This window comes from Streptomyces odontomachi (assembly GCF_024435355.1).
In the GTDB taxonomy this organism is placed as follows: Bacteria; Actinomycetota; Actinomycetes; order Streptomycetales; family Streptomycetaceae; genus Streptomyces; species Streptomyces odontomachi.
Map to the genome: position 1 here is coordinate 455,445 of NZ_JAMJWG010000002.1, position 115,343 is coordinate 570,787.

80 protein-coding genes and 1 pseudogene (1 of these 81 only partly in view) are annotated in these 115,343 nt (G+C 71.0%); 40 read left to right on the plus strand and 41 right to left on the minus strand.

Annotated features, from left to right (window positions below):
* Positions 1-493 carry the start of a DUF1349 domain-containing protein gene (locus NQO67_RS06595; RefSeq protein WP_255947905.1) on the minus strand. The gene continues 1,043 nt to the left of window position 1, outside the view, so only the first 493 of its 1,536 coding nucleotides appear in the window; its start codon is at positions 491-493; its stop codon lies beyond the left edge, outside the window.
* Entirely contained in the window at positions 490-1,425 is a 936-nt protein-coding gene (locus tag NQO67_RS06600) for an ATP-binding cassette domain-containing protein (protein ID WP_255947918.1), read from the minus strand. Before NQO67_RS06600 ends, NQO67_RS06595 begins: the two co-directional genes overlap by 4 nt.
* 186 nt (positions 1,426-1,611) lie before the next feature.
* Between NQO67_RS06600 and NQO67_RS06605 the strand changes: the two genes are divergently transcribed.
* Together NQO67_RS06605 and NQO67_RS06610 are read left to right on the plus strand one after the other, a co-directional pair.
* Positions 1,612-2,274: a response regulator transcription factor gene (locus NQO67_RS06605; protein ID WP_255948461.1), complete on the plus strand. Its 663-nt coding sequence runs from the start codon at positions 1,612-1,614 to the stop codon at positions 2,272-2,274.
* Entirely contained in the window at positions 2,271-3,374 is a 1,104-nt protein-coding gene (locus NQO67_RS06610) for a sensor histidine kinase (RefSeq protein ID WP_255947920.1), read from the plus strand. The genes NQO67_RS06605 and NQO67_RS06610 overlap by 4 nt, the downstream gene beginning before the upstream one ends.
* A gap of 138 nt (positions 3,375-3,512) precedes the next feature.
* On the opposite strand, the gene NQO67_RS06615 is transcribed toward NQO67_RS06610, so the two are convergent.
* The 3 genes from NQO67_RS06615 to mmsA form a co-directional block, all read right to left on the minus strand.
* Positions 3,513-4,619: a substrate-binding domain-containing protein gene (locus NQO67_RS06615; RefSeq protein ID WP_255947922.1), complete on the minus strand. Its 1,107-nt coding sequence runs from the start codon at positions 4,617-4,619 to the stop codon at positions 3,513-3,515.
* 80 nt (positions 4,620-4,699) lie between these two features.
* On the minus strand, positions 4,700-5,998 hold the full coding sequence (mmsB, locus tag NQO67_RS06620; protein WP_255947924.1) for a multiple monosaccharide ABC transporter permease: 1,299 nt from the start codon (positions 5,996-5,998) through the stop codon (positions 4,700-4,702).
* Complete coding sequence (mmsA, locus tag NQO67_RS06625; protein ID WP_255947926.1) at positions 5,995-7,542, minus strand: multiple monosaccharide ABC transporter ATP-binding protein; 1,548 nt, start codon at positions 7,540-7,542, stop codon at positions 5,995-5,997. The genes mmsB and mmsA overlap by 4 nt, the downstream gene beginning before the upstream one ends.
* 217 nt (positions 7,543-7,759) lie before the next feature.
* Here mmsA and NQO67_RS06630 point away from each other — a divergent pair, with 217 nt between their 5' ends.
* Positions 7,760-9,001: an ROK family transcriptional regulator gene (locus NQO67_RS06630; RefSeq protein WP_255947928.1), complete on the plus strand. Its 1,242-nt coding sequence runs from the start codon at positions 7,760-7,762 to the stop codon at positions 8,999-9,001.
* Between the two features lie 89 nt (positions 9,002-9,090).
* Here the strand turns inward: NQO67_RS06630 and NQO67_RS06635 are convergent, their stop codons facing one another.
* On the minus strand, positions 9,091-11,385 hold the full coding sequence (locus NQO67_RS06635) for a glycoside hydrolase family 2 TIM barrel-domain containing protein (protein WP_255947930.1): 2,295 nt from the start codon (positions 11,383-11,385) through the stop codon (positions 9,091-9,093).
* A gap of 228 nt (positions 11,386-11,613) precedes the next feature.
* Positions 11,614-12,705: a rhamnogalacturonan acetylesterase gene (locus tag NQO67_RS06640; RefSeq protein WP_255947932.1), complete on the minus strand. Its 1,092-nt coding sequence runs from the start codon at positions 12,703-12,705 to the stop codon at positions 11,614-11,616.
* A 635-nt stretch (positions 12,706-13,340) separates the two neighbouring features.
* Here NQO67_RS06640 and NQO67_RS06645 point away from each other — a divergent pair.
* From NQO67_RS06645 to NQO67_RS06670, 6 genes and pseudogenes are all read left to right on the plus strand, one after another.
* Entirely contained in the window at positions 13,341-13,685 is a 345-nt protein-coding gene (locus tag NQO67_RS06645) for an effector-associated constant component EACC1 (RefSeq protein WP_255947934.1), read from the plus strand.
* Positions 13,678-14,406: pseudogene (locus NQO67_RS06650) on the plus strand (caspase family protein); the annotation flags it as partial. The gene NQO67_RS06645 and the pseudogene NQO67_RS06650, both read left to right, overlap by 8 nt.
* Before the next feature lie 150 nt (positions 14,407-14,556).
* Positions 14,557-15,837, plus strand: a complete 1,281-nt coding sequence (locus NQO67_RS06655) for a M16 family metallopeptidase (RefSeq protein ID WP_255948462.1) — start codon at positions 14,557-14,559, stop codon at positions 15,835-15,837.
* A gap of 157 nt (positions 15,838-15,994) precedes the next feature.
* Complete coding sequence (locus tag NQO67_RS06660; protein ID WP_255947936.1) at positions 15,995-17,230, plus strand: MFS transporter; 1,236 nt, start codon at positions 15,995-15,997, stop codon at positions 17,228-17,230.
* Positions 17,231-17,377: 147 nt separating this feature from the next.
* Entirely contained in the window at positions 17,378-18,175 is a 798-nt protein-coding gene (locus NQO67_RS06665) for a sugar isomerase domain-containing protein (protein ID WP_255947938.1), read from the plus strand.
* Positions 18,176-18,182: 7 nt separating this feature from the next.
* A complete protein-coding gene (locus NQO67_RS06670; protein ID WP_255947940.1) occupies positions 18,183-19,157 on the plus strand; it encodes an N-acetylglucosamine kinase in 975 nt (324 codons plus the stop codon).
* A 42-nt stretch (positions 19,158-19,199) separates the two neighbouring features.
* Here the strand turns inward: NQO67_RS06670 and NQO67_RS06675 are convergent, their stop codons facing one another.
* The 4 genes from NQO67_RS06675 to NQO67_RS06690 form a co-directional block, all read right to left on the minus strand.
* A complete protein-coding gene (locus NQO67_RS06675) occupies positions 19,200-21,254 on the minus strand; it encodes a PQQ-binding-like beta-propeller repeat protein (protein WP_255947942.1) in 2,055 nt (684 codons plus the stop codon).
* 13 nt (positions 21,255-21,267) lie between these two features.
* Entirely contained in the window at positions 21,268-22,272 is a 1,005-nt protein-coding gene (locus tag NQO67_RS06680; RefSeq protein WP_255947944.1) for a hypothetical protein, read from the minus strand.
* A gap of 14 nt (positions 22,273-22,286) precedes the next feature.
* Positions 22,287-23,249: a hypothetical protein gene (locus tag NQO67_RS06685; protein ID WP_255947946.1), complete on the minus strand. Its 963-nt coding sequence runs from the start codon at positions 23,247-23,249 to the stop codon at positions 22,287-22,289.
* A 101-nt stretch (positions 23,250-23,350) separates the two neighbouring features.
* Positions 23,351-24,334, minus strand: a complete 984-nt coding sequence (locus NQO67_RS06690) for an LLM class flavin-dependent oxidoreductase (protein ID WP_255947948.1) — start codon at positions 24,332-24,334, stop codon at positions 23,351-23,353.
* A 91-nt stretch (positions 24,335-24,425) separates the two neighbouring features.
* Here NQO67_RS06690 and NQO67_RS06695 point away from each other — a divergent pair, with 91 nt between their 5' ends.
* Positions 24,426-25,397 carry a dihydrodipicolinate synthase family protein gene (locus NQO67_RS06695; protein WP_255947949.1) on the plus strand — a complete coding sequence of 324 codons (972 nt, stop codon included), beginning with the start codon at positions 24,426-24,428 and terminating at the stop codon, positions 25,395-25,397.
* Positions 25,398-25,448: 51 nt separating this feature from the next.
* Here NQO67_RS06695 and NQO67_RS06700 read toward each other — a convergent pair whose 3' ends face one another.
* From NQO67_RS06700 to NQO67_RS06710, 3 genes are read right to left on the minus strand one after another with little or no spacing between them, the layout of a single operon-like run.
* Positions 25,449-26,183, minus strand: coding sequence for an amidohydrolase family protein (locus NQO67_RS06700; RefSeq protein WP_255947950.1), 735 nt, complete (start codon positions 26,181-26,183; stop codon positions 25,449-25,451).
* Complete coding sequence (locus tag NQO67_RS06705) at positions 26,183-26,929, minus strand: amidohydrolase family protein (RefSeq protein WP_255947951.1); 747 nt, start codon at positions 26,927-26,929, stop codon at positions 26,183-26,185. The genes NQO67_RS06700 and NQO67_RS06705 overlap by 1 nt, the downstream gene beginning before the upstream one ends.
* Positions 26,926-28,050 carry a DegT/DnrJ/EryC1/StrS family aminotransferase gene (locus NQO67_RS06710; RefSeq protein ID WP_255947953.1) on the minus strand — a complete coding sequence of 375 codons (1,125 nt, stop codon included), beginning with the start codon at positions 28,048-28,050 and terminating at the stop codon, positions 26,926-26,928. The genes NQO67_RS06705 and NQO67_RS06710 overlap by 4 nt, the downstream gene beginning before the upstream one ends.
* 374 nt (positions 28,051-28,424) lie before the next feature.
* On the opposite strand from NQO67_RS06710, the gene NQO67_RS06715 reads away from it, so the two are divergent.
* Complete coding sequence (locus NQO67_RS06715) at positions 28,425-29,501, plus strand: mandelate racemase/muconate lactonizing enzyme family protein (protein ID WP_255947954.1); 1,077 nt, start codon at positions 28,425-28,427, stop codon at positions 29,499-29,501.
* Positions 29,502-29,606: 105 nt separating this feature from the next.
* Here the strand turns inward: NQO67_RS06715 and NQO67_RS06720 are convergent, their stop codons facing one another.
* The 4 genes from NQO67_RS06720 to NQO67_RS06735 form a co-directional block, all read right to left on the minus strand.
* Complete coding sequence (locus tag NQO67_RS06720) at positions 29,607-30,845, minus strand: HTH domain-containing protein (protein ID WP_255947955.1); 1,239 nt, start codon at positions 30,843-30,845, stop codon at positions 29,607-29,609.
* A gap of 3 nt (positions 30,846-30,848) precedes the next feature.
* Positions 30,849-31,748 (minus strand): carbohydrate ABC transporter permease, encoded by a 900-nt coding sequence (locus NQO67_RS06725; protein ID WP_255947956.1) that lies wholly within the window; start codon positions 31,746-31,748, stop codon positions 30,849-30,851.
* On the minus strand, positions 31,745-32,665 hold the full coding sequence (locus tag NQO67_RS06730) for a carbohydrate ABC transporter permease (protein ID WP_255947957.1): 921 nt from the start codon (positions 32,663-32,665) through the stop codon (positions 31,745-31,747). The genes NQO67_RS06725 and NQO67_RS06730 overlap by 4 nt, the downstream gene beginning before the upstream one ends.
* Positions 32,666-32,799: 134 nt before the next feature.
* Positions 32,800-34,032, minus strand: coding sequence for an ABC transporter substrate-binding protein (locus NQO67_RS06735; protein WP_255947958.1), 1,233 nt, complete (start codon positions 34,030-34,032; stop codon positions 32,800-32,802).
* Between the two features lie 239 nt (positions 34,033-34,271).
* Between NQO67_RS06735 and NQO67_RS06740 the strand changes: the two genes are divergently transcribed.
* The 3 genes from NQO67_RS06740 to NQO67_RS06750 all read left to right on the plus strand — a co-directional run bounded on the left by NQO67_RS06740 (position 34,272) and on the right by NQO67_RS06750 (position 37,863).
* Entirely contained in the window at positions 34,272-35,078 is an 807-nt protein-coding gene (locus tag NQO67_RS06740) for a GntR family transcriptional regulator (protein ID WP_255947959.1), read from the plus strand.
* A 62-nt stretch (positions 35,079-35,140) separates the two neighbouring features.
* The gene (locus tag NQO67_RS06745) at positions 35,141-36,544 is read left to right on the plus strand and encodes a hypothetical protein (protein ID WP_255947960.1); all 1,404 of its coding nucleotides are present in this window, start codon (positions 35,141-35,143) and stop codon (positions 36,542-36,544) included.
* 101 nt (positions 36,545-36,645) lie between these two features.
* Positions 36,646-37,863 carry a hypothetical protein gene (locus NQO67_RS06750; protein WP_255947961.1) on the plus strand — a complete coding sequence of 406 codons (1,218 nt, stop codon included), beginning with the start codon at positions 36,646-36,648 and terminating at the stop codon, positions 37,861-37,863.
* Here NQO67_RS06750 and NQO67_RS06755 read toward each other — a convergent pair.
* Entirely contained in the window at positions 37,841-38,338 is a 498-nt protein-coding gene (locus NQO67_RS06755; RefSeq protein ID WP_255947962.1) for a MarR family winged helix-turn-helix transcriptional regulator, read from the minus strand. The two genes, NQO67_RS06750 and NQO67_RS06755, sit on opposite strands and share 23 nt — an antisense overlap.
* A 96-nt stretch (positions 38,339-38,434) precedes the next feature.
* On the opposite strand from NQO67_RS06755, the gene NQO67_RS06760 reads away from it, so the two are divergent.
* Together NQO67_RS06760 and NQO67_RS06765 are read left to right on the plus strand one after the other, a co-directional pair.
* Positions 38,435-39,079: an alpha/beta fold hydrolase gene (locus NQO67_RS06760; RefSeq protein WP_255947964.1), complete on the plus strand. Its 645-nt coding sequence runs from the start codon at positions 38,435-38,437 to the stop codon at positions 39,077-39,079.
* Between the two features lies 1 nt (position 39,080).
* Positions 39,081-39,263 carry an alpha/beta fold hydrolase gene (locus NQO67_RS06765; protein ID WP_255947966.1) on the plus strand — a complete coding sequence of 61 codons (183 nt, stop codon included), beginning with the start codon at positions 39,081-39,083 and terminating at the stop codon, positions 39,261-39,263.
* A 71-nt stretch (positions 39,264-39,334) separates the two neighbouring features.
* On the opposite strand, the gene NQO67_RS06770 is transcribed toward NQO67_RS06765, so the two are convergent.
* Positions 39,335-42,973, minus strand: coding sequence for an nSTAND1 domain-containing NTPase (locus NQO67_RS06770; RefSeq protein WP_255947967.1), 3,639 nt, complete (start codon positions 42,971-42,973; stop codon positions 39,335-39,337).
* Between the two features lie 517 nt (positions 42,974-43,490).
* Here NQO67_RS06770 and NQO67_RS06775 point away from each other — a divergent pair.
* Entirely contained in the window at positions 43,491-44,567 is a 1,077-nt protein-coding gene (locus tag NQO67_RS06775; RefSeq protein ID WP_308295622.1) for a M4 family metallopeptidase, read from the plus strand.
* A gap of 69 nt (positions 44,568-44,636) precedes the next feature.
* Here NQO67_RS06775 and NQO67_RS06780 read toward each other — a convergent pair whose 3' ends face one another.
* From NQO67_RS06780 to NQO67_RS06805, 6 genes are all read right to left on the minus strand, one after another.
* Complete coding sequence (locus NQO67_RS06780; protein ID WP_255947977.1) at positions 44,637-45,848, minus strand: cytochrome P450; 1,212 nt, start codon at positions 45,846-45,848, stop codon at positions 44,637-44,639.
* 61 nt (positions 45,849-45,909) lie between these two features.
* Positions 45,910-46,692: a thioesterase II family protein gene (locus tag NQO67_RS06785; RefSeq protein WP_255947979.1), complete on the minus strand. Its 783-nt coding sequence runs from the start codon at positions 46,690-46,692 to the stop codon at positions 45,910-45,912.
* Between the two features lie 56 nt (positions 46,693-46,748).
* The gene (locus NQO67_RS06790) at positions 46,749-47,423 is read right to left on the minus strand and encodes a class I SAM-dependent methyltransferase (RefSeq protein ID WP_255947981.1); all 675 of its coding nucleotides are present in this window, start codon (positions 47,421-47,423) and stop codon (positions 46,749-46,751) included.
* A gap of 48 nt (positions 47,424-47,471) precedes the next feature.
* The gene (locus NQO67_RS06795; protein WP_255947983.1) at positions 47,472-47,666 is read right to left on the minus strand and encodes an MbtH family protein; all 195 of its coding nucleotides are present in this window, start codon (positions 47,664-47,666) and stop codon (positions 47,472-47,474) included.
* Complete coding sequence (locus NQO67_RS06800) at positions 47,663-52,183, minus strand: non-ribosomal peptide synthetase (protein ID WP_255948464.1); 4,521 nt, start codon at positions 52,181-52,183, stop codon at positions 47,663-47,665. The genes NQO67_RS06795 and NQO67_RS06800 overlap by 4 nt, the downstream gene beginning before the upstream one ends.
* A 7-nt stretch (positions 52,184-52,190) precedes the next feature.
* A complete protein-coding gene (locus tag NQO67_RS06805; RefSeq protein WP_255947985.1) occupies positions 52,191-57,398 on the minus strand; it encodes a non-ribosomal peptide synthetase in 5,208 nt (1,735 codons plus the stop codon).
* Positions 57,399-58,134: 736 nt separating this feature from the next.
* On the opposite strand from NQO67_RS06805, the gene NQO67_RS06810 reads away from it, so the two are divergent.
* From NQO67_RS06810 to NQO67_RS06825, 4 genes are read left to right on the plus strand one after another with little or no spacing between them, the layout of a single operon-like run.
* Entirely contained in the window at positions 58,135-58,881 is a 747-nt protein-coding gene (locus NQO67_RS06810; RefSeq protein WP_255947986.1) for an IclR family transcriptional regulator, read from the plus strand.
* On the plus strand, positions 58,878-59,915 hold the full coding sequence (gene hutG / locus NQO67_RS06815; RefSeq protein ID WP_255947988.1) for a formimidoylglutamase: 1,038 nt from the start codon (positions 58,878-58,880) through the stop codon (positions 59,913-59,915). Before NQO67_RS06810 ends, hutG begins: the two co-directional genes overlap by 4 nt.
* Positions 59,916-59,951: 36 nt before the next feature.
* Positions 59,952-61,448: an ABC transporter substrate-binding protein/permease gene (locus NQO67_RS06820; RefSeq protein WP_255947990.1), complete on the plus strand. Its 1,497-nt coding sequence runs from the start codon at positions 59,952-59,954 to the stop codon at positions 61,446-61,448.
* Positions 61,448-62,179, plus strand: coding sequence for an amino acid ABC transporter ATP-binding protein (locus NQO67_RS06825; protein WP_255947992.1), 732 nt, complete (start codon positions 61,448-61,450; stop codon positions 62,177-62,179). The genes NQO67_RS06820 and NQO67_RS06825 overlap by 1 nt, the downstream gene beginning before the upstream one ends.
* 88 nt (positions 62,180-62,267) lie before the next feature.
* Here the strand turns inward: NQO67_RS06825 and NQO67_RS06830 are convergent, their stop codons facing one another.
* Positions 62,268-65,204 carry a tetratricopeptide repeat protein gene (locus tag NQO67_RS06830; protein ID WP_255947994.1) on the minus strand — a complete coding sequence of 979 codons (2,937 nt, stop codon included), beginning with the start codon at positions 65,202-65,204 and terminating at the stop codon, positions 62,268-62,270.
* A gap of 293 nt (positions 65,205-65,497) precedes the next feature.
* Here NQO67_RS06830 and NQO67_RS06835 point away from each other — a divergent pair, with 293 nt between their 5' ends.
* Positions 65,498-66,418: an alpha/beta fold hydrolase gene (locus NQO67_RS06835; protein ID WP_255947996.1), complete on the plus strand. Its 921-nt coding sequence runs from the start codon at positions 65,498-65,500 to the stop codon at positions 66,416-66,418.
* On the opposite strand, the gene fxsT is transcribed toward NQO67_RS06835, so the two are convergent.
* From fxsT to NQO67_RS06855, 4 genes are read right to left on the minus strand one after another with little or no spacing between them, the layout of a single operon-like run.
* Positions 66,385-70,392 carry an FxSxx-COOH system tetratricopeptide repeat protein gene (gene fxsT / locus NQO67_RS06840; RefSeq protein ID WP_255948007.1) on the minus strand — a complete coding sequence of 1,336 codons (4,008 nt, stop codon included), beginning with the start codon at positions 70,390-70,392 and terminating at the stop codon, positions 66,385-66,387. The genes NQO67_RS06835 and fxsT overlap by 34 nt on opposite strands.
* Entirely contained in the window at positions 70,389-71,696 is a 1,308-nt protein-coding gene (locus NQO67_RS06845; RefSeq protein ID WP_255948009.1) for a TIR-like protein FxsC, read from the minus strand. The genes fxsT and NQO67_RS06845 overlap by 4 nt, the downstream gene beginning before the upstream one ends.
* 48 nt (positions 71,697-71,744) lie before the next feature.
* Positions 71,745-72,626: an AAC(3) family N-acetyltransferase gene (locus NQO67_RS06850; protein WP_255948011.1), complete on the minus strand. Its 882-nt coding sequence runs from the start codon at positions 72,624-72,626 to the stop codon at positions 71,745-71,747.
* Between the two features lie 6 nt (positions 72,627-72,632).
* Complete coding sequence (locus NQO67_RS06855; RefSeq protein WP_255948013.1) at positions 72,633-74,906, minus strand: FxsB family cyclophane-forming radical SAM/SPASM peptide maturase; 2,274 nt, start codon at positions 74,904-74,906, stop codon at positions 72,633-72,635.
* 490 nt (positions 74,907-75,396) lie between these two features.
* Between NQO67_RS06855 and NQO67_RS06860 the strand changes: the two genes are divergently transcribed.
* Positions 75,397-76,329, plus strand: coding sequence for a DUF4231 domain-containing protein (locus NQO67_RS06860; RefSeq protein WP_255948015.1), 933 nt, complete (start codon positions 75,397-75,399; stop codon positions 76,327-76,329).
* A gap of 10 nt (positions 76,330-76,339) precedes the next feature.
* Here the strand turns inward: NQO67_RS06860 and NQO67_RS06865 are convergent, their stop codons facing one another.
* Positions 76,340-76,870 carry a hypothetical protein gene (locus NQO67_RS06865; RefSeq protein ID WP_255948017.1) on the minus strand — a complete coding sequence of 177 codons (531 nt, stop codon included), beginning with the start codon at positions 76,868-76,870 and terminating at the stop codon, positions 76,340-76,342.
* A gap of 235 nt (positions 76,871-77,105) precedes the next feature.
* Between NQO67_RS06865 and sthA the strand changes: the two genes are divergently transcribed.
* From sthA to NQO67_RS06895, 6 genes are all read left to right on the plus strand, one after another.
* Positions 77,106-78,512, plus strand: coding sequence for a Si-specific NAD(P)(+) transhydrogenase (sthA, locus tag NQO67_RS06870; RefSeq protein WP_255948018.1), 1,407 nt, complete (start codon positions 77,106-77,108; stop codon positions 78,510-78,512).
* A 432-nt stretch (positions 78,513-78,944) separates the two neighbouring features.
* Positions 78,945-79,649: a VanZ family protein gene (locus NQO67_RS06875; protein WP_255948020.1), complete on the plus strand. Its 705-nt coding sequence runs from the start codon at positions 78,945-78,947 to the stop codon at positions 79,647-79,649.
* 68 nt (positions 79,650-79,717) lie between these two features.
* Positions 79,718-80,413 (plus strand): response regulator transcription factor, encoded by a 696-nt coding sequence (locus NQO67_RS06880; protein ID WP_255948022.1) that lies wholly within the window; start codon positions 79,718-79,720, stop codon positions 80,411-80,413.
* Complete coding sequence (locus NQO67_RS06885) at positions 80,406-81,485, plus strand: sensor histidine kinase (RefSeq protein WP_255948024.1); 1,080 nt, start codon at positions 80,406-80,408, stop codon at positions 81,483-81,485. Before NQO67_RS06880 ends, NQO67_RS06885 begins: the two co-directional genes overlap by 8 nt.
* 185 nt (positions 81,486-81,670) lie before the next feature.
* Positions 81,671-83,062 carry a family 43 glycosylhydrolase gene (locus tag NQO67_RS06890; RefSeq protein WP_255948026.1) on the plus strand — a complete coding sequence of 464 codons (1,392 nt, stop codon included), beginning with the start codon at positions 81,671-81,673 and terminating at the stop codon, positions 83,060-83,062.
* 43 nt (positions 83,063-83,105) lie between these two features.
* Complete coding sequence (locus NQO67_RS06895; RefSeq protein ID WP_255948028.1) at positions 83,106-84,596, plus strand: sulfatase family protein; 1,491 nt, start codon at positions 83,106-83,108, stop codon at positions 84,594-84,596.
* A 127-nt stretch (positions 84,597-84,723) separates the two neighbouring features.
* On the opposite strand, the gene NQO67_RS06900 is transcribed toward NQO67_RS06895, so the two are convergent.
* From NQO67_RS06900 to NQO67_RS06910, 3 genes are read right to left on the minus strand one after another with little or no spacing between them, the layout of a single operon-like run.
* Positions 84,724-85,482 (minus strand): ABC transporter permease, encoded by a 759-nt coding sequence (locus NQO67_RS06900; RefSeq protein WP_255948030.1) that lies wholly within the window; start codon positions 85,480-85,482, stop codon positions 84,724-84,726.
* A gap of 17 nt (positions 85,483-85,499) precedes the next feature.
* On the minus strand, positions 85,500-87,281 hold the full coding sequence (locus tag NQO67_RS06905; protein WP_255948032.1) for an FAD-binding protein: 1,782 nt from the start codon (positions 87,279-87,281) through the stop codon (positions 85,500-85,502).
* A 4-nt stretch (positions 87,282-87,285) separates the two neighbouring features.
* Positions 87,286-87,999 carry a VIT1/CCC1 transporter family protein gene (locus NQO67_RS06910; RefSeq protein ID WP_255948034.1) on the minus strand — a complete coding sequence of 238 codons (714 nt, stop codon included), beginning with the start codon at positions 87,997-87,999 and terminating at the stop codon, positions 87,286-87,288.
* 270 nt (positions 88,000-88,269) lie between these two features.
* On the opposite strand from NQO67_RS06910, the gene NQO67_RS06915 reads away from it, so the two are divergent.
* Entirely contained in the window at positions 88,270-89,955 is a 1,686-nt protein-coding gene (locus tag NQO67_RS06915) for a M14 family metallopeptidase (protein WP_255948036.1), read from the plus strand.
* A gap of 55 nt (positions 89,956-90,010) precedes the next feature.
* Here the strand turns inward: NQO67_RS06915 and NQO67_RS06920 are convergent, their stop codons facing one another.
* The 3 genes from NQO67_RS06920 to NQO67_RS06930 all read right to left on the minus strand — a co-directional run bounded on the left by NQO67_RS06920 (position 90,011) and on the right by NQO67_RS06930 (position 93,844).
* Entirely contained in the window at positions 90,011-91,540 is a 1,530-nt protein-coding gene (locus NQO67_RS06920; protein WP_255948038.1) for an amidohydrolase, read from the minus strand.
* A complete protein-coding gene (locus NQO67_RS06925) occupies positions 91,533-92,153 on the minus strand; it encodes an FMN-binding negative transcriptional regulator (protein ID WP_255948041.1) in 621 nt (206 codons plus the stop codon). The genes NQO67_RS06920 and NQO67_RS06925 overlap by 8 nt, the downstream gene beginning before the upstream one ends.
* A gap of 116 nt (positions 92,154-92,269) precedes the next feature.
* The gene (locus NQO67_RS06930; protein WP_255948043.1) at positions 92,270-93,844 is read right to left on the minus strand and encodes a PucR family transcriptional regulator; all 1,575 of its coding nucleotides are present in this window, start codon (positions 93,842-93,844) and stop codon (positions 92,270-92,272) included.
* A 549-nt stretch (positions 93,845-94,393) separates the two neighbouring features.
* Here NQO67_RS06930 and NQO67_RS06935 point away from each other — a divergent pair.
* The 10 genes from NQO67_RS06935 to NQO67_RS06985 all read left to right on the plus strand — a co-directional run bounded on the left by NQO67_RS06935 (position 94,394) and on the right by NQO67_RS06985 (position 106,097).
* A complete protein-coding gene (locus tag NQO67_RS06935; protein WP_255948045.1) occupies positions 94,394-95,956 on the plus strand; it encodes a peptide ABC transporter substrate-binding protein in 1,563 nt (520 codons plus the stop codon).
* Between the two features lie 69 nt (positions 95,957-96,025).
* Positions 96,026-96,955, plus strand: coding sequence for an ABC transporter permease (locus tag NQO67_RS06940; RefSeq protein WP_255948047.1), 930 nt, complete (start codon positions 96,026-96,028; stop codon positions 96,953-96,955).
* Positions 96,948-97,841 (plus strand): ABC transporter permease, encoded by an 894-nt coding sequence (locus tag NQO67_RS06945; RefSeq protein WP_255948049.1) that lies wholly within the window; start codon positions 96,948-96,950, stop codon positions 97,839-97,841. Before NQO67_RS06940 ends, NQO67_RS06945 begins: the two co-directional genes overlap by 8 nt.
* Positions 97,838-98,923 carry an ABC transporter ATP-binding protein gene (locus tag NQO67_RS06950; protein WP_255948051.1) on the plus strand — a complete coding sequence of 362 codons (1,086 nt, stop codon included), beginning with the start codon at positions 97,838-97,840 and terminating at the stop codon, positions 98,921-98,923. Before NQO67_RS06945 ends, NQO67_RS06950 begins: the two co-directional genes overlap by 4 nt.
* The gene (locus NQO67_RS06955) at positions 98,920-99,762 is read left to right on the plus strand and encodes an ATP-binding cassette domain-containing protein (RefSeq protein ID WP_308295625.1); all 843 of its coding nucleotides are present in this window, start codon (positions 98,920-98,922) and stop codon (positions 99,760-99,762) included. Before NQO67_RS06950 ends, NQO67_RS06955 begins: the two co-directional genes overlap by 4 nt.
* A 182-nt stretch (positions 99,763-99,944) precedes the next feature.
* A complete protein-coding gene (locus NQO67_RS06960; protein ID WP_255948053.1) occupies positions 99,945-100,952 on the plus strand; it encodes a trypsin-like serine peptidase in 1,008 nt (335 codons plus the stop codon).
* An 18-nt stretch (positions 100,953-100,970) separates the two neighbouring features.
* Entirely contained in the window at positions 100,971-101,240 is a 270-nt protein-coding gene (locus NQO67_RS06965; protein ID WP_255948055.1) for a hypothetical protein, read from the plus strand.
* Between the two features lie 370 nt (positions 101,241-101,610).
* Positions 101,611-102,522, plus strand: coding sequence for a glycoside hydrolase family 19 protein (locus NQO67_RS06970; RefSeq protein WP_255948058.1), 912 nt, complete (start codon positions 101,611-101,613; stop codon positions 102,520-102,522).
* 538 nt (positions 102,523-103,060) lie between these two features.
* Positions 103,061-104,692 carry a GMC oxidoreductase gene (locus tag NQO67_RS06980; protein WP_255948062.1) on the plus strand — a complete coding sequence of 544 codons (1,632 nt, stop codon included), beginning with the start codon at positions 103,061-103,063 and terminating at the stop codon, positions 104,690-104,692.
* A gap of 265 nt (positions 104,693-104,957) precedes the next feature.
* On the plus strand, positions 104,958-106,097 hold the full coding sequence (locus NQO67_RS06985) for a peptidoglycan recognition protein family protein (RefSeq protein ID WP_255948064.1): 1,140 nt from the start codon (positions 104,958-104,960) through the stop codon (positions 106,095-106,097).
* A 128-nt stretch (positions 106,098-106,225) separates the two neighbouring features.
* Here NQO67_RS06985 and NQO67_RS06990 read toward each other — a convergent pair whose 3' ends face one another.
* From NQO67_RS06990 to NQO67_RS07000, 3 genes are all read right to left on the minus strand, one after another.
* A complete protein-coding gene (locus NQO67_RS06990; RefSeq protein ID WP_255948066.1) occupies positions 106,226-107,914 on the minus strand; it encodes an AMP-binding protein in 1,689 nt (562 codons plus the stop codon).
* A 264-nt stretch (positions 107,915-108,178) separates the two neighbouring features.
* Positions 108,179-112,921 (minus strand): HEAT repeat domain-containing protein, encoded by a 4,743-nt coding sequence (locus NQO67_RS06995; RefSeq protein WP_255948068.1) that lies wholly within the window; start codon positions 112,919-112,921, stop codon positions 108,179-108,181.
* Between the two features lie 401 nt (positions 112,922-113,322).
* Positions 113,323-115,032, minus strand: a complete 1,710-nt coding sequence (locus NQO67_RS07000) for an FAD-binding oxidoreductase (protein WP_255948070.1) — start codon at positions 115,030-115,032, stop codon at positions 113,323-113,325.
* Between the last annotated feature and the right edge of the window lie 311 nt (positions 115,033-115,343).

Below are 115,343 nucleotides of genomic sequence, written 5' to 3' on the forward strand. Positions count from 1 at the left end.
AGACGGGGGCGGGGGCGGGGAGACCGGCGGTGTCGTTGACGTAGCCGTCCTGCATCCGCACGCCGTGGCTGCCGGTCACCATGATCGCCGCGTAGGGCGATCCCTGGCGGGTGCTCTCCTTGATGACGAGCCCGGCCTTCGCCCACGGCACGGTGCCGGCCCGTAGGTCCGAGGGCCCCCTGGGGATGCTGCTCCTGAGCGCGGAGACGGAGACGGTGATATGGCCGTTTCCCGCCAGCGGCCGGTGGACGAAGTAGAAGCTGTCGGTGACCGGTTCACCGCCTGGTCCGATCGGAACGGGCGGTGCACCCTCCTGATGGCTGCTGGCCCCGGCGAGCAGGGCGACCAGCACCAGGGCCAGACCCGCCGCCACCATGCCGATCGCCCAGCCGCGCACCGTTCGGAACTTGGTCCACTCCGCGTGCACCACGTGAGCGAAGCCGTTGCGCGCGGCCCGCCGGCCGGAACGCGACGCTGTGACGGTGGCGTTCACGGCGAGACCTCCGTGGGTGTCGCGGCGCGGAACTCGACCGCCTCGCGGGTGAGTTCCAGGTAGACGTCCTCGAGGGTGGCGCGGTGTGCCGACACCTCGGAGAACGGCACCGCGCTCTCGCTGAGCAGCGTCACGATCCGGTTCGCGGGCAGGCCGGAGACGGTGAGGGTGTCGGGGCCGGTGGCCGCCACTGCCGCGCCGGCCTGTGCGAGCACCCGCGTCGCAGGTGTCCCGGCCGTGGTCCGCAGGACCACCCGGTTCCCGGAGACGGCCGCGATCAGGTCGGCCACGCCGGCGTCGGCGATGGCCTTCCCGCGCCCGACCACGACGAGATGATCGGCGGTGTCCTGCATCTCGCTCATCAGGTGGCTGGAGACCAGCACGGCGCGGCCCTGAGCGGCCAGCGACCGCAGGAAGCCGCGCATCCAGATGATGCCGTCGGGGTCCATGCCGTTGAACGGCTCGTCGAGCATGACGATCGGCGGGTCGCCCAGCAGGGCCGCGGCGATCCCGAGCCGCTGCCGCATGCCGAGCGAGTAGCCGCCGGCCTTGCGCCGGGCCGCCGGGACCAGGCCGACCTGCTCGATCACCTGGTCCACCCGCCGCGCGGGCAGACCCTGCGAATGCGCCAGCCACAGCAGGTGGTGACGCGCGCTGCGGCCGGGGTGCAGTGCTGCCGCGTCCAGCAGCGCACCGACGTGCTTCAGCGGATGCCGAAGGCTCTGGTAACGCTTTCCCTCGATCAGCGCGGTGCCCTCCTCGACCGCGTCCAGGCCGAGGATCACCCGCATGGTGGTGGACTTCCCGGCCCCGTTCGGCCCGAGGAAGCCGGTCACCAGGCCCGGGCGGACGGTGAAGGACATGCCGTCGAGGGCCAGGGTCGCGCCGTAGCGCTTGCGCAGTCCGGCGACGACGATTCCCGGGGCGCTCATCGCAGCGCGCCCATGGTTCGAAATGCACTCATGCCGACGGTTCTACGCGGCACCCGGTCCCGGTCCGGTCGCAGCGGCTGCGACCCGGCTGCAACCGGGGATCTGGCATCGTCGACGCATGGCATCTCGATCCGCCGGACGACTCGGCCGCCCAGCCCGCACCACGACGACCCTCGGTGCGTGGCGGTGAGGGTGCTCGTCGTCGAGGACTTCGAGGTCCTCGCCCGCTCCCTGGGGACCGGACTGCGTCGCGAGGGAATGGCGGTCGACGTCGTCCTGGACGGAACCGCCGCCCTCGACCGGCTGGCCGACACCCGCTATGACGTGGTGATCCTCGACCGCGACCTACCCGGTGTCCACGGGGACGAGATCTGCCGGCGGCTCGCCCACGGCCGCTGCGCGACCCGCATCCTGATGCTCACCGCCTCCGACACGATCGAGGACCGCGTCGACGGGCTCAGCCTCGGCGCCGACGACTACCTGCCCAAGCCGTTCGCGTTCGCCGAACTGGTCGCCCGCGTCCGTGCGCTGGCCCGCCGCGCCACCCCGCCGCTTCCGCCCACCCTGGCGTGCGGGGACATCAGCCTCGATCCGGCTCGCCGCACCGCGTTCCGGGCCGGCCGGCGCCTCGAGCTGAGCCCCAAGGAGTTCGCCCTCCTCGAATGCCTGCTCGCCGCACCCGGCCTGGTGATCTCCGCCGAGGAGTTGCTCGAACGCGTCTGGGACGAGGCCGCCGACCCCTTCAGCAGCGCCGTCAAGCACACCATGCACCGCCTGCGGGCCAAGCTCGGTGACCCGCCCGTGATCGACACCGTCCGCGAAGGCGGCTACCGGATCGGACTGCCATGACCTCGGCCCAGCAACTCCCCAGAAGGTCCTTGCAGACGCGGCTCGCGCTCGCCTACGCGGCAGGCATCTACGCCACCGGGGTCTTCGTGCTGGTATGCGTCGCCGTCCCGCTCGCCGGCGTCCAGTCGACCAACCCCGCGGGCCACCGTTCATCGGGCGCGATCACCGGGACCGGGAACGGCATCGACCTGCCCCGACTCCTCACGGGATCGGCCGTCGCGCTGGTCCTTCTGGTTCCCGTCGCCCTGGCTCTCGGCTGGTTCGTCGCCGGCCGGTTCCTGCACCCGCTGCGCGCCATCACCGCCACCGCCACCGCCATCTCCGCCAGCGATCTCCACCGGCGCCTCGGCCTCGGCGAGCCCACGGACGAGCTGACCGAGCTCGGCCATATCCTCGACGATCTGTTCGCCCGCCTCCAGGCCTCCTTCGACGCCCAACGCCACTTCGTCGCCAACGCGTCCCACGAGCTGCGGACCCCCCTCGCCGGTCTGCGCACCCTCCTCGAAGTCGCCCTCGCCGACCCCGACGCCGACGCCGACACGCTGCGCTCGGCCTGCTGGGAAGCCCTCGACCTCGGCGGGCACCAGGAACGGCTCGTCTCGGCCCTGCTGGTGCTCGCCACCAGCGAGCGTGGACTTTCTCGCCGGGACACCCTCGACCTCGCCGACCTGGTCGAAGGCGTGCTCGCCGCCCGCCGTGGCCAGGCAACGGAGCGAGGCATCGATCTCGCCGCACACCTGGCACCCGCGGTGACGGCCGGGGACCCACGGCTGATCGAAAGCCTCGTCGCCAACCTCGTCGACAACGCCATCCGCCACAACCACCCGGACGGACACGTCACGATCGCCACGCGGACCTCCGGCACGCGGGTGACCCTGACGATCGCCAACAGCGGGCCGGCCGTCCCCGGCGACCAGGTCGAGCGTCTCTTCCACCCCTTCCAGAAACTGGCGCCCGACCGTCACGGCGGCGGCGACGGCCACGGTCTCGGCCTCGCCATCGTCCGTGCCGTCGCCGAAGCCCACCGCGCCACCCTCACCACCAGCGCACGCCCCGAAGGGGGCCTGTCCATCGCCGTACGGTTCGCGCACGCCCGCTGATCCGGGACCGCGCCAAGAGGTCCCGGCCTCTTCGACGTCGTCCTCGGGACCGGCGGGGCACGCGCAGCGCCGCACGCCCCCGGGGCCGGATTCTGCCCGGGGACGTGCGGCGCGGGACTTCGCTGCGGGCTTACAGGCTCACTTGGTGAGCGGAGCCAGCTTCGGGTCGTTGGCGTAGGCCTCGGCCGCGTTCTTCTTGGTCACGATGACCGGCGGCAGCAGGTAGGAGGGGACGACCTTCTTGCCGTTGTTGTAGGACTTGGTGTCGTTGATCTTCGGCTTGTCGCCCTTCTGGAGGGACTTGGCCATCTCGATGGTCTCGGCGACGAGCTTGCGGGTGTCCTTGTTGATGGTCGAGTACTGCTCACCGGCCATGATCGACTTGACCGATTCGACCTCGGAGTCCTGCCCCGTGACGACCGGGATCGGCTTTCCGGCGCCCTTCACCGCGGTGATGATGGCGCGCGCGAGCGTGTCGTTCGGCGACAGGACGCCGTCGAGCTTCTTGCCGCCGTGGTAGGTCGAGGTCAGCAGCGAGTCCATGCGCTGCTGGGCGTTCTCCGCCTTCCAGCCCTGGACCGCGGTCTGCTTGATGCTGTCCTGGCCGGATCCGATAACGATGTCACCCTTGTCGATGAGGGGCTTGAGCACGTCCATCGCACCGTTGAAGAAGACCTTGGAGTTGTTGTCGTCGGGCGATCCGGAGAACAGCTCGATGTTCCAGGGGCCCTTTGGCTTCTTGGCCTTCATGCCGTCGATCAGGGCCTGGCCCTGGAGCTGGCCGACCTTGAAGTTGTCGAACGCGATGTAGTAGTCGACGTCGGGGGTGTTGGTGATGAGGCGGTCGTACGCGATGACGGTCGCGCCGGCGTCCTTGGCCTGCGCCACCTGGGTGGCGAGCTGTGAGGCGTCCGTCGCGCCGATGACGATGACCTTGGCGCCCTTGGTCACCATGGAGGAGATCTGCGCCTGCTGATCGGCGACGGTGGTCGAGGCGCCCGCGTACTGCACGTCGGCCTTGAATCCCGCCTTCTTGAGACCGTTGGTGAACAGGTCACCGGCGAGCACCCAGTTCTCCGAGGTCTTGGCCGGCAGGGCGACACCGACGAGGGAGTTCTTGGCAAAGCCCTTGGCGCCGTCCCCGCCGGAGGTGGAGCCCTCACGATCGTTGCCGCACGCCGTTCCCAGGGTGAGCAGGGCGACGGCGCCGACCGCGGCGATGCCTCGGGTGATGAAACTACGCATGGTGGGATGAGCCCTTCTTGCGTTCGAGCCGGGTGAGTTCGGGCACCGTGGGGTTCAGCGCCCTGGTGGGGCCCGGTCGGTCAGCTCGCGACCGGGGTCTTGTCGGAATCGGCGGCCGGGCCCGCGGGGCCGACCGGCGTGGCTGGATCCTCTCGGCGGAACGGGCGCATCAGCGTGGCGATGACCGAGAAACGCCCCTGCCGCTTGTTGTACACATCGAACGCGACGGCGAGGAGCAGGACGAGGCCCTTGATGATCTGGACCATGTCCGAGCCCACGCCCTGAAGCTGAAGACCGTTGTTGAGCAGCGCCATGACGAGGCCGCCGACGATCGAGCCGCTGATGGTGCCGAGTCCGCCGGAGACCGCGGCCCCGCCGATGAAGACGGCCGCGATGGCGTCGAGCTCCCAGCTCAGGCCGTCCTGCGGCCCGGAGGCAGCGGACCGGGCCACGAAGATCATGCCGGCCAGGGCGGCCAGCACCGACATGTTCATCATGACGAAGAAGTTGACCCGCTTGAGCATCACACCCGACAGCTCGGCCGCTCGGGCGTTGCCGCCGACGGCGTAGATGCGGCGGCCCCCTATGGTGTTGCGGGTGTAGTACGAGTACGCGAGCACCAGGGCGATCAGGATGATGCCGGAGATCGGCAGGCTGGTGCCGACGCGGCCGCCCGCGAAACGCAGCGTCGCGAAGACGATGACGGCCAGCATCACGGCCAGCCGGATGCCGATGACCCACAGCGGCGCCAGGTCGGCGTGCATCTCGCGCCGGGTCTGCCGTATCCGCCACTCGCGCCACACCATGCCGGCGCAGGCCACCAGGCCCAGCAGCAGCGTCAGGTTGTTGTATCCGCTGTCCGGTCCGACCTCCGGCAGGAAGCCGGCGCCGATGTCCCGGAAGCCCTCGGGGACGGGCACGGTGTCCGCGTTGCCGATGTACTGGTTGCCACCACGGAAGAGCATCATGCCGGCCAGGGTCACGATGAAGGCCGGCACTCCCACGTACGCGACCCAGAACCCCTGCCACGCGCCGATCACGGCGCCGACCAGCAGGCCGAGCAGGAGGCCCACCGGCCAGGGCAGCGAGTACTCCTGCATCGCCTTGGCGACGACGATGCCCGTGACCGCCGCCACCGAGCCGACCGACAGGTCGATATGACCGGCGACGATCACCATCAGCATGCCGATGGCGAGGATCAGGATGTACGAGTACTGGCTGACGACCGCGATGAGGTTGCCGGAGGTCAGTGTCAGGCCGCCGGTCCAGATCTGGAACAGCAGGACGATCGCCACCAGGGTGAAGATCATGCCGAACTGGCGGGCGTTGGAGGTCGCGCCTCCGAAGAGGTTCTTCTGCAACTCTTTGATGCGGCTCATGAGGTCGGGCTCTTCTTCTTGGCGGTCATCTGCTTCATCAGGAGTTCCGGATCGGCCGCGCTGCGGGGGACCTCACCGGTGATGGCCCCTTCGAACACCGTGTAGATGCGGTCGCACAGGCCGATGAGCTCCGGCAGCTCCGAGGAGATGACGATGACGCTCTTTCCCTGGCTGACCAGCCGCTGGATGATTCCGTAGATCTCGAACTTGGCGCCCACGTCGATCCCGCGGGTCGGCTCGTCGAGGATCAGCAGGTCCGGGTCGGTGAACATCCACTTCGCCAGGACGACCTTCTGCTGGTTGCCACCGGAGAGCTTCACCACCCCCTCGTCGACGCTGGGGGTCTTGATCCTCAGGCTCTTGCGGTACTCCTCGGCGACATGGTGCTCGCGCACCGCGTCGACCACCCCTCGCCTGGCGATCTTCGCAAGCTTGGCGGACACCATCGACGCCTTGATGTCGTCCAGCAGGTTGAGGCCGATGGTCTTGCGGTCCTCACTGACGTAGGCGAGACCGTGCCGGATGGCGTCCGCCACGTTCCTCAAGTGGACCTCGCGGCCGTCCTTGAAGACCCGGCCGGACAGGTACGTGCCGTAGGAGCGCCCGAACAGGCTCATCGCCAGTTCGGTGCGGCCGGCACCCATCAGACCGGCGAAGCCGACGATCTCGCCGCGTCGGACGTTGAAGGTCGAGCCCTTGCACACCAGACGTTCCTCGGAACTCGGGTGCTGCACCGTCCAGTCGCGTACCTCGAAGAAGACCTCACCGATCTTCGGCGTGTGGTCGGGGAAGCGGCTGCTGAGCTCGCGTCCGACCATGCCGCGCACGATGCGGTCCTCGTTGACCCCTTCCGCGTGGACGTCGAGGCTCTCGATGGTGCGGCCGTCCCGCAGGATGGTGATGGTGTCGGCGACCGCCTCGATCTCGTTGAGCTTGTGCGAGATGATGATCGAGGTGATCCCGCGCTCCCGGAAGCCGCGCAGCAGATCCAGCAGGTGCCGTGAGTCGTCCTCGTTGAGGGCCGCGGTCGGTTCGTCCAGGATGAGCAGCTTGACGTCCTTGGCGAACGCCTTGGCGATCTCCACGAGTTGCTGCTTGCCGACGCCGATGTCCTTGATCAGTGCGTCGGGGTCCTCCCGGAGGCCCACCTGCGCCATCAGTTCCAGCGCCCGGCGCTGGGCGACCTTCCAGTCGATCCCGAAGCGGCGGCGCGGTTCGTTGCCGAGGAACATGTTCTCGGTGATCGACATGCCCGGCACCAGCGCCAACTCCTGGTGGATGATGGCGATTCCGGCCTGCTCGCTGGCCCTGATGTCGGGGAACCGCACGGGTTGGCCCCGGTAGATGATGTCGCCCGTGTACGTCCCGTACGGGTGAACACCGCTCAGCACCTTCACCAGGGTCGACTTGCCGGCGCCGTTCTCGCCGCAGATCGCGTGGATCTCGCCTTCCCGCACCACCAGGTTGACGTCGGCGAGCGCCGTGACACCGGGGAAGGTCTTGGTGATCGACCGCATCTCCAACAGGGTCGACGCAGAGGTCATGACCCGGTCTCCGAACTGCGAGGACGGCGCCGACCACCCGGCTCCCATGCTGTGGGGGTGCGGCAGTTCGTGAACATCAACTTGCCTCCGATGGCACCGGTCGGTGCCCCATGTCGGCGTGTCACATCTGCGGGTCTGGACGCTAAATCCATTTGTTTACTTAAGTCAATGGGGTGCGCCAATATGTTTGTCCGGGCACGTCAGAGAGGACCCGCACGTGCGGCAGTCAGGAACCAATCTCCCCAAGGTCGGGCGGTACAACCGGGCCGTCGTGATGGACCAGATCCAGCTCGCCGACGGCATCAGCCGGGTCGAGATCGCCGAGCACACGGGCCTCACTCCGCAGACCGTCTCCGGCATCGTGCGCCGTCTGCTCGACGAGGGAATCGTGTGGGAGGACGGCGCAAGCCGGGCCTCCCACGGCGGCAAGCCCCGCACCACCCTGCGGCTCAACCCCGACGCCGGCCGCGCCATCGGCCTCCACTTCGACCCGGTCGAACTCACCTGCGCACTGGTCGACCTGCTCGGCCGGCCGCTGGCCGTCAGGAAGCGCCCCACCCCCTCGGGCACCGACCCGTCCCATGTCGTCGCGGCCATGACGGAGTTGGTCGCCGAGGTGCGGGCCTCGGCGGGCGTCCCGCACGAGGAGGTTCTCGGCCTGGGCCTGGCCACGCCGGGCCCCATCGATCTGGAGCAGGGCGTGATCGTCACTCCGCCCCAGCTCGCGCACTGGTCCCGGGTGCCGGTGCGGAGGATGCTGAGCGACGCCACCGGTCTGCCGGTGACCCTCGACAACGACGCCACCGCCGCAGCGGTCGGTGAACGCTGGTCAGGCGCGGGCAAGGGGGTGGCGAACTTCGCGTACTTCTTCTTCGGCACGGGCATCGGCGGCGGTCTCATCCTCAACCACCAGGTCTACCGGGGCGGTTCGTTCAACGCGGGAGAGTTCGGCCACTCCGCCGTGCTGCCCGACGGGCCCGAATGCTACTGCGGCAACCGGGGCTGCCTGGAGCGGCTCATCAATCCCTCGGCGATCGTGACCGAGGTGCACCGCAGGCTCGCCGCACGGTCGGGCGGCAGCGTGTTGTCGCAGGCGTTCGGCCAGGACCCGGCCTCCGTCGACCATGCTGCCGTCCAGCGCGCCGCCGCGGACGGCGATCCCGTCGCCGCCGCGGTGATCGACGAGGCTGCGCAGCACGTCGCCTCGGTCGCGGTCAGCGTGGCCAACTTCATCGACGTGGATCTCATCGTGCTCGGTGGCCACGGAATCCATCACGTGGAGTCACGGTACGTGGAGGCCGTCGCCGCCGCACTCGCCACCCGTCCGCTGTCCCGCAACATCCGGGTCACCGAGGTCGAGGCCTCCCTCTTGGGTACGGACGCCGCCGTGGTGGGTGCGGCGGCGCTCGTCCTGCACGCCACGTACTCACCGCAGCTGTCGGCGCTGCTGGCGGACTGACCGGCACCGGACGGCGCAGTGCCGCGCCGGCGGAGCGGCGCGGCGTGCTGCCACCCCCCGGGGACACCGGGGACCTCCGACAGTCCCGGTCAAGCCCGGGGGGTGCGGTGCCGGTCCGGTGGGACCGTGGTGTGGCGCGTACCCGGCAGGGGCTCCGTGGTGCCGGTCAGGGTGGTCGTGCCCGGCTTCAGCCCATCGGCGCTCGCGGTGACGGTCACGGTGCCTGCTCCGGTCGCCCTGACCAGCGCGTAGGCGATTCCCTGGTACGCCTTGCGTACGGTGCCGCGGAAGCTCTCCTGGGTCTGGCTGCCGCTGTCGACGGCCACGATCACGCCCGGTCCGCTGATGCTGAACGTGATCGGGGCGGACGAGCCGGTCACGACCCGACCGGCCGAGTCGGCGACCGTCGCCTGCACGAACGAGATGTCGTTGGAGTCGGTCGACACCGTGCTCTGATCGGGCGTGAGCACCACCTGGGTCGCCGCGGTGCCGGTCGGCGGCGGCGAGGTCGGGGGCGCGCCCCACGTGCTCTGCCACGCGTACCCGATCGAACGCACCGTTCCGACCGCGTCCATCAGGCCGGAGCCGCCGCCCACCGTGGGCCACAGCCCGTCGGCCTCGCCGAGGTAGTCCACCCCGGTCCAGATGAACAGGCCGGTGAGCCCGGGGTTGTTCTGCACCGTCGGCCATGTCGACGTGGCCGTGCCGATCTCGGTGATCAGGCCGGGCCGCTGGGGCGACATGCCCATCGCCTGGATCACCTCGTCGGGCCGGTAGTTGCCGCCGAAGACGTCCAGGATGGTCCGGGTGGCGCCGCTGATGTCGCCGCTGTCGGCCGGCCGGAAGAGGGCCTGGGTGACCGGGCGGCCCGGGTCCAGGGCGTGCGCGATCGAGACCATCGTGCTCAGCAGGGGCGTCCGTGTCGCGAGCGAGTCGCGGATCTCGTTGCCGGTGCTCCACATCACCACGCTGGGGTGGTTGCGGTCGCGCATGACGACACCGGTGACGTCGACCTGGTACCAGGGCACCGAGCCCGTCGCACCGGGCACGGCCGGCACACCGGTGGGCGCGGACGCGGTCCGGCTGAAATCCGTCGCGTAGTCACCGACGTCGGTGTACTTGTGCTGCGTCCAGACGTCGAAGAACTCGTCCAGGACCAGGAAGCCCATCCGGTCGGTGAGCTCCAGGAAGGCCGGGCTCGGCGGGTCGTGCGCCGTCCGGACGGCGTTCACTCCGAGCGCCTTGAGCTGTGCGAGCCGTCGCTCCATGGCGCGCCGCGGGGCGGCGATCCCGAGCCCGTGGTAGTCCTGGTGCAGCGCGACACCCTGGAACTTCACGCTCTTTCCGTTCAGGCTCATCCCCGACGATGGACTGAACGTGAGGCTGCGGATGCCGACCGGCGTGATGTCGTCGTCGACCGTGGTGCCGTCGACCAGGACGTGGGTCGCCAGCGAGTAGAGGTTCGGCCTCTCCAGGTCCCACAGCGCCGGGTTGCTCACCGCCACGTCGTAGCTGAAGGTGTCCGAGGCGCCGGGGGCGATGGTCCTGGCCGCCGTGTCGACCGCGGGGAGCGCGGAGCCGCCCGGGTCGCTGAGCACGCCCTGGACACGTACGCTCGCCGGCGTGCTGCCGCCGTTGACCACCGTGGTCTGCACGTGGACGGTGGCGGCGGAGCCGGTGACGTTCGGCGTGGTGACGTACGTGGCCCACTGGTCGACGTGCACCGGATCGGTCACGATGAGGCGGACGTCGCGGTAGATCCCGGCACCGGTGTAGTACCGGGAGGCGGGCTGCTGGCTGGTGTCGGTCCTGACGGCGATCACGTTGTCGGCACCGCCGAACTGCACGGCCGCCGTGATGTCGTAACGAAAGCTGGTGTACCCGTTCGGGTGGCTGCCGATGTGCGTGCCGTTGACGTACACGTCGGCATGGGCCATCACACCGTCGAACTCCACGTACGCCTTGCGGGTGGCAGCCACCCCGGCCAGCGAGAAGTGCTTCCGGTACCAGCCGACGCCCGAGGGCAGATAGCCGCCCCGGCCGGTGCTCGGCGCCGACGAGGAGAACGGGTTGGCCGGCGGGCTGCCGCCCTCGATGCTCCAGTCGTGCGGCACGCTGAGCCCGCGCCAGTCACCGTCGTCGTACGAGGCGGCACCGGCGCCGCTCGCGTCGCCGTAGTGGAACAGCCAACCGGGATCGAAGTTCGTCACCGACCGGTACCGGTTGGCGGCGACCGTGTGCGTGCCCGCTGCGGCCGCCGGTGCGGTGGCGGCGAACACGGTCACCGGGGGGACCGCGGCCGCGGCGACGGCGGTGGCTTTGATCAGGGTCCGGCGGCTGATCCGCCGGGAACCGGAGGGGGGTGGTGGGGCCGGTGCGGACACGGTCGTTCCTCTCTGGCGTCGCCGCAGGTGGGGGCACCGCGGGTGGCTGGCGTGGCTCGGTGGGGTCGGGCGGGCGGTGCTACTGGAGATATCAGGTCGTCACGGTGCTGCCGGCCGCCGAGGCGGCTCCCCGGCCGGCCACCGCCGAGAGAACGATCAGTACGGTGATGACGAGTGTCCGAAGGATCTTCATCAGGTCGCTCCAGGGGGACGAGGGACGCGCGCCGGTCAGCGGAGGTAGGCGGTCAGCGACAGGTGCTGCTCCTCGATGCCCTGCCGCACAAGGCCGGCGAACCGGGTCGCGCCGTACTGCGAGAAGTGGGTGTTGTCCGTGACCCCGTCGACGGAGGAGCGGAGGTAGAGCTCGGCGGAGGTGTCCGGGCCGAGGGACTCGACCAGTGCCTTGCTCTTCGCGGTCAGATCGATCACCGGCACCTGCTGCGCCGCCCCCACGGCGCGCATCTCGGCGGGCAGGTCGACGCCGAGGCCGTTGATGTGCAGCGCCGTGGGCGTGAGCGTGTCGCCGTCGAACAAGCGGCGGACCGGCGGGGTCACCAGGACCGGAACACCGCCCTTGGCACGGACCTGCGTGATCATGGAGGTGAGGTTGCTGCGGTAGGCGGACGCGCTGGTCTGCTTGTCGTTGTGGCCGAACTGGATGAAGACCAGGTCGTCGGCCCGGACCTGCGACAGCAGCGCCGGAAAGAGCACCGAGTTGGCGAGGAAGCTGCCGGAGCTCTCCCCGGAGTCGGCGTAGTTGGCGATGACCGCGCCGGGACCGACCGCGGTCGTGATCATCTGGCCCCATCCGGTGTAGGGGGCCGTCGGTTGGTCGCACACGGTCGAGTCACCGGCCAGGTAGGCGACCAGCGGATGGCTCGCCGGTGTCACCGAGACGGCCGAGACCTGCGGGCTGGATCCGGCGAACCGGATGTCCAGGCCGGCGGTTCCGGTGCCGCCCTCGCCGGTCGGCTGCCCCTCCGGCTGCCGCACGTCGACCGTGAAGGAGTACGTGGCGACGGTGCCGGCGGCCGTCTTCGTCGCCGGGAGCATCAGCCGCCGGGACTCCACCCACATCTCGGTCTGCCCGGCGGACGTGGCACTGCCGAGGGAGACGCTCACGTCGTAGTCGCCCGGCGCGACCCCGTAGTGGCAGGTGATCGGCGAGGTTCCGGAACAGCCGGCCGGCAGGGCCCGCGGCCCGGCGGCATCCGCATCCGCCGCACCGGTGCCGACCAGTGCCGCGAGGGCCAGGACTCCGGCAGCCGCCCACCGCGACCCACCTCCTCCACGCCCCCTGACGAGCCCGTTCATCACCATCACCTGTCGCTCCTTGACGTGGGGTTGACGTGCGAAGTCGGTGCGAGCGTGGTCGCCCTCGCGCCGGTCACACCGCGGCCGCGGCTCAGCGACCGCCTGGCGTCGGCGGCGACCTCGTGGGTGGTGCAGTGCCCGTCCGGTCGGACTGCTGGACGGGATGACGAACGCGCGCGGCCGGATGGCGGTGCTGCCGTATCCCGTGCGGAAGGCCAGCGGGTCCTGGGTCTACCCGCACGCGTTTCTTCCGGGGGTGTCCGGCCGTCTCCAACTGCTGCGTCCCGTATGCGGGAGCGCTCCCATGCTCCCCGGCAAGGCTGGGTGATGGCAGAGCGTAGGGAGGCAGATGACGGCACGTCAAGCTTTTTGTCTGATCCTGTTGTTCGATCATGTTGAATTGCGCGGAGTGCGTGGTTCCCGGTTCCGAGAAGCCCGCCCGCGGGACTCGACTGGAGCGGCTGCGCCACGGCGTTGCGGGTGCCGGCGGTTCACCCGACGGCGGGGTCCTGCTTCCGCACGTAGCACGCACTGATGGAAGCAACTCGCAGAAGCCCAGAAGTATTTGACAACCCCTCCGCATAGTGATCGACTCCGAAGCCGAGCCTGAAGCAGTTCGTGTACGGGGGAGGCGGGGCATCATGGGCGCCGATCATCAGGATCAGGACAGCGTGGAGCTGGCCGTTTCGCGGCACGGCGAGCTGAACTCCCTGCGGACGTACCTGGACCTGGCCGCGATCCCGGGCGTGGACGTCCGCCGGGTGTCCGGCACTCCCGGGCCCGGAGAGCAGGGCGCCTCCGACGCGCTGACCGTGCTGGCCACCAGCACCGGCCTGGTCACCGCGATCAGGGTCCTGCCCCAGTTCCTGCGGGCCAGGCGCAGCGATCTGTCCGTCACCGTGACGGTGCGTGGGAAGAAGCTGACCGTCGACGCCCGCAACGTCGAGGAGGTCATGCCGATCCTGGAGCGGCTCATCGATGAGTGACCGGCCACCGCTGTTCGACCACTCCCGATCCCGGGCCGTACTGATCGGCACCTGGGACTACGAGCACCTCACCCGGGTCCCCGCGGCACGACACAGCCTCGACCGCATGCACCGGCTGCTCACCGGCCCGCAGTGCGGGTGGCCGGAGGACCGGGTGACCGTGATAGCCAACGAGCGCGGCCCCGGCGACCTGCCGGACCGGCTGCTCGACCTGTTCGAGGACGCCACGGACGTCGCTCTCTTCTACTACGTCGGGCACGGTCAACTCGACAACGAGGACCAGCTGTGCCTGGGCCTCGTCGGCTCCCGGGACACCTGGCACCGCCGGGCCACCACCAGCCTGGAGTTCTCCGACGTGCGCCGGGCCCTCCAGCACTGCGCGGCCGCAACCAAGGTGGTCATGCTGGACTGCTGCTTCTCCGGCATCGCCACCGTCCGGGAACACGCCCTCGCCGGAGCGGACGGCGAGGTGCTGCTGGACCTGGCCGCCCGGACCGGCGCCTACACCATGACCGCCAGCAGCGCCGACACCACCGCCTGGTTCGAGACCGACCCGGAACTCACCGAGCCGCAGACCTACTTCACCAAGTACCTCGCCGACCTGGTCGAGACCGGGATCCCCGGCCAGCCGGCCGGCCTGCGGCTCCACCCGCTGTTCAGCAGGCTGCACGACGACCTCGCCCGCGACGGCCGGCCTGTCCCCCAGAGACGCAGCGTCGACTCGGCCCGCGACTTCGTGTTCGCCCACAACGCCGCCCCGCCCAGGACGGTCTCGGGTGCCGATGACGAACTGGCACGGCTGCGCCGCGAGTTGGATCTCCTCAAGAGCGCGACCGCGGCGCAGAACGCGGCCCGCGCTGCGCAGGAGCGGATCATCGCCAGCGTCAACATCACCGAACACCACCTCGCCAACGGCCTGCGGGTGGTGCTCTCCGAGGACCACAGCACGCCGGCCGCGGCCGTGAACGTCTGGTACGACGTCGGGTCGCGGTACGAGGAGCGGGGGCAGACCGGCCTGACCCACCTGTTCTGCAAGCTGATGTTCTACGGCTCCGCTTCGGTGGGGTCGAACGGGCACTTCGAACTCGTCCAGGGCGCGGGCGGCACCCTGAACGCCACCACCAGCTTCGAGCGTGCCAACTTCTTCGAGACCATGCCCGCCCACCAACTGGAGCTCGCGCTCTGGCTGGAGGCCGACCGCATGGGTTCGGTGCTGGTCGCCATCGGCGACACCGAAATGGGGTGGGCGCGCGACAGCTGCATGAACGAGCGCCGGCAGCGCTACGACAACGTCCCGTACGGCACGAGCTTCGAGAAGCTGACCGCCATGGTCTACCCGGAGGGGCATCCTTACCACCACACCCCCATCGGGTTGAACGCCGACCGCAACGCCGTCACGCTGGAACAGGTCCGCGCCTACTTCCGGTCGTACTACACACCCGACAACGCCGTGCTCAGCGTGGTCGGTGACATCGACCCCGAGCGGACCCTCGGCTGGATCGAGAAGTACTTCGGCTCCATCCCGTCACCCGGGCGCAGGCCGCCGCGGCGGGACGGCACGCTGCCCGACCTCATCGGCAGGGAGTTGCGCGAGGCCGTCGAGGACGACGTACCCTCGCGCGCCGTCATGGCCGCCTACCGCCTTCCCCGTGACGGCAAGCGTGCGTGCGACGCCGCGGATCTGGCCCTGACCATTCTCGGCGGCGGTGAGTCCTCACGCCTGTACAACCGCCTCGTACGACAGGACCGCATCGCCGGCGCGGCCGGATTCGGGCTCCTGCGGCTGAGTGGCGCGCCCTGCCTCGGCTGGCTGGACGTCAAGGCCACCGGCCACGCCGCCACCGGCGCTCTCGAGGCCGCCGTGGACGACGAACTGGCCCGCTTCGCCACCGAAGGGCCCCGCCCCGAGGAACTGGAGCGCGCCCAGGCCCAGTTGGAACGCGAGTGGCTCGACCGGCTGGCGACCGTCGCCGGCCGGGCCGACGAACTGTGCCGTTTCTCCCTGCTGTTCGGTGACCCCCAGCTCGTCTGGAGCGCGCTCGGCAACGTCCTCACCATCACACCCGAGGAAGTCCGCGCCGTCGCCGCACGCTACCTGGTCCGCAACAACCGCGCGGTACTCACCTACGAGCCGTACTGGGACTACTCCTGACCGCGCCACGCTGCTCTCGACGGACGGTACGTGATCCGATGCCCGCCTCGCCCTCCCGGGAGGGGCAGGCGGGCTGGCCACGGCGTCGGCGGGAGGTGGTCACGGACACGGACACGGTGCCTTCGGGCGGCTGCTCCGGTCCCCTAGGTTGCACTCCATGGCCTCATCCGTCGATCCCCAACGCCGCGCTGCCGAGGTGCGGCCGCGCCTGGTGACCCGCCCGCTGCTGTTGCGCTTCGTGACGGTCGTCGGCTCGTCGGCGAGCTTCTACCTGCTGCTGCCGGTCGTCCCTTCGTACGCGCAGAACGTGCCGGGCCGGGGCAGCGACACGGCGGGCCTGGTCACCGGTGCGCTGATGCTGGCCACGGTGGTCGGTGAGCTGATGGCCCCTTGGCTGGCCGCACGCTGTGGCCATCGCCTGCTGCTGGGGGCGGGGTTGTTGCTGCTGGGTGCCCCGGCGCTGGCCCTGACCGTGTCGCAGGGCATGGGCTGCATCGTGGCGGTGTGCCTCGTCCGGGGGCTCGGCTTCGCGTTCACCCTGGTGGCGGGCGGGGCGCTGACGGCGTCGCTGATCCCGCCCGAACGCCGCGGGGAGGGACTGGCCCTGGTCGGCGTCATGGCGGGTGTGCCGTCGCTGGTGGGCCTGCCGCTCGGGGCCTGGCTGGCCTTGCACGCGGGGTACGGGTCCGTCTGCTCGACGGCGGCACTGATCGCCCTGGTCTCCATCGCCGCCGTCCCGGGCCTGCCCGGTCGGGAAGCGGCGCAGGGGCCGCCCCTGGGGATCTTCGCCGGGGCCCGTTCCGGCGCGCTCGGCCGCCCCACGGCCGTGTTCGCGGTGACGGCGGTGGGCGCCGGGATCGTCGTCACCTTCCTGCCCCTGGCCGTGCCGCCGGGCCGTTCCGGGGTGGTCGCCGCGGCGCTCTTCGTGCAACCGGCCGCCGCGACGGGATTCCGCTGGTTCGCCGGTCGCCGCGCCGACCGGCGCGGAGCCGCCGGACTCCTCGTGCCGGGTCTTGTCGTCTCGGCCGTCGGCATCCTCGCCGTCGCCCTCACGGACGTCCCCGTCGCGGTCGTCGTGGGTGCGGCGGTGTTCGGCGCAGGCTTCGGCATCACCCAGAGCGCCACCATCACGCTGATGTACTCCCGGGTCCCGGCCGCCGGGTACGGGACGGTGAGCGCCCTGTGGAACGTCGCCTACGACGCGGGGATGGGCATCGGCGCGGTCGGCTTCGGCACGGTGGCCGGCATGACCGGCTACCCCTGGGCATTCGTCCTGACCGCACTCCTGATGGTGACGGCCCTCGTCCCGGCCCGGTGGGACCGTACGGCAGCATGCGGACAACGTGCGATGGCCGGCGAGGAGCAGGCGGTGACGGAGAAAGAGCAGCGGTGAGCGGGTGTCCGCTCCCCCGCCCGCGACGTCGACGTGCGCCCGTGGAGCAGCGCGTTGTCGCCCTGGGCCCTCGGCACTTGACTTCCCCTCTCCCGGAGTGTTGTCTCATTACGGCCCTAGCCGTAATTAAGGTCGAGAGGTGCCGAGTTGAGTACAGACCGCCTCGCTTCCGAGGAGGACGCGACCATGACCGGGGACCTGGCGAGCACCTACGCCACGACCGCCCTCGCACAGCTCGGCCGCGTGGTCGAGGAGCAACGGGACGCCATCGCCCGCGGCGGTGCCGCGATCGCGACGGCCCTGTCCTCGGGCGGCATCCTCCACGCGTACGGGACGGGACACTCGCGCAGCGTGGCTCTGGAACTGGTCGCGCGGGCAGGGGGCCTCGTCCCGACGAACCTGTTGTCCATCAAGGACCTCGTCCTGTGGGGTGGCCGGCCCCCGGAGTCGATCCGCGACCCGAAGCTCGAACGCGAGCCCGGCGTCGCCGAGGCCGTCCTCGCCCTGCACGACGTACGGCCGGGCGACGTCATGGTGATCGCGTCCAACTCGGGGATCAACCCCGCGGTCGTCGAGATGGCCAGGCTGGTGCGGGAGCGCACGGTGCCGGTGATCGCCATCGGCTCCGTCGAGCACAGCCGGACGATGCCGAGCCGTGACGCCGCGGGAACGACCCTCTTCGACCACGCCGATGTCGTCGTGGACACCCTCACGCCGCTCGGCGACGCCGTCGTCCCCCTGCCGACCGGCGACCACGCCTGCGGGACGTCGACGCTGAGTGCCGTGCTCGTGGCCCAACTCCTGGTCGCCCATGCGATGGAGGACCTGGACCGGCGGGGCGTCCACGTCCCGGTCTACCGGTCCATGAACACCAGCGGGGCGGACACGCCGAACGCCGAGGCCGAGCGCGCCTGGGCCGCCCGTCTGCGACCTGTCGAGGCCTGAGCGCACCGTGGGCCAGGAGACCGTGGTCGCGGTCGACCAGGGCAAGTCCGGTACCCGCGCGACGGCTTGCGTGGTCGACGGAGCGAACGTGTGCGGCGACGGTGCCGCCCTGCGCGCCGCCGCCGCCGCCCAGTCGGTCTCCCGCGGCTGCGAGCCGGGCTCGACCGGGGTCGACGCCGTCGCCGACGCCGTCGCGCGCCTGCGCCTTCCGGGGCCACCCGACGTGGTCTGCGTCGGCACCACCGCGGCGCCGGCCGGCCAGGACGAGCGCAGCGCGGTGGCCCGGGTCCTGAGCAGCAGGCTGCGCGCCGGCCGTGTCCTCGTCACGGAGGACGCCGTCACCGCCCATCTCGGCGCCTTCGGCGGGACGCCGGGAGTGGTGGTGTCCGCCGGCACGGGCGCCATCGCGCTCTGGTCCGACGGGCACGGCTGCGTCCGGGTGGACGGGATGGGGCCGGTACTCGGCGACCACGGCAGCGGAGCGGACATCGGTCGGGCCGGGCTGCGCGCCGCCTTCTCCGCCGTCGAAGGGCGCGGCGCTGCGACCGCGCTCGTGGAGCCGGCGCGGCGGCACCTCGGCGGACTCGGTCTGGCCGGGGCCCGGCGGCTCCACGAGGCCGCCCATCCGACCGAGGTCGTCTCGGACTTCGCGACCGCCGTGCTGCGCGCGGCCGAGCACGGTGACGAGGTGGCCGGTACGATCGTCGCCCGCGCGGCGCACGACCTCGCCACCAGCGCCGCACTCGCCGCCCGCCGGGAGCTCTCGGCGGGCGGGCGGCCGCGTTGCTGCGCCGTCGGACGGCTCATGCGGAGCGAGGTGCTGCGGGCCGCCTTCACCCGGCACGCGACCAACCGTGGCCTCGCGGTCGGCGAGGCGCACTCCGGCGCTCTGGCGGGTGCCCTGCTGCTCGCCACGGACGGGCCCGGGCAGGCCTTCGCCCCGCTCGTCGGGGTGGCCGGGCGGGCTCACCCGTCCGGGTGACCGCGGCGACGTCGGAACCCGCCCGGCCGGCGGTCCGTGCCGCTACCCCACTCGCCAGGCGACCAGCTCGGCATCCTGCGCAAAGATCAGGTCGCCGGCGTTGTAGACCATCCGCAGCGCGGGCTGGTCCAGCAGCGGGTGCCACGTCTTTCGGTCGGTGTCCACCCTGATCACGTGCGATCCGCCGACGAGGGCGTAGAGCGTGGTGCCCTTGTCGTCGAGGGCGAGCTGGCCCGCCGCGGGACCGTCGCCCGCGGTGGTGTCGAGGGCGCGCAGCGTGTGACCGGTACGCGGATCCAGCTGGAGTACGTCGCCGTCGACCACGGTCCAGAGCCGGCCCCGCGCGTCCCGGGTGATCGCGTTGATCGACTTGGCGGTCGCCGAGGGGTTGACCTCCCACAGCTTCTTCCCGGTGGCGACGTCGTAGGCGAAGACCGTGGCCCGGTCCTGGGTGGTCGGGGTGGTGGACAGTCCGCCGGCGACGGTGGTGGTGCCGTAGACGACGCCGTCGCCACCGGTCAGGGCGGTGATCCCCTCGTCGGTGACGAAGTCGTCGATGACCTTCTCCACGGTCCCCGTCCCGGCGTCCAGCACCGACAGGGATCCCCCCAGGGTGTCCCCGGAGGGGGTCGAACCGGTGACGACCCGGCCCGCGGTCGTCGCGAGTCCCTGCAAACGGCTCTGGACGTGGGAGTGGAGGTCCAGCAACTTCACGGGGTTCTCGGTGCCGCTCGGCGCCTCGTCGGAGTACTCCGAGCTGTACCACGGCCGGGCCGGGTCGTAGCGGTAGACCCGGGCATCCGGGTAGGCGCCGATGAGCAGGCCCTGCCGGGTCGGCAGGAGCGACTCGATCTGGCTGAAGCGTTGGTAGTCCGCGGTGCCGTCCTCGGTGGCCACGGTGGCGAGTCCGCCTTGGAGGAACCCGCCCGCGTAGACCGTGCCGTGCGGTCCCGAGGCGAGCGCGAGGATCTGGGTGGGCTGCCCGGGAACGCCGGTGCGCACCGTGGCGGACTGACCCGTCGTCGGGTTGTAGCGGAACATCAGACCGCGCCAGAGCAGCCCGACGATGCTGTCGCCCGAGTAGCCGTCGGCGTCCACCGGTGCCCAGCCGATACCGCGGGTATTGACGATCCGGCCGTAGATCGTGAGGTTGGTGCGCTGCTGGGCGTGGGTGTCGGGGTCGTAGCCGACGAGTTCCGCCGAGCCCGCCTCGAACTGCCGGAAGAACCAGACCCGGCCGTCCGGACCGGGCGGGGAGATGTCCAGGCCGGCGGCGCCCTCCACGGTGTCGGTCCAGGTCCCGGACGACAGGTCGTAGACCCGGAGCGGACCGGGGAACGTCCCTTCCCGTGCATAGAGGTAGTGGCCGTAGGCGCGGAGATCGTTGACGACCTTGCCAGCCGGGTCGGTCAACCCGGGCGGCAGGGGCACCTGGCGCTTCTCCCCCGTGGCCGGGTCCAGCTCGGTGATGTGCCAGGACGCGTACGCGCCCGCGTAGACCTTGCCGCTGGCGTAGGCGATGCTCTTGACGTAGGTCTCGCCCTGGGCCATGACGCCGAAGTCATGGAAGGCCCGGGTCTGCGGGTTCCAGCCGAACACCTTGCCGCCGGGCGAGGTGCCGCCGTAGACGGTGCCGTCCGGTGCGACGACGATGTTCCAGACGTAGGTCTCGCCCGCCACCGGGACCCCGAGGTCCTCGGCCTTGGTCGCGCCGGGCGCCAGCCGGAACAGCCGGCCGTCGCCGTAGGTGCCGACGTACACCGTGCCGTCCGCCGCCTGCTCCACGCCGTACGCACCGGACGCACCGGGCAGGGGCACGCTCAGCAGCGGCGCCCCGGAGGTCGGGTCCACGGCGTTGAGGGACGCGGGCGTGCCCGACGAGGCCGACCAGATCACCCGGCGGCCGTCGGACAGTTCGCCCACGGTGCCGCCTATCAGGAGGGTGTCCGTCAACGGCACCCCCAACGACCGTGGGCCCACGGGGGCGGAGGGGTGGTTGCCCGCCCCCGCCGCGGCGGCAGGGGCGGGCGAGGCGGCGACGAGCAGGGCCGTCAGGGCCGATGCCACTGCCATGAACAGCGTTACGGGTCGCCGCACGGGGCTTCCTCTCTCAGCTGGGGACGATGAACAGGTGCGTCATCGCCGAGGTGTGGTTGGGCGTGTCGCCCGACTGGCCGGTGGAGTCCGTGAGGCCGGGCGCCGCACCGCCCACCGACCCGGTGTCACCGCCGACGTGGGTGGTGGTCACCTGGGCGTGGACCTGGTCGCAGCCCGGAGCCAGCGTCACGATGGTGTAGAGCGGGATGGCCGCGTGGTTGACACCGCGGGGCACGCTCTCCTGCGTGGTCGCGGCGGGCGCGCTCGCGCATCCCGTCCCACCCGATGTCGTCGCGGTGAGGGTGAACTTGGCCGTGGAGAAGTTGTTCGGGCAGGAGTCCACCCCGCACCGGTGGTACTCCACGTCGGCGATGACCGCGAGCTGGGAGTATCCCGCCGGCAGCGTCTGGTCGAGGACCGGCGTGGTGACGGAAGTGGTGACCGGGATGTTGCCCGCGGGCAGCGACTTCTGCATGGCCAGCCCGGCGGAGTCCTCGCCGACCGAGGTCGACGCGAACCGCAGGGTTCCCGACACGGTCTCCTTGGCCACGGAGCTGGAGGTCGACGCGGTGCGCAGGTAGAGCGTGCAGCTCAACGTTCCGCTGGTGGTCGCGGAGACGAGGAAGCGGGTGACGACGGTGATGTCCTGGTGGGCCGGGTCCCCCGTCGAGGGCAGCACGTTCTCACCCATGACCACGTTGGACGAGCCCGCGCCGGAGCAGCGGACCTCGTTGTCGACGAGGTTCACCTGGTCGGCGGCGTAGGCTCGCAACTGCGAGTAGACGTAGGCCGTCTGACCGGCGGTGAGCGACGTGGTGACGGTGGCCAGCGGCACGACCTTCTGGGTCGCCGGGGTACCCACCGGTGGCGCCGCGGGGATACCCGTGATGACGGTGGGGCCGAAGTCCTGCGAGGTGGCCGCGGCGACCGACCCGGCGCCGGCGAGGACGCCCACGAGTGCGGTCAGGGCGACGGTGGTGGAGGCGACGAGCCGTCTCCACCGGGCACGCTCTTTCATGATTCCTCCGATCGTCACGGAGCGAACACCGCTCCTACGCTCTGGTTGTTGGCTTCGATCTTGAAAGAGTTGTAGTTCGCGTTGGCGGTCGTCCGGGTGTACGAGACGAAGGTGCGGGAGCTGCACGCCGTGTCGACCGGGACGTCGGTCAGCCAGGTGTTGATGCGGTAGTGGTGCACCGTGGTGGTGACGGTGACCCCGGTCAGCGGTCCGTTCGTCGTGGTGCGGCAGACCGAGCCGTCGGCGTCGAGCTGGTTGACCACCAGCTGGGTACCGACGAACGAGCTCGTGCCGTCCATCCGTGCGCCGGAGGAGCGCTGGCACAGTCCCCCGTCGCTGCCGTAGCAGACCGTGATGCTGACGTCGCCGATGGCCTGCACGGCGGTTGCCGACGCGGGCGCATCGAAGGTGACGGGGTTCGCGCGTACCTCGGTGTTGACCAGCATGCTCGGGCTGAAGCTCTGCTGGACCGCCGCGATGTCGTCGAAGACGTCCTGGAGGTAGGAGGCGGCGAGCACCGTGATGGACCCGCGGGCGTCGGCGGCGTGATTGACGAACTGGGCGTAGACGGCACAGTCGAGCGCCGTGTCCGCGGGCGCGGTGACGAAGCCCCGGGTGAGCAGGGTGGCCGCCCGGTTCGCCAGTACGTTCTGGCCGCTGACCAGCTGCGCGAAGACGGCGGACTCGCCGGGCCTCTTGCAGTAGATCATGTGGGAGACCTCGGTGACCTGCGCCGCGTCGTCGACCTCCAGCTTGCTGCTGAGATACCGCGTCGACCCGGCCGGTACCACGACGAGAGCGCCCAGGCTGCGCGTGGTCTTGGCCCCGGACGGTGTGCTGGACGGGTCGCTGGAGTAGGCGCCGGGGGCCGAGATCCGTACGCCGGCCGCGGCTGAGGCCTCACCGGTGCCGAGCACCGTCGAGGCGGCGAGCGCGAGCATCCCGACCGCCAAGCCCCTGATGAAAGCCATCCTCATGTGGTCGCTCCTCGCGTGACATGATTACGGTCAGGACCGGAATTGACATGAACATAGAGATGCCCCGGATCGGCGTCAAGGGGGCCGCCGCAAGCCGGACTTCAGGAGGCGAGGCGCGGCAGTACGTCCGCACCGAAGGCCTCGATGGCGCGCAGGGCGGCCGACTGCGGCATGCCGGGGGGCTGGATACGCAGGATGACTCCGTCCGCGCCCAGCTGCGCGTACGTGTCGAGGCGCGCGGCACACTGCTCGGGTGATCCGATCACGCTGCGGGCCGCGATGTCGCCCCATTGCTGAGCGTAGCGGGCGGCGTCCGCGGACGTGCGCTTCCAGTCACCGTACGCGTCGTAGAGGCCGCGCAGGGGCTCCTCCAGGGACTTGCGGGCCGCCTGGGTCGTGGGGGCGCAGTAGCCCTCACGGCAGACGATCACGTCGGCGCCCAGCGTGTCCGCGCCCCGCTCGTAGCCGCGGTACTCGGCGATCTTCGCCGGGAGTTCGGCGTCGAGTTCGTTGAAGGACGTCGTCCAGCCGTCGCACATCCGCGCGGTGCGCGCGAGGGCGGCGGACACCCGGCCGCCGTTCCAGATCCGCGGGCGCGGGCGCTGGACGGGACGGGGCGAGAGGAAGGCGTCTGCCAGCTTCGTGAAACGGCCGTCGTGGCTGACCGACTCCTGGGTCCACAGGCGCTTGACGAGGTCGAGGCACTCGGTGAAGCGGGCGACGCGCTCGCGTGGCTCGGTGCCGTACAGCGCGAACTCCTCCGGGCGGTAGCCGAGTACGAAACCGGCCGTGAGCCGGCCGCCTGACAGCACGTCGACATGGGCGAGGGTCTCCGCGAGCCAGACCGGGTGGTAGACAGGGGCGATCAGGCCTGCCGTCGCCAGGCCGATGCGGTCGGTGTGCGCGGCCAGCCAGGTCAGGGACGTCAACGCTTCGTGGTAACCGGGGCGGTGCAGGTGGCGCTCGCCGAGCACCACCCAGTCGAAGCCCGCCTCCTCCGCCAGCCTGGCCTGCTCGACGGCGTCGGCAAGGCCCGGCCGATCGGCCTGGTCCGCGTAGAGGTTGACGTACAGGCCGAGTCGCATCGCAGGAAGCCCTTCTCTTTACGGTCTGGACCGAAAAGGCTAGCGTGCGGGTGAGGTTGAGGAAAGTGTGTCGATGTGCAAGGGATGGTCCATGGCGGAGGAACTGATCAGGCGGTTGCGCGGTACCACGCTGCCCGCGGTGCTGACGCCCATGCGGGACGACGGCGCGGTCGACTTCGATGCCCTGGACGGCTACGCCGCCCGCATCGCGGCCCGGCCCGTCGGCGGCGTGGCGGTGTGGGCGCACACGGGCCGCGGCCTGTACCTGGGCGAGCGCGATCGGGCAGCGGTGCTGCGGGCCTGGCGGGCGGCGACCGCCAAGCCGGTCATCGCCGGGGTCGGGGTGCCACGGGCCGAGCGGCCGGACTCGCCCGAGCGGGCGGTCGAGGCCACGGTGCGGATGGCGGTGGCCGCGGCCGGCCTGGGAGCGGACGCCGTGATGGTCTACCCGCTCGCCTCGTACGCCGGCCTGCCGGACGGCCACGAGCGCGCGATCGCGCTGCACGAGCGGGTCTCCGCCGAGAGCGGCCTGCCCGTGCTGGGCTTCTACCTCCACGGCGAGGCGGGCGGCTACGCCTACCCGCCCGCCCTGATCCGCGACCTGCTCGCCCTCCCGAACGCGCTCGGCGTCAAACTCGCCACCCTGGACCGGGCCATGGCCTGCCAGGACGCCATCCGTGCGGCCGAGCCCAGCGGGCGCCTCGTGGTGACCGGCGAGGACCGGATGTTCGGCCCCTCGCTGATGTGGGGCGCCGACACGGCGCTGGTCGGCATCGCGGCGGCCCGGGTCGAGCTCACGACGGCGGTACTGGACGCCTGGACGAAACGGGACGACGACCCCGCCGCGTTCCTACGGGCCTCGAACCGCCTGGACCGTTTCGCCGAGGCGACGTTCCACGCCCCCATCGAGGGCTATGTGCAGCGCATGCTGTGGGCGGCGGCGTGGGAGGGCCTGATCCCGGCCACGGCGGCACACGACCCGTACGGGCCGCGCCCGGCGGACGGCGAGCAACAGCGCGTGGTGGACGTCCTGGAGGAGCTGGCGAAGCGGGGGAATGCCTGAGGCCCCGTCCGGGCCGCGCCTCTCGATCGGGCGTCACATCTCGAACGGGCGTCACATCTCGAATCCGAAGAGTTCGGCCGCGTTCCGCCACAGCACCCGCTCCCGCTCGTCCGCCGTGAAGCCCGCGTCGCGGATCACGCCGAGGGCCACGCACGGGTCGACCAGCGTGGCGTCGGTGCCGAACAGCAGCCGCTCCACCGGGACCCCGGCCTGCCGCGCGTACGCGACCCGGCCGGCGTCCGCGACCGTACGGCAGTGCTCCAGGTACAGCCGGTCGCAGGAGGCCGCCGCGTGCGCGGCCTCCTGCCAGGCGTCGCCGCCGGCGTGGCCCACGATGACCCGCAACCGCGGAAGGTCGTCGAGCAGGCCGGGCAGCAGGGCCACATCGGTGCCCCAGGTGTGCAGCAGCAGGGGCACGCCCACCTCGTCGAGCATGGCGAAGGCCTCGCGCATCTGCGGGGAGCCGATGGCGCGTCCGGGATAGGTGGTGTGGATCTTCGCCCCGACGAAACGTCCGGTGGCCAGGCAGCGGCGCAGGTCGGCGGCGCTCTCCTCGATGCGGTTCGGATTGACGACCGCGTAGCCGCGCAGCCGCGGCTCACCGGCCAGCACCTCGCTCAGCGCCGCGTTCCCGCTGACCGCGTCATAGGTCACCGCCTCGGACGCGGACACGAGCTGGAGGTCGATGCCGTAGCGGTCCATCAGCCGGAGGTTCAGCCCGGCCCCGGCCACGTCCATGTGGAACGGCCAGGGCCCCCAGTGCGCGTGCACGTCGATGATCGGCATCAGCCCAGCAGCTCCTCGACGTTGCCGCCCGAGATCGCCGCGCGGTCCGTCGCGGAGATACCGGCGTAGCGCAGCCGCAGCGTCTGCGGCGCGATGTCCATGAACGGCGTGCGCGACCCGAAGACCAGGTGCCGGGCGCCCACGCTCTCCACCACGCGCTCGACGGAGTCCGGCGCGGAGAGCATCCGGGTGGTGGCGCGGAAGCCCGGTTCACGGCGGGCCAGCAGCAGGAAGTCGGCGAGGAAGTACGCGTGCAGGTCGAGGAAGACGACGTCGGCGCCGCGGTCCGCGAGCGCAGGCCCGTAACGCCGCGGGTCCCCGTCGTGCAGCAGCACCAGGCCGCGGGCGAGCGCGAGGTCGACGACGTGCCGGTAGCCGGGGAAGCCGGGTTCCGGCGCGCCCTGCTCGGCGGTGAACAGGCGCAGGAAGCGCACCCCCGCCGCCACGAGAGCGTCGAGCTGGGGCTCCGCGGCGAGGGCGTCGCGCAGGTCGGCGGTGCCGACGGGGAGCAGCTCCGGACAGCCGCTCAGGTCCTGGAGGGTCTGGGCATTGCCCTCGGCTGCGTCGAAGAGGGCGCCACGGGTGTGCAGCGCGAGGCCGCGCTCGACGGGCGAGCCGGCGAGCCGGGCGCGCACCCCCGCGAGGTCCAGGTCGGCGGGGTGGCGGGGCCAGGCGCCGTAGAGGACGTCGACGTCCCAGCGCACCCGCTCCTGCGGGCTCGGCGCCAGCCACTCGTATCCGGTCATGAGCGGTGCACCAGGCGTACCGCCTCGGCGATGTCGGCGACGTCGGCCGGCGTGTAGGCCTCGTTCCAGGGGAGGGCCACCAGCGTGCGGTGGATCAGGCGCTCCGCTTCCGGGCACCCCCCGGGAGGCTGGTCCGGCAGAGCGGGGTTGGCGTACAGCGGCCGTTCCAGGTAGCCGGACATCGCGGGCACCCCCTCGGCCGTGAGCGCCTTCGCCCAGCGGGCGTTGTCGTCCACCCGGAGCGGGAAGAGCCACCACGCGTGGCCGGTGCGCTGCGGCGGCAGACTCACGCCGTCCAGCCCGGCGAGGGCGGCGACCAGCTGCTCGGCGCGTTCACGCCTCCTGCGGACCACCTCCGCGACCTTGCCGAGCTGCGCCCGCGCCACTGCCGCCGCCAGCTCGGTGATCCGGTAGTTGAGGCCGAGCTCGCGGTGGATGCGGCCCTCGGTGCGATCCCAGCCCTTGTCGGCGAACAGGCGCATCCGGCGGGCCAGCTCGGCGTCGTCGGTGATCGCCAGTCCCCCGTCGCCCGCGGTGATGTGCTTGAACTGTTGCAGGGAGAAGCAGGCGATGTCGCCCGTGGTGCCGAGCAGCCTGCCCTGCGCGTCCTCGCCGAGCCAGGCCTGCGCGCAGTCCTCGATGAGGATCAGCCCGTGCGCGTCGCAGATCCGGCGCAGCCGCCCCGTGTCGGCCGCGCCGCCGAAGAGATGTACCGCGATGACGGCGCGGGTGCGCGGCGTGATCGCCGCCTCGACGGCGTCCGGGTCCAGATTGCCGTCCTCGGGCCGGACGTCGGCGAAGACCACCCGACCGCCCTGGGCCAGCACCGGGGCGACCGTGCCGAAGTCCGAGATGGGCGTGGTGACGACCTCGTCGCCCGGGCCGATCCGGGCCGCGGCGACCGCCAGGTGCAGCGCCGCCGTCCCGGAGCTGCACGCCACCGCGGCCTGCCGGCCGTACAACCGCGCCATGTCGCCTTCCAGCGCCGGGCCTTCGACACCGAACGTGCTGCACAGCACACCGGACTCCAGCACCCGCAGCACCGCCGCGCGCTCCTCGGCGCCCAGGGTCCGGCCCTGCGGGTCGAGTACGGAGGGAAATGGCCTGTCCCGTACGGGCATGACGGCGGATCCTCTCGACGCTGCTCGCGATTATGGCCTGGACCGGAACCTAAGTGTCACCGTTACAGCGCGTCAAGACGTCGTCCTGGCGGCCGGTGTGGTGGGCGCCGGGGGCGATGCTGCGCCCGGTCCGCACCGGGGCGCGCGGGTGCGGCAGGCCGCGGCACTGCGCACGCGTCGCGGCGAGTCACCGTGCGGCGAGATCACGGCAGGAGATGCCGGCCACCGCGGCCTGGAGAGCCGCAGCAACCCCGGCCGCGCCGCCACGAGATGACGTTCCGAGATCTTGTCACCGCCCACCTGGGAAGTTACGGTCTAGACCGTAAGTAGACCACTGGCTGGAGCGCTTCCGGCCGCAGCGTCAGGAGCCGCGCTTGAGAATCGCCTCGGTCCGTACCCGCGTCGTCAGCGCGCCGTATGTGCGTCCCTTCGTCATCAGCAGCGGCAGCAGTCCCGAACTCGTCAGCCTCGTCGTCGAGGTGGAGAGCGCCGACGGGCACAGGGGCTACGGCGAGGCCTCACCGATGACCGCGTTCACCGGCGACACCATGGCGGGCCTACGAGCGGCGATCGCCGAGCACCTGGCCCCCGCGCTCGACGGCCGTGACCCGCTCGACCTGGCCGGCGCGCACGTGGCGATGGACACCGCGATCCGCGGACAGCACCTGGCCAAGGCCGCCCTGGACATGGCCCTGCACGACCTGGCGGGCCGCACCGCCGGCTGGCCGGTGCACCTGCTCCTGGGCGGGCGGATACGGGAGAGCGTGCCGACCGCCTGGGTGGTCGGCCTGGGCACGCTGGAGGAAATGGCCGCGGAGGCCGTCGAGTTCGCCGGCAAGGGCTTCGTGCACATCAAGCTGAAGGGCGGCGTGGACCCCGCCCTGGACGTGGAGTTGGTGCGTCTCGTACGGGCGGCGCTGCCGGCGGGCGTGGAGCTCTCCCTGGACGCGAACGAGGGCTACGACTCCACCAGTGCCGCCCGCACCCTGCGCGCGATGGCCGACGCGGGTCTCGACCTGATCGAACAGCCGTTGCCGCACTGGGACGTGGCCGGCCTCGCGGCGCTGCGCGGCCGGGTGGGCGTGCGGGTGATGGCGGACGAGAGCATGCAGTCGCTGCACGGTGCGCTGGAGCTCATCCGGCGGGGCGCGGTGGACGTCCTGAACATCAAGATCCTCAAGGTGGGCGGCCTGTACCGGGCCCGCCAGATCGCCGCCCTCGCGGAGGCCGCGGGCCTGGCGGTGAAGATCGGCACGATGCCGGAGCTGGGCGTGGCGACACTGGCGGCGGTGCACCTGGCGGCCGCGCTCCCGCATGCGACGGTCCCGGCGGATCTGGTCGGCCCGCTGATGGTGCAGGGGGAGCCACTGGCGCCGGCGGCCTTCACGTCCGCCACCGGAGGGTGGGTGAAGGTGCCGACGGGTGCCGGTCTGGGGCACGAGCTGGGGTAGGGCGCACCCGGTGGACCGGCTGACCCGACGGATCGAACCGGTCCCCGCGGCATGATCCGCCGGAACGCCTGTCCCCCGGATGCACACACGAATGTGTGCCGTCGCTCAGATCAGCACGCGGTAGACGGTGCGCGGGCGCCCGACGGGCTCACCCCGCTCGCTGCCGACGGGTACGGCCACGCCCGCCCGCTCCAGGCGTTTCAGGACGCGGCGAGCCGTGCGCTGCTGGACGGCCAGGTGGTCGGCGACGGCCTGTGCCGTGAGCCCTTCGCCGGGGTGGGCCTCGACCAGCTCGCGCAGCCGGCTCAGCGTCTGCGTGTGCAGCCCCACCCGGCGGGCCAGCAGCGCCAGGCTCTCCGGTCCGGACAGCTCCGACGCTTCCTGGCCGGCACCGCCCGCGCCCGCGTCGATGACGATGTCGACGTCGTCCTGCATCGACACCACACCGGCCACCGCGCCGACCGACCGTGCCCGGTTCACCGCCCGCCGGGCCAACGACTCCGCCTCTGCGGCGGTGCGCCCGAGACCGAAGCCCACGTGCGCGTTCGGATGCCGGGCCGCCAGCGCGTCCAGCAGCGGCAGCCGGGTGAACCGCTCGCTGGCCTTCTCCAGCACCCCCCGGGTGGTGACCACCAGCCGACGCCCGTCCGGGAGGTGCGCGAGACTGCCGCCCAGCAGGGCCAGGTCGGCGGCCAGTTCGGCGTCCTGCGCGGGGACGTCGAGGATGCCCAGGGCCACCTGGGCATCCCCGCTGTGCGCGGCGGACGCGGCGAGCACCAGCGCCTGTAGCGTGTCGCGGATGGAGTGCCGGGAAGGGGCCAGGCGCACCGCGTGCATCGTGCTGTCCAGCACGTGGAAGGCCGAACCCAGGCAGGTGATGGCCACTCGGGTGTGCTTGCGGTCCCGGGCCGCGAGGTGGAAGTCCACCAGGTCCTGGCAGGTCAGGCCCGGTCGGTAGGGCAGCACGTGCACATGCTCCGTGGGCAGCTTGGCCTCGGTGAGCGTCTCCGTCACCTCCCTGCGCTCCAGCGTGTCGATGGAGATCCGGGAGACGTCGTGGCCGAGACGCAGCAGCTCCACCAGGGCGCGTAGCAGCGTGGCGCCGCTGTAGGGGACGTACATCGCCGGCCGGTCCAGCAACCCCTCGGCCGCCGCCAGGGCGTGCGGCACCACGCCGGTGAACAGCAGCGCGTCGGCGCCGGATCGCGCCTCGCGCACCACGTCGAGGGCGTCGTCCTCGTGCCGGTACGGCAGGGCCGTCAGCCGGGTGGTCGCGGAGCCGCTGCCGACGGCCAGCACCTTCTGCACCACGTCTTCAGGACCGATCACCCCGACCGTGAGCACGGATCACCCCTTGATGCCGGACATGACGACGCCCTCCTGGACGTATCGCTGTCCGACCAGGTAGGCGAGGAAGATCGGCACGAGCGCGACGACGGAACCGGCCAGCACCTCGTTGAGCGGCACGTTCTGCTGGTTCAGCGAGGCGATGCCGGTGGTGAGGGTGCGCATGTCCGTGCTCTGTCCGATGACGAGCGGCCAGAGGAAGTCGTTCCAGTGCCACAGGAAGATGAAGACCCCGAGGGTGGCGAGGATGGGCTTGGTGAGCGGCAGCACGATGGATACGTATACCCGCCACTCCGAGCAACCGTCGAGACGGGCCGCCTCGAAGAGCTCGTCCGGCAGTGCCTGGATGAACTGCCGCATCAGAAACACCGCCTGGGCGTTGGCGAGGGTCGGGATGATCAGTCCCCAGTAGGTGTCCACGCCGCCGGTCTCCGCGATCAGGATGAAGGTGGGGACCAGAGTGACGTGGTAGGGCACCATCACCATCGAGATGAAGGACCAGAAGACGGGCTCCTTGCCGGGGAAGCGCTTCTTGGCGAAGGCGTAGCCGGCCATCGAGGCGAGCAGCAGCACCATGACCACGGAGACGAGGGCGTACACGGCCGTGTTCGCGGCCCAGCGCAGCACGTCCTGCGCCCCCAGGATGCCGGCGTACGCCCCACCGTCGAGGTGCCAGGGCGTGAGGCTCTCCGGGAAGCGGATCGCCTCGGCCGGCTTGAGGGACAGGACGATCAGCGCATAGAAGGGGAAGATCGCGACCAGGGAGGCGACGGCGAGCACCAGGCCCCGCACGGCCTTGCGGAGCCGCCGGCCGCGAACCGCACGGCGGCCGGCGTCGGCGGCGGATGGGCGGGGGGCCGTCCGGGCGGGGCCGGGACGGGATGTGGTGGTCAGGGTCATTTCTCCCTCCCCAGGAGCAGCCGCTGGATGAGCGCCACCACGAGCGTCATGACGAACAGGGCGACGCCGATGGCACCGGCGTAGCCGAGGTCGAAGTACTTGAAGCCCTGTTCGTAGAGATCGAACACGAGGGTGTAGCTGGCGTGCGCCGGGCCGCCGCCGGTCATGACGTAGACGGCGTCGAAGGCCTGGAAGGACATGGTCGTCTCGATGACGGCGAGGAAGAACAGCGCGGGACGCAGCTGCGGGAAGACGACGTACCGGAAGCGCTGCCAGGGCCCGGCGCCGTCGACGGTGGCGGCCTCCTCCAGTTCACGCGGCACGTTCTGGAGTGCGGCGAGCAGGATGAGCATGCCGTAGCCGAAGCGGGACCACACCCCGACGAGCGCCAGCGCCGGAATGACCATGGTGGTGTCCTCCAGCCACGGGGTGTGCCCGAGACCCACCCAGCCGAGGACGGTGGACCACGGGCCGCCGGCGGAGAAGACCCAGCGGAAGATCGCTCCGGCCAGCACCAGGCTGGTGATCACCGGCAGGAAGAACACCGAGCGGAAGAACCGCACGCCGCGGAAGGCACGCCGGGTGAGCAGCGCCATGCCGAGGGCGGCGACGACGGTGGTCGGAACCGCGAACAGCGCGTAGAGCAGGGTGACTTTCAGGGCCGACCAGAACACCGGGTCGTCGACGAGGCGGCGGAAGTTGTCCAGGCCCTTCCATTCCGCCGTGCCGCCGATGGTGTAGTCGAAGAAGCCGAGCGCGGCGCCGGCCACCGCGGGGCCGAAGCGGAAGACCAGGAAGAGCACGAAGCACGGCAGGACGAAGAGCATGCCCGCCGCGGCCTCCCGGCGGACCAGCGGTGAGCGGCGCCGCGCCGGCGGCGCGGGGCCGTGCTTGCGGACGGTCAGGTGGGTGGCCACGCGGTTCCTCCTTGGCTCGCGTTGCTGCGGGGCGCGATCGGCCACCGCGTGCCGGGGGTTCGCCGGGGCCCGGTCCGCGGTCCGTCCGTCAGGGCGACAAAGGGACCGCGGACCGGGCCGTCGGTCGGCCGGGATCAGCCCGTGATCCCCTTGGCGGCCCGCTCCGCATCGGCGAGCGCCTGCCGGGGGGACTTCTTGCCGATGAGCGCTGCCTGGATCTCCGGGGCCAGTACGCCCATCACATCGCGCGACTTCTCGTACAGCGGACCCACGTCGACCTGGTCGAGCGTCTTCTCCATGGCGCTGGACACCGGGTCACCGGCGTAGAGGTCGTTTCCGGTGAGCGGCGAGAAGAAGCCGGATTCCCTGTCGTAGCCGTCCATCAGCTTCTTCGACGTGACGAAGTTGATCCAGTCGGCCGCCGCGCCCTTGTTCTTGGTCCTCTTGAACATCGCCAGCGAGCCGACGGTGCCGTAGCCCACCTGCTTGACGTCCTTGAGCGGGCCGACGACGTGGATGTTGCCCTTCCCCCAGAACTTCTGCACCTCGGTGGGGAGGTGCTGCCAGGTGCAGGCGACGACCTTGTTCTGGGCCACCCGGGTCTGCTCGATGTTGGGGCTGGTCTTGGTGAGCGGCGCCTTCTCGACATAGCCGCCGTCGACGAGCCGCTTCAGGAAGTCGAGTGCCTTCACGCCCTGCGGGCTGTTGAACGCGACGGACGTGCCGTCCTTGTTGAAGACGTCACCGCCGGCCTGCCACAGCAGCGGGTAGTAGGTGACGTTCAGGGTGGCGTTGGCGGTGTCGCCGTTGTACGTGGTGATGTCGTAGCCCTTGGCCTTGAACTTCGGGGCCATGGCGAGCAGTTCGTCCCAGCTGGTGGGGTAGGTCTTCTGCCCCACCGCGTCGAAGACCTTCTTGTTGCAGATCAGCGGCTCGGTACTCATCAGAAGCGGGGCGCCCAGGAGCTTGCCGTCGACGGTGGTCGCCCGGAGGGCGGAGGGCCGGTAGGCCTTTTTCGCCGCGGGCCCGAGGTGCTCGTCGTACGGCTCGATGTTCGGGGCGTACTTGGGGAGCTGGTCCGGGATCAGATAGGCGACGTCGGGGCCCTTGCCGCCCGCCAGGGCGGTGGTGAGGGCCTCGTCACGGTTGGCCCAGGGGAAGATCTCCACCTTGACGTCGATCTCGGGGTGCTTCTTCTCGAACTCCTTGACCGCCTCGTCCCAGTACGCGCGGTGCTGCTTCTCGTCCGCGATCACCGGATACGTCCACATGGTCACCGTGGAGGCGTCGTCGCCCGAGCCGCCGCAGCCGCCGGCCAGCAGCGCGCCGGCAACTGCGACTGCGGCTATCGCCATCCTGCGTCTCATCTCTGCCACCTCGTCCTCTCGTGCCACGGCCATGCAGACGGTGCCGTAGAGCCAACCATTTCGGCCTGGACCTTAAATGTGCAGGAGTCTGCTGCTCGTCAGCGGCGACTGTCAATCCCCGGGGCTGCACCCTGGCGCACCTTCAAGTTCCCTTCGAGTTCCGGTCAGTTCCGGAACTCCGCAGGGCGGTCCCGCCTCGCCGTCAACGAGAGGGGCGGCGGAGTTGGAATACTGGCCCGATGCCCCGTCCCCGACACCAGCCGCCCGCCGGGTCACCGCTGCCTGCACGGCTACCGGAGGGACCGCCGAAGGCCGAGGCGCTGGCCGAGGTGCTCCAGGGGCTCGCCGATCGGCTGGGCCCCGGCGCCCTGATGCCCTCAGAACGGGTCATCGCCGAGCACTACACCGTGGCGCGAACGACCGTGCGGCAGGCCGTCGAGCGACTGCTCGCCGACGGCGTGCTGTTCCGCCGGCACGGCCACGGCACCTTCGTCGCCGAGTCCCGCCTCGGGCACATGGACCTGCTCACCTCGTTCAGCCGGGACATGCGCGCCCGCGGCATACGGCCGGGCGGCACCGTGCTGTCCGCGGCCCCGGAGCGGGCCACCCCCGCCCTCGCCGCCCGGCTACAGGTCGGTCCGGGCTCGCCGGTGCTCCGGCTGGAGCGACTGCGTACGGCGAACGGGCAGCCGATGGCGCTGGAACGGACACACCTGTCCCTGGAGCGGTTTCCCGAACTGGCCCGCCTGGACTGGACGGACCGGTCCCTGTACGAGGAGCTGGAGCAGCGCTGGGGGGTACGGGTGGGCACCGCGCAGAACCGGATCACCGCCGTACTGCCGGGCCCCGGTGATGCCGCCCTGCTCGGCATCGACGCCACCGAGCCGTGTCTGTGCGTGGAGCGGGTCAGCTACGACGAGGGCGGGCTCGTGATGGAGGCCGGGCGGTCGTGGTACCGCGGTGATCGGTACGAGGCGATGGTCCAGGTGCAGCGCCCGGGGAGGCCTCTCCCCACGGGTACGCATACTGGTACGCACCAGTATTGACCACGGGGTGCGGCCCTCTCTAGGCTCGGCCCGACGCACCGCGCTTGCGAGGGGAACCCACCGTGCCGGTCCAACGTGACCCGGGGCAGCCGCAGTCGGCGCCCACGGCCGGGCTCGTCCTGCACACCGCGACCTGCGACATCACGCCGGATCCTGGCCACCCGCTCGGCGGGTACGCGGCGCGTGGCGACGCCGGTGCGCTCGGGCGCCACGATCCGTTGCAGGCCACCCTGATCTGCCTGAGTGCCGGGCCGTGCAGCGCCGCCTGGCTCACGCTCGACTCCATCGCCGTCGACGTGTCGCTGGCCGAGGACCTGCGAGCCGTCGTCGGCAAGGCCCTCGCCATCCCTCCGGAACACGTCGTCGTCTGCGCTTCCCACACCCACTCGGGACCTGCGGGCTGGGTCGGAGCGCTGCACCCGGCGGATACCGAGGAGCGCGAGGACGACCTGGTGGCGGAGCTGGTGGCGGCGGTGGGCGCGCTGGCCGAAGACGCCGCCACGACCGCACAACCGGTCGAGGCGCACTGGTGCCTGGCCGCGACTCCCGGCGTGGCCGCCAACCGGCAGGGCCCGCAGGGCCCGCACGACGACCGCACGGGAGTGCTGGTGCTGCGTGCGCCCGGCGGCACGGTGCAGGCACTGCTGTACGACCACGCCGGCCACCCCACGGTGCTCGGCCCGGAGAACCTGCTGTGGTCGGCCGACTGGCCGGGCGCCGCCCGCGCCGTCCTCGGCGGCGCGCTGGCCGCGGTCGCCGCCTTCGCGGGCGCGCCGAGCACCCCTCCCCCGGCCATCGGCTTCCTCCAGGGTCCGGCGGGCGACGCCAGCCCCCGACTGCTGCGCCGCGGGCGGGACTTCGCGGAGGTCGCGCGGTTCGGTGCGGTGCTGGCCGGACCGGTGCTGCGTGCCGTGCACGAGGAGGCACGGGCGCTGGTACCCGGGGCGCTGCCGCGCGTGCTGCGCACCACCGTGGAGCTGCCGGTGCGCCCCAGCCCCACCGCCGCCGAGGCAGCGCGTGAGCTCGCGGCCGCCGAGGCCGCATGGCGCCCCCTCGCCGGAACGCCCCAGACGCCACAGGCACGGATCGCCGCCACCCGTCTCGACGGGGCCCGCCGCCAGGTGCGGCTGGTCGAGGCGGCGCTGCCGGGCACGTTGCGGTTGCCGATCAGCGTGGTCACGCTCGGTGGCCTCGCCTGGGTCCATCTGCCGGTGGAGCTGACGGGCGCCCTGGCCGAGCGGATCGTCGCCGCCGGCGCGCCCGACACCGTCCGCGTGGTCGGCTACAGCGACGGCTACTTCGGCTACGTGACCGATGACGCGGCCCACCGCGCCGGCACCTACGAGGCGTTGAGCAGCCTGTTCACCGCCGACGCCGCGCAGACCCTGGTGGCCCGCGCGGTCGCACTGCTGGCGCAGGCCACCGCCGGACCGGCCGGCGGACCCGGAAGCGCGTCGGAGACGTAGCGGAGCCCGGCAGGGCCGACCCCACCGTGCGCGGCCTGCCGCCGATAGGATGACCGGCGGCAACGTCATCTTCGCAGGCTGGGACGGAAGAGGGACCTCGGATGGTCACGGTGGGTGTCGTCGGCCCGCACGACCTGGCGGCGTCGACCTGCGAGCTCGTGGCTGCCGTGCCCGGCGTCTCCGCCGTCGCCCTGCCGTACCGCTCGGAAACCGAGACCGCCGACGTGGTGCGAGGAGCACCCGGTGATGTGGACGTCTGGCTGTTCACCGGCGTGATGCCCTACGAGGCGGCTTCCGCGGCCGGCCTGCTCGACCGGCCGGCGGGCTTCGTCAACTACACCGGGGCGCCCCTGCTCAACGCGATGATCCAGCTGCTACGCGACGGCTATGACCCGTCGTCGTTCAGCGTCGACATCCTTGAGTCCGGCCAGGTGGAGGAGACCTTGACGGAGGCCGGTATCGCCACCTCCGGCGCGCGCGTCCTCCCCTATCGCCGTGGATTGACCGCCTCCGACATCATCGCGTTCCACCGGGAGTGCGCGGCGGACGGAGCCGGCGCCGCCATCACGTGTCTGCGCTCCGCCTACAGCGTGCTGAAGACGGAGACCACGGCGATCCGTCTGGCGCCGTCGATCCACTCGGTCCGGTACGCCATGCAGCAACTCCTCGTCGCCTTCGGCGAGGCACGGTCGGACGACGCGCAGGTGGCGGTCGGCATGTGCGAGGTCGACCCGGCGGCCGAGGCGGACCTCCGGCGGGAGGCCAGCGGCCTCGGCGGCACCGTGGTGGCGCAGCCCGACGGCCGGTTCCTCATCTTCACCACGCGGGGGCCGCTGGAGGCATCGACCGCAGGCTTCACGGAGCTGCCCCTGGTCACGAAGCTCGGGGCGACCCACGGCGGCATCCGGGTCGGGTTCGGAATCGGCGCGACCACGGCCGAGGCCGAGACTCTCGCCCGCCGCGCCCTGAGCCGCGCCGGCCGCCTCGGCGACGTCGCAGCCGCCGTCTCCATGCGCAACGACATCGACCTCACGCTGTCGGGCAACCCGCTGCGGACACCCCGGCGCCCCTCGCTGTCGTTGCTCAGCGAGCGCGCCGGCCTGTCGAAGTCCACCTTGGTGCGCTTGCAGAAGATGCTCGCCGAGCAGGACGACACCACGGTCACCACCCGCTCGGTCGCCGCCGCGCTGGGCGTTCAGCAGCGGACGGCCCGGCGGGTGCTCAACCGCCTGGAGCGGGCCGGCGCCGCCCAGTCGACCGGGCGTCAGGGCCTCGAGGGCAGCGGTCGGCCACTCGTCACCTACCAGCTCCACCTTTGAGCTTGCGCTTGGCGTCCTGGTCAGCGATCGCGTGCGTGTCGACGCCCTCCAGTACCGCGGTCAGGAAGCGCCGCACCGTCTCCAACTCGCCCGTCCCGAACCCTTCAGCGGCGGCCACCACCCCGCCGATCACCGGCCCGAAGAACGTCCACCCGAGTTCCGTGGCCTTCTCCTCCACCTCCAGAAGGACGCGTCGCCGGTCAGCCGTGTCCCTGCTGCGCCGGACCAGTCCGAGCCGCTCCAGCCGGTCCACCAGGGCGGTGGTCCCGGCGGAGTTCAGGCGCAGCTGCTCGCTGAGCCACCCGGGCGTGGCACGCGTATCGGACCGTGCCGCGTCCAACAAGTGGATCAGCGCGCGCACATCGGTGGGATGCAGCCCGTGGCGCGCGCCGAATTCCGCGCCGAGCAGGTCGAACTCCACGGTGACGGCACGCAGCAGATGAACCAGCCGCATCACCGCGCCCTGGTCGTCCATGCGCCCTCCCTCGTCCCCGTCGCCCCTGCGCGCTCCCTGCGGATCCCGACATAATATCTCGCTGAACGAGATTACCGCTCAGCGAGAGGAATGCCGGTGCTCCTGCCCTCCGCCTTCGACCTTGCCTACGACGAGCTCCGCGCCCGTTGGCCCGACTCCACCGAGGAGCGTGACGTCGCCACACCGTACGGGCGCACCCGGGTCCATGTGTACGGTCCGGCGCACGGCAGCCCGCTGGTGCTGCTGCCCGGCGGTTCCGCCACGGGCCTGGTCTGGTTCGCCAACGCACCGGTTTTGGGCAGGCGCTACCGGGTTCATGCGGTTGACCTGATGGGCGACGCCGGCCGCACCGAACGCCGGGGCACCCCGTTGAAGCGCGCCGACGACCTCATGTCCTGGCTGGATGCCCTCCTGGACGGGTTGGGGCTCGCCCGCACACACCTGTGCGGCCATTCGTACGGCGCCTGGCTGGCCGTCGGATACGCGCTCCACGCACCGCGGCGGGTCGACCGCCTCGCCCTCATCGACCCCACGCAGGTCTTCGCCGGGTTCCGCCCCGGCTACCTGCTGCGCGCTGCCCACCCTGGTCCGCCCCGGCGAGGCCCGCGCCCGTGCCTTCCTGGCCTGGGAGACGGCGGACATCCACCCGGACGAGGCCTGGCAACGCCTCTACGCGCTGGCCGGCACCGTTCCCGGCCGCAAGATCATTGCCGGTGGCCGTCCCCGGACCGCGGACCTTGAGATGCCGGTGCTGGTGCTGCTCGCGGAGCACAGCCGCGCCCACCACACCGTCAGGGTCGCCGACCGGGCCCGCCGGACCCTCCCGCAGGGCGAGGTGGCCGTGCTGCCCGGAGCCACCCACCACTCCCTGCCGCTGACCGCGCCGGAGCAGCTGAACGGCAGGTTGATGGATTTCCTGGGATGACGGGCCCGGTGTCACGGCTGTCGCACGGAGGTGGTCCGGCGCGCGTGACGGCCGCCCTCGGGCTCGCCGGTTCAACCTGACGCCGATGCCGAGAGGTACCGCTGTCGTTCCGTTGGAGTGAGGTCCCGGCCCACTGCCCGACGGATGCCGTCGAGTACGGCGGTCGGGTCGGGAAGGACGATGTGCCAGGTCAGGACGGAGTGGTCGACGCGTTGTTCGGCGGTCAGCGTGCGGCAGTCCGGGCTGAACGCCAGGGCTGCCACCGCATCTCCGGCGGTCAGGGTGCGTCGCTCACTCCCGGTGGAGGTGTCCCACAGCACGATGTCACCGTTGCTCGCCGCAGTGGCGAGAGTGCGGCTGTCGGGGCTGAACGTCATGGTGGTCGCCGTGGTACTGAGCTCTTCCTTCAACTGACCACCGTCGGCGTCCCACAGCCGTACGGTGTTCTTGTTGCTGGTGGCAAGCGTGCGGCCGTCCGGACTGAAGGCGACGAGGGAAGCTGATCCGGGTACAGGTTCGTCCTGCATGGTGAGCTCCCTTTCGATGCTTCCCGTGTGGGTGTTCCACACCCGCGTGGTCCCGCCCTTGGCTATCGCAAGGAGACGGCCGTCGGGGCTGATGGCAATCGATGAGGCAAGCTGGGCCGAACTGGCAAGGTTGGCCTCGCGGGCTCCGGTCCGCATGTTCCAGACGGTGGTTCTGCCGTCGAGGTTGACCTGGGCGAACGTGTGGCCACCGGGACTGAATGCCGTGGCCAGCGCCCCGTCTGTGGGCAGTGACCGTTTCGATTTCCTCGACGTGGTGTCGTACAGGACCTTGTGCGTGCGTGGCCAGCCTTGTTCCAGGAGGGTGTGGCTGTCGGGCGCGAAGGCGAGGAGCGCTCGGTACGGGCCGGTGGACAGGATCCTTCTTCGGTTGGTGACCAGGTCCCACAGCTGTACCGTGCTGGTGACCGAACGCGGCGTGATGGCGTCGTGCGCGATGGCGAGCAGGCGGCCGTCAGGGCTGAGCGCAGTGCTGTCGACCCGCCCACCGGACAGCGGGAACGACTTGCGTGCGGATGGTGCGAGGTCCCAGATGCGCACGGTCGCATCCTGGTGGGAGACCGTCGCGAGAGTGTGGCCGTCCGGGCTGAAGGCCATGGAGGTCACGGCGCCCAGGTGGCCGATGAGACCGGCCTGCATGGTGGAGGTGACGGTATTCCACACCCGGACGGTGTGGCCACTGTCCGCAGCCGCCAGACTCCGACCGTCGCGGCTCAGGGACACGTCCGTCACGTCAGCACCCTGAGAGGTCAGGGTGGTACGTCGGTGTCCGGCGGCCACGTCCCACACTTCCACGCTGCCGCTCGGGGTTGCCACGGCCAAGGTCCGGCCGTCGGCACTGATTGCGGAGGGCTGGTCTGCGTCGAAGCCCGCCACCGTGAACGTGTGAGTGGGGCGTCGTCCCTCGTCGAGACTCCAGGTGCGGACGGTACCGGCGCGGTCGATGGCGACCAGACGGTGACCGTCGGGACTCACCGGAGGATGCCCCTGAAACGTAGAGTACTCGGAAAGAGTCGACAGGTGGCGCCCCGTGACCATGTCCCACGTTCCCCCGTCGTAGTCCACGACGAGCGTGCGGTTTCGGGCAGCCGATACCAAAGCCGCCACGGGGAACTCGGCAACGAACGTGGTACGCACCGCACCGGTCTTCGTGTTGCCCACCGAGGCTTGGCGTCTGTCATCGCTCGGACCTCCGTCAACAGTGAGGATCCTCTTGCCGTTCCGGCTGAAGAAGGCAGAACGCACTGCCGCCAGGCCGGGAAATTCGACGCGTCTACGGCCGGTGGCAACCTCCAGCAGCTGTAAGCGGGAAGCGCTGGAATATCCGTAGGCGGCGACCGTGCGCCCGTCCGGACTGAAGACGACGGAGTCGGCGATGTGGCGGCCGTGCAGTCTGATGGTCCGTTGGAGCGGGCTGGCGCCGATGGCGTAGACGGCAGCGGTGGCTTCCTTGGTGGGCGAGGTTTCGTAGGCCTGTACAGCCAGCAAGGCCGCCAGGTCGAAGTTCTTGGTGCGCAGGGCGCTGGACTGCGCGGCGAGATGGCCGGCGAGGATCGTGCGCCGCTGGGCAAGGAGGTCCTGGCGCTGGCTGAACGTGAGTCCGGCCGCAGCCAGGGTCATGACCAGGAGTACCGACAGCGCGGTGACAAGGGAGCGCAGCCGGCGCGTGGTGCGGGCGGCTGCCTGCTGCTCACGGTCGCGTTGGGCCGTGCTCCTGACGAGGAATTCACGTTCGAGCACGGTGAGGTGATGATGCTCATCAGGGCCGAAGGCCTCCTCGGCCGAGTCGAGTCGGCTCCCCCGGTACAGGGCCTCATCCTCACGGCCCAGTTCCTCCCACGCCGCGGCCGCCTCCGTCAGCCGCCGATGGACGCGCAGGCGCTCACGGTCCTCCTCGATCCACGCGTACAACCGGGGCCAGGCCGTGATCAGTGCCGTGTGCGCAAGCTCGACGACCCCGTCGTTCAGGGTGACCAACCGGGCTCTTACGAGACGTTCCAGAAGGTCGCGCTCGGGACCAGGGGTGTCTGCGTGGAGTTCGGTGCGATCTGCGGGGCGCCCGGTGTCGGGGACACCGTCGCCCGGGATGATCAGGCGAAGCAGGAGGCGACGGGCGATCGCCGTCTGGTCCGCGGAGAACTGGGCAAAGAGGTCTTCGGCGGTCTGGGCGATCGAGCCGTTCAGACCGCCGGCGGCCTCGTAGCCGGCCGTAGTCAGTGTCTTGCCCCGGCGGCGGCGCCAGGTCTCCAGCAACACGTGGGACAGCAGCGGCAGCCCGCCGGGGGCGTCGGCGACCTCCTCGACGAGGCGGGAGGTCAGCGCCCGCTCCACCGTCAGCCCGTCGGCCGTGGCCGGCCTGACGATCGCCTCGCGCAGCTCCGCCGTGCTCATCGGCCCGACCAGCAGATGCGCATCGCGCAGCGCCTCGGCCAGCTCCCGATGTCCGGCACAGTGGCCGTAGAAGTCGGCACGGACGGTGAGGAGCACCCGTGATCGGCTACCGGGCCCGCGGGCGGTCAGCAGCAGGTCGATGAAGCGGGCGCGTTCGGCCGGGTCGTGGCAGAGGGTGAAGGTCTCTTCGAACTGGTCGACGATCAGCAGCGTGTCCAGCGCACCGCCCGAGGGGGTGCCGGTGCGCGCGAGGAGATCGGCATGCGTGTGGGCCGGGCGACTCCCCGGGGTCAGGATCCGGATCGCGGCCAGCCGCAGGCCCGGCTCCTGAGGGTGTTGCAGGGCAGGGACGAGACCGGCGCGCAGGAGGGACGACTTCCCGCTCCCGGAGGGTCCGAACACGGCTGCGAACCTGCGGCGGCCCAAGAGGTCGAGGAGATCCGCGGTGAGCCGCTCCCGACCGAAGAACCGACCGCTGTCACCGGTCTCGAACCGCGCCAACCCCCGATAGGGCGCATCGACACCGTCCTCGTCCGCGGCGGGCCGGGTGGCACTGTCTTCGACCGCCGCACGCCACCGTGCCTCCCACGCTTCCCGGTCGCCCCCGCACGCCCGTACGTAGGCCAGGACGACGGGCAGCGTCGGCAACTGCTCACCCGCGGCCGCCTGCGAGAGCGTGGTGACCGAGTAGCCCGCCTGCTGCGCCATCCCCCGGTAGGTGATGCCACCCGCCTCCGCCCGCAGCTTGCGCAACTCGAAGGCAAAACGCTGCACCGGACCCGCGCTCGGATCCACCGGCACCTCACGACGCCCCACCGCACCCCCCGGCACCCCTGAAGCCGTCACACCAGGCCAGTGAAGCCGTTACACCAGGCCAGCTGCCAGCCTTACGCACTCGCACCCCTTCAAGAACAGCACTCCCGGCCATTGTTTGGTCGCCGAAACACCCCTGCCAAACAATGTGCAAGCGGCTGAACTCAGTGATGCGAGCACCTCGGGACCAGAAGACGTCCCCGTCCTGAACCCTGATCGCTGCGGGGGACGGGGCGCCCCGCGGTCGAGCCACTCCCGACAAGCCAACCGCCGAGGGGGAAGGGGAAGAGGTGCCGCGTGTTGGGGAACACGCGGCACCTCTCAACCCGAAAGCACCCCGCAGCGCTGAAAGTCAGCCATATCCCGACACGACTCTCCCGGCGGGCAGCTGCCGCGGGCCATGCTGCGACGCGACGCCGATCAGGCGTCAGGGGATGCCGGGGCCCGGCCCCGGCACAGTCGATCGAGAGGCCATCAGATGAAGCGCAAGGTCGCCGTCGCAGCCGCCGTGTCGGCATGCGTCCTGCTCGCCCTGGCCCCCTCCAACGCCCAGGCCGCCGGGCCCGACCGTGACACCGGGGCCGGTGTCCGGACCGCCACGCTCGGAACCGGCTACGGCATCAACGTCGGTACGGTTCCGCTGACCACCGATCTCGCCGGCGGGACGTACCTCCTGAAGGACCCCACCCGCGGCAACAACAGGACGATCGACGCCACCACCAGACAGGTGCTCACGGACAGCGACAACATCTGGGGCGACGACGCCCCCTCCCATCGCCAGTCGGCCGGGGTGGACGCGCAGTTCTCCGCCGTCGCGTTCTGGGACTACTTCAAGGAGGAGTTCGGCAGGCAGGGCATCAGAGACGACGGGGTGGGGGTGACGAGCGTCGTGCACTACGGCACCCTGTCCAACAACGCCTTCTGGGACGACACCTGCTTCTGCATCTCCTACGGCGACGGGGACGGACTCGATCACCCCATCTCCCTGGACATAGCCGGTCACGAGCTGACCCACGGACTCACGTCGTTCACCGCAGGGCTCGGGTTCAGCGGCGAGCCCGGCGACCTCAACGAGTCGACGTCCGACGTCTTCGGAACGATGGTGGAGTGGTACGAGAACCTTCCGGCCGACGTGCCCGACTACACCCTCGGCGAGATGTTCGACCCCACCGGCGACCTGCGGTGGATGGACCGGCCCTCACGCGACGGCGTCTCCCCTGACTGCTGGTCCTCCGCGGTCGGCGGCATGGACGTCCACTACGGGTCCGGGGTGGGCGACCACTTCTTCTACCTGCTCGCCGAGGGCAGCGGCGCCAAGTCGATCAACGGCGTCGACTACGACAGCCCGACCTGCAACGGCGCCACCCTGACCGGCATCGGACGGGACAGCGCTGCGGCCATCTGGTACCGCGCGCTCACCGACTACCTCACCTCCACCGGCAACTACCGGGCGATGCGGGCCGCGACGCTCGCCGCTGCGGCCGACCTGTACGGCTCCGGCAGCCCGGAGTACAGCGCGGTCTCCGCAGCCTGGTCGGCGGTCAACGTGACCTGACCCGGAGCGCGCACCAGGGCGCGGGCCGTGGGCGGCGCACCATCCGGCGCCCACGGTCGTCCGGCCCCGTCAACCGGTTGGTCGGCGCGCATGCAGGCGAACGTCAAGGGAGTCGAGCCCGAAGTTGATGAGGGAACGGTTGGGCACGGGGGGCCGCAGCACCTCGACCCATGCGGCCGCCTCGGTCAGCGCGTCGAAGAGGCACGCCAGCTCCACCCGGGCCAGTGGCGCACCGATGCAGTAGTGCGGGCCCCAGCCGAACGCCACATGCCGGTTCGGGGTGCGGTCGAGTCGTAGCCGGTCGGGGGCCTCGAACTCCTCCTCGTCCCGGTTGGCGGCCGGTGTCCAGACCACCAGCCGGTCCCCCGCCCGGATGCGCCGTCCGGCGAGTTCGGTGTCCACCCGTGCCGTGCGCAGCACATGCAGGCCCACCGAGGTCCAGCGCAGCAACTCCTCGACACCGAGCTCCGCGTCGTACCCGTCCGCGCGCATGGCCCGCCAGGCGTCCGGGTGCCGGGTCAGCGCGAGCATCGCCATGGTCGAGGTGTGCCGTACCGTCTGCACCCCTCCGACGAGGATGTTGTCGCAGTTGAGCAGGGCCTCGTCCAGGGGCAGTCGATGGCCGTCCACTTCGTGGGTGACCAGGGTGCTGATGATGTCGTCCCGTGGGTCGGTCTGGCGACGCATGCCGAGTGCGAACAGGTAGGGCAGCAACTGTTGGTGTGCCTCGGCGCGCTCTTCGGGGGTGTCGCCGAGGAACGCCCGGTCGCACATGCGCACCACGTGGTCCCGGTCCTCGTCCGGCACACCCAGCAGATCGCACATGACGTTCAGCGGAACCGCGGTGCTGATCTCCCTGACGAAGTCGGTCTCCGGCGCGTGCAGCGCACCCTGCACCACCCGGCGGGTCAGGGCGGCCACCCGCCCCTTGAGCTCCGCCGCCTTGCGCTTGGAGAAGAACGGCATCACCAGGCCCCGCAGGTCCCGGTGGCGCGGCGGGTCGGTGAGCGCCATCATCTTCCCCGCCCCGGCCGGTGCACGGTCCCTGCCGGTGCCCAGCAGCGACCCGCGCTCCGAGCTGAACCGGGCCGCGTCGCCCAGCACCTCGCCGGCCAGCGCATGGGACAGCACGCACCACAACGGCCCCTCCGTCTCCGACTCCAGTCGCCACAGCGGCGCTTGACGGCGTAGCTCACGGAGTACGAGATGGCTGTCCGCACGGGCCCAGAACGCGGGCTCGGTCAGGTCGGGAAGGGTGGTCGCACTGGTTGCCGTGTTCATGCTGCTCCTCAGCTGCGCTGGCGTCGGTTGCGGTTCCTCGGCTCCGCCGTCGGTCCGTGGCTCACTGGTGGAGGGCCGGCAGCAGCAGGTCCTGCACGATGCCCGCCACCCGGCGCACGGCACTCTCGCCGGACTGGAGCACCAGGTGCCCGGCCGGCAGTACGTCGACCCCGCGGCCGGCGGTGGAGCAGCGGTCCCACTCCGCCATCTCCGCCGCTGTCACCGCCTCGTCGTCGGCGCCGAGGATGGACTGGAGGGGGCAGTCCAGCGGTCCGGTGCCCGGATCGCGGTACGTGCTGACCAGACCCATGTCGGCGCGGAGCACCTGGTGCACCCGCTCCCGTAGCGCCGGATGGGTGACCACCGCGCCGGCGCGTTCGTCGTTGCGGAGCATGAAGTCCGCCAGTTCGCGCACATCGGCGTCGATGCGGGTGCCGGGCAGTTCCCGCCAGGTGTGCGGGGGTGCGAAGCCGATGACGACACAGGCGGTCGGAGCCAGCCGGGCGCTCAGCCTCCTGGCCACCTCGTAGCCGACCAGGCCGCCGATGCTCTGGCCGAGCACGGCGTAAGGCCGGTCGAGGTGCGGCAGCGCGGCGTCGCTGACCGCGCGGACCAGGTCGCCGAAGCTCTCCGGGTAGGGATCGCGGGCGCGTCCGCCCCGCGCGGGCATCCGCACCCCCCACAGCTCGATCTCCTCGGGCAACAGCCGACCGAGCGCGGTGAAGGCGGTGGCGTCGCCACCGGCGTGCGGGAAACAGAGCAGTCGAACGGCGGCGTACGGGCGGGGAACCGGTAACCAGAACCAGTCACCCTCGATCCGGGGGACGGTGCGGGAAGCGTGCACGCGGGCGCCTCGCTTTCACATGGGGGGTGCGCTGCGGGTTCTTCAGCTGGGGGTGCTCAGTCGACGGGGGCGGCGGTGAGCCACGAGGTGTCCGCTGTGATCCACTCCTTGCGGCGCAGCCCGACCGCCTCCAGATAGGTGTCGATCGTGTCGTCGTCGAGGAACTGCACGATCTGAAGGTGTGTCCAACGGCTCTCTCCCCAGCGGTACTCCATCAACGCCCGCACCAGATCGGGGGTGAGCTGCTCCAGCTTCACCAGGGTGGCGGTGATGTCGTCCCACACCCGGGGTTCGCCGACACCGGTGAACCACTCGGGCAGCGCCCTTTCGACCAGCACGCTGCCACCGGGGCGTACGTGCCGCCTGGCGGTGGCCATCATCTCGTAGCGCACCTCGGCGTCGGTGAGGTTGACCAGGCAGGAGCCCAGCACGACGGCGTCGAAGGTCCGTCCGAGGCGCAGTTCCGGGATCTCGGCGTGGACGGTCTCGGCCCCCTCGATCCTGGCCAGCATCTCGGCGCTGTGGTCGACCGCGACCACCTGGTGGCCCAGCGCGACCAGCGGGTGGGTGAGGCGTCCGGTGCCCGCGCCGAGTTCCAGTACCGAGGCTGCGCGTGGCAGTGCGCCGTCCACCACCTGGGGCGTCCGGCCGGCACGCAGGATCGAGTACAGCTCGACCGGGTCGCCCTCGGGGCTGAACGCACCGGGACCGGTGCCCTTCTGACGCGACATGGCTGTCTCCTTCGGATGTCGGGCGATCGGTTGGCGGAGTGAGGTGGTTCAGGAGGGGTCGGGCACGTTGGGACGCGGCCCTTCCCACACCTTCTCGACGTGGTCGAGGCAGGTGTCCCGGTCACCGCGGACACCGACCTCCCGCCAGCCCCCGGGCACCGCCCGGTGCGCGGGCCAGACCGAGTACTGTCCGGCGTCGTTGACCACCACCGTGTACGTCCGGGGAGGTTGCGGCTCGCTCATCGGGACTCCTCTCCGCGCCGCCACGTGGTGACGGAGCCGTCCGGTACTTCGCCCATGCGCTGGATCGCCGAGAAGAAGTCGGCGACGTACTGGTGGAGCTGAACGGCCGTCACGGCAGTGTCCGCACTGTCGACGATCAACATGGCGCGGTCGGACGTCGGGTCCTGCACGAACACCACGTTCAGCGCGAAGTGGTTGGGTTCCCTGCGCACCGTCGGCTCCACACCGAGCCGCAGGTCCACGATGCCGGCCTGGGCGGACGTCAGGCGGCCCAGGGCGTGGAAGCGGTTGAAGGTGAAGCTGGAGTCCAGGGTGGGATCGGTCAGGTACCTGGCGATCTCGCTGTACGGCATCCTGCGGTGCGGGGTGATCTCGCTCTCCTGCCGGTGCACCTCGCGCGCCAGGGAGGTCCAGGTCTGCCCGTCGAGCCCCACGCGCAGCGGGACGGTGTTGAGGAAGACTCCGCGGGTCTCCGTGCCCGCCCCGTCCTCCAGCCTGCCGTTGACCGTCAGTCCGGTCACCACCTCGGGGGTGCCGGCCAGCCGGGAGAGCGCGGCCACGTGTGCGGCGAGCGCGACGCTCTTGGCGCCGATCCCGTTGGCCGCGGCGAACGCCGGTACACGAGCCGCCGTCTGGGCCGGCAGCACGCGCTCCAGGACACCCGTGTCGGCTCCGCGTCCCGAGCCGCGCTCCGCGGCACCCAACCGCGTGGGGCGGACCCCGGACATCCGCCGTTTCCAGAAGTCCCGTGACACCGTGGACTCCTTGGCTGCCGCCTCCAGGGCCACGTAGTCCCGGAAGAGGGAGGCGGGCGCCGGGAGCGGGGGGCTCGACGGGTTGTCGCGCAGTGCGGCGTGCCGCTCCAGCAGTTCGGCGAAGAGCGAGGTGAAGCTCCAGCCGTCCAGGATGGCGTGGTGTTCCACCAGGGTGAGCTGGTAGACGTCCTCGGACAGGCGCTGGACGAGGACCCGCAGCAGCGGGGCGGTGCCGAGGTCGAAGGAGACGCCCCACTCGTGCAGCGCCAGGTCGGTGACGCGGGCCAGTTGCTCGGACTCGCCCACCTGGCACAGGTCCTCCACGACCAGGGGCACCGGCACGTCGTGGTGGACCAGTTGCATCGGTTCGCTGAAGGAGACCAGGTCGAAGCTGGTACGCAGCACGGGGTGCCGGTGCAGGACCTCGGCGAGCGCGGAGGCGAACGCCTTCTCGTCGAAGTCGCCGGAGATCCGGTAGCTGTTGACGTTCTGGTAGGGACGGCGCCCCGGGTCGGCCTCCAGGTGGTAGACCATGGCCAGCTGCATGGCGGTCATGGGGTAGGCGTCGTCCAGACCTGCGGGGAGGTAGGCGCGGTCCGCCGCGGACACCAACGCGAACGGTGCTCGCTCGCCGGTGTCGTCGGCCTCGTCGGCGCGCCTGAGCTGGGGCGCCAGTTCGGCCAGCACGGGGGTGGTGAAGAACGCCTCCAGGTCGAGCTCGTAGCCGCGGCCCCGGAGCAGGCCGGCCACCTGGACGCTGCGGATGGAGTCGCCGCCGAGGGAGAAGAAGTTGTCCTCCCTGGCGACGTCCTCCACGCCGAGCGCCTCCTGCCAGGCCCCGGCCAGGAGCCGCTCCGCGGCGGTGTCCGGTGCGGTGTGCTCGCTGTCGCGCCCGGCCTCGGCCCTGGGGTGGGGCAGGGCGCGCAGGTCGACCTTGCCGTTGGAGGTCAGCGGCAGTTCGTCCACGGCCATGATGACCGAGGGCACCAGGTGGGTGGGCAGCCGTGCGCCGAGGAAGGCACGCACGTCAGCGGCAGCGGCCCCGCCCACCGTGTAGGCCACCAGACGGGACGGGCCGTCCGGGTCCGGGTGCGCGATCACGGCGCAGTCCCGGACCTGCGGGTGCGCGAGGAGCGCGTGGCGGATCTCGCCCAGCTCGATGCGGAAGCCACGGATCTTCACCTGGTCGTCGATGCGCCCCAGGTACTCAAGGGTGCCGTCCGCCCGCCACCGGGCCAGGTCTCCGGTGCGGTACCACGGCGTGGCGTCGTGGGGCACCGGCCCGGGTGCGAACCGGAGGGCGGTCAGGTCGGGATTGCCGACATAGCCCTTGGCCACCCCGGCCCCGCCGACCACCATCTCCCCCACCACACCGATCGGCACCGGCACACCGTGCGGGTCGAGCACCGCGACGGAGAGGTGCGGCAGTGCGCGGCCGATGATGCTGTGCCCGAAGGAGTGCGACGAGTCGATCTGGTGGGCGGTCACGTGGACGGTGGTCTCGGTGATCCCGTACATGTTGCACAGCCGCGCCCGGGGGGCTCCGGCCTGCTCGAACCAGTGCGCGACGTGGTGCGGCTGGAGCGCCTCGCCGCCCAGCACCACCCAGCGCAGGCCCTCCACCGGTACGGGCAGGTCGGCCAGCGCTGAGGTCAGCTGGGCCAGTGCGGACGGGGTCTGGCTGACGATGGTGACCCGTTCGCGTACCAGCAGTTCCACGAACCGTCCGGGGGCCCGGGCGATCGCCAGGGGCACCACGACCAACCGCCCGCCGTACAGCAGCGCCCCCCACATCTCCCACACGGAGAAGTCGAAGGCGTAGGAGTGGAACCCGGTCCACACGTCCTGCGGGCCGAACCCGAACGCCGTGTCCGCCGCGTCGAAGAGGGCGGCGACATTGCGGTGTGTCACCTCCACGCCCTTGGGGCGCCCGGTGGAACCGGAAGTGAAGATCACATAGGCGGAGTCCTCGACGGAACCGGCGAGTGCCAGGTCCTCCGCCGGCCACGCCCCGGACGCCCCTGCGGTGGCCACGTCCTCGTCGCGCAGCACCAGCCGCACCTGCGCATCACCGAAGACCATCGTCTGCCGGTGAGCCGGGTCGGCGGGGTTGACGGGCACGTAGGCGGCGCCGGCCTTGAGCACCGCCAGCACCGCCACGACCTGGCCGGGGCCGCGCTCCAGCAGCAGTCCGACCCGGTCCCCCGGCACGACGCCGCGGGAACGGAGGGAGCGGGCCAGCCGGTTCGCGCGGGCGTTCAACTCCGTGTAGGTGAGGTGTTCGGCGCCGTGGCTGAGGGCGGTGCGGTCGGGGTGCGCCGCGGCCACCCGTTCGAACGACTCGTGCAGCCGGGCGTCGATCGAGACCTGGGGCGCCGCCGTCGGCTGGACCACCGCACGGTCCTCGTCGGTGAGCAGGTCGACGAGCCCGACCCCGGCATCGGGATCGGCCAGCACCTGCTCCAGCAGTCGCACCCAGCGCCGGGCCATGCGCAGCACCGTCGACTCGTCGAAGAGGTCGGTGGCGTACTCGACTTCGAGCCGTGTCCCGGCGTCCTCGTCGCAGACCGCCCAGATCAGGTCGAACTTGGCGGTGCCGGTGTCGGTGGACATCGGGCTGCCCACCGCGTCGGCGAGTCGCAGCCGGTCCGTGCCTCGGCTGTCGTGGTAGCCGAAGACCACCTGCACCAGCGGGGAGTGGCCGGGCGTTCGGTCGGTGAGCACCCGGTCCACCACGGCCTCGAACGGCACGTCCTGGTGGTCGAAGTCCTCCAGCACGCTGTCGCGGACCCGCCCGAGCAACTGCCTGAAGGTCGGCTCGCCGCCCAGGTCGATCCGCAGCGCCAGCATGTTGACGAAGTATCCGAGCAGGCCCTCGAGTTCCAGCCGGTCACGGCCGGCCACCGGGGTGCCGATCACCAGGTCGTCCTGGCCGGTGTGCCGGTGCAGGAAGACGGCGAAGGCGGCCAGCAGCGGCATGTAGCCGGTGGCTCCTTCGTGCTGGGCCAGGGTGCGCGCCCGGCCCAGCAAGCCCTCGGGAAGCGGCACGGTGACCGTGGCGCCGCGGAAGCTCTGGGACGCGGGGCGGCGACGGTCGGCGGGCAGCGCCAACGTCTTCGGCGCATCGCCCAACCTCCGCTCCCAGTACTCCAGTGCGCGCTCGTAGCCGGGGCCCGTCTGCTGCTCCCGCTGCCAGCGTGCGTAGTCGGCGAACTGCACGGGCAGCGGTTCCAGGGCCGGTGGCCGGCCCTGTTCCGCCGCGGCGTACAGCTCGGCCAGCTCCCGTTCGAAGACAGCCGTGGACAGTTCGTCCCAGATGATGTGGTGGAAGACCACCGCCAGGTCCCACCGGTCCGGCCCCGTCCTGAGCAGGCAGCCGCGCAGCAGCGGTCCCTGCTCCAGGTCGAACGGCTGGCGCACCAGGTCCTGCAACAGCTGCGCCGACCGGGACTCCGGATCGGGCTCGCCGGTGAGGTCCCGCACGGTGAACGGCACGTCGACGTGCGCGCGCACCACCTGTCTCGGCTCGCCGAGGGCCGCCGAGAACACCGTGCGCAGCGCTTCGTGCCGCTCGACGACACCGCGCAGGGCGCGCTCCAGCAGGGCGGGGTCGAGTCGGCCGTGCAGCCGCTGGACCCAGGGCAGGTTGTAGGTGGCCGTGCCCGGTTCCCACTGGTCGAGGAACCACAGGGACCACTGGGCGGCGGACAGTGGTGCGGTGGTCTCGCCGGCGCGGACGATGGGTCGCCAGGAAGCACTCATGGTCACCTCAGCTCACCTCGATGTCGAGTTCGGTCACCGCACGCACCCACTCGGCGTCGTTCAGCGGTGGCAGCGAGGCCACGGCGGAAGCCCGCCGCTCGACGTCCTCGACGGAGTCGGCACGCGCCCGGACGGACCCGGCGAGTTGGGCGATCGTCCGGGACGTGAACATGGTGCGCAGGGGCACGTCGACGTGCAGCGCCACGGCGATCCTGGCCCGCACCCGCAGGGTGTTGAGCGAGTGCGCCCCCGAGGTGAACAGGTCCTGGTCGCGGTCGAGCCCGGGCAGGTCGAGCACCATCGACCAGATGCGGTTCAGAACGTGCTCCACCGGTTCGGCCTCCTGCGGGCCGTCCGTTTCGAGCCGGGACGTGCCGGAAGGCAGCGGGTCCCCGGCGTCCCCGGTCCGCAGGGCGGACCGGTCCACTTTGCCGTTGCCGGTGAGCGGCACCTCGGACAGGCGGCGGAAGTGGGTGGGCACCATGTGGTCCGCCAGCACCGATCCGGCATGGGCGCGCAGTTCGACGGCATCGACCGCGTGCCCGGCCGCCAGCACCACGTAGGCCTGCAAGCGGTGGTCCTCACCGTCCGCGACGAGCACCGCCACGGCCTTCGACACCGCCGGGTGCCCTTCCAGCACGGTTTCGATCTCGCCCGGCTCGACCCGCTGACCGCGGATCTTCATCTGGTCGTCCAGCCGGCCCAGGTACTCCAGCTCGCCGTCCGCGCGCCAGCGTGCGGCGTCGCCGGTGCGGTAGAGCCGGCTCCCGTCGGCACGGAACGGGTCGGGCACGAAGCGGTCAGCGGTGAGCCGTGGCTGGTTGAGGTAGCCGATCGCCACGGCCACACCGCCGATGTGCAGTTCGCCCCGTGCGCCGGCCGCCACCGGCTCGCCGGCGGGGTCGAGCACGTGCAGGTGCACACCGCTGATCGGGCGGCCGATCGGAGTGGTGCGGGCCGTCTGCGGCAGCGTCCGGCACCGCCAGGCGCTGACGTCGACCGCGGCCTCGGTGGGTCCGTAGAGGTTGTGCAGCTCCCCGGGCATCCGTCCGAGGAAGTCGTTGACCAGCCGTGGGGGCAGTTCCTCCCCGCTGCACACGGTGCGGCGCAGCGACCGGCACTCCTCGGCACCCTGCTGGGCCAGGAAGACACGGAGCATGGAGGGCACGAAGTGCACGGTGGTCACCTGCTCGGCGACGATCAAATCGCGCAGGTAGCCGGGGTCCCGATGGCCACCGGGACGGGCCAGGACCAGTCGCGCGCCGGTCATCAGCGGCCAGAAGAACTCCCACACCGACACGTCGAAGCCGAACGGCGTCTTCTGGAGGACCACGTCGTCGGCGGTGAGAGGGAACCGCGCGTCCATCCAGGCCAGCCGGTTGTGGATGGCCCGGTGGAAGGTGGCGACGGCCTTGGGGCGCCCGGTGGAACCGGAGGTGAAGATCACGTAGGCGGGATCCTCGGGGCCGGCCCAGGGCTCCGGGGCGCGGTCGGGATCCTCGGCCCACCGGTCCGGGTCGTCGAGGTCCAGCACCGTGGCCTCCCCCGCGGGCAGCAGCGGGATGAACCGGCGCTGCGCGAGCACCACGGGGGCCTGCACCTCCGTGACCATGTGGTGCAACCGCTCGGCCGGGTGTTCGGGATCGAGCGGGAGGTAGGCGCCGCCCGCCGCGACCACCGCGTACAGCGCCGTGACCAGGTCGAGGGAGCGTTCGGCCAGGACACCCACCACGACCCCGGGGCCGACCCCGAGCGAGCGCAGCCGGTGGGCGAGGCGGTTGGCGGACGCGGTCAGCTCCGCATGGCCGAGGTGCGTGGCATCGATCGACACGGCGGGCCGCTGCGGATCGCCGTCGGGCCGGGAGCGGAGCTGGTGGTACAGCGTCATCGTGTGGTCCGGCGGCGCGTCGGCGCCCGGGTCTGCGGAGGTGTCCCGTGCGTGGGCGACGGCGGGGACCGGTCCGCTCGAGGGGTGCTCAGCCGGTGTGTGCTCCATGGCCATTCTCCTCCGTGCCGGCTCGGACGGGGGTCGCGCCGTGACCCCTCGTGTGGCGCAGGTTGCGGTGTCGGGCTCGTGCATCGCGTCGCGCAGCAGGGCCTTCCAGTCCTGGACCAGGTCACGCACGGTGTCCTCGTCGAAGAGCCCGGTGTTGTACTCGACCACTCCGTGGAAGCTTCGTCCGTCGTCGGTGACCTGCCAGCTGATGTCGAACTTCGCCGTCCCGGTCGGGACCAGCGCACGGCGGACGGTGAGCGGTCCGGCCCGCCAACCGTCACCGGTGTGCCGGTGCATCTCGAAGACCACCTGGACCAGGGGGGCGTGTGCGGTCGGGCGCTGGCCGAGCACCCGGTCCACCACCGCCTCGAACGGCACGTCCTGGTGGCCGAGGTCGGCCAGCACGCTGGTGCGGACCCTGCGCAACAGCTCCCGGAAGGTGGGTGTGCCGGAGAGGTCGATGCGCAGGGCGAGCAGGTTGACGAAGTATCCGAGCAGCCCTTCGAACTCGGGCCTGCTGCGACCGGCCACCGGGGTGCCGATCACCATGTCCTCCCGGCCGCCGTACGCGCGCAGCGTGAGAGCGCAGGAGGTGAGCAGCACGAGGAAGGGGGTGGCGCCCTCCTGCCGGGCCAGGACCCGGACCCGGGAGGCGACAGCCGTCGGCAACGCGAACGCGACGGTGGCACCGTCATGGCCGGGTTGCTCCGGGCGGGGCCGGTCGGTGGGCAGCCGCAGCAGGGTCGGCGCACCGGCCAGCCGGCGGGCCCAGTGGTCGAGCCCGGCTCGATGGGCGGCGGTGTCGCTCCGCTGCCGCTGCCAGGCGACGAAGTCGTCGTAGTGGGCGGGCAGCGGCGGCAACACGGGCGCACGCCCCGCTACGGCCGCGGTGTAGGTTTCGGCGAGTTCACGCTCGAAGACGGTCAGGGACAGCTCGTCCCAGACCAGGTGGTGCAAGACGATGAGCAGGACAGACCGTTCCTCGTCCGTGCGCACCAGTACGGCTCGGTACAGGGGGCCGTGCTCCAGGTCGAACGGGGCCCGGGCGGCGGCCTTCAGGGAGGCACGGGCGGCCTCTTCCCGGTCCGCCGGGTCCGGGGCGTTCCCGGTCGTTCCGACGGGCGGGGCCGCGGTGGGTGCCACGAGGTCCAGGTCGAGGGTCAGGTCCGGACGGATCACGCGCCGCGGTTCGCCCAGGCGCTCGACGAACACCGAGCGCAGGACGTCGTGCCTGGCCACGATCGTGCGCAGGGCCTCTTCGAGCAGGGTGTGGTCGACCGGGCCGTCGAGCGTGAACGCCCAGGGCACGTTGTAGGTGGCCGTGCCCGGCGCCCAGCGTTCCAGGAACCACAGCGAGCGCTGACCGGCCGACAGGCCGCCGTCCGCCGGCCGGGTGGTGTGCGCGCCGGCCCGGTTCGCACCACCCGGTACGTGCCGGTGCTCCGGCGTGGCGGGTTCCTGCGTGCCTTCGCCGACCACCTTGTCCACGACGATGGCCAGTTCGGCCAGCGTGGCCGCGGAGAAGACCGCCTGGGCGGGCAGCCCGGGCCCGTATGTCGCGATCAGTTCGGCGGCCAGTTGCAAGGCGACCAGCGAGTCACCACCCAGGGCGAAGAAGTTGTCGTCCATGCCGACCCGCGGCACGTTCAGCATCCGGCACCATGTCTCGGCCAGCGCCGTCTGCGTGGTGGACCACTGCTCGTCCTCCGCGGCGGACGGTTGCGCGTCCTGTGCGGGTTCGACGGCGGGGTCGGTGGCGGTCTGCACGGGCTCGGGGAGAGCCGCCCTGTCCAGCTTTCCGTCGGCGGTCAGCGGCAGGGCCGGCAGCAGCACGACGGTGGGCACCATGTGCGGCGGAAGCAGCCGACCGGCCTGGGCCACCAGTTCGGCGGCGCTGGTTTCGGGGGCCACCACATAGGCCACCAGGGCGGTTCGACCGCCGGGAACGGACCGCCCCAGCACGGCGCAGTGCCGCACCCCGGGGTGGCGCTCCAGAGCCAGCCGCACCTCGGACGGTTCCACCCGGAACCCTCTGATCTTCACCTGGTCGTCGGTGCGGCCGACGAATTCGAGGTCACCGCGGTCGTTCTCGCGGACCAGGTCACCGGTGCGGTACATCAGGGCGCCCGGAGCGTCGGCGTACGGGTCGGGCACGAAGCGTGCGGCGGTCATCGCCGGACGGGCCAGGTAACCCCGGGCCAGTGGGGCACCGCCGATGTACAGTTCGCCGACGTCTCCGCCGGTGACCGGCGTCATCCGCTCGTCCAGCACGTGGAGCACCCGCTCGCCGCAGGCGGTTCCGATGGGGATCTCGTCCGGCACCGGCCCGGCCGGGAGCCGGAACAGGGTCGAGGTGATGACGGATTCGGTGGGGCCGTAGGCGTTGAGCAACGGCACCTCGGGGAGGAGCCGCCGCCAGTTCGCGACCGCGGGGACGGACATGCGTTCACTGCCGGAGATCATCAGCCTCAGCCCTCGGCAGGCGGCGCACGCATGTTCGTCCAGCGATAAGGCGAATCCGCTCCAGTAACCGCCCGGCAGGTTGGCCACGGTCACCGCGTGACGTGCGAGGAGATCGGCCAGTTCACCGAAGGGCAGCAGCCCGGGTCCACGGGTGACGACGGTGGCGCCGACCCGCAGCGGGGTCAGGGCCTGTTCCAACGCGACGTCCACATGGGGGGCGGCGAACCACAGGACCCGGTCGTCCGGCACCAGCTCCAGCCGCTCGGCCATGTCGTCCAGGTGCATGGCCAGGGCCGCACGGGTGACGCACACACCCTTCGGTCGTCCGGTGGTGCCCGAGGTGTAGAGGAGGTAGGCGGTGTCGGTGTCCGCGGGCTCGGCGCCCTCCGTCGGGGGGCCGGCTCGGCCCTCCAGGACCGGCTCGGCGCCGGCGTGCGGGCCGGGGCGCAGGTGCACCCGCGCCCCGCTGTCCGCCAGCACCTCCCGACGGTTCTCGGCGGGCGCGGTGGTGTCCAGCGGCAGGTAGACACCGCCGACGCTCAGGACGGCGAGCAGGGCCACCAGGGTGTCGACGCGATCGCTCAGGGAAACGGCGACGACCGTCTCCGGACCGACCCCGCGCTCCCTCAGGCGGTCCGCCAGTCGGGCACGTCGGGTGTCGAGTTCGGCGTAGGTGATCGGGGAACGTCCGTCGCACTGCACGGCCACCGCTCCAGGCGGCCACTTCGTGAGGGGAAGGGTGAATCGTGCGGGCATCTCGAAGTCTCCCTACCGGGGCAAAGGGGGAGGGTGCACGACGTGCCAGCCCACCTCGCCGACGCCCGTACCCGACGTCCACAAGGTGGTACGTGCGCTGTTCAACGGTGCCGAAGGTGGCGGCTAACAGGTGGTGCCTTCGAGAGGCGGAGGGCAGAACGGGGCAAAACCCTCAGTTCGCCAGCACACCGCCCCGTTCTGTGGGGATAGGGGGTCGTCGGCACCAGTCGTGGACGGGCCGCGGCGTCCCGCGGACACACCACCCACGTCTGATCCAAAGAGACCTTGCACCCTGCAAGCGACTGCAATCAACAACCCCTCGGACCCCGGTGGCCAGTTCCCAACCGCTACGCCCACCACCCGGCGGCACCCTCGCCGGGTGGCCTGCGACGCTGACGCGGATAGATCGTCACACCTACCGGATGATGTCCGAATCCGGCCCCGAGTTCCGACCCCGAGGATCATCGGACCGTGGCGGCTTCGATCGATCTTGACCTTGCCGATCTCTCCGCACGCAGGCCCCTCACGAACGACTCGGTTTCGGCGCCCGCCCCGACATGCCCAGGTCACCCACGATCCGGCGGGCCCGGGGCGCGCCAGGTCACGCCGTGTCCCACCCCCGCGAGAGGACACTCGGCCGACCGTCACGGGAATCTCCCACTGATCAACAGATAAATTCTCACTCACTGGGAGACCGGACTCATCGCGTCCGGATTTCGTGTCTATAGTCCGGCGCGTGATCAGTGAGAAGCCCGCGCACGGTCCCGGCCACCGGACCGGCACCATCCTGGCGGCGTTCGCCGAGCAGTCGTCCATGACCGCTCAGGGCATCGCCCGGCACACCGGCATCCCCGTCAGCGCCGTGTACCGGCACCTCCAGGACCTGATGCGGCTCGGCCTGGTCAGCCAGGCCCGGACGCACGGCCGGTACTGCGCGGGATCGCTCACGGTGCAGATGGCGGAGAACTACCGGCGCGAGATGCTCAACGGCGGAACGGTGCGGCGTCGGCTGACCCGGCTGGCGGCCGACACCGACGAGCTCGCGGCCTTCCTCATCCCGAGCGGCCAGCAGGTGCTGTGCGTCGAGGTCGCCGAGGGATCACGCGTGATCAAGTGCAGCTTCTCCCCCGGTCTGAGCCAGCCGCTGACCTTCGGCGCCAGCGCCCAGGCGATCCTCGCCCACCTGCCGGCCGAGCGCGTCACCGAGGTATGCGAGGCACACCGGCTGAGCCGCGAGGAGGCCGAGCTGCTTGCCGTCGATCTCCATCGCGTCCGCGAGCGGGGTTACGCGATGAGCACGGGCGCCGTGGACGAGGGCGTGTGGGGCGTCAGCGTTCCCGTCTTCGACCGGCGCGGGCAGGTCACCGGGACCGTCAGCACCATGGCGCCGGAGTTCCGGGTGCGCGGCAACCAGCGGTCCCTGCTCACCTTCACCCATGCCGCAGCACAGGACATCAGCCGCCTTGAGGAGTTCCCGTCGTGATCACGGACACCGAGCACACCGACCGCACCGGGACGGAGGCAGGCGGCACCGCCGTCCCGCCCCGCCCGGTCTGGACCGGCCGCGTCGACGGGCCGGGGCCGGCGCACCGGCGCTGGCACTCGGTGGTCGGTGCGGCCGACCCGCGCACCCCGGGGGTGGCCCTGATCGGCTTCCGCAGCGACGAGGGCGTCCGCCGCAACGGCGGGCGGCCCGGAGCGGTGGACGGTCCGGGTGAGATACGCCGGGCGCTCGCGTCCAAGGCCCTGCACACCGAGATCGTCGTGCATGACGCGGGCGACGTCACCGTCCACGGGCACGACCTGGAGTCCGGGCACGACCGGCTGGCGGCCACGGTCGGCACCCTGGTACGCGCCGGACACCTGCCCGTCGTCCTGGGCGGTGGGCACGAGACCGCCTACGGCTCCTACCGGGGGCTCGCCGAGGGTGGGTCGCTCGAAGGCCGGCGCCTGGGGATCCTCAACCTCGACGCGCACTTCGACCTGCGGACGGCTCCGCAGGCGACCTCCGGCACCCCGTTCCGCCAGGTCGCAGACGCCGAGGCAGCACGCGGCGCCGACTTCGGATACGCGGTGATCGGCATCAGCGAGTCGAGCAACACGGCCGCCCTGTTCCGCACCGCGGCCGACTTGGGTGTCTGCTACCGCACGGACGAGCAGTCCCAGGAGCGCCACCTCGACGACGTCCTGTCGTTCGTGGCCCGCTTCGTCGACTCCGTCGACGTCCTCCACCTCACCATCGACCTCGACGTCCTGCCGGCCGACGCCGCCCCCGGCGTCAGCGCCCCGGCCGCGCTCGGCGTCCCGGCGACGGTCGTCGTCGAGGTCTGCAAGGCGGTCGCGGCAAGCCCGAAGCTGGCCCTGCTCGACGTCGTGGAGCTCAACCCCGTACACGACCAGGACCATCGCACCGCGAACCTCGCCGCCCGGCTCGTCCACACCGTGTCGGTGACCGCCCACCGCGCCCGCCACACGGCCCCCGGCCACGGCGGGGCAGCCGGCGCCGCAGCGAGCTGAAATTCGCCCACCACTCCCACCCCGAACGGAATCACCATGGCAAGAGCGCCCCTGGGGAGAAGAGTCGCCGCCCTGCTGGCCGGGCTCGTCACCTGCGTCATGATGCTCACGGCTGCCGCGCCGGCCGGCGCGGCCGAGCAGGACGGGAAGGCCGGCAAGCTGGCACGCCTGCGTTCGGGTCAGGCGACCCTCCGGGTGGGCACCGACGCGACCTTCCCGCCCTTCGAGTTCACCGACGCCAAGGGCCGCAAGACCGGCTTCGACATCGAGCTGGTCCGCAAGCTGGCCGCACGCGCGGGCATCAAGAAGGTCTCCTTCACGCAGATGCCCTTCGGGAACATCGTCCCCGCCCTCCAGGCCCACCAGGTGGACATGGGGGCATCGGGGATCTACATCAGCGCCGAGCGATCCAGGGTCGTCGACTTCACGGACGTGTACTACCCCGGCGGGCTCGCCGTCTTCGTCGCCGGCAAGAACGACACGATCAAGTCCCAGGCCGATCTCTCCGGCAAGCGCATCGCGGTACAGGTCGGCACCAAGTCCGTCGAGTGGCTCAAGCAGCATCAGCCGCACGCCCGGCTGATCATGGTGCAGACCAACGAGCAGATGTTCTCGTCGGTGAAGCTGGGCCAGGCCGACGCCGTCGTCACCGGCGCTCCGGCCGGCCGGTACTTCGTCGCCCAGCACGGCGGCCTCAAGCAGGTCGGGAACCGGCTGACGAGCGAGGACTACGCGTACGCCCTGCCGAAGTCGGACGCCGAGGTGACCGCGGCGCTCGACACCGCCCTGAAGAAGATGAAGGACGACGGCTCGTACACTGCGCTCACCAAGAAGTGGTTCGGGGCGCAGAGCGACCAGGGCGCGAAGAAGGATCGACCGCTCCTCAACCCGCACACCATCGTCGAGTCCTGGGGGCAGATACAGCACGGTCTGCTGGTGAGCATCGCCGTGATCCTGATGTCGCTGTGCCTGAGCCTCCTGCTCGGCACGGCCGGCGGGTTCGCCAAGCTGAGCGGTTTCCCGCCGCTGCGCTGGCTCGGCAACGTCTATGTCTCCGTGATCCGCGGAACGCCGTTCGTGGTCCAGCTGTTCTTCCTCTACTTCGGCCTGCCCCAGCTCGGGCTCCAACTGCCGCCGATGGTCGCGGGCGTCCTGGCGCTCGGCCTCTACAGCGGCAGTTACGTCACCGAGATCTTCCGTGGCGCCGTGCAGTCGGTGGACCGCGGGCAGATCGAGGCCGCCAGGTCGTGTGGCATGTCGCACGCGTCGGCCATGCGCCACGTCGTCGTTCCGCAGGCGTTCCTGCGGATGCTGCCTCCGCTGGGCAACGAGTTCGTGTCGCTGACCAAGAACTCCGCACTGGTCTCGTTCATCACCATCGGCGAGCTGTTCCTGGTCGGGCAGACGATCATATCCAGGACCTTCGACGCCCTGACCGTCTATCTCTTCATCGGCCTTCTCTACTACGTCCTCACCAACGTCATCGGGTCCGCTACCCGTGCGATCGAGAAGAAAATGGCGGTGTACGTCTGATGGCGCTCCTGGAGACCTTCGACATCACGAAGACATTCGGCGACCACCAGGTGCTGCGCGGTGTCGACTTCCGTATCGAGCCCGGGCAGGTGGTGGCCGTCATCGGGCCCAGCGGTGGCGGAAAGTCGACCTTCCTGCGCTGCCTCAACCTGCTGGAGACGCCGACCTCGGGGCGTGTCGTGTTCACCGGCGAGGAACTCGAGCCGAAGAAGTCGAACCTCGATAAGCTGCGCGCCCGAATGGGCATGGTCTTCCAGCAGTTCAACCTCTTCCCGCACATGACCGCGCTGCGCAACGTGGTGCTGCCCCAGATGAACGTGCTCGGGCTCACCCGCGAGGAGGCGGAACGCAAGGGCCGTGCCCTGCTGGACCGGGTCGGCATGCTCGGGCGGGCCGACGTGTACCCGAACCGGCTGTCCGGCGGGCAGAAGCAGCGCGTCGCCATCGCGCGGGCGATCGCCATGGATCCCGAGCTGATGCTCTTCGACGAGCCGACCTCCGCACTGGACCCGGAGGTCGTCCACGACGTCCTGGACATCATGACCGACCTCGCCCGGGACGGCATGACCATGATCGTCGTGACCCATGAGATGGGATTCGCGCGCAGGGTGGCCGACCGGGTCGTCTTCATCGACGACGGCAGGATCGCCGCGGACCTGCCGCCGGAGGAGTTCTTCTCCGAGCACAACGGCAACGAGCGGATCCGCACGTTTCTGGCCAAGGTGCTGTAGCGGCCACCACGACTCCACCGGGCGGACGCACCGCGGCGGGACCCACCGCGACGGGCGGGACGACCGGCATCATCCGGTCAGGCGGCCGTCATCCGGTCAGGCGGCCCAGCAGCTCGCTGGCCTGGGGACCGAAGGTGGCGTCCCCGGTGTCCCGTGCCCGCTCCAGGTACCGCACGGCCTGGTCGGTGTCGCCGTCCTGGCTGGCCATCTCCCCGAGCCGGTAGGCGGCCTCGGCGACCAGGTCCGGATTGCTCCTGGTGGAGTCGAGGGTGCGCCGGTAGAACTCCCGTGACCGGTCCCGGTCGCCGACCCAGTAGTACAGCTCGCCGAGGTGGGCCAGCGCGAGCTCCCGCTGGAACAGGTCACCGGAGTCGATCACCCACTGGTACCAGCGTCGCGCCTCGGCCACGTCCCGGCGGTCCTTGGCGGCGCCGCCCAGCATCATCGCCCCCATCGCGCCCGTACCCCGATCGCCGTTGTCGACCATGTCCAGGTAGCGGCGCCGGGCTTCGTCGGCGTCGCCGGACAGCGTCGCCAGCTGGGCCAACCGCAGGTGACACACACCGACGACCGTTTCGCCGCTGTCGTCATCCAGTCCGGCACCCACGTCGGCACCGCGCTGTTGCGCTTCCTTGGCCAACTCGAGGTTCCCCTGGTCCTGGTACAGGCAGCCGAGTTCGTGCCAGGCCATGCCGCAGAAGAAGGAGTCCCGGGTCGCAGCCGCCCGCCGGTACGCCGCGATCGCCGCGTCCGTCTCGCCTCGGCCCGCATGCGCCTCGCCCAGGTGGTAGTTGGCGCGGACCGCCCAGGTGACGTCGTCGGTGTCGGCGATCAGCTCCCAGGCGAGGATGGCCTCCGCGATCCGCCCCGCCCCTTCCAGATCGGTGCCCAGCTTGAAGCAGTGCTCCGGATGGACGTCGGCCGCCGACAACTCCTGGGCCTCCTCGTGCCGGCCCTGGTGCCGGAACAGCACACCGAGGTCGACGGCCGCCTTGCCACGCGCCGCCGGGAACTCCGGGGTGGCGACCCGCCGGTACAGCTCGACGGCCTGGTCGAGGTCGCCGGCGAGGTAGTGGCGGCGGGCGACCTCCAGTACCCCGCCGCCCGGGTGGCCGTTGCTGCGGCGCAGGTGCAAAGCTTCCGTGGCGGCCAGTTCGCCGTCCAGGTCGTGCTGGATCCGGCAGACCGTGGCCAACCGCTCCCACACCTTGTAGGCCAGGGACGCGCTCTGGTCGCCGAAGTCGGCCAGTACACGCAGGGCCGACCGGGTGACGGCGGACCCGTCGGGCAGCTTCCAGAGCACCGACATGCAGCACTCGGAGGCCATCTCCAACGATTGGTCGTCCCACCGGGCCAGCCGCTCGAACACCGACCGCATGCCGTCGACGTCCTCGTCCAGCAGCAGACGCACGGCCAGTGCCGGAGCACCGAACTGGGGATCGGACTCGGGAATCCGCTCCAGCGCGTCCTTTCCACCGTCCAGGTCGTCCTCGTAGCTGATCAGATTCTCGGCCGCAAGCCAGGCCAGCGGCGGAACCGCCTCGGCGGGCAGGTCGCCGGCCAGCAACTCCGTCGCCAGCTCGTACCGCTCCTCCGACTGCCAGCTGTCCGCCGGCGACGAGTGGAACAGCCCGACCGCGGCGCGGGCCATGAGCGCCCGGTGGCCGGTTTCGAGCAGGCCCTGGAAGCAGGACTGGCTGTCACCGCTCCGGTAGCCGTCGGCTAGGTTCGCCTCGCCGAGCCGGATGGCGACCCAGGGCTGCACGGCGGACGCGGATGCAAAGGCTTCGGCGAGCGCGTCCACGACGTCTTCGGTGTCGTCCCACGTCGTCAGGTTGGTGGCCGCCAGGTAGGCGGTGTAGCCGGCCGCCAGCCTGTCCTCGGACCGGGCCGCCCTGACCTGCCGGTGGGCCGCTTCCGACCCGGCACCGCCGTCGTCGAGCAGGTCGCCGAGCAGGGCCGTGAACACCCCGGTCAACGGGTGTCGCCCCTGGGCCAGTGCCTCCAGGTCGGGGAGTGCGTCCTGGTCACGGGTCAGGTAGCGGGCGAGGGTGGTGACCGGGTCGGCGGGCACGGTGGTGTCCGGGGGCAGGGCCTCGGCGGCGGCCAGGACGGCCAGGGCCACGGCCGCGCGCGGGCCGTGGGTGAAGTCGGCGGTCCCGGCGAGGTCGCTCAGGAGCTGGCGCGCGGCGGTGGGATCACCGTGCCGCAGTTCGATGCCGGCGAGCACGGTGCTGGCCTGGTGCGCGGCGGGTCGCCAGTCGCCGGCGGCGGCGGCGCGCAGCTCGGCGCGGGCGGCGGACAGGTCGCCGGCGCGGTAGTGGTCGAGACCCGGCCGGACCGGGACCAGCCAGGAGGACGGCGCCTGGAGGTCGTCCAGCGGGGCCAGCGCCAGATCGACCAGGTCGGGCGCGTCGGCCTCGGTGCCGGCGTGGTCGAGGACTAGGGCGGCGCCGTCGTCGTCGCCGGCCTCGCGCAGCAGCTCGGCCAGCGGCTCGGCGGCCAGCGGCCGGAACCAGGGGTGACCGGAGTCGACCACGGCCCGGTAGGCGCGGATCGCCGCCAGGAAGTGCCGCTCGCCGCGGAGCAGCCGGCCGAGCTCGACACCGGCTGCCGGAGCCAGCTGCGGGTGCTCGCTGCGGGCGAGCGCGGCCAGTTGGCCGGGCGCGGAGTCGGCCTCCCAGACCTGCGGACAAGCGACGGACTCGCCGGCCGCGATCCTGGCGAGGCTGGCCCGCAGCACGGCGAACCCGCGCACGTCGGACCGCAGGCTCAGGTCCTTGGCGCGCTGGTGCGACTCCACCGCGTGAGCGAACTCGCCAAGCTCGAACCGGGCCAGTCCGACGCAGTTCAGCGCCACGCCGCGCAACTCCGGATGCCCGGCGGCGAGCACCTGCTCGTGGACGGCGTGCGCGGCAGTCAGGGCCGCCCGGCAGTCGCCCTTCCGCATCCGCTCGGCGAACACCGCGAACGCCTCCCGGTGCGCTTCGTAGCCACCGTCCACCCCTGACGCACCGTCCACCATGCCCGCACCTTCGTGATCCGCTCCGGTTGCCTGCTGCGCAGAGCGTAGGCGGCGGGGCCGACAGCGGGGGTGCGGGGGCGATCGGGTGCCGGTGGACGTCGACACCGTGCCGCGTGGGCACCACGGCCTGGCCAGGGCCCGTCCCCACACCGACTGTTCATCATTTCTATCGATACATGCACATGGGCGTCATGGTGTTGGCACGCGCTTTGTGCGATGGTGTGCGAAAGAGTGTGGTCATGGCCCGGTGGCGGCCCGGCTGTCCGTCCTGGGTGCGGCAGGGGGAGGCGCTGGTGCGCGGAGGAGTACGTGCGCCGGACGGGCGGCTTTTGACGGTGGAGACGAGCGGGAATCCGAGAGGAAAGCCGGTGTTCCTGCTGCACGGGACACCGGGGAGCCGGCTCGGCCCGTCCCCGCGTGGGGTGATGCTCTACCACCAGGGCGTACGGCTCATCTCGTACGACCGGCCCGGTTACGGCGGTTCGGATCGATTACCGGACCGCAGCGTCGCCGACGTGGCGCAGGACGTGACAGCGATCGCGGACGCGCTCGGTGTGGAACGCTTCGGCGTGGTCGGACGCTCCGGAGGCGGGCCGCACGCACTCGCCTGCGCAGCGCTGCTGGCGGAGCGGGTGACCCGGGCGGCGGTGCTGGTGAGCCTGGCGCCACGGAGTGCCGACGGGCTCGACTGGTTCGCCGGCATGGCAGCGTCCAACATCGCTGAGTACACCGCTGCGACCACCGGCCCGGAGAAGCTCGCCGCCAGCCTGGAGTCGCGTTCCGCAAAGATCCGGGACGATCCGATGCGGCTCCTGGCCGAACTGCGCCGAGAGCTGACCGGTCCTGACCGGGTCGTTGTCTCGGACGCCGGGATGCGCTCGCTACTCGCGCGCAACTTCCAGGAGGCGATACGCACCTCGTCAGACGGCTGGTACGACGACGTGCTCGCGTTCAGCTCCCCGTGGGGCTTCGACCCGGCCGACATCCAGGTGCCGGTGATGATCTGGCACGGCACCGAGGACGTCTTCTCACCGGTGGGCCACTCGCGCTGGCTGGCCGACCGCATCCCCGGGGCGATCGCGGTCTGGCAACTCCAAGCGGCCCACTTCACCGCGTTTCGCGTCCTGCCCGACATCCTGACGTGGCTGCTCACCGGCTGGTGGGCGCGGTCAACCGAAGATCACGCCGCCGCGGAGGGTTCGAGGTCCCGGTAGACGTGCTCGCGATTGAGGGCCGTCACCGTCTGCGGGTGGTCCGGGCCGAGCAGCCGGGTCAGCGTCTCCCGGGCCGCCATACCCAGCTGGCTCGACTCCTCCGACCCTTTCGACCCGGCGAGCGCGAGGGCCAGATCGGCCTCGCACAGGACCGTGTCCGGATGCTGCTCCCCGAACCTGACCCGGAACCCGGCGAGGGCAGCTTGCTGAAGGTCCCGGGATGCCTCGTGCTCGCCCATCTCCCGCAGGGTTCCGGCGAGGTTGGCCATGCACCACAGCGTATTGGGGTGCTGGTCGGGAAGCTCCTGGCGCATCCGCTCCAGCACACCCTCCAGCACGGACCGCGCACGGTCCCGCTCGCCGACGCCGCGCAGGTGGATACCGAGGTTGTTGACGGCGACAAGGGTGGAGGGGTGGCGCTCGCCCAGCGACTCGCCGTACTTGGCGACGACCTCGCGTTCCAGTTCGAGCGCGGCCGTACGCTCGTCGGTCACGTACAGATCGGTCGCCAGGTTGAGCATGCAGGCGAGGCTCTCCGGGGTCTCGTACGGGTACCGCTCGCGGTAGCAGTCCCGGGTGCGCTGGGTGAGGCGCCGGGCGTCCTGCACGTGTCCGGCACGGCGCAGTGAGACCGCCAGGCTCTTCGCCGTCCGCAAGGTCTCCGGCGCCATCCGGCCGACGACCCGCTTGCACGACGCGTACGTGGCGGTCAGCAGCGTCGCCGACGCCCCGTAGTCGCCCGAGTCGCGCAGGTCCCGGGCGAGGTTGCCCGCGGAGAAGAGCGTGTACGGGTGTTCCGGGCCGAGCACGACGCGGCGCCGGTCCAGGGTGTCCTGGTCGATGTCGCGTGCCTCGTAGTAGTCGCCGACCAGGCGCAGGCAGACGCTGAGGTTGTTGGCCGCGGCAAGGGTGCGGGGATGGTCGGCGCCGAGCAGCTCGGTGAAGCCGGCGTACGCCTCGCGTGCCATCTCCAGGGCCTCGTCGAACTGGCCGAGCGTTCCGAGGTCGGTGGCGAGTCCGCTGGCGGTCATGAGCGTGTGCCGGTCGGGTATGCCGGGCCGGTCGAGGTTGGCCCGCTGCCACGCCAGGATTCGGGTGTTCTTCTCGCGCGCCTCGACGTACTTCCCCCTGGAACGCAGGATGTTGGCGAGGTGGAAGTCAAGGAAGCGGTCCTGGCGTTCGAAGTGCCGCCGTCGTAACGGGGATTCGAGGGACATGTCGCGCCGGCTCCACACCTCGACGAGCCGCTCTCCCAGGGCGTCGGCCGCGTCGAGGTCACCGCGCTTCCAGAGATAACGCACCCGGTCGATGAGCAGCTGGCGGGTGTCCGGCTCGTCGCACCGGCTCGCCCGGGACGCCTCCAGATGGGGCCAGATCTCGGCGAACCGCTCCCAGTTCTCCGGGTCGTCGGTGTCGCCCTGGACCGGCCGGGCACCCACCAGGATGCGGTGGACCGCGTGCTCGGCTGCCACGCGCTCCTCGGTGGTCATCTCGGAGCGGATGACCGACTGGACGAGCCGGTGGATCTGGATGCTGCGGGTCGCCGGGTCGACCTTGGCCAGCGCGAAGCGGCTCAGCTCCTGGATGAGTCGCCCGAGGTTCAGCCGGTCCTGGAGGCTCTCGTCGTACGGCATCAGGGACTCGAGCATCCGGTTGCTGTAGAGCAGGTTCCCGGAGATCGGCTCGGGCGCGAAGAAGGCGCAGAGCTGGAGCAGCCGGACGGCGGCCGGCGAGCGCTCGCGCAGCCGGGTCAGCGAGATGTTCCAGGTTGCGGCGACCGGTTGCGGATAGCCGGGCGGCGGGTTGAGCGCCAGGACCCGGGTGTCCTGGGCGGCCAGTTCCGTGAGGTAGTCGGAGACTGCGGTGGCGGTCTCCGCCAGCCAGGCTCCCGCCTGTTCGACGGCGAGCGGCAGATCACCGAGGGCCGCGGCCACGGCGTCGGCGTCCCGTGGGTCGATCGTGGGCACCCGGCGCAGCAGATGCTCGACGCTCTCCTCACGGTTGAACACGTCCACCTCCAGGGGGTGGCCGAGGTGGGACCAGTTCTGGTTGCGCGAGGTCAGAAGGACGTGGCCCTGGCCACCGGGCAGAAAGGGCTGGATGGCCTCGGGGTCGTCGGCATTGTCGAAGATGAGCAGCCAGCGCTCGGTGGCGCCGATCTGCCGCAGGTGGTCGAGGGCGTCATGGGCCGCCTCCGCCATGTCCTCGGGCATCGGCAGGCCGAGCCGTTCGCCGAGTTCCGCCAGGGAGGTGGCGACGAGTTCGCGCTGCTCGGCGGAGATCCACCAGACGATGTCGTAATCGCCCATGAAGCGGTGCGCGTACTCCAGGGCCATCTGCGTCTTGCCGACACCGCCGAGGCCGTAGAGCGTCTGCGGCCTCGGCAGGACTATCGTCATGCCGGCGCCGAGCTCCTCCCGGATGTGCTCCATCAGCAGGCTGCGCCCGGTGAAGATCGGGTTGCGGATCGGGACGTTCCACACCCGGGGCGTGGTACCGGGGAACCGCGGCAGGACGCTCGTCTCCTCGCCACGCGACGGCGGGCGGCCCGGTCGCCCCAGGGCGCGCAGCAGCGCCGAGCCGGCGTAGCTCTCGTCGCGCTGGACCAGGTCCACCGGTGTCCGTTCGACGAAGGGAGCGGTCACCCGCACCTCGCCGACCCGGACCGGGATGAGGAGCCGCTTCGTGCCCGACGGGTCCGCGGCGACGGCCTGCTCCCACACGCTGCGCGCCTTGGTGGACCGCAGGTAGGCGGCGGAGAGCAGGGCCATGGTGTGGGCCGGGGCCTCCCCGACCGCGCCGGTCTCCCGCCCGCCCGGCGCCGCCTCCCCGTTCTCCCGCCCGCCCGGCGCCGCCTGCCCGTCGCTCGCCGCGTCGGCGGGCAGCACCCGGAACCCGGCGTCGGTGAGCAGGGCCGCTATCCAGTCGGCCCACATACGGTCCTCGGGCACGAAGCTCAGACGGACGTTCGTCGTCGCCGTGGGCCGGTAGCGGCGGCTGAAGCGGTCGCGGTAGTGGAGACGGACGTTCTCCGCCATCGGCGGCAGCGAGGTCACCGTCGACTCGCTGATGACCGCGGTGAGCCGCTCGAAGGCGGAGAGCAGCGAGTTGGCAAGACCGGTCTCGTCGCCGAAGGTGGCCAGCGTCTCCTCGTAGTTGTAGTACGAACGGTAGGGCACCTCCACCGAGCCCCAGTACGCGTTGAGCTCGTCGTCGGACATGCCGTTGGGGAGCCGGTCGAAGATCGCCCTTGCCAGCGAGCGGCCCGTGTCGGCCTTCTCCTTCTCGCCCTCGTCGATCCGCATGGGGACCGGGAGAATACGGATCTGGCGCTCCCGGAAGCGTTCGTTGATGTCGCGGGCGACGCTCGCGGATCCGTCGACGCTCTGGCCGCTGAGGGTGAAGCAGTCCACCAGGACGTCCGGCAGCAGCACGGTGCAGATGTCGGCGACATCGCTGATGCCGGTACGGCTGTCGATCAACACGTAGTCGTAGTGGCGCTTCATGTCCTCGCGCAGGGCGTCGAAGAACTGGCCACCGCCGAGCCGGTCGAAGAAGTTGTCCCAGTCGAAGCTGCTGACCGCGGCGGAGTACGTGCGGTCCTGCCGTCCGGCCGAGACGAAGTCGAGCGTGCCGTCGCCGGGAAACGTCCAGTTCAGGGAGACCGCGTGCGGGGTGATGCGGGCGTACTGCAAGTGCCAGGCGTCCGGGTCCCGCTTGCCGGGGGTGACCGCGGCTTCCGCGAAGTCCCTGATCAGCTCGACGACCCCGGTCGTCGCCGCCAGGGTGGACGGGTCCAGGAACGGGTGGAAGAAGCGATGCAGGCCGGGCGCCTCCAGGTCCCAGTCGACGGTGAGGACGCGCTTGCCGCCGGCGGCCAGGATCCAGGCGACGTTGGCGAGCGCCATCGTGCGGCCGGTGCCGCCCTTGTACGAGTAGAAGGTGACGATGGTTCCACCGCGGTCGTCGGTCATTGCGGATCCTCCCTCTGGTCTGGGCGAGGATGGCGGTCCTCGGGCGATGCGGTGGAGCCCGTCTCGCCGGGCGGGTAGAGCCGGAAGCGCTCCCTGCGAGGCCCTTCCGGCGGGTAGGCGGGCGCGCGTTTGAGGAACTGGGAGGCCACGTGCTCGACGACGTCCGGCAGGACGTCGGAGAGCGACTCCAGGCTGAGGACCCCGTGCACCGCACGCCGGCAGACGACCGAGCCCTGCGTGGTCTTGCGGGGCATGGTCTCGTTGAGGGCGGTCACCAGTTCCTCCTCGTGGTCGCGGCCCTCCGCGTCCTCGCGGTTCCACGGCACCACGACACCCGTCCACGGCCGGTCCGCCGCATCGAGCCGGCCGAGCCACTCCCGCTGTTTCGGATCGGCCACCGCCCACCGGTCGACAAGCACGATCTCGGGTCCGTCGACCGGATCCGCGGGCTCCAGCGGGTCGGGCTCGTCATCGGACGAGACGAGGGTCGAGTGGTAGTCGAAGCTCCCGGCGATCTCGGCCGCAACCGCGGCGAGCGGACGTCGGGAGAGTGGATAGAAGGGGTTCCAGTCGATGGCCCGGTCCCCGTAGAACTGCGTGCTGCGGCCCGGCGGCAGGTGGTGGCGTGAGGCGGCGGCCACCGTGATGCGCAGGTTGCGGGTGCCACGCGGCGTTCCGAAAGCGCTCGGTATCCGCCGGTAGTCGACCGGCTGTCCCGGGTCGACGTCCGAGATCTCCGCCACCTTGACGATGTGCCTGGCCAGCTCGTAGACGGCCACCTCGTACTCCTCCCGCAGCCTGCTGAGCTTGATCAGCCCGTACAGCCCGTCGGTGGTGTACCTGGTCCCGAAGGCCGCATGGTTGAACTGGAGTTGCTCGGCCGCGCTCGGAGTCGACTGGGGTGGTACCGGGACCCATAAGGCCGGGACGATCGCCTGCACGGGCCGGCCGATGCGCGCCTGCTGCTGGATGGCACGCTGCTGGAAGGCGAACCACTCCTTGCCGCAGTGCAGGCTGCCGAAGTAACGCGGTGACGTGAGGGGGACGAAGACCCGGCAGGTGGCGAGGGCGTGGGCCAGCCGGTCCGACCATCCTTCTCCGGTCCTTATGTCGCGGTCCATGAAGCCGACCCCGGAGTGGGGAAGGTCGGTGAGGGAGAGGATGTGGTCGCAGAGGTCTCGGTAGAGGCGTTCCACCCACAGATTGGGATCGGCGACGCTCGCATCCTGGCTCGGGGTGTGGGCGTAGCTCAGGAAGAAAAACGGGTTGCTCTCGCCCCCCTGCCGCTTCTCCGATGTGAGCACGCATCCCCCATCTGCCACCGGGTGGGACAGTGTAGGAAACTATGCCTCTCATGTGGAACAACGAGAGCAGGAATTCAGGCCGGAAGCACGGTGTGCAGTACGTTTTTCGGACAGCCAGGTGACGGCGAAGTCCACCGCAGCACTCATGACGAGGGAACGTGTCTCCGCGCCACCCACCAATCCCCGGAGAACGCGAGGACTGCACCGGTCGAGATCATTCTTCTCGAAGTCCGTCCCGAGATCCGCGAAGTCCGTGTCATCGAGATCGACGTCCTCGTATGTGATCCACGCTGGTCTTCCCTTCTGCACCACGACGCATGCGTAGTCACGACGAGGCGGATTCGGGACTCGATACTCGGCTAAATGGAACGCGCTGCAGACCTGGTATCCAACGCCGATGAGCAGAATGCGGGCGTCATTCTCGTACAGCCAGCGCAGCGGGGACTCCTCACCCAGATGGCACTTCTCGTCGTGGCAGGACACCGCCTTCGCGGCCTGGCTGCCCAGTGCCACGAACGAGGTCTGGGGATGGCTGCTGCGCCGTGCACCCGGCGCCCGGCGTACCGTTTCGGCGAACCTGCCCATGCCGTCGGACGGGGTGTGGTCGAGTTCGAACGCCGGCATCCGAGAGCGGAACGCCGCGCGCTGGTCCGCTGTCATCCCCTCGGTGCGACGGCGGTGGACCCGGGAGGTCGTGGAGTTCCCCTCGGTGAACGAGGGAACGACCACCGTCCCGCGCCGTCCGAGCACGTCCTGGAGCGCCCCGAGGAGCGGCTCGGCCGCCGGGTCACGGGTGTACTCCCCGGGCCGTTGCCGGATGGGGCCTACGGTGCCCATCCGGGCGTGCACCAGGACGACCCCTCCCGGCCGTACGCCGAGTTCCGCGAGATCGTCGGCGAGCGAGGCCCGGGTGGCTGGGGCGGGCTCCACGGGGCGTCATCCCTCCGCCGGGAGGGCCGCTCGGATTCCCGCCACGAACTCCTCGCCCACCCGTGTGAGCACCTCGGCATCCGCCAGCATGTCCAGCGCCCGAACCGTCTCCTCGGCGTGTTCGACCGGGTCGGCGGCGAGCGCCGGCGTCGCGGAGCGCGCATAGGCCTGTGCCAGCAACTCTCCGGCCAGCAGCGGGCTCGCGGCCCACGGCGCCGGGAACGACCTGGGGTCGGCCTCGTCGTAGAGCTGGATCTGTTCCACGAGCGCGTCGAGGGTGGCGAGTTGATGGCCGTGCAGCAGTTCCCGAGCGAGCGCGACGGGATCGCCGGTGGGCGTCAGGCCGACGGCGCCCATTCCGCGGATCCCACCGGCGAGGCGGACGTCGGCGGTGTCGTCCGGTGTTCCGGCGAGCGGGGTGACCGTGGTGAGCAGGGCGGTGAGTCCGGGCAGGCGCTGCGGCACCGTGTCGCGGAGCAACCGCCACGCTTCGTCCGCCGTTTCCCGCAACCGGCCGGCTTCCCGTGGCGGCAGTCGTGGCCGGGCCGGACGGGTGTAGTGGTCGCGGTACGGGTCGAGGTCGTCCAGCGCGACCCTGTCGGTGAACCACCCGAGGGGTTGCCACCGGGCGTCTGGAGCCGCGCCGGGGACGATGCGTGCCGTGTCGCCGGCGAGCCGTACGACGATACCGTCGCCGTCCGGCACGGCCTCGGCCCACCGCATGCCGGCCGGCGCCATGCGGACCCGCCCGAGCGCGGGCAGGAACACCGTGCCGTCGCGCTCCGCCGGGACCGGAACCGGATCGGTGATCCCGGCGCGCAGGGCGGCCGAGGCGGCCATCGCGGTGAGCGGGGATATCGGCGGAAGGTCGCCGGGGTCGGAGGCGGTGACCAGGAGGTCAGCGGCCCAACTGCGTAGATACGGATGGGCGAGCAGCAGGTCCATGGCGTCCGGGTGCTCTGCCAGCCGCGCCAGCAACTGCCAGGTGGCCTCGGACCGTTCATCGCCCCCGCCGGTCCGCTCCTCGATCATCGCCAGCCATTCCCGCGTCACCAGCCGTTGGGCCGCGGCGAGCTCCAGAAGTGCTTCTCGGTCCCCGCTCCCGCTGGCCAGCCTGTCCACTCCGGCGACGCTCTCGGGGGCGCCGTCCACGATGACCGGCTCTGCTGCGAGCCGCGACGCCACGCCGGTCACCAGCTCCTTGAGGTCGGCGCAGTACACCGAAGGGTTGTCGAAGCCGTTCTCGCCGCGGTAACGGTGGGCGTAGAGACCGCCGCCGCATGAGCGGACGACGGGACAGGCGCGGCACTCGGCGCTGAGGCCTGCCACCCCTTGCTGCCGGGCCATCACTCCGGGATGGCCCGCCACGGTGTCCAGGCTGTGAGAGAAGACGTCGTATCCGGTCTCGGGGGCGCCGTCGTAGGCGATCTTCAGTGAGTCGGCCTGCTCCAGCGTGCCGTCGGTTTCGATCACCACGAGGTCGGACGGGCCGACCCCCATCGACTCGGTGAGGCTCGGCCCACCGTGACAGGTACTGATCACAGAGTCGAAGAGCCGTACCCGCATCGGTCGGCCGGTGGCGTCCCAGCGGTCGAAGATTCTCAGCAGCCACTTCGCGTAGGCGGTCGGGTGGCCGTCCGGGCGGACCGGTGGCTCGTCCCAGGTGGCGTGCGGAAGCAGGAAGTCGATCCGGGATGGTGTGAGGTCGGTCAGCGCGTCGTAGACGGCGATCGGGTCATTGGCAAGATCGATGGTGCACAACAGACCCGCATAGAGATGGCGGTAGCGGTCGCTACGGAGCAAATTCACGGCGTTGAGCACGCGTTGATGGCTGCTGCGGCCGTCGGCATAGCGGCGGTGCCGGTCATTGGCGATGCGGTCGCCGTCGAGGGAGACACCCACTTTGACGCCGAACTCGGCGAAAACGTCGAGATAACGCTCGCTTAACTGGACGCCGTTTGTGTGAATGCGCACATCGAGGTCGGTCATCGGCGTCAGCGCATCGCGCAAAGTTGCGCAAATCTTGCGCAGTCTGGCTGGACCGGCGAGCAGCGGCTCCCCTCCATGCAGGATGACGTGCATGGAGGAAAGGGCATGGGCCTTGGCGTGCTCGCCGAGTCGCGTGGCCACCCAGGCGACGGTCTCCTCGGAGATCACCTTGGGCCGCCGGCTCCAACTCTGGTCGGCGTGCTCGTAGACATAGCAGTACCTACAAGCAAGGTCACACCTGCTGTGGACCTTCAGGACGAACTGGCGGAACGGGACCAGCAGTGGAGCCACCTGTTGATACTAAAGGGCTGAGTTGAACGTGGTGACCCTGGTGTTTCGGCCATGCACGGCTGCTTCGACTCGTTGCAGGCTTCTGGCCAACACCCGGCCGTGCTGTGCAGTGGTGGAGAACTCGCGATCAGGGGAGTGCCCAGCAGTCTCGGAGCGTCTTGCGTCCGCGGTAGCCTTCATGTAAGTCCTCGGGAGATGGAGTGACGCGGTCGTCCGGGCCCCGCATCTCGGCGAAGATCGAACGCGTCGGCTGGTGCCATGATCCTAGCGCCGTTCGGTGTCAGCTGCGCTTGTTCCTGGCTAGTTCCTGAAAGCGCTCCAAAAGTTTATCCTGGGCGCAACCCAGCAAATGCACCCACCCGAGCCACAGCTCTGCGGCGGCGTCTTGACGACAGCTCATTTCCGCAGGTCCAACGCGTTTCTGCGCAGGTTCGGGTGAGGGATCGCGACGGCGTCCTCCGTTCGGGGGGCCGGGGGGACGGAGTCGTGCATGAGAGACCATCCGGGTGATGAGCCCTCGAGTACCGAATTCCGGTACGCGGACCTCCCCGGCCTGTTCCAGCTCACGGACCGTGCCGCGGTGAGCAGGCAGAAGGACACGCTGAAGTGGATACGGCGGCAGCTGGCGATGCTGTTGCTCGCTGCCACCTGCTCGGCCCTTCCGTGGCGATTACCGGTGGGCAGTGTGGATCTTCTCGCTCTGGCCAGCGCGGCCGGGTATGTGGGGGCGTTGTGGTATTCCTGGCAGGCCACCCGCTACCACCATCGGGCGAAGTGGCAGCTGCATCGGACGGCCGCCGAGCTGCTGCGTTCGCAGTGCTGGCGGTACGCCGTGCGTGGGGCGCCGTTCGGCCCCGAGGTGGTGGACCCTGAGGGTGTCTTCGTCTTCCGGCTGTCCAAGAGCTTGGAGCAGTTGAGGGCGGCGGGCTGGCAGGCTCCGGTTGCCGAGACCGCCCCGGATCCGGCGCGCGACCTGATCACTCCTGCGATGCGGGCCCTGCGCGGCAAGCCGCTGGCCGTCCGCCGCGAGGTCTACGTGCGCGATCGGCTGATGGAGCAGCGGAACTGGTATCGCCGCAGGTCCGGGGAGTCACGTCGCTCCCTGGCCTGGTGGCAGACACTGTCCACGCTGAGCACGGCCATCGCCCTCGCCGCCGCGGCGGCCAGGATCTTCGGATGGGGCTCCGAGCTGGACCTGGCCGGGCTCGCCTCGTCCATCGCCGCGTCCGCCGTGGCCTGGAGCGAGGTGCGCCAGTACAGCCCGCTGATCACCGCCCACGCCCGGGTGGCCCAGGAGCTGAGTGCCATGGAGGTCACCTTGCGCAGACAGACGGCGGAGTCCCGGTGGGCGGCCGACGTGGAGAACGCGGAAGAGGCGATCTCTCCGGAGCGGACCGCCTGGCTGACCCGGCACGGCGAGTGAGGCGCCCCGGTCACGGAGGATCGCGCTCGACCCCCGCCCGCCAGATCACCGAGACCGGCGTGCCGCGGCGCCGGGCGTAGCCGACGATCTCGCCGGTACCGCCGCGTCCACGGGCCGGGTGGCCGTCCCAGACGGCGAGTACGAGGTCACTGTGGTCGGCGATGTAGGTGCCGGCCTCGTAGTAGGCCTCATCGCACGCCTCGGCGTAATCCAGTACGACTTGGCGGTGTGTCCGGTCCAACAGCTTGCGGAAGAGGACGCGTTCGTCGGTGGCGAAGGTTCGCTCGTAGTCGGCGGAGGGGAGGACCGCGGTGAGCCGGGCGCCGTGGGCAAGGGCGATCTCGGCGAACATCTGGTCGGCGCCGATCGCCAGGCTGCTCAGTGCCTCCAGCGGTCGGCGGTGCGCACCGGCCGGGCGTCCGGCCACCGTCAAGGCGGCGATCAGTCCGGCACGGACGTGGGGGAAGGCGGCTGCCGGGATGGTCCGGTGGCCGGTGATGCCGACTCTGGTGGCAGGCGGTAACTGATCCTCGCTCTTCATGTGTGGCCTCGATCGCAGGGCGGCAGAGTGCCGCTGGGCACGTCCTCATGCCCAGCCCGACGCGAGCTGTGAGGAGCGGCTGAACACGCCCAGTCTACAAATCGTCGGGGCCGGTCCTGCCCGGCGAGCGATGCCGGACACGGATGGGCCCGTTCGTGCAACAACCTGCCCCCGGCACAGTCGTTGGGGCGGTTCACCTTTCGAAAGACGCCCCTGAGCTGACAGACTCTGTCGGGTGCCAGACTTCGACGTGCTCGTCATCGGATCCGGCCCGGGCGGCCAGAAGGCAGCGATCGCCGCGGCCAAGCTCGGCCGCCGGGTCGCCGTCATCGACCGCCCCGACATGGTCGGCGGGGTGTCGCTCCATACCGGGACCATCCCCTCCAAGACACTGCGCGAGGCCGTGCTGTACCTCACCGGCCTCAGCCAGCGGGATCTGTACGGCCAGAGCTACCGCCTCAAAGAGGACATCACGGTGGGCGACCTCACGGCACGTACGGAGCACGTGGTCAACCGTGAGGTCGATGTCGTCCGCAACCAGTTGTCCCGCAACCACGTCGCCCTCTGCACCGGAACGGCGCGCTTCGTGGACGCCCACACCCTCGCCCTGTGTGAACCGGGCGGCGAGGAACGGCTCCTGAGTGCCGAGCACATCGTCATCGCCACGGGTACCCGCCCTGCCCGGCCCGACCGTGTCGAGTTCGACGGGCAGACGATCATGGACTCGGACAACGTCCTGAGTCTGGAGCGTGTGCCGCGTTCCATGGTCATCGTCGGGGCCGGTGTGATCGGCATGGAGTACGCCTCCATGTTCGCCGCTCTCGGCAGCAAGATCACGGTGGTGGACAAGCGGCCCGGGATGCTCGACATGTGCGACGTCGAGGTGATCGAGGCGCTCAGGTACCACCTGCGGGACCTGGCCGTCACCTTCCGCTTCGGGGAGACCGTCAGCGCGGTCGAGCGCCACCCCCGTGGCACCCTCACCGTCCTGGAGAGCGGTAAGAAGATCCCCGCCGACGCCGTGATGTACTCGGCCGGCCGGCAGGGCGTCACGGACGGACTCGACCTCGGCAAGGCGGGTCTGTCAGCCGACCGGCGCGGCCGGATCACGGTCGACGAGCACTACCGCACCGAGGTGCCGCACATCTACGCGGTCGGCGACGTCATCGGCTTCCCGGCGCTGGCCGCCACGTCGATGGAGCAGGGGCGCGCGGCCGCGTACCACGCCTGTGGGGAGCCGGTGGGCCAGATGCACAGCCTCCAGCCGATCGGCATCTACACCATCCCGGAAATCAGCTTCGTCGGGCGGACCGAGGACCAGCTCACCCAGGACAGCGTGCCGTTCGAGGTGGGCATCTCGCGCTACCGCGAACTGGCCCGGGGCCAGATCCTCGGCGACTCGCACGGCATGCTCAAGCTGCTGGTCTCCCCGGACGACCGCAAGCTGCTCGGCGTGCACTGCTTCGGCACCGGGGCCACCGAGCTGATCCACATCGGGCAGACCGTGATGGGCTGTGGCGGCACCGTCGACTACCTGGTCGACGCGGTGTTCAACTACCCGACGCTCGCGGAGTCCTACAAGGTCGCCGCGCTGGACGCGACCAACAAGATCCGGCAGATCGACAGGCTTGGAGACGCATAGGGCCTGAAGCCGACGAGTACCGAGCCAGGCCAGGAGCGTTGGGCTTCCCTGTCCGGGAACGTCCGGCACCGTCCGGCAAGGGGATGTCCGGGCGCCGGTCCCGATGTCGGCGAGCACCGTCCCAGAGACCTCTCGCCATCGTTCCGCCCGAGCGACGGCGCCGCCGTTCCGCCCGAGCGACGGCGCCGTTCCGGCAGCACGATCCGATGACGCGGCGCCCGGATCTCCCCCGCGCCCGGATCCGCCCCTTCATGCCCCGGTCGCCCATCGGTTCACGCACGAGCCGTGCAGCAACCGCCTGGCACGTTCGACGACGGCGGGACCGCCTCACTGACGGCTTGCTCCGGTTTCCGTGCTGCCGGGCCCGGTGTATCGCGGGCGTATCGAAAACCGCATACGCCACCGCAACAGCCCACCGTTTCCCATGGAGGTGTGAACCACAACGCATCCCTGGCAGCTCCGCCCCGCCGCACGCGCGGGATCGTGCTCCTCAGCCTGGCGGTCCTCGGCATGGCGAGCGCCGCGTTCGTCGTGCGAGGGCCCCTCATGATGGCCGCTCCGATGTGCATGGCCGGGCGGTGGCACGGCTGCTTCGACACGTTCAACGGTGTGGTGCTCGTCACGTTGGTCACGCTTCCGTTGGCCGCGCTGGTGGTGTGGGTCCTGGCGCGCTGCCGGCGTACCGCCGACGGCCCGTCGGCGTGGCGGACGTCACTGGCCGAGGTCGGCATGGTGCACGGGACGGTGCCGTTCCTGTGGCTGACCATGATGCCGGGCGCCGGGGCCGGCACCGTCCCCGAGCGAGTGAGCCTGATACCGCTGCGGGACCTGGTCACGATGGGGCCGCTCGGGATCGTCGGCAACCTGCTGGTCTTCGCATCGCTGGGGTTCTTCGCCCCGATGCGGTGCGCGGCGCTGGCGTCCGTGCCGCGGATCCTGGCGCTGGGCGCGGGCTGCTCGACCCTGGTCGAGACCGCGCAGTACGTCCTGCGTCTCGACCGGGTGTCCTCCGTGGACGACGTCCTGGTCAACGCCGCCGGCGCCGCGCTGGCCGCGCTGGCGTCGCGCCGCTGGTGGCGCCCTGCGGCGGATGCACCGTCGGACCGGGCTCGCCCCGCGCCGGCACCGGCAGGCTGAGTCGCGTGCCGGGCGTGCACGGGTCCTTGCATACGTCGGCGATACGTCGTGCTGCCTAGGCTGGGGACATGCGCGTACTGATCGTGGAGGACGAGCCCTATCTGGCCGAAGCCGTCCGTGACGGTCTGCGTCTCGAGGCGATCGCCGCCGACATCGCCGGCGACGGCGACTCCGCCCTGGAACTGCTCGGCGTCAACTCCTACGATCTCGCGATCCTCGACCGCGACATCCCGGGCCCCTCCGGCGACGAGGTCGCCCGGCGCATCGTCGCCTCCGGCAGCGGCATGCCGATCCTCATGCTCACCGCTGCCGACCGGATCGACGACAAGGCCTCCGGGTTCGAGCTCGGCGCCGACGACTACCTCACCAAACCGTTCGAGCTGCGGGAGCTCGTCCTGCGGCTGAGGGCGCTCGACCGCAGACGCGGGTACGCCCGGCCGCCGGTCCACGAGATCGCGGGCGTGCGGCTCGACCCGTTCCGCCGGGAGGTCTTCCGCGACGGACGCTACGTCGCGCTCACCCGCAAGCAGTTCGCCGTGCTGGAAGTCCTCGTCGCCGCCGAGGGCGGTGTCGTCAGCGCCGAAGAGCTGCTGGAACGGGCCTGGGACGAGAACGCCGACCCCCTCACCAACGCCGTGCGCATCACCGTGTCCGCGCTGCGCAAGCGGCTCGGCGAGCCATGGATCATCGTCACGGTGCCCGGCGTCGGCTACCGGATCGACACCGGTGGGGACGCCCTCGCCCCCGGCCGTACGCATGCGTAGACCCCCGGGGCTCAGCGCCCGGCTGAAACTCACCCTGAGCTATGCGGGATTCCTCCTCATCGCCGGCGCTCTCCTGCTGGGAGTGGTGTGGGTGTTCCTGCTGCGCTACGTGCCCGACAACCCCAGGGGACTGCTCGGGATCTCGCCGAACCGCTATCTCCTCGTGCACACCTTCGCCCCCGCCGCGGCCGTGGCGATGCTCTTCTTGCTCATGTTCGGCCTCGTCGGGGGATGGGTCCTCGCCGGCCGGATGCTCGCGCCCCTCACACAGATCAGGGACGCGGCACGGAGGGCCGGGACCGGGTCGCTGGCCCACCGGATCCGCATGAAGGGCCGCCAGGACGAGTTCCGTGAGCTCTCCGACGCGTTCGACGCCATGCTGGAGCAGCTCGAGTCCCACGTCGCCGAGCAACGGAGGTTCGCCGCGAACGCCTCCCACGAACTGCGCACCCCGCTGGCGATCTCGCGGACGCTCCTCGACGTCGCCCGCAAGGACCCCACGCGGGACCGGGGTGAACTCATCGAGCGCCTGCACGCCGTCAACACCCGGGCGATCGACCTCACCGAGGCCCTCCTGCTGCTCAGCCGCGGCGACCGTGGAAACTTCACCCGCAGCCGGGTCGACCTCTCCCTCCTCGTCGAAGAGGCTGCCGAAACGCTGCTTCCCCTCGCCGAGCAGCGCCGGATCACGCTCGACGTCACCGACGGGGTGGCCCGGACCGACGGCTCCGCGGAGCTCCTGCTGCGGATGGTGACGAACCTCGTCCAGAACGCCATCGTCCACAACCTCCCCACCGGCGGCACCGTGACGGTCCACGCCGAGGCACACGCCGACACGAGCGTGCTGCGGGTCGAGAACACGGGTCGCCGGATCCCCGAGGAACTGATACCGACCCTCACCGAACCCTTCCAGCGCGCAACGGAACGCGTACGCACCGACGAGCACGCCGGCGTCGGCCTCGGCCTGGCCATCGTGCACAGCATCGTCCGGGCCCACGACGGGACCCTCGACCTGGTCCCCCGGCCCGCGGGCGGTCTCCGCGTCACGGTCCGGCTGCCCGGTACTCCGTAGCCGATTTTGGTCGGGCGGGCCGGCCCGGATTAATTCTCCGACCTGTTGACGAAAATCGGAGCGGATTCGCATGCTGGGCTCAGTGCCGTCCGAAGACGCCGTAGATCTTTGACGTGGACATGGAAACCTGCTGTTCAGGCTGCTGCGCGCGCCGATGTCCAGGAGGATGAAGGAGAGTGGAACTGATGAGCAGCGGTCCTCAGAACGGGTCGCCCATCGGCCGACGGGCGCTGCTGGCCCGGGTGGCCAGGACGGCCGGTGTGGCCGGCCTCGCCGGTGCGGCCGGATCGCTGGGCGCGGCAGCGCGGGCCGCGGCAGCGGTCCCCGCGGGCGGCACGGACAGCACCGGCGGCGCGGTGCGGGGGCGATACCCGTCGAACTGGCCCGACCTGGAGCCATACGGTCTCGCGGACACCCGCATGGATCTGTGGCCGCGGCAGGACAACTCCTTCGTCCTCCCGCTCGAGCTGCGCCCGCGCGACGAGGAGCTCGGCCGGGTCTGGATGCGCGACACCTACGTCAACTGCTTCAAGGTCGCGGGCCGCCGCCCGCTCTACGTCGCCACCGGCACCACCCGCGTACCCGGCCTCGACACGGCCGGCCCCTGGAACGACGGGATCTTCATCTGGACGGCGAGCTCGCTGCGCGGCCCGTGGCAGCTGGCCGACACGACCGGCATCCGGCCAGGCGCCGAGAAGGGCAAGGTCTGGTCGCCGGAGTTCGCCGGCGAGAACCGGCCAGGGCGCACGGTCGTCGCTCCGTGGCAGGAGTACTGGTACGACGACCGGTTCGGCAAGCGCGGCAACGTCTGGGCGCCGGAGGTGCACTACTTCCGGGACACCTGGTACATCGTCGCGTGCATGGGTGATCACGCGCACAAGGTCGGCTCGTTCCTGCTGGCGAGCGAGGGCGGTGTCGAGGGACCGTACCGGCTCGTCGAGGGCAATGTCGACAAGCCTTTCGGCGACGCGCTCCCCGACGCGCCGCCCGCCGGTCCTGGGGCGCGTTTCCACATCGACGGCAGCATGTACACCGAGGGCGACGACGCCTGGCTGGTGCTGCACAACAACCTGTACGCCCGCTTCCGGGACGACATGGAGGACATCGTCCCGACGACGCACCTGCCGGCGTTCCAGCAGCAGCCCTACACCCCCGAGCCCTACCTGGAAGGCGCGTACGTCTTCCAGCACGGCGGCAGGTACTTCCTGCTGCACGCCGCGTGGGACCGCACCTCGACGGACGCCGACGGCAGCACCCGCCACGCCTACGACACGGCCGCCCCCGGCCGGACGCAGTACCACTACGACACGGTCGCCGCCGTCGCCGACCACTTCGAGGGCCCGTACTCCCGCCGCTGGACCCTGGGCGTGGGCGCCGGCCACAACAACGTCTTCACGGACGTCGGCGGCCAGCTGTGGGCGACCTTCTTCCGCAACCCGAACTTCGGCTACTGGGCGGACCCGGCACGCATCGCCGACGCCGCGGTACCCGGTGTCGTCCGCCTGGAGTGGACCGGCCCGCAGGGCGACCGGCTGTACGTCCAGCGCCAGGGCCAGAGCCGCGCCATCAGCGGGTGAAGGCCCTGCTCCGATCACGTTCTCCTACCGGAAAGGGGACACCGTGACCTGCCCGACCGCTCCGAACATCGTCTTCGCGATGACCGACCAACTCCGCGCCGACTTCACCGCCGGCATGGGCTTCGACCTGGACACCATGCCCTTTCTCGACTCGATCGCCGCCCAGGGCACCCGTTTCCGCCGCGCGTACACCACCGCCCCGGCCTGCGTCCCGGCACGCACCAGCCTGCTCACCGGCAGATGGCCCAGCACCCACCGGGTACGGCAGAACTCCACCCCGCTGGAGGTGTCGCGCGGCGACGACCTGCTCGATGTGCTGCGCGGCGCCGGCTACCAGCTGTTCTACGCCGGCAAGACGCACATGTACCGGAACAGGGCGGAGTACTTCGACGCCTTCTCCGGTCCGTACGGGCACACGAGCGGGCCGGACACCACCACCGAGCAGCGCGCCTTCGCCAACTGGCTGAACTCCATCGACATGGGCCCGACGAGTGCACCCACCCCGTTCCCGGTGGAGTTGCAGTACGCGCACCGCATCGTCTCGGACACCATCCGGCAGGTGGACGCCCGGGACCCCGACAAGCCGTTCTTCGCCTGGGTGTCGATGCCCGAACCGCACAATCCGTACCAGGTGCCGGAGCCGTACTTCTCGCTGTTCGACGAGGACGAGATCCCCGACCGGTCCTGTGGCCCCGAGGCCGCACAGGCCAAGGGCGGCGCCTACAAGTGGCTGCGGGACCTGGTGGAGGAGAAGCGCCCCGGCTACGACAGGCTCTGGCGTCGCTACCGCGCCACCTACTGCGGCATGCTCCGCCTCATCGACGACCAGGTGCGCCGGCTCGTCGACCACCTGAAGGAGCAGGGCCTGTGGGAGAACACCCTGCTGGTCTTCCTCGCCGACCACGGTGACTACGCCGCCGACTACGGCCTCCAGCGCAAGGGCGCCGGCATCCCCGAGGTCCTGGCGCACATCCCGATGGTCGTGCACGGCTGCGGCGTCACCACCCAGGACAACACGGAGGACTTCGTCTCGATCGCCGACATCCTGCCCACCGTGTGCGACGCGGTCGGCCGCCCCATCCCCCTGGGTGTCCAGGGCCGCAGCCTGTGGCAGATCCTCACCGGCGTCGACTACCCGGCCGCGGAGTTCGCCGACATCGTCACCGAACGCGGCTACGGCGGCCTGCCCTACCCCGACGACGCCCGGCCTCCGCTGCACTTCCCCTACGAAGGCACCAGGTACGACGAGCTGAACAGCGTGACCCAGAGCGGCTCGTCGCGGATGATCCGGCACGACCACTACAAGCTCTACGAGCATGTCGCCGACGTCGGTGAGCTGTACGACCTCGACAGGGATCCGATGGAGCTGGACAACCGCTGGGACGATCCGAGCCTGCGCAAGGTCAAGGCCGATCTCATGCAGCGACTGCACCGCTGGTCGGTCCGGCTCACCGACGACCTGCCGAAAGGGGTCTACGAACCCAGACGACCCCCACACAACTGGTATCGCACCTCGGAGGAGGACGGAGCATGACCGCACCGATCCACCGCGGCGAGGGCACCCGGCGGCCTCCCTCGTCACGCCGTACCGTCCTGCGCGGCACCGCCGCCAACCTCCGCACCGTGCGGTGACCCTGGCCCGCGGCCACGGAACGCGCTGCTCAGGCCGGCGCCGTGATACGGCCCCGCGCGACGAGTTCCAGCGTGCACGCGGTCGCCACGCCCTGGACGGCCATCAGCGCGACGAGGACGAACAGCTGAACCGCTCCCGCCTGGACCGGCGAGGAACCGCCGAGCAGCATGCCCACGTACGCGCCGGGCAGCGTGACCAGGCCCACCGTACGGGTCTGGTCCAAGCCGGGTATGAGGGCGTCCGACGCAGCCGGGCGGGCGATCTCCAGACGGGCATCCCGCTCCATGAACCCGAGGGCCAGGGCCGCCTCGACCTCACCCGCGCGTTGGGCGAGCTCGTCAAGCGTCCGCCGCCCCGCGAGCACGGTCGCGGTGAGAGCGCCTCCGATGAGGATGCCCGCCACCGGGATCAGCGCGATTCCGCGTAGCGGCAGCAGACCGGTCAGGAGCAGCACCGCGAGCACGGGCAGCACCCCGGCGGCGATGGGCACGGCTGCCCAGCGCCACGTCGCGTTGCGGGTGATGCGCCGACCGGCGGTCCAGGCGGCGACGGAGAACATGACGGCCACGAAGCACAGCAGCAACGGCACGATGTGCACCACGGCGCCCACCACCAGGGACACCACGGCGAGCTGGACCGCGGCGCGCAGTCCGGCCGTGACGATCTCGCGCCAGTAGCGGCGCGTGTCCCGCGCATCGCCGAACCGGGCCCATGCGGCGACGCCGACGGCGACGGCGAGCAGGACGGCCATCACCACACCCAGCACGGCGTTGACGGGAAGCAGCATGTCGGACTCCTCTCGGTTCAGCGCGCGGCGGCCTGGTGGGCCGCACGGGTCAGCAGTGTCACGGCCTCCCGCCAGTCGGCAACCACGCCGATGTCGCACTGCTCGAAGATGGCCGCCGACGGATCGTTGTTGATCGCGACGATCGTGTGGGCGCGCTCGACGCCCACCAGGTGGTCCTGGCTGCCGGAGATGCCGATCGCCACGTAGAGCCGCGGAGCGATGGCCCTTCCGGTGATGCCGAGTTGCCGGTTGTGCGGCAGGGCTCCGGTGTCGGTCACCTTCCTGGTCGCTGCCAGTTCCGCGCCCAGCAGTGCCTGGAGGGGCGCCAGGTGCGTGAGGGCGTCGGCCGGTACTCCCGCGCCGACGCCGATGACGACCCGTGCGCGCTCCAGCGCGTCATGGCCGTCGGCGGGAACGCGGCTCAGCACCCGAAGAGCCGGATCGTCCCCCGCGTCGAGGCCGAGGACGGGAATCCGGTGGGGTGTGCGGGGTGCCGGCAGCGGCAGCGCTCCGGTCCGCAGCGTCGCGACCGTGACCGCGCCGTCGGCCACCAGGTCCGCCAGGGCGCCGCCCACCGGTTTCGTCCCGATGAGCCGACCCGAGGCGTCGTCGGCGCGCAGTGCGACGAGGTCGCTCAGCAGTCCGGCATCAAGGCGCGTGCCCAGGCGTGCGAGCAGCTCGCGCTCCCATGCGGTGGCGCCGCCGAGCACCGCGTGCGGCGGGCCGGCGGCGTCCAGCCACGCTGCCAGCGCGTCCGCAGCGGGGCGCGGGGCGGCGCCGGTCAGGTCGAGGGCGAGGTCGGCGCCCCACGAGGCGAGCAGTTCGGGATCGGGCGCCGCGCACCCCACGACGACCCGTCCGCCGCCGTGGGCCGCGATCAGCGATGCCGCGCCCAGCAGGGCACGAGCCGACGGTCCTGGTGTCCCGGACGTCACGGCCAGGACGTACGGACGGGTGACCGCACCGCCGGGTGGCTGCGGGAGGAGCAGGGCACCGGGCTCGTCCGGCGCCTGTGCCAGGCGCTGCGTGAGCAACTCCCATATGCGCCCGGCCCGATCGGTTCCCCCCTTGATCAGGAGCGGGCGCCGGCCCGGCCGCGCGTGCCGGACACCGAGCACGCGGGTGGGGCTGGCCGCCGCCGTCCGTGCCCCGGGCAGCTCGGCCAGGCCGGCCGTGGTGATCCGGGTGCCCTCGGGCCACCCGGACGGATCCGCCCTGGCCGCCCGGCACGAACGCTCTGCGACCGACACCACGGCGGGCAGCTCGACCCGGGCGTGCACCGTCTGGGACTCCTCCTGCACACGGGCTTCGAGGCCGCGCCCGTGGTCCCTCGGGTCCACGTCCATGACCGGCCCGAGGAACGGCCATTCCAGCAGCCCCGCCACCATCGGTCCGAGCGCCCCGGTCGCGGCATCCGTGCTGCTGTGGCCGGCGAGGACCAGGTCGAAGGGGCCCCGGGTGCGCAGCGCCGCGGCCAGGGCGTGGGCCGTGACGAGGCAGTCGGCACCGGCCAGCCGGGGGTCGCTGAGGTGCACGGCGCTGTGCGCTCCGCAGGCGAGGGCCTCCCGCAGCACGTCGAGCGCGCCCGGTGGCCCCATGGTCAGTGCGGTGACGTGCCCTGCGGACGCCTCGGCAAGCTGCACCGCACGCGTCAGCGCCCGCCGGCACCAGGCGTTCATCTCGCCGGGCAGGGCTGCGCGCGCCAGCCTGCCGTGCTCGTCGAGGGGCACGGACCTGTCGTACGGCGGAACCTGCTTGAGCAGGACGGCGACGTGCAGCGGGCGGAGGGCTTGGGACACGGCGCTACGCCACCCCGGTGCCGACGAGCAGACCGATCCCGAACGTCACCGCGGCGGACAGTGCGCCCAGGAGCAGCTGCCGTCCGGAACCCCGCCACAGGGAGCGTCCGGTCAGCCGGGCGATGACACCGCCGGCCAGCACCAGCCCCGCCCCGCTGGCGAGCAGTACCGGGGCCACTGCGGCGGCACCGAACAGGAACGGCAACAGGGGCACCAGCGCACCCAGCGCGAACGCGACAAAGGAAGAGCTCGCCGCGGCCCACGGCGAGGGCAGGTCGTCCGGGTCGACTCCGAGTTCCTCCCGGACGTGGACGCGCCAGGCAATCTCCGGATCCGCCGTCAGTTCTCGTGCCATATCGGCAGCGAGGTAGGGGCTCACTCCCTTCGCCTGGTAAATGAGGGTGAGCTCGTGCAGCTCGTCCTCGGGATGGCGCTGGAGTTCCTGTTTCTCCTTGGCGATCTCGGACTGGGTGAGCTCGTTCTGTGAGGAAACGGAGGTGAATTCCCCGGTCGCCATGGAGCAGGCACCGGCCACCAGTCCCGCGAGTCCCGTGAGGATCACCGTCCGGCCGCCGGCACCACCTCCGAGTACGCCCGCCACCAGGGAGAAGTTGGAGACGAGCCCGTCCATCACACCGAAGACGGCGGGCCGCATCCAGCCACCGGTCACATCACGGTGGGCGTGATGGATTTCCGCTGGAGGGGCTTCAGCGGTCATTGCCATGACATGTCCAATCTCGATGTCCCATTGCCCCGGCCGACCCGACTGACGAGCCTGTTTAGGTAAGCATTGCTTTACTTGAGGCGGTCGGCCGCTGCTGCGCGGAACAGCGTAGATTTCACCGCGACATGACGTGATTGGCGACGACCGAGAAGCAGAAGCGGGAATCTTGGGCGCGCCGACAAAGAACGTGGGAGGCCCGGAAGCAAACACTGCTGTTCCGTCCTGGAAACCCATAATCGGCGTACGACTGCAAGGATTGACGCGATGATCCGGCCCTTGGTGTACGACAGGTTCCACCGCTACGACGAACTCACCGCGCTGCTGCGCCAGTGGGTGGCGGACCGCCCCTCGCTCGCTGCCCTGGAGAGTCTTGGCCCCTCCCTGCACGGGCGGGACATCTGGCTGCTGACGCTCACCAATGCCGACACCGGGCCGGCCCGGGACAAGCCGGCGTTCTTCGTGGAGGCCGGTATCCACGCGGCGGAGTGGACCGGTGGCTACGCGGCGCTCCACCTCATCCACCATGTGCTGTCCGCGTACGGAACCGATGAGCGTGTGACGCGGCTGCTCGACACCCGCACGCTGTACGTGGTGCCGCGGCTGAACCCCGACGGCACCGAGCACGTCATGACCGAGGGCCGCTACGTGCGCTCCAGCATGCGCGCACACCCACGGCACGTGGCCCCGCCCGGGCTCCAGTTGCGGGACGTCGACGGGGACGGCCGGGTGCTGTTCATGCGCCGGCCCGATCCCCACGGGCCGTGGAAGCGGTGCCCGCAGGAGCCTCGGCTGCTGGTGCGGCGCGATCCGGACGAGGTCGGCGGTGAGTACTTCCGGCTGTTCCTCGAAGGCGAGATCGAGGGGTACCGCGGTGACGTGGTCGAGGTCTCCGAGCCGGTGGAGGGCATCGACCTGGGACAGAACCTGCCCACGGACTGGGGCACGGCACCCTGCACACCCGACAACGCGGGACCGTTCGCGGGTTCCGAGCCCGAGACGCAGGCGGTGCTGCGTGCCGTGACGGACCGGCCCAACGTCACCGGCTTCGTCACCTGTCACACCTTCGGCGGCCTGCACCTGCGTCCCCCGCTCAACAGCGGCGAGACGCTGCCGTACGCCGACCAGCACGTGTACCGGACCGTGGGTGCCAAGGCAGCGGAACTGACCGGGTACGACGTCATGTCGTTCCAGGACCTCAAGTACGACCCGGACGCCCCCTTTCTCGGCGGTCAGCTCGGCTGGTACTACGACCAGCTGGGCATATTCTCGTGGATCACCGAGTTCTGGAGTCCGCAGCGGGCCGCCGGCATCAGGGAGTACCACCCTTCCTGCTGGCTTCTGGACCACCCCGTCGAGGACGACCTCAAGCTGATCGCATGGAGCGACAAGGAACTCGACGGACAGGGGTTCGTCGACTGGTACCCCTTCGACCACCCGCAGCTGGGGCCCGTCGAGCTGGGCGGTTGGGACATGATCCATTACTGGTACAACCCGCCGCTGGACCGCGTCGAGCGCGAAGTCGCCCCGCACACGGAATGGGTCGTCTTCCAGGCGCTGTGTGCGCCCTGCCTGGAGATCGGCTCCCTCACGTCCGAGGAGGTCGAACCCGGGGTACACCGGATCAGGGCCGTGGTGCGCAACAGCGGCTGGCTGCCGACGTACGTGACCCACCAGGCGCTGCGTCGCGAGCGCGGCGGCGCCACGGTGGCCCGGCTCCGGACGGACGGGGGGACCCGGCTGCTCGCCGGCGACGCGCAGGTCGAGCTCGGTCAGCTCGAAGGGCGCAGTGCGGCGCTGTCGACCACCACCTGGTGGGGGCACACGCCGGGCACTCCGGACCTCGCCGCGGCCGAGTGGCTCGTCGCCGCGCCCGCCGGGGCCCGCGTCACGGTGCACGTGCGGCACCCGCGGGCCGGGGCGGCCACCGCGCAGGTCACGGTGGGCACCTGACGGACCGGCCAGGGGGCGACGGAGGGAAGGTCCGCTGCCCCCTTTCGGTACGTGCTCAGTCAGTGCGATGGGTCCATCGGCCCTCCAGCAGCGTCGCGCGCACCGGCATGGCCATCAGGTCCTCGGGGGACACCTCCGCAGGATCGCATGCGGTCACCACGAGATCGGCCCGGTCCCCGACGCGTACCGCAGCCTGCCCGGCAGCCGCCGCCCGGAGAGCCGTCTCCAGGTCCATCGCCTGCTCCGGGTGCCAGGGAGAGCGCCCGTGCTCACTCCCCCGGTGCACGGCCGCCGCTATGCCCCGCCACGGATCGAGCGGTGACACGGGCGCGTCCGACCCGATCTCCAGCACGGCTCCGGCCGCCAGCAGGTCCGCGTACGCATAGGCCCGGTGGGTGCGGCCGTGCCAGTGGCGGTCGGCGATGTCACGGTCGTCCGGGGCGTGCGCGGGCTGGACGCCGAGCACGAGTCCGGGGCGTTTGAAGCGGGCGTGGTCGTGCACGGCGACCAGCTGGGCGTGCTCGATCCGGCCGACGCAGCCCACGCGTTCGAAGGCGTCGAGCGCGATGGCGTTGGCGCGGTCGCCGATGGCGTGCACGGCGCTGTGGATGCCGTGCACGGCGGCCCGTGCCATGAGGTGTTCCAGTTCCTGCGGCGGGGTCTGGAGGATGCCCCAGGCCTGCTCGCCGGAGGGTGTTCCCGGGTACGGCTCGTGGCAGAGCGCGGTCCGGGTGTTGAGGGAGCCGTCGACGAACAGTTTGAGCGGTCCGACGGTGACCATTCCCCCGGTGTCCGGCAGCACGTCGCCGGTGCGACGGCCCTGGGCGATGGCGTCTTCCAGGTAGTCGGGGTAGATCGCCGCCGTCACCCGGGTGGCAAGCGGGCCCGCACCGCATCGCCGTGTCCAGTCCCGGGCGTTGTCGGCGTACTCGAAGTCCACGATGTGGGTGACACCGCGGGCCGCTGCGGCCGTCAGGGCGTCGGCGACCCAGGTGTCGGCCACCGCATCGGCAACCGGCCCCAGCCGGGCCACGGCGTCCAGGGCCTCCTGCTCGCGCAGCACCCCGGTGGGATGGCCAGGGCGCCCCAGGCGTGCCAGTGCGGCACCGCTCAGCCAGGCGGTGTGCAGGTCGTTGCTGACCAGGACGGCAACCCGGTGGCCCGCCCGGTCGAGCAGGTCGCGGTGCGGTCGGTCGGGCCACAGCCCGTCGCGGAACCCGAAGCCGATCAGCGGCTCCTGGTCGCCGCCCGGCGACCGGCCGGCGGCGTCCGCCATGGCCCGGGCGGCGGCCTGCGCGGACCCGGCACCGGACAGGTCGACGCGGCGGCGGGCACTCGCCCACTGCACCAGGTGCACATGGGCGTCGCACAGGCCGGGCAGCAGCGTGCCACCGGCGGCGTCGAACACATCGAGGCCACCGCGACCACCGCGACCACCGCCGGCGCGTCCGTCCGGCACGTCGGGGGTGATCGCGGCGATCCGTCCGCCGGCCACCGTGACGCAGCCGAGCGGGCCGCGTGGTCCCAGGCGGACGTTGCGCAGCTGAAGCTGCCTGCCGGCGGTGGCCCCTCGCACGTCATTCACCGGACATCAGCACCCTTCGCATCGCAGCTGCCAGCTCCGTGTTGCGGTGGACGTCATCGCCGTCGAGGACGGTGGCCACCCGGAGTGCCACGTCGAGCGGTTTCTCCTGGCTGAGCTTCCGCTTGCCCACGACACGGTCAGGGCGCAGCCGGAAACCCGTGGTGTACGGGGCGATGCTGCGCGCGTACTCCGGGACGCCGGCCAGCTGCCAGGGGGCGGGGCGACGGCTCTCGAAGTGGTCGACGGTGCGGTCCAGCACCTCGAACGTGGCCTCGTCGTCCAGGACTTCGGGCCTGCCGTGCAGATGCGCCACCACGTAGTTCCAGGTGGGTACGTAGGGAGCGGCACCGTACATGGAAGGGGAGACATAGCCGTGTGGTCCCTGCACGACCACCACCACCTCGCGCTCCCCCAGACGGTGTTCCCCGGCGTCGGCCCTGGCCAGGTGGCCCAGCACCGCAACGCCCTCGGTGTCGGGGTCCGGCAGTACCGGCAGGTGCGACACCACCGGACCGGTGTCGCCCGCGGTGATCAGGGTCGCCCAGCCGTGTGCGGCGACGAGAGCGCGCAGTTCGGCAGGGTCCGTCAGGGCGTAGGTGTCTTGTTCCAGCATGTGTTCCTCACGGTGGGAAGGGACCTGTGGCCCCGACCGTAAGTCGGCGGCACGCAGGGAACATCGTGGGAATCACGCATGTGCGAGGGGGCGGTTTGTCGGCCGCCACACAAGGACTATGCCCGCTCGGCGTGGAGTTCGTGCAGCCTCAGTTGCAGCCAGGCGGCCAGCCGGGTGTCAGGGTCGTCCAGATCGAGCTCGAACAGTTTCTGGATCCGGCGGATGCGGTAGCGCAGGGTGTTCTCGTGCACGGACAGACGGGCGGCGGCGGGGATCGCCTCGCCGAAGGCGTTCAGGTAGGCGAGCAGCGATGCGGCGTAGGTGGAGCTGTGCCGTGCGTCGTGAGCGATGATGCGCTGCACCGGTCCGGGGGCCAGCTCCTCCCCCGGCGCGCCGCGTTCGAGCAGTTCGAGCAGCAGGACGCGGCTGCGTACATCGTCGACCGTGGCGACCGCGGCCGGCTCGGGGGCCACGGCCAGGGCGCGCAGCACGCGGTCGGCGGTGCGCCGGCAGGCGGCCACCTGGTCCAGGCGCTCCCCGATCGCGCTGATACCGGCGCTGAGCGCGAGGTTCGTACTGCGCTGCACGGTGTCGCAGATGTTCTCGGCGAACCTGACGATCCGCTGTACCGCGGTGTCGTCACCGCGTAGCGGCAGCAGTGCGTACACGGTGCCGCCAGCGGCCGTGCACAGGGCCTGCGGGTGCCATGCCTCGCAGTAGAGGTTGACCAGGTCGACGATCCGCGCGCCGGCCAGGCCCGGGATCTCTTCGGGCACCGGCCGGGCGAAGGCCACCACGACCGTGGACGCCTCGTGGGACAGGCCGAGTTGGGCGGCTGCGGTGCGTCCGCTGAGGCCGCCGTCGAGCAGTGAGCCCAGCACCTCCGCCCGCCGCCACCGGTCGGGATCGCGGTGCGTACGCGCCCGCAGCAGGTGCAGCGCGGTGACCTTCGCCGCCTCGTCCAGCGCGGCTTCGGCGCCGTCGCCGAGGGCCGGGTCCCCGTCGAGCACCCACAGCAGACCCAGCAGCTGGGATCCGGCGCGGACCGCGACGGCCAGCCGATCGGTGTGATCCGCCGCCGGAATGTCGAACCGGACGGGACCGGTGGCCCGGATGACCCGCCGGTACTCGTCGCTGTTGCCCTCCCGGTGCGGCGTCTGCCGGCCCAGGATGGCCTTGCGGCGGATGTCGTCGATCTCCTGGTGCGGCAGGCTGGAGTGGGCCAGGACGTGCCCCTGCGGATCCTCGATGGTGACGGCGCCGCCCACCTGGTGGGCGATCACGTTGGCCAGCGCGAAGAGGTCGCCGATGCCGACGGAGTCGTACCGTCCCGCGGCGGGCTCCAGGGCACCGGTCACCGCGGTCACGAGGGCATCGAAGTGTCGCCACGGCAGGTTGTCCGGCACCGTGCACAGCGCCACGCCTGCCTCGCGTGCCGCCGAGACGGCCGTACCGAGGTCGCCACCGCGCGGCTTGACCACGACGGTCCGGTAGCCCGCCGCCCCGGCCTGCCGGATGGCCTCGCGGGTCTCCTCCGCCCCGACATGGCCGCCGACCAGCATCAACAGCCCCTCGGGCAGGGGCGGCACAGGCTCGTGCAGGCCCTGGATGAGCTGTCCTCCGACGGTGACGTCCTCGCCGTGCGGCGCACATTCGACGTGCAGGACGAGGGGGCCGAGCGTATCGCGCAACCTACGGAGAGTGAGGTGTCCCGAGCCCGGTGCCTGTGGCGCTGCCATGTCTGGAAATGATCGCTCTGAGCTGGTCGGCACGCGGTCATCGTAAGCACACGGCGATCCCGCACTACAAGGCTCTTTCCGCTGGTCGGCACCGTCCAGGGCCTGTTCCCGCGCGCGCCGGGCGAGTTGTCCGGCCACCGAGTCACCGTGTGTTTCACGCCGGTGAACGGCGTGTGGAGCCCGACAAACGCACTGGGGTGTTTTTGCGGACCCCGACGATGTCCGGTCTGCGGTAGTGCGGGAATCTCGGTGCCCCGAATCCGTAACGACCTGGGGGCGATAGAGCGCGGATCAGCGAGCGGCGTCTGGTGCGTGCGATCGCAAGGCGGCGGAGCGTCCTCGTAGCGGAGCTATGTGGACGTTTCGCCAACGCGGCGAGCGTGCGTGCCAGACGCCGGGAGCCCGCGGGCTATTGCCCCCCAGGTCGTAAGACCCCTGGAGGTGGCCGTGTTCGCTGGTCCGGCAAGCGTGCGCGGGATACGAAAATGGGCTGTCGCCGGTGTGGTGTCCCTTCTGGTGGCGGCGTCCGGCGCATGTGCCGGACCCGGCACCCGTGGCGCGACGGCGGGGCCCGACGGGGGCTCCTTCACCGTGGGGGTGCCGGCCTGGTACGTCGCCCACCTCACCCCCGGCCGGGCCGGCAAGAGCAGCGTCGCGGACGCGGTGTGGACCCCGCTGACCCGGATCGACGCGTCCGGGAAGGTACGCAATGCGGTGGCCGAATCCATACGGTCCAGGGATCACCGGCACTGGACCATCAGGCTGAAGGCGCACGGAACGTTCCAGAACGGTGAACCGGTCACCGCCCAGTCCTTCGCCGACTCGTGGAACGCATCCGCGTACGGGCCGAACGCCATGCCGTACGGCTATCTCTTCGCCGGCATCGAGGGATATGCGGACCTCAACCCGCTCAAGGGCAGGCCCACCGCCAAGACGCTGTCCGGTGTGCAGGTGGTCGACCCGCTGACCTTGCGTGTCACGCTGGCCAAGCCGCTGTCGGTCTTCCCGTACACGCTGGCCAGTACGGTCTTCGCACCGATGCCGAAGGCCGCGTTCAAGGATCTCGCCGGCTACGACCGCCGTCCGATCGGCAACGGACCGTACGAAGTCGCGGCGCCGGGTCTCCAGCCGGGCAGCCAGCAACTGACCCTCACCCGCTTCGACCACTACGCGGGCCGGCCGGGCGGCGCGGCGCGCATCACCGTGAAGACGTACCAGGACGATGCGACCGCCTACACCAACTTCCAGGCCGGTGCGGTGGACCTCGCGCTCGCCACGGGCAGCCAGCTCGCCCAGGCCCGCCATGCCCGGCCCGAGCAGGTGTCGACAGCGGTCACCGGCAGCGTCGTCTATCTCGGGTTCCCCCTGTGGGACCGGGCGTTCGCCGATCCGCGGCTGCGTCGCGCCTTCTCCCTCGCCGTCAACCGCAGGGCCGTCGCACACGCACTGCTCCAGGACCTGGCCCACCCGGCCACGGGAATCACCTCCGACGTCGTCACCGGTGGCGGGCGACCCGCCTGCGGCGACTGCCGCTACGACCCCGCGCAGGCCAGGAGACTGCTCGCCGCGGCCGGCGGCTGGCACGGGCACCTGACCCTGTGGACCCAGCAGGACCCGCTGATGCAGACCGTGCTCGAAGCCGTGCTCAACCAGCTGCGCAGCAACCTCGGCATCACCTCGATCACGCTCAGGGCGCAGCCCACCGACCAGCTCTATCCCAACCTCGCGGCGCACAGGACGAACGGCCCGTTCCTGCTCTACATGGGCCCCGCCTATCCCACCCTGTACGCCCAGGCCGACCAGCTCTTCTCGGCGGCGTCCTTCACCAACACCACCGGCTACCGCAGCACCCGCTTCACGGACCTCCTCACCCGAGCCGCTGCCGCCGGCAGCACGGCCCGCACCACGGACCTCTCCCAGCAGGCCGAACGCACCGCGCTGGCCGATCTGCCGCTGGCACCCCTCTACCACCCGGTCTCCGGCGCCGTGCACGCGAAGAACCTCGACGGCGTACGGCTCGACTACCTGGGCGACGTGCAGCTTGCGCACATCACCGTCCGCTGAGGGCCCGCCCCGCCGCCGTCCTTGCCCGTACCGCGCTTGCCCGTACCGCCGTTGAAGGAAGGAGCGAGGATGGCCCGCTTTCTCATCCGCCGGTTGCTCACGATGGTTCCGGTCGTACTCGGCACCACGTTCGTCATCTATGCCACGGTCTACGCCCTGCCCGGCGACCCGGTCCAGGCACTCGCAGGCCCGGACCGAGCCGTCAGCCCGGCCGCCGCGGCCGCCATCAGAGCCCACTACCAGCTGGGCGATCCGTTCCTCGTGCAGTACGGGCACTATCTGCTCGGCCTGCTGCACGGCGACTTCGGAATCGACTTCAATGACACGCCGGTCTCCTCGATCATCGCGGCGGGCTGGCCCGTCACGGTGCGCCTCGCCCTGATGACCTGGGTCCTCCAGGCGCTGATCGGTGTGGGCCTGGGGGTACTGGCCGCCGTACGGGCGGGGCGCGCCCTGGACTTCGTCGTGCTGGGCGGCTCCACCCTGGTGCTGGCGGTGCCGTACTTCATCACCGCGTACGTCGCCCAGATCGTGCTCGGTGACCGGCTGGGCTGGTTCCCGGTGTCCGGTGTCGACGCGGGCTGGCCGCGTAGTTACCTGGTTCCCGCGCTGTGCCTGGCCCTGCTCGGCATCCCCGAGGTGGCGCGTCTGACCAGGACCGGGGTGCTGGAGAACCGGCACGCGGAGTTCGTCGACACCGCCGTCGCCAAAGGCATGGGCCAGGCCCGCGTCCTGGTGCGGCACGTCCTGCGCACCGCGCTGATCCCCGTGGTGTCCCTGCTCGGTCTCACCCTCGGCACGCTGCTCTCCGGCACCATCCTGATCGAGGGGATCTTCAATCTGCCCGGACTGGGTTTCCAGACCTTCCAGGGCATCCAGCAACACAACGGCCCGGTCGTCGTCGGTATCAGCACCCTGCTCGTGCTCACCTTCCTGTTCATCAACCTCATCGTCGACGTCCTCTACGTCGTCATCGACCCGAGGATCCGCCTTGACTAGCCAGCTGACCGCCGTTTCCGAGGACGTCCACCGTCTCTCGGCCGCCAGCCGGGGGCTCGGCTCCCGGCTCCGCTCGCCCCGCTTCTTCCTCGCGGCCTCCACGGTGGCGGTGTTGTGTCTGATCGCCGCCTTCCCCGGCGCCTTCGCCGGCTGGTTCGGGCACGGCGACCCGCACTCCTGCAATCTCGACCACAGCGGCCAGGGCCCCTCCCCGGGGCACCCGTTCGGCTATGACATCCAGGGGTGCGACCTGTACAGCAACGTCATCCACGGCACCCGCGACTCGCTCGGCATCGGGCTGCTCACCACGGGCCTCACCCTGGTGGCCGCGGTCGTCCTGGGCTCCCTCGCCGGCTATCTCGGCGGGGTCGCCGACCTGGTGATCAGCCGGGTGATGGACGTCTTCTTCGGCTTTCCCACCCTCATCGGCATGATCGTGGTGCTCGAGTCGTTCAGCGTGCACAGCGTCTGGACCGTCTCGGTGGTCCTCGCCCTGTTCTCCTGGCCCGTCATGACCCGCATCATGCGTTCCTCCGTGCTGGCCGTGCGCGGCCTTGACTACGTCACCGCGGCCCGCGCGCTGGGCGCCTCGCACACCCGGGTTCTGCTGCGGCACGTCATCCCCAACGCCATCGCCCCGGTTGCCGTGCTCACCAGCATGAGCATCGGTGCGGTCATGACCGCGGAGGCCGCGCTGACGTTCCTGGGGGTCGGCCTCGAGGCGCCCGCCCTGTCCTGGGGCGTGCAGCTCAACACCGCCCAGCAGTACTTCACCGAGCATCTCGGACTGCTGCTGTTCCCTGCTCTCTTCCTGTCCGTTGCCGTTCTCGGCTTCGTCCTGCTGGGCGACTGCCTGCGCGACGCCTTCGACCCGAGGTTGCGATGACCACGCCCGCCCGCCGCACGTTCCGCCCCGGCACTACCGTGCCGACCTCCGCCGAGCCGTCCGGGTTTCCCGGGGCCCCCGGGTTTCCCGGCTACGATCCCGAAGCCCCGCCGCTGGCCGTCGACGACCTGCGCGTGGAGTTCGCCGCCACCCGTACCCGGCCGCGCACCACCGTGGTGGACGGCGCGTCGTACCAGGTCGACGCGGGCCGGACGCTTGCCGTGGTGGGTGAGTCGGGCAGCGGCAAGAGCCTCACGGCACGTGCCGCGCTCGGTGTGCTGCCGCCCGGCGCCCGCGTCGTCTCGGGGTCGGTGCGCCTGCACGGCATCGACCTGCTCACGCTGGATCCGCACCGGCTGGGGGCGCTGCGTGGCCGCCACCTCGGCCTGGTCTTCCAGGACGCCCTTGCCGCGCTCAACCCGGTACTTCCGGTGGGGTACCAGATCGCGGAGATGTACCGCGTACACGAGCGGGCGAGCCGCAAGCAGGCGGCGCTGCGGGCCGTGGCCATGCTCGACCGGGTCCGGATCCCCGACGCGGCCCGGCGGGCGGGCGACTACCCGCACCAGTTCTCCGGCGGGATGCGCCAGCGTGTGCTGATCGCCATGGCACTCGCGCTGACCCCCCGGGTCCTGATCGCCGACGAACCCACCACCGCCCTGGACGTCACCGTCCAGGCCCGGATCCTCGACCTGCTGCGGGAGCTGCAACAAGAGCACCACCTCGCCCTCGTCCTCATCAGTCACGACCTGGCCGTGGTCGCCCGGGCGGCCGACGAGGTGGCGGTGATGTACGCGGGCCGGGTCGTCGAACGGGCTCCCGCCGACACCCTGTACGCCCGCCCCGCGCACCCCTACACCCGTGCCCTCATGGACGCGGTGCCGCGCCGCGGGCGGCGCGGGCTGCCACTGGCGGCGCTGCCCGGTACACCCCCCGATCCGGCCCACCTGCCCGGCGGCTGCCCCTTCCGGCCGCGCTGTCCCCTGGCGGGCGAGGAGTGCGCGACCGCTCCCGCGACGCACACCGCCGGCCCCGGGCACACCAGCGCATGCCACCACTGGCAGGAGGTCACCGCAGCATGACCGGCACCCCGGCAGCGTCCCCCGTCGTCCTGGACGTGACCGACCTCGTCAAACACCATCCCGCTGCGCGCCCCGTCGGCCTGCGGCGCCGCGCGGACCGCATCGCCGTGGTCAACGGCGTGAGCCTTTCGCTGCGCCGCGGTGAGACCCTCGGCCTGGTGGGCGGGTCAGGGTGTGGCAAGTCGACCCTGGCACGCGTGCTCACCGCCGTGGACCGGCCGACATCCGGCCGGATCACGGTACTCGGCACCCGCCTGGACACGCTCCGCGGTCGTGCACTGCGCACCGCCCGCCGCACCATCCAGCTGGTCTTCCAGGATCCGTACACCTGCCTGGATCCGCGGATGACGGCCGGAGACATCGTGCGCGAGCCGCTGCTCATCCACCGTGACCTCACGCCGCGTGCGGACCATCGCCGGCGCGTCGGCGAGCTCTTCGAGCTCGTCGGTCTCAACCCCGATCATGCCGATCGCCGACCGCACGAGTTCTCCGGCGGTCAGCGGCAACGCATCGGCATCGCACGCGCGCTGGCGCTGCGCCCGCGGATCCTGGTGTGCGACGAACCGGTGTCCGCCCTCGACGTCTCCGTCCAGGCCCAGATCGTCAACCTCTTCACCTCGCTCCAGCGCGAGTTGGGACTTGCCTGCCTGTTCATCGCCCATGACCTCGCCGTGGTCGAGCACGTCGCCGACCGGGTCGCCGTCATGGATCAGGGCCGCATCGTGGAGCAGGGAACCGTGAGTCAGATCTACGACACCCCTGAGCACCCCTGCACCCGGGCCCTGCTGAACGCCTCCCCCACGCTCGACCGCACTCCGCGCGCCGGGTCCCCGTCCTGACGCGGAGCCCTGCCGGCACTCCGGCAGGTGCGTTTCGGCGGGTGATCCAGCGGTGGTTTTCGGCATATCAGGGTGGGATGTCGGTCATTTGCGCAGAGGCTGCGCGTCGCCGGTGGCAGAGCGACACGGGCCGTGACAAGTTCGGAGCACCGAAATTCGAACAGCCACTGGGGGGTTAAGGCATGTCTCGGTTCAGATCCACCTTCTTCGCCTTACTGTGTTCCACGCTCCTCGTCACCGCGGGCGCTGCCACGGCCGCGGCAGCGTCCGCCGCGCCGGACGGAGATCCCTGGGGCGTCGTCTCCCACGCGCCCTCGCCACAGCGGTCGCTCGGGTCGAACGCCTGGACCGCGGCCCGGATGGCGGCGGCGATCCCCGCCGACGGCGCTTCGGCCACCACCGCGCCGCCCAAGGCCCAGCCGTCCGCCGCCCCCGCCGCGGACCCGCTGTCCGTCGCCCCGCGCCCGGCCGCGGCGACGCCCGAGACCTCCCCGGCGAGTCCGGCGGTCACGGCGAAGGGGCTGGCCGCGGACGTCAACGCGTCGGTGCTGGTGGGGAAGGTCTTCTTCCACAACACCGTCGACGGCCTCGACTACGTGTGCTCGGGATCCTCGGTGAACAGCACCGCCCAGAACGTCGTACTGACCGCGGGACACTGCGTCTACGACGCCGGCGCGTGGGTGACCGACTGGGTCTTCGTGCCGTACTACGACCACGGCAACCGCCCCTACGGGACCTGGTACGCCGCGAACCTGACCACGTTCACCGGCTGGACGCAGAACAGCTACCGCGAGTACGACGTCGCCTTCGTCAACGTCTGGAACAACAGCGACACGCTCGGCCACACCGTCGGCGGAGAGGGCCTGCGGACCTGGTCCGGCATCCCGCAGGAGGTGCTCGGCGTGACGGCACTGGGGTACCCCGCCGGCGCGCCGTACGACGGCGAGTGGCAGTACTACTGCCTGGGGGACGCCACCCTGGACACCAGCGACAACACCCTCGGCATGCCCTGCCCGCTGACCGGCGGCAGCAGTGGCGGTCCCTGGATGCAGGAGTACGACAACGCCACCGGCCTCGGCTATGACATGGGCATCAACGAATCGAGTACGGGTTCCTCCATGTACAGTCCACCGTTCACGTCCGCGGTGGCCGACCTCTACGGTCAGATACAGGACGACGTGTACGCCTGAGGAGATGGGGGGACTCACGTGGCGGCCAGTGATCGCAGGTCCGTACGTGCACTGCCGGTCCTGCTGGCCGGACTCTTGCTGACCGCTGCCTGCGGGCAGGACACCCGTGGCGAGCCGGGTGACTGCCCGTCCTCTTCCGGGGCCGCCGCGGCCGATGCCGCGACGCGTCACACATCCACCGACGATCCGTCGGCGGTGGCCTCGTACTGGACGCAGGAGCGCATGGACAGCGCAAAGCCCGCGCCGATGCCCACCAAGGAGGGGGACCGCCCGGCCTGCCCCTCCTGACCCGTCGACCCCGAGGTGCTCGTCAGCTCAGCAGCGACCACGCCTCATGGGCGCCCCGAACCCGTCGATATCCCAACGGGCTCGGGGCGCCTTTCGCATGCGCTCGACGCCCGGGGGGACAAGGCGGTCGGCGCACTCGGTGGGGACCGCGAACGAGACCGCCCCAGCGGAACCCCGCACAAGCACCGAAACCTCTCATGACCAGGTCGGATAACGCATTAGCAGCCGCAATCACACACCCCAATTATTAAATCTACTTCCAATATTAAATACGGCCCTCATGTATTCCATTGCACTACTTGACAAATCGAAGCTATTTCCGGCTTGATGGGCGCGGCACAATAACAGACCTTCCATGAAGGAGAGTTCAGTGCTCAGACGCAGCCTCGGCATTCTCGCCACTCTGGCGGCCGCAGTCGGTTTCACACTCGCTTTACCCGCCTCACCCGCCTCCGCCGGCGCCACCGCCGCCTGCGCCACCCCGTGGAGCGCCTCCGCGGTCTACACGGGCGGGCAGAGCGCGTCCTACGGCGGGCACAACTGGCTGGCCAAGTGGTGGACCCAGGGTGAGACCCCCGGAACCACCGGCGAGTGGGGTGCCTGGTCCGACCAGGGCGCGTGCGACGGCGGCGGCTCCGACCCGGGGGACCCGGGCGACCCGTCCGGCTTCGTCGTCAGCGAGTCCCAGTTCAACCAGATGTTCCCGAGCCGGAGCTCGTTCTACACCTACAGCGGGCTGACCGCCGCGCTCTCGGCCTACCCTGGTTTCGCGAACACCGGCAGCGACACCGTCAAGAAGCAGGAGGCCGCCGCCTTCCTCGCCAACGTCAGCCACGAGACCGGCGGACTGGTCTACGTGGTCGAGCAGAACACCGCCAACTACCCCCACTACTGCGACACCACCCAGCCCTACGGGTGCCCCGCGGGTCAGGCCGCCTACTACGGGCGCGGTCCCATCCAGCTCAGCTGGAACTTCAACTACAAGGCCGCGGGCGACGCGCTCGGGATCGACCTGCTGAACAACCCCTACCTCGTCGAGCAGAACGCCGCCGTGGCCTGGAAGACCGGCCTGTGGTACTGGAACACCCAGACCGGCCCTGGCACGATGACCCCGCACAACGCCATGGTCAACGGAGCGGGCTTCGGCGAGACCATCCGCTCGATCAACGGCTCGCTCGAATGCAACGGCGGCAACCCTGCGCAGGTGCAAAGCCGTATCGACGCCTACGAGCGCTTCACCTCGATTCTGGGCGTCTCCCCGGGCGGCAACCTGAGCTGCTGACCCCCTGCGAGCGACCTGCCCGGTCCGCACCGCGCCGGTCCTCCGGCCGCACTTCCCGGACGCCGTCGGCAACCGACGGCGTCCGGGCCATGAGTCGTTCCGGCACCCGATACGGCCGACCGGCGGCGGCTCCCGTCCGCGGCCGAAGCGGCGCCACCGTCGCGGCGATGTCGGTGTCCATGCCGTCGTTCCGCTGCGACGGCGAACTCGCCGCTTCCCATCTGCGACAACTCCAGGCCACCGTGGACCGGTTGCAGCGGGTCACCTTCGAGTAACCCCTCACGACCCCGGTCATGGGGGGGGCGTCCGGCAAGGCCTGACGCATGAGGAGATCATGCGGGCCCCCGCAGAACTCTCCCCCTGGAGCGGGCTTCGCCCCTGTGCGAGGATGCGCTCCGGCGGGTCGACGTCCTCGTGTTCGTCCACGAGTTGAGCTCATGTCGGAGCAGGTGTCGCTCACGAACGGCACCGCGGCGCAGGGCCGTCGGTCCCTCTCAGCCACCGCCTGCCCGCCCCCCCCTCACCCGGGAGGATTCCCGTGCCGACCTCCACGACCCGGCGCCGCTTTCTCACCGCAGCCGCCCTCGGTGCCGCAGCCGGAAGCGGCGTCCTCACCACCCCCACGGCCCACGCGGCCGCCCCGGGCACCGGGGCACGCCCCTCCCGGGTGCCGCTGACCCGGGAGGAACACCGTGCCGTCGTGATCGGCTCGGGCTTCGGCGGCGGCGTGAGTGCCCTGCGTCTAGCGCAGGCGGGGGTGCCGGTCACCGTGCTGGAGCGCGGTCGCCGCTGGATCACGGGGCCGAACGTGGACACCTACGCCACCGTGTCCCATCCCGACCGGCGCCTGCTGTGGTACGGCACGACGCCGGAGGCGGTCCGGCCGGTGCAGCGGCTGCTCGGCAGACCGCTGGACCTGGACCCGTACGTCGGGCTGGTCGAGCCGGTCCTGGGCGACAGCCTGCTCGCGCTGTGCGCGGCCGGTGTCGGGGGTGGCTCGCTGGTGTACCAGGGGATGACGCTCCAGCCCTCGCGGGAGGTCTTCGAGACCTGGCTGCCCGGGGAGCTGGACTACGGACTGCTGGACCGCGAGTACTACCCGCGGGTGGCACGGATGCTGGACGTCTCCACGGCACCCGACGAGCTGCTCGCCACGCCGACGTACCGGGCGACCCGGATCTTCCGGGACCGGGCCGAGCGGCGCGGCTTCCCGGTGGAGAAGGTCCCGCAGCCCGTCGACTGGAACTACCCCCTGGCCGAGACGCGCGGGGAGATGAGGCCCGCATACACCAGTGGCGACACCCTGTTCGGCGTCAACAACGGCGGCAAGCACACCGTGGACCTCACCTACCTCGCGCAGGCCGAGGCCACCGGCCGGTGCCAGGTCCTGACGCAGCACCAGGTCACCTCCGTCGCCCGCGGAACGGGCGGTCGCTGGACCGTGCACGTGGACCGCATCGACGACGCGGGCCGTGTCCTGGAACAGCGGATCATCACCACGAAGGCCCTGGTGATGGCCGCCGGCAGCATGAACACGACGCGGCTGCTGGTGCGCGCCGCCGCGCTCGGCGACATCCCCGGCCTGCCCGGCGAGGTCGGCCAGGGCTTCGGCACCAACGGCGACCGTATCTACCTGTGGTCGGACCTCCTGGAGGACTTCGGCCCCCGGCAGGGCAGTCCCATCGCCTACATCGCCAAGACCTGGGACGACCCGCGCACGGCCAGTACGACCTGCCAGTTCTCCCTCCCGCCGCTGTACGGCGTCGACACCCGCTCCACGCTCGTCCTGGCCATGGCCGTGAGCCCCGACCGGGGCAGATGGACGTACAGCGGCCTGACCGACACGGTGAACATGCACTTCCCGGTGGCCGGTGACCGCGCCGTCGGGCTGCTGGCGGCGCAGCGCGTGCAGGCGATGGCCGGGGGTCTGGGCACCATCGCGGAGTTCAACCTCGCCGAGAACATCACGGTCCACCCGCTCGGCGGCGCCTGCATGGGCCCGGTCACCGACCCGTACGGGCGGGTGCACGACCAGCCGGGCCTGTACGTCCTGGACGGCGCCCTGATCCCGGGCACCACCGGGGCCTGCAACCCCTCGATGACCATCGCGGCGGTGGCGGAGCACGCGTTGGACACCATCGTCGCGCAGGACGTGGGCACGACCGTCTGAGGACCCATCGGCCTGCCACCGGGCCTGGCGCACCTCCCCGAAGCGCCCGTCAATTAGAGCTTGACGAGTCAACGATCGCCTTCCCCGGGCGTCCTGGGGAGGAGTCACCACACGCGTTCTCGACGCTGCCACCACCGGGCCCATGACACCGCGGGCACGGTGGTGGGAAATCCTGTCAACTGTGCCTGGAGAATCGGATGTTCGCCGCATAGTCTCCGAAAGGCCGCCCACCACCCCTGGGCCATCCACTCATTTCGGAGTCGTCATGGTGATGCACGAGCACGAAGTCGATCGCCGCACCCTGTTCCGGGTCGGCCTCGGCACGGCAGTCGCCGCTGTCGTCGGCACGGAGGTGGCGTTCCCGACCGCCGCCGGTGCCACCCCCGCGCCGCAGTTCCCCTGGATCATCGACTGCGACAGCTGGAGCGCGCGCCCGCCGTCCAGCCCGATCCAGATCACCGGCAACACCACCAACAAGATCATCTTGCACCACATGGCGTTCCCCAACGTCACGGACTACTCCCGCGAGCACGCCGTCCAGCTGGCACGTGACTGCCAGGACCTGCACATGGACACCAACGGCTGGGCGGACACCGGCCAGCACTTCACCGTCAGCCGCGGCGGCTACGTCCTCGAGGGTCGCCACCGCAGCCTGGAGACCCTCGTCGCCGGCGAGCACCAGGTGACCGCCGCCCACTGCCCAGGGGAGAACGGCAACGCCATCGGGATCGAGAACGAGGGCACCTACATCACCGAAACCCCGCCGGCGGCGCTGCTGGACTCGCTGGTGGAACTGTGCACCGCGGTGTGCCGGCAGTTCCACCTGAACGCGTGGGACATCTTCGGCCACTGGGACTTCCGCCTGGGAACCGACTGCCCCGGCATCGCCTTCTACCGGCTCTTCCCCCAGATCCGCAGGCGGGTACTACAGTCCCTGGCCGTGTCGCCCGCCGCCGCGCCGGACCGGCGATGGCCGGACATCTGGCGGTTCGTCGACAGTCAGGTGGTGCAGGTCGCCCAGTACCTGCTGGTGAACGCCGGCTACGGCGACCTACCCGTCGACGGTGTGTTCAGCACCGACATGAACGCCGTGGTCGCCGACTTCCAGACCAGCCGTGGCCTTGCCGTCACCCCCGACGCCACCTTCGACACCGCCACGTGGGAAGCGCTCGCCCCCACCCTGGACAAGGGCGCCGCCGGGCCGCCCGTCGAGGCGGTGCAGTACCTGCTCACCATCAAGGGCTACGCCGACACCGTCGGCATCACCGGCACCTACGACCACGCCACCAGGAAGGCGGTGCAGGACATGCAGCGCCTGCACAGCCTCCACCCCGACGGCAGGATCGACCTCAGCACGTGGTGCGCGCTGGTCGGCGGCACCGTCCGCGAGACGCTCGTCCGCTGAGCCCTCTCCGGACCGTCGGCCCGAAGCGACGCCCGAGCAGCCCGACGCGGCCCGGCAGGATGACTGCCCGCCCGGCCGTGTTCCGGGCCGCGCCGGGAACCCGGCGGCATCGGCTCAGCCGGCGGCTGTCAGGCGCTCCTGATCGATGCGGCGTCGGTGAGGTTGAGGAGCTGTACGGACTTCTCGCGCATCTCGACCTTGCGGACCTTGCCGGTGACCGTCATCGGGAACGCGTCGACCACCAGCACGTAGCGGGGGATCTTGTAGTGGGCGAGTTTCCCGCCGGCGAACTCCTTCAGGTCGTGCGGGGTCATGTCGGGGGCGTCCTCGCGCAGCTTGACCCACGCGCAGAGTTCCTCGCCGTAGCGCTGGTCGGGGACGCCGACGACCTGGGCCTCGACGACATCGGGGTGGGTGTAGAGGAACTCCTCGATCTCGCGCGGGTAGATGTTCTCCCCGCCGCGGATGACCATGTCCTTGATCCGGCCGGTGATGTTCACGTAGCCGTCCGCGTCCATGACCGCGATGTCGCCGGTGTGCATCCAACCGGCCCGGTCGATGGCCTCGGCCGTCTTCTCGGGTTCGTCCCAGTAGGCCAGCATCACCGAGTAGCCGCGGGTGCACAGTTCGCCGGGCTCGCAGCGGGGTACCGTCAGCCCGGTCTCGGGATGGACGATCTTGACCTCGATATGAGGGTGTACCCGGCCGACCGTGGTCACCCGCCGTTCCAGCGAGTCGTCCGCGCGGGTCTGGATGGACACCGGCGAGGTCTCGGTCATGCCGTAGCAGATCGTGACCTCCGCCATGCCCATCTCCGCCACCACCCGCCTCATCACGTCGACCGGGCAGGGCGAGCCCGCCATGATCCCGGTGCGCAGTGACGACAGGTCGTAGGAGCCGAAGTCGGGGTGGTTGAGCTCCGCGATGAACATCGTGGGCACGCCGTACAGCGAGGTGCACCGCTCCGTCGCGACGGCGTCGAGAGTGGCCTCGGCGTCGAACCCCGGCGCCGGAATGACCATCGTGGCGCCGCTCGACGTGCAGGCGAGGTTGCCCATCACCATGCCGAAGCAGTGGTAGAAGGGCACCGGGATGCACACCCGGTCCTCGGCGGTGTAGCCGCAGAGCAGGCCGACGAAGTACCCGTTGTTGAGGATGTTGTGGTGCGACAGCGTCGCACCCTTCGGGAACCCGGTGGTCCCCGACGTGTACTGGATGTTGATCGGGTCGTCCGGGGAGAGCACCGCCTGCCGCTCGGCCAGCACGGCGGCGTCGGCAGCGCGGCCGGTCTCCAGCAGCCCGTCCCACTCCGGCGAGCCGATCAGCACCACGGAGCGCAGGTCGGGGCAGTCGCCCCGGACCTCCTCGATCATGGCCGCGTAGTCGGACGTCTTGAACTCCCGTGCGGAGACGAGCAAGGAGATCCCGGCCTGCTTGAGGACGAACTCCAATTCGTGGGTCCGATAGCTCGGGTTGACGTTGACGAGGATCGCGCCGAGCTTTGCCGTGGCGTACTGGAGCAGCGTCCATTCGGCCATGTTCGGCGCCCAGATCCCGACCCGGTCGCCCTTGGTGACCCCGGCGTCGATGAGGCCCAGGGCCAGGGCATCGACGTCGGCCCGGAACTCGCGATAGCTCCAGCGGCGACCGGTGGCGAGCTCGACCAGCGCGTCCCGGTCCGGATACGCCGCGACGGTGCGGTCCAGGTTGTCGCCGATCGTGTCGCCGAGCAAGGGGCGATCGGAGGTCCCAGAGGCGTAGGAGGGCGCGATCGGGGCGTCGGTGTCCCCATCGGACGCAACAGCTTCTCGTGGCATCGTTGCCCTCTCCGCTCTGGTGTTTGCCCGATGTGGCGGTCAGCTCCCGAGGAGTCGGTCCGGGCCTGGCCCATGCGTCCTCGACGCCGTGCGTCACCTCGACGCGCGTCGCCCCGCGCCCGGACGCCCGCCGGTGGTTCCACCTGCGTGGGAGGCGTGGCCGTCGACGACGGCACAGTAGTTCCGGGCCAAGCCGAACGGGAAGAGGTCGCCCAGCACGAACATGGGGAACCCGTGCGCGCAGTGGGCCCGGCACGCCCGCAGCTACTCGTCGCCGGCCGTCGTGATCCGTTCGAGGACGTCGGTGTAGCGGCTCCGTCTGTCGGGGCGGGCGTGGTCGGCGGCGTGCCGAAGGAAGGGAACGGCCGGAGCACCGATCCTGACGAGGCCTTCAGCGGCCGTTTCACGGACGGCGGAAGGGGCGCGTTCGAGGAGCCTGACCATGGCGGGTACCGAAGGGTGCCAGGCCGCGTGGCTGAGGGTCCGGATCGCCATGCGTTGCACGTCGGGCTGGGGGTCGTCGAGCAGGATCGACGTGTGGTGCAGATAGGTCTGCCGGTCCAGCATCGCCCGTGCGGTCCGGTGGGCGTGCAGCCGGACCTTCGGCTTGGGGTGTCTCAGCAGCTCAGCAAGGAGCTCTCGCAGCCCGGGGTCCTGGTCGGCGGCGGGGCCACGGTGTTGCTCGGCCAGGTCGGTGAGTGACCGGCGGATCTGCTCCGGAGTGCCGGTACGGGCCCGGTGGAGGAGCTCTTCCCGGAGCAGGCGGGGTGACGTCACCGGGGGCACGGCCGGGACTCGGTCCCGGAGCGTCGCCAGCGCTGCGGCGTCCTGCCGTACGGCGTCCGGGCCGCGCAGCGGACCGTCGACGAGAACCAGCCCGTTCGCGAGATCGTCACGCCCCTCGGCGCGCAGCCGTTGGCAGGTCCGAGTCAGGGCAGGGGTGCGCAGCAGGCGACGGCCGCTCAGCAGATCGACGAAACCCCAGGCGCCGGCGTCGAGGCGGTCGCCGAGGTGCTGTGCCAGGTCGTCGGCGGGAACCTGCCCCAGTGCTCGCCGGACGGCGGCACGGACGGTGGGCGGATCGTGTTCCCACCATTCCAGCAGCAGGGGAAGCAGCGGTTTCACGTCACCCGGGCCGAGTTGCGCGGCTGCCAGCGCCACCCTGTCGTGCAGCACGAGGCCGTTGCCCAGTTCCGTCGCGTCGATGGCGGGCAACGCCCGAGCCATGGCGGGCAACGCCCGGGCCAGTTCGGTGCCGGCGGGTGGCAGGGCGACACGGCCGTGCAGGAACGCCCGCAGCACGGGCAGCACGGCCTCGGGTTCGGGCCACTCCAGCAGGGCCCGGGCAGCGGTCTGCCGGCGGTCCGCTGCGGACGAGTCGAGCATGGCCAGCAGGCGCTCCCGCAGCGCGGTCGACCGGGGCTGGTCGAGGTCGTCGATGTGCACGGTGCGCGGCGGCGGGGCGGGTGCGCCGGCGGTCTCGGTGAGGGTCCAGGGCGGTGCGTCGAGGGGTTGGAGCTCCGTCATCCAGTCGACCAGGGCGCCGCGTACCGAGGGGGCGGCGGCAGGATAGGCGTCGATCAGCGCGGCCAGGCGTTCCTGGGAACCCGGGGTGTGGCCGGCCCGGTTGCGGAGCTCCGCCAGGGCGCCCGGCGTGCGCACGGCGGCGTCGAGCGCGGCCCGCCACTCTTCGGACTCGGCGGCGGGGGCGGAGGGTGGCGTGACCGCGAACGCTTCGCGCAGCACGCCGGTCTCGGCCTGCCAGGGGTCGGCGCCGAGCCCGGCGGCGGCGAGCGCCCGTTCGAGGTCCGTACGGACCAGCACCGCGCCGAGGCGGCGCAACAGCGTCAGTGACCGGCTTCCCAGGCAGGCGGGTGGCAGGGCGCGTACCTCGTCGGTGACGGCCCGTCTGTCGATCGCCGGCAGCCGGGGCGCGACTTCTTCGAGGACGGCGACGAGTACGGGGGCGAGGCCGGGCCGGCCGTCGTCCGCAGGTGTGCCGAGTTCGTCGAGAAGGACCCGGGTGAACCGGGTGAAGGTCGTCAGTTCCTCGGTCGTCCACGGTGCGGGGCACAGCCGCAGCGTGAGCCCCAGTACCCGGCCGCGGACGGCGGGCCTGGCGGCGGCGAGACGGAGCCAGTCCGCCAGCAGCGGCCGCAGGTCCTTCAGCCGGGCGGGGGACGGTGGTTCGCGCCGCTCGGCAAGGCGGACCGCAACGGAAGGGTTCCAGCCCCCGGCCACGAGGGATCTGACGTCACCGTCCGCCGGGTCGTCCCCGTGCGGCGTGCCGTCCGCGTGCGGCCGTCCGTCGGCGGACGGGGTGATGTGGTGCTCGGCCAGTGCCGCCGCCACGTCCTCGATCGTCCCGGCGGCGAGCCGGACCCGGCCGGCGGCCACCAGGGAGAGCAGGGCCGGCGCGAGGGGCGATGCCTGGTCGTGCAGTACGAGGACGGTGCGCGCCGGGAGCGTGCGGTCGAGGCCCTCCAGCAGCAGTTCGCGGGTACGACCGGCTTCGCCGTGTTCGGCGGCGGCGAGGAGTGTCGCCGCGTAGGCGTCGCCGAGGATCGCACGCAGCGCTTCGACGAGCGTGCCGCGCAGCCCCGGGTTGTCGTGCCGGCCCAGCCGGAAGAGCAGTGTGGGCACCGCTGCGGGGGTGCCCACCTGCACCAGGACCTGGGCGGCCGTCTTCTTGATGTTCATGTTCGGATGGCCGAGGCATGCGGCGATCGCGGCGCAGGCCCACCGGGCCCGCGCATGGCCGAGGGCGAGCAGGGCCTGCCGTACGGTCTGGATGTCCTGGGCCGCGGTCAGCGGGATCAACGTTGCCGAAAGGGCCTGCGCATCGTCCCCCGTCGCGTCGCGGGCGAGCAGTGCGATCACGTGCTTGCGCACGTGCCGGTTGCGGTGCCGGAGCAGGCGGTGCACGCGCGGACGGACCTCCGCGTGGCGGACGCGGGTCAGCAACTCCAGCAGGATCGCCTGCTCACCGTCCGACAGCCCCGGCCGGTCCAGAAGGTCCAGCGCCATGGTCGCCACGAGGGCGTGGCCGGCCTCCGGCGCGTTCGCCGCGTCGAGCAGGCAGGACGGCCGGATCCTGCGCCGCTCGTGGAGCCGGCACCCCAGCGCGTGCACGGCGTCCAGGACTTCCTGGGGCACCACCGGCTCGCCGTTCGTCGGTGCGCTGCCGGGACTGCCGGGACGGCCGGGACTGCCGGGGCGCGAGGTGGCGGCGCCCGGCTGCCAGGAGGCGGCCAGGTCGGCCACGATCCGCAGGAGCAGGTCCGCGAGGACGGGCAACGTGCCGGGGCCGCCGTGGGCCGCCAGTCTGACCAGTGCCGCCACCGGCCGGTCCGGATCGAGATGGGAACTCAGGAGGGCCAGTTCCTGCTCGTCGGGGCCACCGAGGTCGGCCGCGATACGGGCGGGCAGGTCGCAGGGGTCGAGCCGCACGAGGAGGGCCCGGCGCTGCGCCGGATCATGGGTCAGATGCCACAGCAGCTCGAGGGCCCGATGGCGTACGGCACGGAGATGGGGCGCGATGACCGCGGGGTTCCGCACCGCGGGGTTCCGCACCGCGGGGTTCCGCACCGCGGTGTTCCGCACCGCGGTGTTCCGCACCGCGGTCAGGCCGAGCCCGTCCCGCAGCACCTCGGCCGTCCGGCCCCCGCCGATGGCTTCCAGCGCGTCCAGGGCCGCGTCGGGGGCCGACGGCAGGAGAGCGAGCACGGCTTCCTCGGCGGCCTCGTGGCGCAGGGTGCGGAGGGCGGCGAGGAACGGTCCGGGCTGAGCTGCGCGGGGAAGTCTGCGCGCGATCTCGTTCGCGATCGGGAGGTCTCCCGTGCCCTGCCCGGCCAGGGCGACCAGCAGGGCGAGCCGCCGGGGCCAGCCGGGATCGTCGGGTGCCGTGTCCACCAGTGCCCGGAGCGTCGCCTGCCGGCAGGTGTAGAGGAGCACCGCGATCTCGTGGGGCGGAATCGAGTGGTCGGCGAGTGCCAGACCGACGAGGGCCGGGGCGTCCGGGTCGTTCGGGAAGTGCCCACGCCGGTGCAGTCCACGCAGGCAGGTCACCAGCGGCCTGCCGAAAAGCAGCGGATCCCGTGCGGCGACGGCTGTCAGCTCGCCGATGTCATCGCGGTCCGCGAGGTCACCGAGCCGTTCCACGGCACGCTGGCGAAGGCGGGGCGGCAGGCCGGGATCATCGATGACCTGCCGCAGCACGTCCCGGTGTCCGTGCCGGGCCGCCGCGGCGAGTGCCGCACGGGCCACGGCGGGCCGTGCCGTCACCGCGCCGGAGGTGAGGAAGCGGGACAGGCGTCCGGCCGGCAACGGATCCAGCACGGCCCACGGCTCGCCGAGTTCGGTCAGCGCCGCGGTGACGACGTCGGCGCCGTCGGCCCCGAGCAGGCCGATCACGCGGGTACGGACCCATGCGGGTGTCAGCACACCGGTGTGCAGGCCCTGCCGGGCCAGCCGAAGCGCCGCCTCCTGCAACACCGGGTCATGGCTGTCCACCAGCCCGTCGATGAGTTGCCGGGGCCGGTGCGCGCAGGTGATGCTCGTGTCCCGCACGGCCTGGTACAGCAGTTCACCCGGAGGTTCCTCCCGGAGCACGCGCGGCTCGTTGAGCAGCTCGGCACTCAGCCAGCAGAGCTGCACAGGTACCGGCAGGTCAGCCGCACGCCACGCCGGCCAGGGCCGTTCGTGCAGGTGGGGCCCCAGCCGCTGGTAGAGCCCCGCCAGGACGAGCATCGTCTCCGGTGGTCCCGTGACGGCCGCCGGGAGCAGCTCCGCGAGCCGGGCCGTGTCGCGTGCGTCGATGGCCCGGCCCGATGCGAGGCGCTCGGTGAGCAGGGTCAGGCCCAGATACCGCAGGCGGGGGTCGTCATGCCGGACGAGTGGTGCGAAGACGGCCGGCGGGCAGGTCCGAGCGTCGATGTGGGCGGAGAGCCAGCCGGCGTCGCCTCGGCTCACCGCATCGTGGAACAGCTCGTCTGCTGGCGTCGTCATCGTCGGATGCTAGGCCCTGTCGTCAAACTCCCGTCTGCCCGGCGACGCCATGCACGCACTCTCGCCGCACCGGGCACAAGCCCACGTACTCCCCCACTGCCTGAACGGCGTGGGAGGTGCCCCCATGCGTACGCGGACTCGCGCCCGGCACTCCCCCAAGCTCTTCGAGCAGGGGGGACCCCCAGAGCACGCACCTGACGCCGCCAGGCCGCCCTTCGGGCGACGACGGGAGTTTGACGACAGGACCTAGCCGCGCCGTTCCCGGCTCCACCATCGGGAATCCGACGAACCAGTGCCCGCGACGGCGACGTCGCCCCGGCGTGTACCCGTGCGCGCGCGAGGAGGTCCCTGGCGTGATCGCTGCGATGCTGCGCACCGCCAGGGACCCCATGAGCGCACTGCTATGACGGGAGTTCAATCGATTGCGAGTGCTGGAATACGTTCCTCGGGTCCCACTTGGCTTTGACCTGTTGCAGGCGGGCGTAGTTCCCCTTGTAGTACAAGTCGTGCCAGGCGACTCCGGAGGAGTTGAAAGCCGGATCGGAGAGATCAGTGTCCGGATAGTTGACGTAGCAGCCGTCGGTGTGGTCGTCGGGAATCGGCACGCCGCCGGTGGCGGCGTACACCTCCGCGTAGAAATCCCGAACCCAGGCCAGGTTCTCGGCGTCGTCCGCCGGGTCCGACCAGAAACTCTGATAAAGCGCCTGGAGTACCGAGCTCCGGTGCGGGAAGGCGGTGTCGGCGGGATCCACCGCATTCACGTTTCCGCCGAACGGAAGCAGCAACAGACCCGCGTTCGGATTATCGATCTCGGTGCTGGTGAGATACTTGTAGATGATGGCCAGGTCCGCGTCGGTGTAACTCGTGCGGTGGTAGGCCGACTTATGGTCGGCACGCAGTGTCGGATTCGTCAGTACCGGCGCGTTGGTCGCCAGGTAGCGGACCGCGTGGAACCAGGGCATGTGCTGCGCGTTGACCAGTTGCGGCATGGGGCCGTACTCACCGGAGTTTCCGGTTATCGGCTGGACCTCCGTCGCCACTCCGTCGCGGATCTCGTTGACGAAGTCGGTCAGCAGTTCCTCCGCGTTCGGTGCGTCCCCCTCGACCTGGATGAACATGGAGACGCTACCGCTGGACTTGTGGTTGAGCGCGAGCGAGCTGACCAGAGCCACGCCGGAGGAATCCGGCGCGCTGTTCCGCTCGTGCCATCCGCCGTAGTTCTTCACCAGTCTGGTGAACTTGTCCTGAGTGAGATCCGCCCACGAGAACGCCAACCCGTTCAACAGGACCGTGGCCGGTGGCCTGGGCAGTGCCCTGCCGGGGTCGCTGCCACTCACGTCGGGAGAGCGCATCCAATAGCGGGTGATGACGCCGAAGTTCCCGCCACCGCCGCCGCTGTGCGCCCACCACAGGTCACGGTTGGGATCGTCGGGCTCACGGGTGGCCACGACGCTGCGCACGTTTCCGGAGTCGTCCACCACGACGACTTCGACGGCATGAAGGTGATCGACGGTGAGCCCGTGCCGGCGCGACAGCAGGCCGTCGCCGCCGCCGCAGATATGCCCACCCGCACCCACCGAGTGGCATCGGCCGCCCGGAATGGTCACGCCCCACCCCTTGTACAGGGTCTCGTACAGATCCAGCAGTCGCGCACCCGGTTCTATGGCGAACGCCTGCATGTCCGGGTCATAGGAGACGGTGTTCATGCCTGACATGTCGATCACGACGCGGACGTCGGGATGTGCGACGAAATCCTCGTAGCAGTGCCCGCCACTGCGTACCGCGACGCGCCGGCCGGCGCTGACGGCGACCTGCACGGCGTCGATGACCTGCTGGGTGGAACCGACCATCTGTATGTAGTCGGGAGACCCCACCCAGCGCTGGTTGTCTCCCGTGATCAGCTCACCGTAACGGGGATCGTCCGACGGTATGGTGAACGGCCCGAAATTGCCGGCCGATTTCGACTCCGCGACGCCGGTACTGCTCGCATCGGCCACCCCGGCACCTAACAGCGGCAGCGCTGTGGCGCCGGCAGCCAAGCCGGCGGTCGCGCTGAGGAACGATCGCCTGTCACTCTTCTTCTCGGTCGGTGTGACCTTCTTTTCACGCATTGCGCTCCCCCAATTTACTACTATCGATCGCAACCGCAGGGACCTCGGCACCCATTCGTGGTGCGGGCCGGAGCGGAAGGAACAGTGTTGACGCACGCCGCTACCAGATGGGATTCCCCGACAATCCCCGGCCGCGGCGGATCAATTCCGCCGCCGCGACTCCCTGGTACATGAGCTGTGAACCCCCCAGTACGGAATGACCTGGGCCGATGACGCCTGGCAGCGTAATCCGGGAACCCGCACAAGTCAGGACCGTACCGCCCTGCGGACGTTCCCAGGCCGGTGTACCCCCTGCTTTCCTGGCTGTACTT

Excerpts from the sequence above, each read along its gene's own strand:
- NQO67_RS06805 (WP_255947985.1), bottom strand. The coding sequence starts at position 57,398 with ATGCCCGCACGATTCACCCTTCCCCTCACGAAGTGGCCGCCTGGAGCG.
- NQO67_RS06615 (WP_255947922.1), bottom strand. The coding sequence starts at position 4,619 with ATGCGTAGTTTCATCACCCGAGGCATCGCCGCGGTCGGCGCCGTCGCC.
- NQO67_RS06780 (WP_255947977.1), bottom strand. The coding sequence starts at position 45,848 with ATGAACACGGCAACCAGTGCGACCACCCTTCCCGACCTGACCGAGCCC.
- NQO67_RS06830 (WP_255947994.1), bottom strand. The coding sequence starts at position 65,204 with ATGGTGGACGGTGCGTCAGGGGTGGACGGTGGCTACGAAGCGCACCGG.
- fxsT (WP_255948007.1), bottom strand. The coding sequence starts at position 70,392 with ATGACCGACGACCGCGGTGGAACCATCGTCACCTTCTACTCGTACAAG.
- NQO67_RS06910 (WP_255948034.1), bottom strand. The coding sequence starts at position 87,999 with ATGACCGCTGAAGCCCCTCCAGCGGAAATCCATCACGCCCACCGTGAT.
- NQO67_RS06750 (WP_255947961.1), top strand. The coding sequence starts at position 36,646 with ATGGTCACGGTGGGTGTCGTCGGCCCGCACGACCTGGCGGCGTCGACC.
- NQO67_RS06825 (WP_255947992.1), top strand. The coding sequence starts at position 61,448 with ATGGCGCTCCTGGAGACCTTCGACATCACGAAGACATTCGGCGACCAC.
- NQO67_RS06885 (WP_255948024.1), top strand. The coding sequence starts at position 80,406 with ATGCGTAGACCCCCGGGGCTCAGCGCCCGGCTGAAACTCACCCTGAGC.
- NQO67_RS06990 (WP_255948066.1), bottom strand. The coding sequence starts at position 107,914 with ATGCCACGAGAAGCTGTTGCGTCCGATGGGGACACCGACGCCCCGATC.
- NQO67_RS06710 (WP_255947953.1), bottom strand. The coding sequence starts at position 28,050 with ATGCCCGTACGGGACAGGCCATTTCCCTCCGTACTCGACCCGCAGGGC.
- NQO67_RS06790 (WP_255947981.1), bottom strand. The coding sequence starts at position 47,423 with ATGTCGCGTCAGAAGGGCACCGGTCCCGGTGCGTTCAGCCCCGAGGGC.
- NQO67_RS06960 (WP_255948053.1), top strand. The coding sequence starts at position 99,945 with ATGTCTCGGTTCAGATCCACCTTCTTCGCCTTACTGTGTTCCACGCTC.
- NQO67_RS06880 (WP_255948022.1), top strand. The coding sequence starts at position 79,718 with ATGCGCGTACTGATCGTGGAGGACGAGCCCTATCTGGCCGAAGCCGTC.
- NQO67_RS06860 (WP_255948015.1), top strand. The coding sequence starts at position 75,397 with ATGAGAGACCATCCGGGTGATGAGCCCTCGAGTACCGAATTCCGGTAC.
- NQO67_RS06700 (WP_255947950.1), bottom strand. The coding sequence starts at position 26,183 with ATGCCGATCATCGACGTGCACGCGCACTGGGGGCCCTGGCCGTTCCAC.
- NQO67_RS06795 (WP_255947983.1), bottom strand. The coding sequence starts at position 47,666 with ATGAGCGAGCCGCAACCTCCCCGGACGTACACGGTGGTGGTCAACGAC.
- NQO67_RS06985 (WP_255948064.1), top strand. The coding sequence starts at position 104,958 with ATGGTGATGCACGAGCACGAAGTCGATCGCCGCACCCTGTTCCGGGTC.
- NQO67_RS06955 (WP_308295625.1), top strand. The coding sequence starts at position 98,920 with ATGACCGGCACCCCGGCAGCGTCCCCCGTCGTCCTGGACGTGACCGAC.
- NQO67_RS06610 (WP_255947920.1), top strand. The coding sequence starts at position 2,271 with ATGACCTCGGCCCAGCAACTCCCCAGAAGGTCCTTGCAGACGCGGCTC.
- NQO67_RS06725 (WP_255947956.1), bottom strand. The coding sequence starts at position 31,748 with ATGACCCTGACCACCACATCCCGTCCCGGCCCCGCCCGGACGGCCCCC.
- NQO67_RS06865 (WP_255948017.1), bottom strand. The coding sequence starts at position 76,870 with ATGAAGAGCGAGGATCAGTTACCGCCTGCCACCAGAGTCGGCATCACC.
- NQO67_RS06925 (WP_255948041.1), bottom strand. The coding sequence starts at position 92,153 with ATGCTGGAACAAGACACCTACGCCCTGACGGACCCTGCCGAACTGCGC.
- NQO67_RS06995 (WP_255948068.1), bottom strand. The coding sequence starts at position 112,921 with ATGACGACGCCAGCAGACGAGCTGTTCCACGATGCGGTGAGCCGAGGC.
- mmsA (WP_255947926.1), bottom strand. The coding sequence starts at position 7,542 with ATGACCTCTGCGTCGACCCTGTTGGAGATGCGGTCGATCACCAAGACC.
- NQO67_RS06640 (WP_255947932.1), bottom strand. The coding sequence starts at position 12,705 with ATGGTGATGAACGGGCTCGTCAGGGGGCGTGGAGGAGGTGGGTCGCGG.
- NQO67_RS06645 (WP_255947934.1), top strand. The coding sequence starts at position 13,341 with ATGGGCGCCGATCATCAGGATCAGGACAGCGTGGAGCTGGCCGTTTCG.
- NQO67_RS06755 (WP_255947962.1), bottom strand. The coding sequence starts at position 38,338 with ATGGACGACCAGGGCGCGGTGATGCGGCTGGTTCATCTGCTGCGTGCC.
- NQO67_RS06695 (WP_255947949.1), top strand. The coding sequence starts at position 24,426 with ATGGCGGAGGAACTGATCAGGCGGTTGCGCGGTACCACGCTGCCCGCG.
- NQO67_RS06950 (WP_255948051.1), top strand. The coding sequence starts at position 97,838 with ATGACCACGCCCGCCCGCCGCACGTTCCGCCCCGGCACTACCGTGCCG.
- NQO67_RS06740 (WP_255947959.1), top strand. The coding sequence starts at position 34,272 with ATGCCCCGTCCCCGACACCAGCCGCCCGCCGGGTCACCGCTGCCTGCA.
- NQO67_RS06660 (WP_255947936.1), top strand. The coding sequence starts at position 15,995 with ATGGCCTCATCCGTCGATCCCCAACGCCGCGCTGCCGAGGTGCGGCCG.
- mmsB (WP_255947924.1), bottom strand. The coding sequence starts at position 5,998 with ATGAGCCGCATCAAAGAGTTGCAGAAGAACCTCTTCGGAGGCGCGACC.
- NQO67_RS06680 (WP_255947944.1), bottom strand. The coding sequence starts at position 22,272 with ATGAAAGAGCGTGCCCGGTGGAGACGGCTCGTCGCCTCCACCACCGTC.
- NQO67_RS06940 (WP_255948047.1), top strand. The coding sequence starts at position 96,026 with ATGGCCCGCTTTCTCATCCGCCGGTTGCTCACGATGGTTCCGGTCGTA.
- NQO67_RS06690 (WP_255947948.1), bottom strand. The coding sequence starts at position 24,334 with ATGCGACTCGGCCTGTACGTCAACCTCTACGCGGACCAGGCCGATCGG.
- NQO67_RS06735 (WP_255947958.1), bottom strand. The coding sequence starts at position 34,032 with ATGAGACGCAGGATGGCGATAGCCGCAGTCGCAGTTGCCGGCGCGCTG.
- NQO67_RS06775 (WP_308295622.1), top strand. The coding sequence starts at position 43,491 with ATGAAGCGCAAGGTCGCCGTCGCAGCCGCCGTGTCGGCATGCGTCCTG.
- NQO67_RS06890 (WP_255948026.1), top strand. The coding sequence starts at position 81,671 with ATGAGCAGCGGTCCTCAGAACGGGTCGCCCATCGGCCGACGGGCGCTG.
- NQO67_RS06915 (WP_255948036.1), top strand. The coding sequence starts at position 88,270 with ATGATCCGGCCCTTGGTGTACGACAGGTTCCACCGCTACGACGAACTC.
- NQO67_RS06820 (WP_255947990.1), top strand. The coding sequence starts at position 59,952 with ATGGCAAGAGCGCCCCTGGGGAGAAGAGTCGCCGCCCTGCTGGCCGGG.
- NQO67_RS06705 (WP_255947951.1), bottom strand. The coding sequence starts at position 26,929 with ATGACCGGATACGAGTGGCTGGCGCCGAGCCCGCAGGAGCGGGTGCGC.
- NQO67_RS07000 (WP_255948070.1), bottom strand. The coding sequence starts at position 115,032 with ATGCGTGAAAAGAAGGTCACACCGACCGAGAAGAAGAGTGACAGGCGA.
- NQO67_RS06765 (WP_255947966.1), top strand. The coding sequence starts at position 39,081 with ATGCCGGTGCTGGTGCTGCTCGCGGAGCACAGCCGCGCCCACCACACC.
- NQO67_RS06800 (WP_255948464.1), bottom strand. The coding sequence starts at position 52,183 with ATGAGTGCTTCCTGGCGACCCATCGTCCGCGCCGGCGAGACCACCGCA.
- NQO67_RS06900 (WP_255948030.1), bottom strand. The coding sequence starts at position 85,482 with ATGCTGCTTCCCGTCAACGCCGTGCTGGGTGTGGTGATGGCCGTCCTG.
- NQO67_RS06685 (WP_255947946.1), bottom strand. The coding sequence starts at position 23,249 with ATGAGGATGGCTTTCATCAGGGGCTTGGCGGTCGGGATGCTCGCGCTC.
- NQO67_RS06600 (WP_255947918.1), bottom strand. The coding sequence starts at position 1,425 with ATGAGCGCCCCGGGAATCGTCGTCGCCGGACTGCGCAAGCGCTACGGC.